Origin of the sequence: Knoellia sp. LjRoot47, from assembly GCF_964253435.1 — a bacterium.
Lineage (GTDB): Bacteria > Actinomycetota > Actinomycetes > Actinomycetales > Dermatophilaceae > Knoellia.
This window is the reverse complement of the sequence record NZ_CAXUQS020000003.1, coordinates 1-111,714: the sequence shown is the minus strand read 5'-3', so window position 1 is coordinate 111,714 and position 111,714 is coordinate 1. Positions and strand designations below refer to the sequence as shown.

At 71.8% G+C, this 111,714-nt stretch carries 111 protein-coding genes, 1 tRNA gene and 1 pseudogene (1 of these 113 only partly in view); 78 read left to right on the top strand and 35 right to left on the bottom strand.

Annotated elements, in window-relative coordinates:
* Nucleotides 1-59 carry the 5' end (the start) of an ABC transporter permease gene (locus ACSQ11_RS17095; protein ID WP_436007739.1) on the bottom strand. The gene continues 700 nt to the left of window position 1, outside the view, so only the first 59 of its 759 coding nucleotides appear in the window; the start codon lies at nt 57-59; its stop codon lies off the left edge, out of view.
* A 62-nt stretch (nt 60-121) separates the two neighbouring features.
* Between ACSQ11_RS17095 and ACSQ11_RS17090 the strand changes: the two genes are divergently transcribed.
* The 12 genes from ACSQ11_RS17090 (at nt 122) to ACSQ11_RS17035 (ending at nt 9,514) form a co-directional block, all read left to right on the top strand.
* Nucleotides 122-550, top strand: coding sequence for a hypothetical protein (locus ACSQ11_RS17090; RefSeq protein ID WP_436007737.1), 429 nt, complete (start codon nt 122-124; stop codon nt 548-550).
* Complete coding sequence (locus ACSQ11_RS17085; protein ID WP_436007735.1) at nt 547-708, top strand: hypothetical protein; 162 nt, start codon at nt 547-549, stop codon at nt 706-708. Before ACSQ11_RS17090 ends, ACSQ11_RS17085 begins: the two co-directional genes overlap by 4 nt.
* A 218-nt stretch (nt 709-926) precedes the next feature.
* Complete coding sequence (gene rplS / locus ACSQ11_RS17080) at nt 927-1,283, top strand: 50S ribosomal protein L19 (RefSeq protein WP_436007733.1); 357 nt, start codon at nt 927-929, stop codon at nt 1,281-1,283.
* A 53-nt stretch (nt 1,284-1,336) separates the two neighbouring features.
* Nucleotides 1,337-2,020, top strand: coding sequence for a signal peptidase I (gene lepB / locus ACSQ11_RS17075; RefSeq protein ID WP_436007731.1), 684 nt, complete (start codon nt 1,337-1,339; stop codon nt 2,018-2,020).
* Between the two features lie 17 nt (nt 2,021-2,037).
* A complete protein-coding gene (gene lepB, locus ACSQ11_RS17070) occupies nt 2,038-2,916 on the top strand; it encodes a signal peptidase I (RefSeq protein WP_436007729.1) in 879 nt (292 codons plus the stop codon).
* 35 nt (nt 2,917-2,951) lie between these two features.
* A complete protein-coding gene (locus tag ACSQ11_RS17065) occupies nt 2,952-3,749 on the top strand; it encodes a ribonuclease HII (RefSeq protein WP_436007727.1) in 798 nt (265 codons plus the stop codon).
* On the top strand, nt 3,739-4,053 hold the full coding sequence (locus ACSQ11_RS17060) for a DUF2469 domain-containing protein (protein ID WP_436007725.1): 315 nt from the start codon (nt 3,739-3,741) through the stop codon (nt 4,051-4,053). Before ACSQ11_RS17065 ends, ACSQ11_RS17060 begins: the two co-directional genes overlap by 11 nt.
* A gap of 110 nt (nt 4,054-4,163) precedes the next feature.
* A complete protein-coding gene (locus tag ACSQ11_RS17055) occupies nt 4,164-4,523 on the top strand; it encodes a YraN family protein (protein WP_436007723.1) in 360 nt (119 codons plus the stop codon).
* A complete protein-coding gene (locus ACSQ11_RS17050; protein WP_436007721.1) occupies nt 4,520-6,064 on the top strand; it encodes a YifB family Mg chelatase-like AAA ATPase in 1,545 nt (514 codons plus the stop codon). The genes ACSQ11_RS17055 and ACSQ11_RS17050 overlap by 4 nt, the downstream gene beginning before the upstream one ends.
* On the top strand, nt 6,061-7,329 hold the full coding sequence (gene dprA / locus ACSQ11_RS17045) for a DNA-processing protein DprA (protein ID WP_436007719.1): 1,269 nt from the start codon (nt 6,061-6,063) through the stop codon (nt 7,327-7,329). Before ACSQ11_RS17050 ends, dprA begins: the two co-directional genes overlap by 4 nt.
* 60 nt (nt 7,330-7,389) lie before the next feature.
* A complete protein-coding gene (locus ACSQ11_RS17040; RefSeq protein WP_436007717.1) occupies nt 7,390-8,304 on the top strand; it encodes a tyrosine recombinase XerC in 915 nt (304 codons plus the stop codon).
* A gap of 304 nt (nt 8,305-8,608) precedes the next feature.
* Entirely contained in the window at nt 8,609-9,514 is a 906-nt protein-coding gene (locus ACSQ11_RS17035; RefSeq protein ID WP_436007715.1) for a DUF3152 domain-containing protein, read from the top strand.
* A 4-nt stretch (nt 9,515-9,518) separates the two neighbouring features.
* On the opposite strand, the gene ACSQ11_RS17030 is transcribed toward ACSQ11_RS17035, so the two are convergent.
* Nucleotides 9,519-10,070 carry a M23 family metallopeptidase gene (locus ACSQ11_RS17030; protein ID WP_436007713.1) on the bottom strand — a complete coding sequence of 184 codons (552 nt, stop codon included), beginning with the start codon at nt 10,068-10,070 and terminating at the stop codon, nt 9,519-9,521.
* A gap of 170 nt (nt 10,071-10,240) precedes the next feature.
* Here ACSQ11_RS17030 and ACSQ11_RS17025 point away from each other — a divergent pair, with 170 nt between their 5' ends.
* Both ACSQ11_RS17025 and ACSQ11_RS17020 read left to right on the top strand, forming a co-directional pair.
* Nucleotides 10,241-11,671: a flavin-containing monooxygenase gene (locus ACSQ11_RS17025; RefSeq protein ID WP_436007711.1), complete on the top strand. Its 1,431-nt coding sequence runs from the start codon at nt 10,241-10,243 to the stop codon at nt 11,669-11,671.
* A complete protein-coding gene (locus tag ACSQ11_RS17020) occupies nt 11,668-12,501 on the top strand; it encodes an SDR family NAD(P)-dependent oxidoreductase (protein ID WP_436007709.1) in 834 nt (277 codons plus the stop codon). The genes ACSQ11_RS17025 and ACSQ11_RS17020 overlap by 4 nt, the downstream gene beginning before the upstream one ends.
* A gap of 9 nt (nt 12,502-12,510) precedes the next feature.
* Here ACSQ11_RS17020 and ACSQ11_RS17015 read toward each other — a convergent pair whose 3' ends face one another.
* Complete coding sequence (locus ACSQ11_RS17015; protein ID WP_436007707.1) at nt 12,511-13,671, bottom strand: pyridoxal phosphate-dependent aminotransferase; 1,161 nt, start codon at nt 13,669-13,671, stop codon at nt 12,511-12,513.
* 44 nt (nt 13,672-13,715) lie between these two features.
* Here ACSQ11_RS17015 and ACSQ11_RS17010 point away from each other — a divergent pair, with 44 nt between their 5' ends.
* Nucleotides 13,716-14,411, top strand: a complete 696-nt coding sequence (locus ACSQ11_RS17010) for a DNA alkylation repair protein (protein ID WP_436007705.1) — start codon at nt 13,716-13,718, stop codon at nt 14,409-14,411.
* 107 nt (nt 14,412-14,518) lie between these two features.
* Here the strand turns inward: ACSQ11_RS17010 and ACSQ11_RS17005 are convergent, their stop codons facing one another.
* Nucleotides 14,519-14,845, bottom strand: coding sequence for a DUF1232 domain-containing protein (locus ACSQ11_RS17005; RefSeq protein WP_436007703.1), 327 nt, complete (start codon nt 14,843-14,845; stop codon nt 14,519-14,521).
* A gap of 27 nt (nt 14,846-14,872) precedes the next feature.
* Nucleotides 14,873-16,055 (bottom strand): annotated as a pseudogene (locus ACSQ11_RS17000) (MFS transporter).
* 350 nt (nt 16,056-16,405) lie between these two features.
* Between ACSQ11_RS17000 and rpsB the strand changes: the two are divergent.
* The gene (rpsB, locus tag ACSQ11_RS16995; RefSeq protein WP_436007701.1) at nt 16,406-17,326 is read left to right on the top strand and encodes a 30S ribosomal protein S2; all 921 of its coding nucleotides are present in this window, start codon (nt 16,406-16,408) and stop codon (nt 17,324-17,326) included.
* Nucleotides 17,327-17,378: 52 nt separating this feature from the next.
* Nucleotides 17,379-18,209 (top strand): translation elongation factor Ts, encoded by an 831-nt coding sequence (gene tsf, locus ACSQ11_RS16990; RefSeq protein WP_436007699.1) that lies wholly within the window; start codon nt 17,379-17,381, stop codon nt 18,207-18,209.
* A 149-nt stretch (nt 18,210-18,358) separates the two neighbouring features.
* Here the strand turns inward: tsf and ACSQ11_RS16985 are convergent, their stop codons facing one another.
* On the bottom strand, nt 18,359-18,961 hold the full coding sequence (locus ACSQ11_RS16985; RefSeq protein WP_436007697.1) for an antibiotic biosynthesis monooxygenase: 603 nt from the start codon (nt 18,959-18,961) through the stop codon (nt 18,359-18,361).
* A gap of 91 nt (nt 18,962-19,052) precedes the next feature.
* Here ACSQ11_RS16985 and pyrH point away from each other — a divergent pair, with 91 nt between their 5' ends.
* The 5 genes from pyrH to ACSQ11_RS16960 all read left to right on the top strand — a co-directional run bounded on the left by pyrH (nt 19,053) and on the right by ACSQ11_RS16960 (nt 24,122).
* A complete protein-coding gene (pyrH, locus tag ACSQ11_RS16980) occupies nt 19,053-19,805 on the top strand; it encodes a UMP kinase (protein ID WP_436007695.1) in 753 nt (250 codons plus the stop codon).
* A gap of 94 nt (nt 19,806-19,899) precedes the next feature.
* Nucleotides 19,900-20,457 carry a ribosome recycling factor gene (frr, locus tag ACSQ11_RS16975; protein ID WP_147061606.1) on the top strand — a complete coding sequence of 186 codons (558 nt, stop codon included), beginning with the start codon at nt 19,900-19,902 and terminating at the stop codon, nt 20,455-20,457.
* Between the two features lie 20 nt (nt 20,458-20,477).
* On the top strand, nt 20,478-21,440 hold the full coding sequence (locus ACSQ11_RS16970; protein WP_436007693.1) for a phosphatidate cytidylyltransferase: 963 nt from the start codon (nt 20,478-20,480) through the stop codon (nt 21,438-21,440).
* 65 nt (nt 21,441-21,505) lie between these two features.
* The gene (gene rlmN, locus ACSQ11_RS16965; RefSeq protein WP_436007691.1) at nt 21,506-22,729 is read left to right on the top strand and encodes a 23S rRNA (adenine(2503)-C(2))-methyltransferase RlmN; all 1,224 of its coding nucleotides are present in this window, start codon (nt 21,506-21,508) and stop codon (nt 22,727-22,729) included.
* A 199-nt stretch (nt 22,730-22,928) separates the two neighbouring features.
* Entirely contained in the window at nt 22,929-24,122 is a 1,194-nt protein-coding gene (locus tag ACSQ11_RS16960) for a hypothetical protein (protein ID WP_436007689.1), read from the top strand.
* Here the strand turns inward: ACSQ11_RS16960 and ACSQ11_RS16955 are convergent.
* Nucleotides 24,109-25,212, bottom strand: a complete 1,104-nt coding sequence (locus ACSQ11_RS16955) for an LOG family protein (protein ID WP_436007687.1) — start codon at nt 25,210-25,212, stop codon at nt 24,109-24,111. The two genes, ACSQ11_RS16960 and ACSQ11_RS16955, sit on opposite strands and share 14 nt — an antisense overlap.
* A 33-nt stretch (nt 25,213-25,245) precedes the next feature.
* Here ACSQ11_RS16955 and ACSQ11_RS16950 point away from each other — a divergent pair, with 33 nt between their 5' ends.
* Nucleotides 25,246-26,709, top strand: a complete 1,464-nt coding sequence (locus ACSQ11_RS16950) for an NAD-dependent succinate-semialdehyde dehydrogenase (protein ID WP_436007685.1) — start codon at nt 25,246-25,248, stop codon at nt 26,707-26,709.
* 73 nt (nt 26,710-26,782) lie between these two features.
* On the opposite strand, the gene ACSQ11_RS16945 is transcribed toward ACSQ11_RS16950, so the two are convergent.
* From ACSQ11_RS16945 to ACSQ11_RS16930, 4 genes are all read right to left on the bottom strand, one after another.
* Nucleotides 26,783-27,640: a phage tail tip lysozyme gene (locus ACSQ11_RS16945; RefSeq protein WP_436007683.1), complete on the bottom strand. Its 858-nt coding sequence runs from the start codon at nt 27,638-27,640 to the stop codon at nt 26,783-26,785.
* A 60-nt stretch (nt 27,641-27,700) separates the two neighbouring features.
* Entirely contained in the window at nt 27,701-28,564 is an 864-nt protein-coding gene (locus tag ACSQ11_RS16940; protein WP_436007681.1) for a peptidoglycan-binding protein, read from the bottom strand.
* A gap of 100 nt (nt 28,565-28,664) precedes the next feature.
* Complete coding sequence (locus ACSQ11_RS16935) at nt 28,665-30,056, bottom strand: FtsX-like permease family protein (RefSeq protein ID WP_436007679.1); 1,392 nt, start codon at nt 30,054-30,056, stop codon at nt 28,665-28,667.
* Entirely contained in the window at nt 30,053-30,826 is a 774-nt protein-coding gene (locus ACSQ11_RS16930; protein ID WP_436007677.1) for an ABC transporter ATP-binding protein, read from the bottom strand. Before ACSQ11_RS16930 ends, ACSQ11_RS16935 begins: the two co-directional genes overlap by 4 nt.
* 188 nt (nt 30,827-31,014) lie before the next feature.
* Between ACSQ11_RS16930 and ACSQ11_RS16925 the strand changes: the two genes are divergently transcribed.
* The gene (locus ACSQ11_RS16925; protein ID WP_436007675.1) at nt 31,015-31,452 is read left to right on the top strand and encodes a hypothetical protein; all 438 of its coding nucleotides are present in this window, start codon (nt 31,015-31,017) and stop codon (nt 31,450-31,452) included.
* Nucleotides 31,453-31,455: 3 nt separating this feature from the next.
* Here ACSQ11_RS16925 and ACSQ11_RS16920 read toward each other — a convergent pair whose 3' ends face one another.
* Nucleotides 31,456-32,103: a response regulator gene (locus ACSQ11_RS16920; protein WP_436007673.1), complete on the bottom strand. Its 648-nt coding sequence runs from the start codon at nt 32,101-32,103 to the stop codon at nt 31,456-31,458.
* On the bottom strand, nt 32,100-33,311 hold the full coding sequence (locus tag ACSQ11_RS16915) for a sensor histidine kinase (protein WP_436007671.1): 1,212 nt from the start codon (nt 33,309-33,311) through the stop codon (nt 32,100-32,102). The genes ACSQ11_RS16920 and ACSQ11_RS16915 overlap by 4 nt, the downstream gene beginning before the upstream one ends.
* Nucleotides 33,312-33,394: 83 nt before the next feature.
* Here ACSQ11_RS16915 and ACSQ11_RS16910 point away from each other — a divergent pair, with 83 nt between their 5' ends.
* The 8 genes from ACSQ11_RS16910 (at nt 33,395) to ACSQ11_RS16875 (ending at nt 40,279) form a co-directional block, all read left to right on the top strand.
* Entirely contained in the window at nt 33,395-33,889 is a 495-nt protein-coding gene (locus tag ACSQ11_RS16910; protein ID WP_436007992.1) for a ribonuclease domain-containing protein, read from the top strand.
* Nucleotides 33,889-34,233 carry a barstar family protein gene (locus tag ACSQ11_RS16905; RefSeq protein ID WP_436007669.1) on the top strand — a complete coding sequence of 115 codons (345 nt, stop codon included), beginning with the start codon at nt 33,889-33,891 and terminating at the stop codon, nt 34,231-34,233. Before ACSQ11_RS16910 ends, ACSQ11_RS16905 begins: the two co-directional genes overlap by 1 nt.
* Before the next feature lie 39 nt (nt 34,234-34,272).
* Nucleotides 34,273-34,872: a TIGR03086 family metal-binding protein gene (locus tag ACSQ11_RS16900; protein ID WP_436007667.1), complete on the top strand. Its 600-nt coding sequence runs from the start codon at nt 34,273-34,275 to the stop codon at nt 34,870-34,872.
* Nucleotides 34,873-34,894: 22 nt separating this feature from the next.
* On the top strand, nt 34,895-35,392 hold the full coding sequence (locus tag ACSQ11_RS16895) for an acyl-CoA thioesterase (RefSeq protein ID WP_436007665.1): 498 nt from the start codon (nt 34,895-34,897) through the stop codon (nt 35,390-35,392).
* Nucleotides 35,393-35,394: 2 nt separating this feature from the next.
* A complete protein-coding gene (gene dxr, locus ACSQ11_RS16890; protein WP_436007990.1) occupies nt 35,395-36,579 on the top strand; it encodes a 1-deoxy-D-xylulose-5-phosphate reductoisomerase in 1,185 nt (394 codons plus the stop codon).
* A 76-nt stretch (nt 36,580-36,655) separates the two neighbouring features.
* Nucleotides 36,656-38,020 (top strand): M50 family metallopeptidase, encoded by a 1,365-nt coding sequence (locus tag ACSQ11_RS16885; RefSeq protein ID WP_436007663.1) that lies wholly within the window; start codon nt 36,656-36,658, stop codon nt 38,018-38,020.
* A gap of 162 nt (nt 38,021-38,182) precedes the next feature.
* Nucleotides 38,183-39,343: a flavodoxin-dependent (E)-4-hydroxy-3-methylbut-2-enyl-diphosphate synthase gene (gene ispG, locus ACSQ11_RS16880; RefSeq protein ID WP_436007661.1), complete on the top strand. Its 1,161-nt coding sequence runs from the start codon at nt 38,183-38,185 to the stop codon at nt 39,341-39,343.
* A gap of 90 nt (nt 39,344-39,433) precedes the next feature.
* The gene (locus ACSQ11_RS16875) at nt 39,434-40,279 is read left to right on the top strand and encodes a GNAT family N-acetyltransferase (RefSeq protein ID WP_436007660.1); all 846 of its coding nucleotides are present in this window, start codon (nt 39,434-39,436) and stop codon (nt 40,277-40,279) included.
* A gap of 42 nt (nt 40,280-40,321) precedes the next feature.
* On the opposite strand, the gene ACSQ11_RS16870 is transcribed toward ACSQ11_RS16875, so the two are convergent.
* From ACSQ11_RS16870 to ACSQ11_RS16860, 3 genes are all read right to left on the bottom strand, one after another.
* On the bottom strand, nt 40,322-41,536 hold the full coding sequence (locus tag ACSQ11_RS16870; protein WP_436007658.1) for a hypothetical protein: 1,215 nt from the start codon (nt 41,534-41,536) through the stop codon (nt 40,322-40,324).
* 138 nt (nt 41,537-41,674) lie between these two features.
* Entirely contained in the window at nt 41,675-42,595 is a 921-nt protein-coding gene (locus ACSQ11_RS16865; RefSeq protein ID WP_436007656.1) for a hypothetical protein, read from the bottom strand.
* Between the two features lie 169 nt (nt 42,596-42,764).
* A complete protein-coding gene (locus ACSQ11_RS16860) occupies nt 42,765-43,286 on the bottom strand; it encodes a hypothetical protein (RefSeq protein ID WP_436007654.1) in 522 nt (173 codons plus the stop codon).
* Nucleotides 43,287-43,514: 228 nt separating this feature from the next.
* On the opposite strand from ACSQ11_RS16860, the gene ACSQ11_RS16855 reads away from it, so the two are divergent.
* The 3 genes from ACSQ11_RS16855 (at nt 43,515) to ACSQ11_RS16845 (ending at nt 44,801) form a co-directional block, all read left to right on the top strand.
* Nucleotides 43,515-43,820 (top strand): antitoxin, encoded by a 306-nt coding sequence (locus tag ACSQ11_RS16855; RefSeq protein WP_436007652.1) that lies wholly within the window; start codon nt 43,515-43,517, stop codon nt 43,818-43,820.
* Between the two features lie 71 nt (nt 43,821-43,891).
* Nucleotides 43,892-44,293 (top strand): DoxX family protein, encoded by a 402-nt coding sequence (locus ACSQ11_RS16850; protein WP_436007650.1) that lies wholly within the window; start codon nt 43,892-43,894, stop codon nt 44,291-44,293.
* 40 nt (nt 44,294-44,333) lie between these two features.
* Nucleotides 44,334-44,801, top strand: a complete 468-nt coding sequence (locus tag ACSQ11_RS16845; RefSeq protein ID WP_436007648.1) for an SRPBCC family protein — start codon at nt 44,334-44,336, stop codon at nt 44,799-44,801.
* Between the two features lie 30 nt (nt 44,802-44,831).
* On the opposite strand, the gene ACSQ11_RS16840 is transcribed toward ACSQ11_RS16845, so the two are convergent.
* A complete protein-coding gene (locus tag ACSQ11_RS16840; protein WP_436007646.1) occupies nt 44,832-45,362 on the bottom strand; it encodes an MGMT family protein in 531 nt (176 codons plus the stop codon).
* 23 nt (nt 45,363-45,385) lie between these two features.
* On the opposite strand from ACSQ11_RS16840, the gene ACSQ11_RS16835 reads away from it, so the two are divergent.
* The 6 genes from ACSQ11_RS16835 (at nt 45,386) to ACSQ11_RS16810 (ending at nt 51,425) form a co-directional block, all read left to right on the top strand.
* Nucleotides 45,386-46,645, top strand: coding sequence for an MFS transporter (locus tag ACSQ11_RS16835; protein ID WP_436007644.1), 1,260 nt, complete (start codon nt 45,386-45,388; stop codon nt 46,643-46,645).
* Nucleotides 46,646-46,798: 153 nt separating this feature from the next.
* Nucleotides 46,799-47,197: a CBS domain-containing protein gene (locus tag ACSQ11_RS16830; RefSeq protein ID WP_436007642.1), complete on the top strand. Its 399-nt coding sequence runs from the start codon at nt 46,799-46,801 to the stop codon at nt 47,195-47,197.
* A gap of 156 nt (nt 47,198-47,353) precedes the next feature.
* A complete protein-coding gene (locus ACSQ11_RS16825; RefSeq protein ID WP_436007640.1) occupies nt 47,354-49,195 on the top strand; it encodes a proline--tRNA ligase in 1,842 nt (613 codons plus the stop codon).
* The gene (locus ACSQ11_RS16820; RefSeq protein ID WP_436007638.1) at nt 49,192-49,953 is read left to right on the top strand and encodes an HAD family hydrolase; all 762 of its coding nucleotides are present in this window, start codon (nt 49,192-49,194) and stop codon (nt 49,951-49,953) included. The genes ACSQ11_RS16825 and ACSQ11_RS16820 overlap by 4 nt, the downstream gene beginning before the upstream one ends.
* Nucleotides 49,954-49,960: 7 nt before the next feature.
* Complete coding sequence (locus ACSQ11_RS16815) at nt 49,961-50,752, top strand: TSUP family transporter (RefSeq protein ID WP_436007636.1); 792 nt, start codon at nt 49,961-49,963, stop codon at nt 50,750-50,752.
* Nucleotides 50,742-51,425 (top strand): nucleoside/nucleotide kinase family protein, encoded by a 684-nt coding sequence (locus tag ACSQ11_RS16810; protein ID WP_436007634.1) that lies wholly within the window; start codon nt 50,742-50,744, stop codon nt 51,423-51,425. Before ACSQ11_RS16815 ends, ACSQ11_RS16810 begins: the two co-directional genes overlap by 11 nt.
* Here ACSQ11_RS16810 and ACSQ11_RS16805 read toward each other — a convergent pair.
* A complete protein-coding gene (locus ACSQ11_RS16805; RefSeq protein WP_436007632.1) occupies nt 51,400-53,322 on the bottom strand; it encodes an alpha-amylase family protein in 1,923 nt (640 codons plus the stop codon). The two genes, ACSQ11_RS16810 and ACSQ11_RS16805, sit on opposite strands and share 26 nt — an antisense overlap.
* 77 nt (nt 53,323-53,399) lie before the next feature.
* Here ACSQ11_RS16805 and ACSQ11_RS16800 point away from each other — a divergent pair, with 77 nt between their 5' ends.
* Genes ACSQ11_RS16800 through ACSQ11_RS16785 form a run of 4 tightly spaced genes read left to right on the top strand, consistent with a single transcriptional unit; the run spans nt 53,400 to nt 57,052 of the window.
* A complete protein-coding gene (locus ACSQ11_RS16800) occupies nt 53,400-54,806 on the top strand; it encodes a ferredoxin reductase family protein (protein WP_436007630.1) in 1,407 nt (468 codons plus the stop codon).
* Between the two features lie 56 nt (nt 54,807-54,862).
* Nucleotides 54,863-55,411, top strand: a complete 549-nt coding sequence (locus ACSQ11_RS16795) for an FMN-binding protein (protein ID WP_436007628.1) — start codon at nt 54,863-54,865, stop codon at nt 55,409-55,411.
* The gene (locus tag ACSQ11_RS16790) at nt 55,408-56,184 is read left to right on the top strand and encodes an FAD:protein FMN transferase (RefSeq protein WP_436007626.1); all 777 of its coding nucleotides are present in this window, start codon (nt 55,408-55,410) and stop codon (nt 56,182-56,184) included. Before ACSQ11_RS16795 ends, ACSQ11_RS16790 begins: the two co-directional genes overlap by 4 nt.
* Nucleotides 56,185-56,212: 28 nt before the next feature.
* Nucleotides 56,213-57,052, top strand: coding sequence for a PhzF family phenazine biosynthesis protein (locus ACSQ11_RS16785; protein WP_436007624.1), 840 nt, complete (start codon nt 56,213-56,215; stop codon nt 57,050-57,052).
* Here ACSQ11_RS16785 and ACSQ11_RS16780 read toward each other — a convergent pair.
* Nucleotides 57,049-59,040, bottom strand: a complete 1,992-nt coding sequence (locus ACSQ11_RS16780) for a thioredoxin domain-containing protein (RefSeq protein WP_436007623.1) — start codon at nt 59,038-59,040, stop codon at nt 57,049-57,051. The genes ACSQ11_RS16785 and ACSQ11_RS16780 overlap by 4 nt on opposite strands.
* A gap of 108 nt (nt 59,041-59,148) precedes the next feature.
* Entirely contained in the window at nt 59,149-60,516 is a 1,368-nt protein-coding gene (locus tag ACSQ11_RS16775; protein ID WP_436007621.1) for a cation:dicarboxylate symporter family transporter, read from the bottom strand.
* 158 nt (nt 60,517-60,674) lie between these two features.
* On the opposite strand from ACSQ11_RS16775, the gene ACSQ11_RS16770 reads away from it, so the two are divergent.
* Nucleotides 60,675-62,297 carry a sensor histidine kinase gene (locus ACSQ11_RS16770; RefSeq protein ID WP_436007619.1) on the top strand — a complete coding sequence of 541 codons (1,623 nt, stop codon included), beginning with the start codon at nt 60,675-60,677 and terminating at the stop codon, nt 62,295-62,297.
* Entirely contained in the window at nt 62,290-62,976 is a 687-nt protein-coding gene (locus tag ACSQ11_RS16765) for a response regulator (RefSeq protein WP_436007617.1), read from the top strand. Before ACSQ11_RS16770 ends, ACSQ11_RS16765 begins: the two co-directional genes overlap by 8 nt.
* Before the next feature lie 18 nt (nt 62,977-62,994).
* Here ACSQ11_RS16765 and ACSQ11_RS16760 read toward each other — a convergent pair whose 3' ends face one another.
* The gene (locus tag ACSQ11_RS16760) at nt 62,995-63,864 is read right to left on the bottom strand and encodes an aminoglycoside phosphotransferase family protein (protein WP_436007615.1); all 870 of its coding nucleotides are present in this window, start codon (nt 63,862-63,864) and stop codon (nt 62,995-62,997) included.
* Nucleotides 63,865-63,923: 59 nt separating this feature from the next.
* Complete coding sequence (locus ACSQ11_RS16755; RefSeq protein WP_436007613.1) at nt 63,924-64,967, bottom strand: hypothetical protein; 1,044 nt, start codon at nt 64,965-64,967, stop codon at nt 63,924-63,926.
* A 102-nt stretch (nt 64,968-65,069) separates the two neighbouring features.
* Here ACSQ11_RS16755 and rimP point away from each other — a divergent pair, with 102 nt between their 5' ends.
* The 9 genes from rimP (at nt 65,070) to ACSQ11_RS16710 (ending at nt 76,077) form a co-directional block, all read left to right on the top strand.
* Nucleotides 65,070-65,639 (top strand): ribosome maturation factor RimP, encoded by a 570-nt coding sequence (rimP, locus tag ACSQ11_RS16750; protein WP_436007611.1) that lies wholly within the window; start codon nt 65,070-65,072, stop codon nt 65,637-65,639.
* A gap of 2 nt (nt 65,640-65,641) precedes the next feature.
* Complete coding sequence (nusA, locus tag ACSQ11_RS16745) at nt 65,642-66,952, top strand: transcription termination factor NusA (protein WP_436007609.1); 1,311 nt, start codon at nt 65,642-65,644, stop codon at nt 66,950-66,952.
* 8 nt (nt 66,953-66,960) lie between these two features.
* Nucleotides 66,961-67,326, top strand: coding sequence for a YlxR family protein (locus ACSQ11_RS16740; protein WP_436007607.1), 366 nt, complete (start codon nt 66,961-66,963; stop codon nt 67,324-67,326).
* A gap of 133 nt (nt 67,327-67,459) precedes the next feature.
* Complete coding sequence (infB, locus tag ACSQ11_RS16735) at nt 67,460-70,321, top strand: translation initiation factor IF-2 (protein WP_436007605.1); 2,862 nt, start codon at nt 67,460-67,462, stop codon at nt 70,319-70,321.
* 238 nt (nt 70,322-70,559) lie between these two features.
* Nucleotides 70,560-71,105 (top strand): 30S ribosome-binding factor RbfA, encoded by a 546-nt coding sequence (gene rbfA, locus ACSQ11_RS16730; RefSeq protein WP_436007603.1) that lies wholly within the window; start codon nt 70,560-70,562, stop codon nt 71,103-71,105.
* On the top strand, nt 71,102-72,016 hold the full coding sequence (gene truB, locus ACSQ11_RS16725) for a tRNA pseudouridine(55) synthase TruB (protein WP_436007601.1): 915 nt from the start codon (nt 71,102-71,104) through the stop codon (nt 72,014-72,016). The genes rbfA and truB overlap by 4 nt, the downstream gene beginning before the upstream one ends.
* Before the next feature lie 10 nt (nt 72,017-72,026).
* Entirely contained in the window at nt 72,027-72,989 is a 963-nt protein-coding gene (locus ACSQ11_RS16720; RefSeq protein WP_436007599.1) for a bifunctional riboflavin kinase/FAD synthetase, read from the top strand.
* Nucleotides 72,953-74,089 (top strand): rod shape-determining protein RodA, encoded by a 1,137-nt coding sequence (gene rodA / locus ACSQ11_RS16715; RefSeq protein WP_436007597.1) that lies wholly within the window; start codon nt 72,953-72,955, stop codon nt 74,087-74,089. The genes ACSQ11_RS16720 and rodA overlap by 37 nt, the downstream gene beginning before the upstream one ends.
* 107 nt (nt 74,090-74,196) lie before the next feature.
* Nucleotides 74,197-76,077, top strand: coding sequence for an AMP-dependent synthetase/ligase (locus ACSQ11_RS16710; protein ID WP_436007595.1), 1,881 nt, complete (start codon nt 74,197-74,199; stop codon nt 76,075-76,077).
* Between the two features lie 84 nt (nt 76,078-76,161).
* On the opposite strand, the gene ACSQ11_RS16705 is transcribed toward ACSQ11_RS16710, so the two are convergent.
* Genes ACSQ11_RS16705 through ACSQ11_RS16695 form a run of 3 tightly spaced genes read right to left on the bottom strand, consistent with a single transcriptional unit; the run spans nt 76,162 to nt 78,277 of the window.
* On the bottom strand, nt 76,162-76,761 hold the full coding sequence (locus ACSQ11_RS16705; protein ID WP_436007593.1) for a protein-L-isoaspartate O-methyltransferase family protein: 600 nt from the start codon (nt 76,759-76,761) through the stop codon (nt 76,162-76,164).
* Between the two features lie 20 nt (nt 76,762-76,781).
* Entirely contained in the window at nt 76,782-77,702 is a 921-nt protein-coding gene (locus ACSQ11_RS16700; protein ID WP_436007591.1) for a hypothetical protein, read from the bottom strand.
* Nucleotides 77,699-78,277: an RNA polymerase sigma factor gene (locus ACSQ11_RS16695; RefSeq protein WP_436007589.1), complete on the bottom strand. Its 579-nt coding sequence runs from the start codon at nt 78,275-78,277 to the stop codon at nt 77,699-77,701. The genes ACSQ11_RS16700 and ACSQ11_RS16695 overlap by 4 nt, the downstream gene beginning before the upstream one ends.
* Nucleotides 78,278-78,356: 79 nt before the next feature.
* On the opposite strand from ACSQ11_RS16695, the gene ACSQ11_RS16690 reads away from it, so the two are divergent.
* The 5 genes from ACSQ11_RS16690 to ACSQ11_RS16670 all read left to right on the top strand — a co-directional run bounded on the left by ACSQ11_RS16690 (nt 78,357) and on the right by ACSQ11_RS16670 (nt 84,226).
* The gene (locus ACSQ11_RS16690; protein ID WP_436007587.1) at nt 78,357-80,351 is read left to right on the top strand and encodes a TIGR03960 family B12-binding radical SAM protein; all 1,995 of its coding nucleotides are present in this window, start codon (nt 78,357-78,359) and stop codon (nt 80,349-80,351) included.
* Nucleotides 80,352-80,414: 63 nt separating this feature from the next.
* Complete coding sequence (locus ACSQ11_RS16685; protein ID WP_436007585.1) at nt 80,415-80,876, top strand: VOC family protein; 462 nt, start codon at nt 80,415-80,417, stop codon at nt 80,874-80,876.
* A gap of 216 nt (nt 80,877-81,092) precedes the next feature.
* Complete coding sequence (locus ACSQ11_RS16680) at nt 81,093-82,289, top strand: endonuclease/exonuclease/phosphatase family protein (protein ID WP_436007583.1); 1,197 nt, start codon at nt 81,093-81,095, stop codon at nt 82,287-82,289.
* 183 nt (nt 82,290-82,472) lie between these two features.
* Nucleotides 82,473-83,423 (top strand): hypothetical protein, encoded by a 951-nt coding sequence (locus ACSQ11_RS16675; RefSeq protein ID WP_436007581.1) that lies wholly within the window; start codon nt 82,473-82,475, stop codon nt 83,421-83,423.
* Complete coding sequence (locus ACSQ11_RS16670) at nt 83,420-84,226, top strand: hypothetical protein (RefSeq protein ID WP_436007579.1); 807 nt, start codon at nt 83,420-83,422, stop codon at nt 84,224-84,226. Before ACSQ11_RS16675 ends, ACSQ11_RS16670 begins: the two co-directional genes overlap by 4 nt.
* Nucleotides 84,227-84,298: 72 nt before the next feature.
* Here ACSQ11_RS16670 and ACSQ11_RS16665 read toward each other — a convergent pair whose 3' ends face one another.
* Nucleotides 84,299-85,324, bottom strand: a complete 1,026-nt coding sequence (locus ACSQ11_RS16665; protein ID WP_436007577.1) for a TerC family protein — start codon at nt 85,322-85,324, stop codon at nt 84,299-84,301.
* A 274-nt stretch (nt 85,325-85,598) separates the two neighbouring features.
* Here ACSQ11_RS16665 and ACSQ11_RS16660 point away from each other — a divergent pair, with 274 nt between their 5' ends.
* From ACSQ11_RS16660 to proB, 6 genes are all read left to right on the top strand, one after another.
* Nucleotides 85,599-86,348 (top strand): TIGR03936 family radical SAM-associated protein, encoded by a 750-nt coding sequence (locus ACSQ11_RS16660; RefSeq protein ID WP_436007575.1) that lies wholly within the window; start codon nt 85,599-85,601, stop codon nt 86,346-86,348.
* Between the two features lie 179 nt (nt 86,349-86,527).
* Nucleotides 86,528-89,797: an Rne/Rng family ribonuclease gene (locus ACSQ11_RS16655; RefSeq protein WP_436007573.1), complete on the top strand. Its 3,270-nt coding sequence runs from the start codon at nt 86,528-86,530 to the stop codon at nt 89,795-89,797.
* A 103-nt stretch (nt 89,798-89,900) separates the two neighbouring features.
* Nucleotides 89,901-90,206, top strand: a complete 306-nt coding sequence (gene rplU / locus ACSQ11_RS16650; protein ID WP_436007571.1) for a 50S ribosomal protein L21 — start codon at nt 89,901-89,903, stop codon at nt 90,204-90,206.
* Between the two features lie 35 nt (nt 90,207-90,241).
* A complete protein-coding gene (gene rpmA / locus ACSQ11_RS16645) occupies nt 90,242-90,511 on the top strand; it encodes a 50S ribosomal protein L27 (protein WP_436007569.1) in 270 nt (89 codons plus the stop codon).
* Between the two features lie 260 nt (nt 90,512-90,771).
* The gene (gene obgE / locus ACSQ11_RS16640; protein ID WP_436007567.1) at nt 90,772-92,304 is read left to right on the top strand and encodes a GTPase ObgE; all 1,533 of its coding nucleotides are present in this window, start codon (nt 90,772-90,774) and stop codon (nt 92,302-92,304) included.
* Nucleotides 92,305-92,313: 9 nt separating this feature from the next.
* Nucleotides 92,314-93,441, top strand: a complete 1,128-nt coding sequence (proB, locus tag ACSQ11_RS16635) for a glutamate 5-kinase (protein WP_436007565.1) — start codon at nt 92,314-92,316, stop codon at nt 93,439-93,441.
* 20 nt (nt 93,442-93,461) lie between these two features.
* On the opposite strand, the gene ACSQ11_RS16630 is transcribed toward proB, so the two are convergent.
* On the bottom strand, nt 93,462-94,379 hold the full coding sequence (locus ACSQ11_RS16630) for a DMT family transporter (protein ID WP_436007563.1): 918 nt from the start codon (nt 94,377-94,379) through the stop codon (nt 93,462-93,464).
* A gap of 162 nt (nt 94,380-94,541) precedes the next feature.
* Complete coding sequence (pdxY, locus tag ACSQ11_RS16625) at nt 94,542-95,405, bottom strand: pyridoxal kinase PdxY (protein WP_436007561.1); 864 nt, start codon at nt 95,403-95,405, stop codon at nt 94,542-94,544.
* A 70-nt stretch (nt 95,406-95,475) separates the two neighbouring features.
* Between pdxY and ACSQ11_RS16620 the strand changes: the two genes are divergently transcribed.
* Nucleotides 95,476-96,768: a glutamate-5-semialdehyde dehydrogenase gene (locus ACSQ11_RS16620; protein WP_436007559.1), complete on the top strand. Its 1,293-nt coding sequence runs from the start codon at nt 95,476-95,478 to the stop codon at nt 96,766-96,768.
* A 15-nt stretch (nt 96,769-96,783) separates the two neighbouring features.
* Here ACSQ11_RS16620 and ACSQ11_RS16615 read toward each other — a convergent pair whose 3' ends face one another.
* On the bottom strand, nt 96,784-97,305 hold the full coding sequence (locus ACSQ11_RS16615; RefSeq protein ID WP_436007557.1) for a hypothetical protein: 522 nt from the start codon (nt 97,303-97,305) through the stop codon (nt 96,784-96,786).
* Entirely contained in the window at nt 97,302-98,264 is a 963-nt protein-coding gene (locus ACSQ11_RS16610; protein ID WP_436007555.1) for a glycosyltransferase family 2 protein, read from the bottom strand. The genes ACSQ11_RS16615 and ACSQ11_RS16610 overlap by 4 nt, the downstream gene beginning before the upstream one ends.
* A gap of 509 nt (nt 98,265-98,773) precedes the next feature.
* Here ACSQ11_RS16610 and ACSQ11_RS16605 point away from each other — a divergent pair.
* From ACSQ11_RS16605 to ACSQ11_RS16580, 6 genes are all read left to right on the top strand, one after another.
* Nucleotides 98,774-99,010, top strand: a complete 237-nt coding sequence (locus tag ACSQ11_RS16605; protein WP_436007553.1) for a hypothetical protein — start codon at nt 98,774-98,776, stop codon at nt 99,008-99,010.
* Complete coding sequence (gene nadD, locus ACSQ11_RS16600; protein WP_436007988.1) at nt 99,007-99,660, top strand: nicotinate-nucleotide adenylyltransferase; 654 nt, start codon at nt 99,007-99,009, stop codon at nt 99,658-99,660. Before ACSQ11_RS16605 ends, nadD begins: the two co-directional genes overlap by 4 nt.
* The gene (gene rsfS / locus ACSQ11_RS16595; protein WP_436007551.1) at nt 99,647-100,027 is read left to right on the top strand and encodes a ribosome silencing factor; all 381 of its coding nucleotides are present in this window, start codon (nt 99,647-99,649) and stop codon (nt 100,025-100,027) included. Before nadD ends, rsfS begins: the two co-directional genes overlap by 14 nt.
* Entirely contained in the window at nt 100,024-100,704 is a 681-nt protein-coding gene (locus ACSQ11_RS16590; RefSeq protein ID WP_436007549.1) for a histidine phosphatase family protein, read from the top strand. The genes rsfS and ACSQ11_RS16590 overlap by 4 nt, the downstream gene beginning before the upstream one ends.
* A 77-nt stretch (nt 100,705-100,781) precedes the next feature.
* Nucleotides 100,782-100,854, top strand: a tRNA-Ala gene (locus ACSQ11_RS16585).
* Nucleotides 100,855-100,937: 83 nt separating this feature from the next.
* Nucleotides 100,938-101,636 (top strand): hypothetical protein, encoded by a 699-nt coding sequence (locus tag ACSQ11_RS16580; RefSeq protein WP_436007547.1) that lies wholly within the window; start codon nt 100,938-100,940, stop codon nt 101,634-101,636.
* An 8-nt stretch (nt 101,637-101,644) separates the two neighbouring features.
* Here the strand turns inward: ACSQ11_RS16580 and ACSQ11_RS16575 are convergent, their stop codons facing one another.
* From ACSQ11_RS16575 to ACSQ11_RS16560, 4 genes are read right to left on the bottom strand one after another with little or no spacing between them, the layout of a single operon-like run.
* Nucleotides 101,645-102,460 (bottom strand): dienelactone hydrolase family protein, encoded by an 816-nt coding sequence (locus ACSQ11_RS16575; RefSeq protein ID WP_436007545.1) that lies wholly within the window; start codon nt 102,458-102,460, stop codon nt 101,645-101,647.
* A 26-nt stretch (nt 102,461-102,486) separates the two neighbouring features.
* Entirely contained in the window at nt 102,487-103,086 is a 600-nt protein-coding gene (locus tag ACSQ11_RS16570; protein WP_436007543.1) for a DNA-3-methyladenine glycosylase I, read from the bottom strand.
* The gene (locus tag ACSQ11_RS16565; RefSeq protein WP_436007541.1) at nt 103,083-103,568 is read right to left on the bottom strand and encodes a hypothetical protein; all 486 of its coding nucleotides are present in this window, start codon (nt 103,566-103,568) and stop codon (nt 103,083-103,085) included. Before ACSQ11_RS16565 ends, ACSQ11_RS16570 begins: the two co-directional genes overlap by 4 nt.
* Nucleotide 103,569: 1 nt before the next feature.
* Nucleotides 103,570-104,706, bottom strand: a complete 1,137-nt coding sequence (locus ACSQ11_RS16560; protein ID WP_436007539.1) for a metallophosphoesterase — start codon at nt 104,704-104,706, stop codon at nt 103,570-103,572.
* A gap of 184 nt (nt 104,707-104,890) precedes the next feature.
* Here ACSQ11_RS16560 and ACSQ11_RS16555 point away from each other — a divergent pair, with 184 nt between their 5' ends.
* Entirely contained in the window at nt 104,891-106,387 is a 1,497-nt protein-coding gene (locus ACSQ11_RS16555) for a flavin-containing monooxygenase (RefSeq protein ID WP_436007537.1), read from the top strand.
* A gap of 10 nt (nt 106,388-106,397) precedes the next feature.
* Nucleotides 106,398-107,192, top strand: a complete 795-nt coding sequence (locus ACSQ11_RS16550; RefSeq protein WP_436007535.1) for a deoxyribonuclease IV — start codon at nt 106,398-106,400, stop codon at nt 107,190-107,192.
* Between the two features lie 6 nt (nt 107,193-107,198).
* Here ACSQ11_RS16550 and ACSQ11_RS16545 read toward each other — a convergent pair whose 3' ends face one another.
* Nucleotides 107,199-107,711, bottom strand: a complete 513-nt coding sequence (locus tag ACSQ11_RS16545) for a methyltransferase family protein (RefSeq protein WP_436007533.1) — start codon at nt 107,709-107,711, stop codon at nt 107,199-107,201.
* Between the two features lie 67 nt (nt 107,712-107,778).
* On the opposite strand from ACSQ11_RS16545, the gene ACSQ11_RS16540 reads away from it, so the two are divergent.
* Both ACSQ11_RS16540 and leuS read left to right on the top strand, forming a co-directional pair.
* Nucleotides 107,779-108,267 carry a DUF4396 domain-containing protein gene (locus ACSQ11_RS16540; RefSeq protein WP_436007531.1) on the top strand — a complete coding sequence of 163 codons (489 nt, stop codon included), beginning with the start codon at nt 107,779-107,781 and terminating at the stop codon, nt 108,265-108,267.
* Between the two features lie 176 nt (nt 108,268-108,443).
* Nucleotides 108,444-111,359, top strand: coding sequence for a leucine--tRNA ligase (gene leuS / locus ACSQ11_RS16535; protein WP_436007529.1), 2,916 nt, complete (start codon nt 108,444-108,446; stop codon nt 111,357-111,359).
* The last annotated feature ends 355 nt before the right edge of the window (nt 111,360-111,714 follow it).

The following is a 111,714-nucleotide window of genomic DNA, read 5'->3' as shown; positions in this document are numbered from 1 at the left end:
GTGAGGGCGAGGAGCGCGACGCACGCCAGCGCGACGGGCCAGCCGGGATCGATGCTCACGCCGTCACCGTATGCCGCGCGTCCGACGGGCGGTTGTCGGCGCGCCTTGGCATCCTTGGCGGATGACAGGGGAGTGGCTGGCGGCGGGGCTCGCGTTCGTCGGTGCCGCCATCGGCTCGGCGGGGAGCTTCTGGGCCGCCCGACGCGACACCGAGTCCGAGGCGCGGGCGGCGGCCGACGACCTCAGCCAGCGCGAGCGGGCCAGTGCGCGCGAGGAGTGGGGCCGGCGCTTCACCGCGGCACTCGCGGACCTCAACTCCGACGAGTCCTTCCGCCGCCGCCACTTCGGTCGCATCGTGCTCGGGGCCATGGTCGACAGCGACCTCACCTCGCCGGAGGACCGTCAGCTCCTCGAGGACGTCCTGCTCGCCCACGCCAGGTTCGACCAGGAGGGCGACGAGGTCGGCCTCGGCGCCGAGGGAATGCTCGTGGACGACGTCCGGGTTGTGGAGGATGATGGGGACGAGCCGTCCGAGAGGAGCCGTAGATGAGTGAGCGCATCGTCAAGGTGACCCGCGACCAGATCGAGTCCGCCAAGCTGCTCATCCGACTGCGCGGAGGCGAGGACAAGGTCGACCCCGACATCGTCCTCATCGCCAACGCCCAGCGCCGACAGCGGCCGGGCCCTGCGGAGCCCGTCACGCCGTAGCAGGTCGCGCCGCACCCTCGATTTCTCGGTATGCCGGGTGCTCTGGCAAACTTGCTCCTTGCGTCCGTCGACACAGCGCCCCCGCCACAGGGGGAGTGCAGAGCGCTCGAGCCCGGCTCGGGTCGCCCCGCATGAGGCCACGACGCGACGCACCACCAGACAACGAGCACCATCTTCCCGTGGGTGACCTGTGGCACCGCACAAGAAAGCGAACAGCCATGCAGCGTTTCGACGAGATCGACAAGGCGTCCCTGCGCGACGACGTCCCCGCGTTCCGCGCCGGTGACACCGTCAACGTCCACGTCAAGGTCATCGAGGGCACGCGCTCGCGCGTCCAGGTCTTCAAGGGCATCGTCATCCGTCGCCACGGTGGCGGCCTCGGCGAGACGTTCACCGTCCGCAAGGTCTCCTTCGGCGTCGGTGTCGAGCGCACCTTCCCGCTGCACACGCCGGTCATCGACCACATCGAGGTCGTCACCCGCGGTGACGTCCGTCGCGCGAAGCTCTACTACCTCCGCGACCTGCGTGGCAAGGCTGCCAAGATCAAGGAGAAGCGCGAGACCCCGGCGAGCTGACCCAGTCACGCCGCGGCACGCCGCACACCGGCCGGGCGACTAGCATCGACCCGATGACGTCCCCGGCCCCCCACGACACCGACCCGGTCCCCGCCTCCACGGCGGCGGCCGGGTCGCGTCGTGCTCACCCGGTGCCGGTGCTCCTGGCCGCGGGCGTCCTCGCGGTCATGCTCGTGCGAGCCTTCCTCGCGCAGCCGTATGCCGTGGCGAGCGACTCGATGTACCCGACCCTCGCCGAGGGGGACCGCGTGCTCGTGCAGAAGGCCGGCGGTGCGGACCGCGGCGACCTCGTCGTCGCCGACGTCACCGCGGCCTGGCCCGGCCCGGACCGCTCGACCCACGTCGACGACGGCGTCATCGGCCGCGCGCTCGGCGCAGCGTCGGGGGCGCTCGGCATCGACCTCGGCGAGAAGTCCGTCGTGGCGCGCGTCGTCGCGACGGGTGGCGACGAGGTCGAGTGCTGCACCGACGGGCGGCTGCGGGTCAACGGCGACGCCGTCGGGCCGCGCCTCCCCGAGAACGCCGCCCCCTTCCGGCTGACCGTCGCCGGAGGCCGGGTCTTCCTGCTCAGCGACAACCCCGCCACCGCCTCCGACTCGCGCACCCACGTGGGCGCAGGATCGGAGACCACCGACGGGACGGTGGCCGGCAGCGCGATCACGGGTACCGTCGTCACGCGCATCTGGCCGCTCAGCCGGCTGGGCACCCCGACTTCTCCGACCACCCCCCAGCCCTGAGAGCACGGATACCAGTGATGACGAGCCACGAGGCCCGGTTCGACTCGGGCCAGTACGACCCTGACGCGCCTCAGGGAACCGTCGACGACGACGGTCTCGGCGCGGACGCGGGGGCGGCTTCCGGCGACGGGTCGGGCTCCGGCTCAGGGTCGGGACGGGGGCGCAGCGCGGCGAGCACGGTCGGCGCGGCCATCCGCGAGTTCGTCGTCGTCGTCGCCATGGCCCTCGCCCTGTCGTTCGTCGTCAAGACGTGGCTGGTGCAGGCGTTCTACATCCCCTCCGGGTCGATGGAGGACACCCTCATCGTCAACGACCGCGTCGTCGTCAACAAGCTCGTCCCCGACGTCGTCGACCTGCAGCGCGGCGACATCATCGTCTTCCAGGACCCGGGCGCCTGGCTCTCGGCGGTGCCCTCGGTCAGCCACGGCCCGGTGCGCGACGGCATCGAGCGCGTGCTGACGTTCGTCGGCCTGCTGCCGGACACGTCCGACAACCACCTCATCAAGAGGGTCATCGGCCTGCCCGGCGACCACATCGTCTGCTGCGACGCCCAGGGCCGGCTCACGGTCAACGGCGTCCCGCTCACCGAGCCCTACATCAAGCCGGGCGACGTGCCGAGCTCGATCACCTTCGACATCACCGTGCCGGCCGGCAAGGTCTGGGTCATGGGCGACCACCGCAGCGACTCCGAGGACTCGCGCTTCCACGACCCTGCCGGGACGGGAGCCGAGGGGTCCGTGCCGATCGAGGACATCACCGGCCGCGCCGTCGCCAAGGTCTGGCCCTTCGACCGGGCCGGGTGGTTGAGTCGTCCCGAGTCGACGTTCTCGAAGGTCCCCGCGCCGGACGCCGCCCCGTCCGGGTCGACGAGCCCCACGCCGTCGACCACCCCCTGACCGCCGCACCCTCCAGAGAGTCCGCACCACCTGCCATGGCACCACCTGTCCGCTCCCGCAAGCCGAACCTCCGGGTGGAGCGCGCCCTGCAGCGCGACGGCTACCGGCTCCTCGCCGGCATGGACGAGGTCGGTCGCGGTGCGCTCGCCGGGCCGGTGACGGTGGGGGTCGTCGTCATCGACGAGACCTGCCGCTCGGCGCCCCAGGGCGTGCGGGACTCCAAGCTCCTCCAGCCCCACGCCCGCGAGTCGATGGTGCCGAGGATCCGTCGCTGGTCGCTCGCGCACGCCGTCGGACACGCGTCACCCGCGGAGATCGACGAGATCGGCATCATCGCCGCCCTCCGCCTCGCCGGCCGCCGTGCCCTGGCCGCGCTCGACGTCGTGCCCGACCTCGTCATCCTCGACGGCAACCACGACTGGCTCACCGCTCCCGACGAGGTGGGGCTGCTGGCCTTCGCCGCCGATGAGGTCCACACGCCCCCGGTGACGACGATGATCAAGGCCGACCTGAAGTGCTCCTCCGTCGCCTCGGCGAGCGTCCTGGCCAAGGTCGAGCGCGACCGGATCATGGTCGACCTCTCACCGGAGCACCCGGCATACGCGTGGGAGCTCAACAAGGGATACTCGGCACCGGAGCACCTCGACGCGCTGCGCGAGCACGGTCCGTGCGACCTCCACCGACGCTCGTGGAGGCTTCCGGGGACGATGACCGATGATGGTGGAGCCACCACACCGCTCGAGGACGCCGAGGTCGCACCCGAGCTGGTGGCGGCGCACGCCGGACCGACACCGACCACCACGACGACGGAGATGCACCCGCATGAGCGCTGAGGACCTCGAGAAGTACGAGAGCGAGATGGAGCTCGCCCTCTACCGCGAGTACCGCGACGTCGTCGGGCTGTTCTCGCACGTCGTCGAGACCGAGCGCCGCTTCTACCTGTGCAACTCAGTGGACGTGAAGGTCCGCAGCGACGGCGGCGAGGTCTTCTTCGACGTGACGATGCAGGACGCGTGGGTCTGGGACATCTACCGGCCGGCCCGGTTCGCCAAGCAGGTGCGCGTCGTGACGTTCAAGGACGTCAACGTCGAGGAGCTCGCGAAGTCCGAGCTCGAGCTGCCCAAGGGCGACTTCTGACCTCCTGAGCACGACCCGTCGTCCACAAGGGGCGTGGTGGCTGTCGCCTGTCCACAGGTCGGCTCCTGCCGTGTGGCTCAGCCGGGCCCGTTGCGCGGATGCTCGTCGGCATGGACGCACACCTGGCACTGGGCCGTTACGGCGAGGAGCTCGCGGCGCGCTACCTGCGTGATCGCGGGATCCGTGTCCTCGAGCGCAACTGGCGCTGCCCCGAGGGCGAGATCGACATCATCGCCCTCGACGGTGACTGCCTCGTCGTGTGCGAGGTCAAGACACGAGGCGGCACCGTCACGGGTGACCCGGTCGAGGCGGTGACCTGGGAGAAGGTGAGCCGGCTGCGACGCCTCGCGGCGGCGTACCTGCGCTCGCGGCCCGGGTCGGTCGCGCACGCCCGGGTCGACGTCATCGGGGTGCTGGCGGTGCGGGGACGACCCCCGGTCGTGCGGCACGTCGAGGCGGTCGGCGCGTGAGCGCCAAGCTGGGCCGCACCCTCGGTGTCGCCCTGACCGGGCTCGAGGGGCGGCTCGTCGACGTCGAGGCGCACATCTCCGCGCAGCTGCCGCACTTCAGCGTCACCGGGTTGCCCGACAAGGCGTGCGGGCAGGCTCCCGACCGGGTGCGGTCGGCGGCGGCGACGAGCGGATTCCCGTTGCCGCCTCAGCGCATCACGGTCAACCTCTCGCCGGCGTCGATCCCCAAGCAGGGCACCGGCTTCGACGTGGCCATCGCCCTCGCGGTGCTCGGCGCCGCCGGCATCGTCGACCCGCGACGGATCGCCGGTGTCGTCCACCTCGGTGAGCTCGGTCTGGACGGCTCGGTCCGAGGGGTGCGCGGAATCCTCCCCTCCGTCCTCGCGGCTGCCCGGGCCGGTGTGCGGCACGTCGTCGTCCCGCCGGCCAACGTCGCCGAGGCGCAGCTCGTCCACGGGGTCACCGTCCATGCCGCGCCCACCCTGGCCGACCTCGTGAGCTGGTATGCCGTCCGCTCCGGTCTCGACCCGCTTCCGGTCGCCGGGCCGGTCCAGGAGGACGGCGAGGCGCGGATCCGTGACATCGACCTCGCCGACGTCGTCGGGCAGAGCGAGGCCCGGCTGGCCCTCGAGCTCGCCGCGGTGGGAGAGCACCACCTGCTCATGAACGGCCCACCGGGCGTGGGCAAGACGATGCTCGCCGAACGGCTCGTGACGATCCTCCCGCCCTTGTCACGCGAGCAGGCGCTGGAGACGCATGCCATCCGCTCGCTCACCGGCGACGCGATCCGGGCCAGCGAGCTCGACCGCACACCTCCGTTCGTGGCGCCGCACCACAGCGCCTCGATGACCTCGATCACCGGGGGCGGCTCGGGCGTCGTGCTGCCCGGAGCGATCTCCCGGGCCCACTGCGGCGTGCTCTTCCTCGACGAGGCCGGCGAGTTCCGGACCTCGGTCCTGCAGCAGCTGCGCCAACCGCTGGAGTCAGGTGAGGTGACGATCTCGAGGGCCAAGCAGCTCGTGCGCTACCCCGCACGATTCCAGCTCGTGCTCGCCACCAACCCCTGCCCGTGCGGACGTGCGTGGGGCAAGGGCATCGACTGCGTCTGCAGCGCGCTCGAGCAGCGCAGCTATGCCAACAAGCTCTCCGGACCGCTCATCGACCGGATCGACATCCAGATGATGGTGTCGCCGGTGTCCCGTCTCGCCTTCGCGGAGGAGCGCGGCGAGTCCAGTGCGGTGGTCCTGGAGCGCGTGCTGGCGGCCCGGGCCGCGCAGGCCGAGCGGTGGGCCGACCGCGGCTGGACGACCAACGCCCGCGTCCCGGGGCACGCCCTGCGCCGCAGCCCGCTGCGGCTGCCCGGCCGCGTCACCGCGCAGGTGGACCGAGCCCTTGATCACGGCCTGGTCACCCTGAGGGGCTACGACCGCACGCTCCGGCTCGCCTGGTCGTCGGCAGACCTCGCGGGCAGGACGTCCCCCGACGCCGAGGACGTCGGACTTGCCCTCACCCTCCGCAGCCAGGGCAGTGCGGCGGCATGACGCGCTCATCGCCTTCCGGCAGCGTCGGGATCCCCGGCGGAGCAGCGCTCACCGAGGAGCGCTGGGCCCGCCTCGCGTTCAGCCGCATCGTCGAGCCCCAGACGGTGTCGGCCCGCGACTCCATCCGCGAGCTGGGTGCGGTGGCCGCCCTGGACAGGCTCCTCAGCGGCGGAGGGCTCGGCAGCGGCGGAGGTCTCGGCAGCGGCAGAGGTCTCGGCAGCGGCAGAGGTCCCGGCAGCGGCGCGAGGGCTCGCGGCGGTGTGAGCGCCGGCAGCCGGTCTCGCGTCGAGGACACGGACGCCTATGACCAGCGGATCGAGGCCTTGGACATCGACCAGGCCCGGCGCGTGCTCGACCGGCTCCGGCTGCGGGTCGTCATTCCCGGCGACGACGAGTGGCCCGTCGGCCTCGACCAGCTGAGGGAGCCACCCATCTGCCTCTATGTCCGTGGCGAGTGCGAGCTCTCGGTGGCCGAGGGCAGCGTGGCGGTGGTGGGTTCACGTGCCGCCACGTCCTACGGCCTGTCCGTCGCGGCCGACCTCGGCGAAGGGCTTGCCGCCCGCGGGGTCACGGTCGTCTCCGGCGCGGCGTTCGGGATCGACGCCGCGGCTCACCGTGGCTCGCTCGCCGGTGGTGGGCCCACGATCGCCGTGCTCGCCCGAGGGCTCGACCGTGCGTACCCACAGGCTCACGAGGGGCTCCTTCGTGAGGTCGCCGGGCACGGGGCCGTCGTCAGCGAGCTGCCTCCGGGCTGGGCGCCCTACCGCGCTCGCTTCATCGCCCGCAACCGGCTCATCGCGGCGATGAGCGTCGGGACCGTCGTCGTCGAGGCCGGGTTGCGCTCGGGGTCGCTCAACACCGCCAACGAGGCCCGCAAGCTCGTGCGTCACGTCGCCGCCGTCCCGGGACCGGTGACCTCGGTGCAGTCGGCCGGTTGCCACGAGCTCGTCCGCGAGCACGGCGCCGTCCTCGTCACGGACACGGGGGAGGTGCTCGACCTCATGGGGAGGTTGAGCCTCGACTCCGTCGGCCCGGCACGGGCTCCCGAGACGCCCGAGTCCGAGCTGGACCCTGTCGGGCGTGCCGTCTTCTCGGCGGTGCCGGTGCGGCAGGGTGCGGACCTGGCGAGGCTGCAGGGCCTCACGGCGCTCGACACCAGGACGCTGCTCAGCGCCCTCGGCCAGCTCTGCGTGCTGGGTCTCGTGGTGCGCGAGGGGGAGCACTGGCGCAAGACGCCCGCGCGGAGCCGCCGGGCGCCGAGGTGAGACGGTCTCGCGCCGGGTCGGTGGTTGATCGTTCCCCCACGTGATGAGACGGTGCTGGGTGTGAGTGCCAGCCGCCAGGCCACGGTCGACGCCTTCGAGCGTCACCTGCGTGCTGAGCGCGGACGCTCGCCCCACACGGTGCGTGCCTACCTCGCCGACCTGCGCGACCTCTTCGCCCACCTCGACGGGGACGGCGACGAGACGCCGCTCGCGGAGGTTCGTCTGGCCGACCTGCGCGAGTGGCTCGGCGTCCTCGCGGCCGGTGGCGCCGCCCGGTCCACCATCGCCCGGCGGTCGGCGTCGCTGCGCACCTTCTTCGGCTGGGCGGTGCGGGCCGACCACGTCGACATCGACCCGTCGCTGCGGCTCGTGGCCCCCAAGCGGCACCGCACCCTGCCCCCGGTGCTCGCCAAGGACGATGCTGTCGGTCTGCTCGACGTGGCCGCGGTCGCGGCCGACGACGACGACCCGGTGCACCTGCGCAACCGGGCCGTCCTCGAGCTCCTCTATGCCACGGGAGTGCGCGTCGGCGAGCTCACCGGTCTCGACGTGGACGACCTGGACCTCGAGATCGACGTGATCCGTGTCATCGGCAAGGGTGACAAGGAGCGCCGTGTTCCGTTCGGCCGACCGGCCCGTGAGGCACTCCACGCGTGGCTGCAGCGGGGCCGGCCGCGGCTCGTGGTGGCCGGAAGCGGCGCGGCCCTCTTCCTCGGCAGGAGGGGTGGTCGGCTGGACCCACGACAGGTGCGTACCCTCGTCCACGACATGTTGGCCCATGTGCCCGATGCGCCCGACCTCGGACCGCACGGACTGCGCCACAGCGCGGCGACTCATCTCCTCGAAGGGGGTGCGGACCTGCGCATGGTGCAGGAGCTCTTGGGCCACGCCTCGCTCTCGACGACACAGATCTACACGCATGTATCCATCGAACGGCTCACCTCGTCCTACGTCCAGGCCCACCCACGTGCCTGAGGACCTCGACCTCCCCGACTGGGTGAGCGAACCATCGCGGTCCTCACGTCGTCGGGAGGAGGCCCCTCCTTCCCGCCGCACCGAGCTGCGCAGAGCGGCCGAGCAGCAGAGGCGCTCCGGAGGACGCCGGGGGTCGCGTTCCGCGGATCCGCAGAACGCTCCGAGTGGCCCGAACGGCCCGAGCGCCGCCGGCCCGTCGGCGGGCCCCCACGAGCCGAGGTCGAGCCGACGCGACACCCGGGCTGGTGGGTACGGCGATCCGCGCGGGACGGCCGCCACCCGGGCCGACCGGCGACGAGCCCTGGTGGCGTCGACCCGACGCCGGGAGCCCGTCCGCCCGCCCCGCGCCGTCGAGATGGTGCCTCCCGAGGCCCCTGACGCGAGCACCTCCAGCGACCGCCGCTCCCAGGGCACGGCTCGGCGGCGCGCCAGCACCTCCACTCTCGCCCGCCGCCGGATCGTCGCCGCGCTCGGGCTCACCGCCGTCCTCGCGCTCGCGTTGTGGGCCGCGTGGCCCAGCGCCGAGTCGAGCGGCCCGGGCCGCGAGACGGCTGACCTCACGACGGCAGCGGTCACCCGCTCCGGGTCCGACCCCCTCGCGGCAGCCGAGGACCTCCCGGCGGGCCCGTCGGCGTCCGCGACAGCGGGCTCGACCACGGCGCCGGCCGCCGGTTCCGGGAAGCTCGCCGCTGTGGCCCTCCCGGCGATCGCCGCACCCACCGTCAACCCCAGTCGCACCATCCGGGTCGGGCTCCAGGTCGAACAGGGAGCCGGCGTCGACGCCGCCGAGGTGGCGACCGTGGTCGCGCGCACGCTGGGCGACGCCCGCGGCTGGCAGACGCGGGACCGGGTGAGGTTCCGTGCGGTGGGTCCGGAGGCGACAACGCAGGGCGACGTCGACATCACCATCGTCCTGGCGAGCCCCCGGCTCACCGACGCCCTGTGCAAGCCGCTCGAGACCAACGGGCAGGTGTCGTGCTTCAACCTCCGCAAGGTCGTGCTCAACACGGCCCGCTGGACGGGCGGGGTCGCGGGCTACGGCAAGGACCTCACGGCATACCGGCAGTACATGGTCAACCACGAGATCGGCCACGGGCTCTACCACGGACACGTGGAGTGCCCCCGCAAGGGCGCCCTCGCTCCCGTCATGCTGCAGCAGACCAAGGGACTCGACGGGTGCCGCCCGAACGCCTGGCCGACGCTGCCCTGAGCCCTCAGCGGCCACGTCCCAGCGGCAGGAGGACGACCGGTCCGCCCCCGAGGAGCGGTCGCGGGTCGACGTAGCCCGGGACGCTCACTGCCCCGAGGTGCAGGCACGCGCCCCCGCAGTGCGTCCGTCCGGCGACCACACCGAGGACGTCGCCCGGGCCGACCGCCGAGCCGACGGCCACGGCGCCTCGGACCGGCTCGTAGGTGCTCCGAAGCCCGGACGCGTGGCTCACGCTCACCGTCCCGCGCCCCGCGACGACCCCGACGTGCGTGACGACACCGGCGTCGACCGCGAGCACCGGCTGGCCCTGCCTCGCCGCGAGGTCGAGACCTCGGTGCCCCCGGCCGTACGTGGACCTCGGTGCCACGAACCTGGCCGTCACGGCCGGGCGTGGCTCCACGGGCCACGACCACGACCGACGGAGGGGAACGGGCTCGCGCTGGGCCGACAGGACCCCGGGTCCGGGGGCGGGCGGAGGCGCCACCGCGCCGGGCACGAGGCTTCCCATGACGCCGAGGGCGACGACGGCCCGACGGAGTGCGCTGCGGATCGACATGCCGGCCAGCGTCCGCCCGTCACGCAGCCCTGCGCCAGCCGCGCACCGGGCGCCTGTGGACGACGAGAGCCACGCGACCCACCTGTGGACGGCAGCCGCCGCACGCGCGTGACCAGCAGCACCCACGCATCGGCGCCTCCACGACAGGCTCCGGTGCCATGATCGCGGCCATGGCCTACCTCGTGAAGCAGCGCCATCGTGCGCCCGCGGTCGCTGCGCCCGTCCCGCCCGATCCCACGCTCCCGCGCGCCTGCGTCATCGGAGCAGGCTCGTCGGGCATCGCCGCGGCGAAGGCGCTCGCCGCCGCCCGTGTGCCGTTCGACTGGTTCGAGCAGGGCAGCGTCGTCGGCGGCAACTGGGTCTACGAGAACCCCAACGGCCGCTCCGCCTGCTACGACACCCTCGAGATCAACACCTCGTGCCCGCGGATGGCCTTCTCGGACTTCCCCATGCCGGCCGACTATCCGGCATACGCCCGGCACGACCAGGTGGCCGCCTACTTCGAGGCGTACGTCGACCACTTCGCGCTGCGTGACCGGGTCACGTTCGACACCACGGTCGTCGACGTCTCCCGCGACGACGACGGGACGTGGAGCGTCCGCACCGACGGGCCCGACGGCACCCGCACCCGGACCTACGACGCGGTCCTCGTCGCCAACGGCCACCACTGGGACCCGCGCTGGCCCGAGCCCGCCTACCCGGGCACCTTCGACGGCGAGCAGATCCACGCCCACGACTACCGGTCGGGCGAGCAGCTGCGTGGTCGCGACGTCGTCGTCGTGGGATCCGGCAACTCGGCCCTCGACATCTCGGTCGAGGCGGGCAGGGTCGCGCGGTCCGCGGTCCTGTCGCAGCGCCGCGGCCAGTGGGTCCTGCGCAAGTTCCTCCTCGGCAGGCCGTCCGACCAGGTCGCCCTGCCCGGCTGGTTGCCCTGGTGGGCGACCGCGCTGCGCCTTCGGATCGGCGCCGTCACCTCCGGCAACGTCGCCCGGCTCGGACTGCCCCGTCCGCCGCACAAGCCGGGGCAGTCGCACCCCGTCCAGTCCGAGGGCATCAGGGCCGCGCTGAGATCCGGCGCCGTGACGCCGAAGCCCGGCATCGAGCGGCTCGACGGCGACCGTGTCGTCTTCGTCGACGGCACCAGCGCCCCCGCCGACCTCATTGTCTGGGCGACCGGCTACCGGGTCTCCTTCCCGTTCCTCGACGCGGCGCTCCTGTCGGCGCAGGACAACGACCTGCCGCTCTGGAAGCGCACGGTCCACCCCGACCTTCCCGGCCTCTACTTCATCGGCCTGCTCCAGCCGGTCGGCGCCGTCATGCCTCTCGCCGAGGCCCAAGGGGTCTGGGTCGCCGAGACGCTCGCGGGCCGCTACGCGCCGCCGCCCGCCGACGAGGTGCGCCGGCAGATGGCCGCGGACCACGAGCGCAACCGCCGCCAGTTCTATGCGTCGCCGCGGCACACGATGGAGGTCGACTTCGACCACTACCTCTGGGACCTCGGGCGTGAACGTCGCCGCGGTGCTGCTCGCGCAACGCCGCGCCGTATGCCGTCCGCCCCCGAACCCGGGTCCGTGGACGACGCGTCGGTGCCGGACCCGTGAGCGCCCGCGGTGGCGCGGTGGTCACCGGTGCCGGGGGAGGGCTCGGGAGGGAGATCGCCGTCCGGCTCGGCGCCGTGGGCTTCCACGTGCTCGTCACGGACGTCGACGAGGCGTCCGCCCACGCCACCGCGGCCGAGATCACCGGTGCCGGTGGCACGGCGACGGGACGTCGCCTCGACGTCCGCGACCAGGCGGCGGCCCGAGATGCGGCACGGGCTGCGGTCGAGCGGGCCGGGTCCCTCGCACTGTGGGTCAACAACGCCGGGATCCTCGTCACCGGCCCGGTCTGGGACCAGGACGACGAGCAGCGCCGGCTGATGTTCGAGGTCAACGCGCTCGGCACGATGCACGGCACGGTCGCGGCGCTCGAGGTGATGCGACCGGCCCACCGTGGGCACATCGTCAACGTCGCCTCGCTCGCCGGGCTCGTGTCGGTCCCCGGAGAGGGTGTCTACGCCGCGACCAAGCACGCCGTCGTGGGTCTGAGCACCTCGACGCTCGCCGACCTCCGTGCGGCGGGGGAGCGCGACATCCACATCAGCTGCCTCTGTCCGGACGGCATGTGGACGCCGATGCTCCACGACAGGCTCGACGACCCCGGTGCCTCCATGTCGTTCTCGGGGCAGCTGCTCCAGCCGGCCGACGTCGCCGACGCGGTCCTCGCGCTGATCGACCGGCCCCGACCTGTCCTCGCGCTGCCCCGGTGGCGCGGCGTCGAGGTCCGACTCTTCGACCTCGTCCCGAGCCTGGCCATGCGCGCCGTGCCCCTCGTCGTGCGGCTCAGCCGTATCCAGCAGAGGGCCGCCGCGAGGCGCCTGCGCCGCCAGTAGCAGGACGGTTCAGGCGCGCAGTGCCGACAGCCGCACCGCGGCCTCGCGCAGCACGTCGTCCTGCTTGCAGAAGGCGAAGCGGACGAGCGTGCGCGCGGCGTCGGCGTCGTCGTGGAAGACCGAGACCGGCACCCCGGCGACCCCGGCCCGGCCCGGGAGCTCACGGCAGAACTCGAGCGCATCGGTCGCACCGAGCGGCGCAGCGTCGGCGATGACGAAGTACGTCCCGCCGGGCACGGAGACGTCGAGCCCGATGTCGCGCAGCGCGGTGACGAGGACGTCACGCTTGGCCTGCAACGACCGGGAGAGACCGGCATACACGTCGTCGCCGAGACCCAACCCGACCGCGACCGCCGGCTGGAACGGTCCGGAGCCGACGTAGGTGAGGAACTGCTTGACCGTCCGCACGGCAGCGACCGCCTCGGCCGGCCCGGACACCCAGCCGACCTTCCACCCCGTCGTCGAGAACGTCTTGCCCGCCGACGAGATCGTCAGCGTCCGCTCCGCCATGCCCGGCAGGGTCGCGACCGGCACGTGCTCGAGGCCGTCGAAGACGAGGTGCTCGTAGACCTCGTCGGTGACGACCCACGCGTCGTGCTCCCTGGCCAGCGAGCAGATGAGGTCGAGCTCGGCGCGCGTGAAGACCTTGCCGGTCGGGTTGTGCGGCGTGTTGAGCAGGACGAGCCGGGTGCGCGACGAGAACGCCGCCCGCAGCGACTCCTCGTCGACGGCGAAGTCCGGGAAGCGCAGCACCGACGTCCGGCGCACGGCTCCCGCGAGGGCGATCGACGCGGCATACGAGTCGTAGTAGGGCTCGAAGGTGACGACCTCGTCGCCGGTCTCGCACAGCGCGAGGATCGTCGCGGCGATGGCCTCGGTGGCGCCGACCGTGACGAGCACCTCGCGTCGTGGGTCGAGGTCGAGACCGTAGAAACGCTTCTGGTGCACCGCGATCGCGTCGAGCAGCTCGGGCACGCCGGGGCCGGGCGGGTACTGGTTGCGGCCACCGTCGATCGCGGCCTTCGCGGCGTCGAGGACCTCCTGTGGCCCGTCGGTGTCGGGGAACCCCTGACCGAGGTTGAGCGCGCCGTGCTCGACGGCGAGCCCGGACATCTCCGCGAAGATCGTCGAGCCGAAGCCCTGCATCCGGTGCACGAGAGGCGAATCCATGATTCGCAGGCTACGCGTCAGGCGCCGGGCCTACGCTCGGCGACATGACCGACCGCGGCACGGAGCTCGTCGACGCCCTGCGCGCCGCGCTGCGCACCGGTGCCGACGCCGAGCGCGCTGTCGGTCAGCAGGGCTACATGAAGAGCGCCATGCCCTTCCTCGGCCTCACCTCGCCGGGCCGCCGGGCCCTCGTGCGGCCGCTGCTCGCGGACCCCGCGCTGCGCCTCGACACCCGCAAGGCCTTCGAGCGCGCCGTCCTCACCCTCTGGGACGAGGCCGCGTTTCGCGAAGAGAGGTATGCCGCACTCGACCTCCTCCGCCACCGCACCTACCGCTCGTGGCGCGACCCGGACGTCATGCCGCTCGTCGAGCACCTCGTCGTCACGGGCGCGTGGTGGGACCTCGTCGACGAGACCTCGAACGTCGTCGGCGAGGTGCTGCTCCTCGACCCCGAGGGGGAGGGGCTGCGGATGCGCGACTGGTCCGAGCGCGAGAGCCTCTGGCTGCGGCGCTCGGCGATCATCAGCCAGCTCCGGCACAAGGAGCGCACCGACACCGACCTGCTCGAGGCCGTCATCGAGCCCAACCTCGACGACCACGAGTTCTTCATCCGCAAGGCCATCGGGTGGGCGCTGCGCCAGTACGCCCGGACCGACCCGGTGTGGGTGCAGACCTTCGTCGACCGGCACACCCACCGCCTGTCGGGGCTGAGCCGCCGTGAGGCCCTCAAGCACCTCTGAGGTCCTCACGGTCGCCGTTGTCGGGCCCACGTCGCGTCGTCGGGGCCGGAGCAGCCCCCGACGACGCGGGCTTGCCCCGACAACCGCCCGGCAACGCCCGGCGACCCCTACGAGGGCGGCCGGGTCGAGCCCCGGCGGCGCTTCCGGCCGAAGTCCACGCCGGAGTCGCGGAGCACCGTGCGCGCCCGCGCCAGCCGCAGCGCGACGAGGACGGCGACGCCCACGACGCCGGCGTCGTCGACAAGACCCAGCGGCCCGACCAGGGCTTCGGGGATGACGTCGACGGGGACGACGAGGTAGAAACCGGCGGTCGCCAGAGCGACGACGCCGCGCGGAGGGATCCGGTAGCGCCACATGAGCAGACCGACGACCGCGAGGAAGAGGCCGAGGAGCACCGCGACCGCGATGAGCACGGTCCGCACGACGTCATCCATGCGCCTCAGTGTCCACGGCGCGACGGGTCAGGTGGCGGCGGGGTCGTCGTCGCCCGCGTGCGCGATCGAGTCGAGCTGGCGCCACACGAGCGCGAGGATGACGGCGGTGCCAACGAACGCGAACCAGAACGGCGGTGAGCCCCCACTGCTCGGCGATCGGCCCGCCGATGGCCTGCCCGATGACGAGCCCCAGGAAGAGGCCGGTGACGTAGACGCTCCCGACCCGGCCCTGGTATGCCGTGGGCACGGCTCGCTGCCGGACCGTCACGCTCACCGTCCCCCACGTGAAGGCGTAGGCGCCGAAGACGAACATGATGCCGATGGCGACGGCACCGTTCGGCGCCAGCGCGAGGGCGAGGTGGGTGAGCACCTCGGCGACGAGGCACACCTTCATGAGCAGGGCGAGGGAGAGGCGGCTCGAGACCCGCCCGAACGACGCGGTGGCGACGACGCCACCGACGGCGCTCGCCGTCGTGAGCAGGCCGAAGCCGACCTCGCCCATGTCGAGGTGGTCGAGGGCATAGAGCACGAGCACCGACCACGCAGCGCCCCACGTGATGTTGAAGGTGAGGATGACCAGCGCGAGGGTGCGCATCGCCGCGTGGTGGCGGATCCAGCGCAGGCCCTCGCGGATGTCGGCGCGCACGTGCGTCTCGACGGTGCCGCGCACGCCCCCTCGGGGCAGCTCCATCCGGCTCACGAGGAGGACCGCGAGCACGACGAGCGGGACCTGGGTGACGAACGGCCACACCGTCCCGGCGGCGAAGAGGAACGCCCCGACGGGCGGCCCGACGAGCTGGTTGGCGGTGAGGTAGCCGGCCTGGAGGCGGACCTGGCCGATCCGGAGGTCGTCGCGGCGGACGAGCATCGGGAGCAGCGTGCCCGAGGTCGAGTCGGCGAAGACCTCGCACACGCCGTAGACGAACATCGTCGCGAGGACGACGCCGATCGACACGTGCTCGGTGACGATGAACCCGCACAGCACGAGCACCACGAGGGCCCGCAACGTGTTGGCCGTGACGATGATGCGCTTGCGGTCGAGCCGGTCGGCGATGGCGCCGGCCCACAGGCCGAAGAGGAGCCAGGGTGCCCGCTGGAGCAGGGCGGCCATGGCGACGAGGGTGGCGTTGCGGGTCTGCGACGCCACGAGCAGGGGGCCGGCCGCGAGCGCGATGCCGTCACCGATGTTGCTCGTCCACGAGGCCGACATGAGCCACCGGAAGGGCTGCCCGAGCCGCACGGGCGCGACGATCTCCCCCAGGCGTGACACGAGGGGGAACCCTACGCCCGAGCCGGCCGCCCCGCCGGGCAGCGCCCCGCACGACACCGATTTCTCCGCAGCAGCGCCGGAGCGTACGATGGACCGCGGTTTTCGTGTGCTCGCACGCGGACACCAAATTCGCGCGTTCCACCGCCGCTGACTGGATCACCACGAAGCGGGGACGCACCACGACAGTCCGGAGCCACACGGCATACGGCGGGGTGCGTCAGGACGTCAGGCAGGTGCCCACAATCCGTGGGTCACCGACGCAACTGAAACAAGCACAAGGAGAACACGGCATGGCCGTCGTCACCATGCGCCAGCTCCTCGAGAGCGGCGTCCACTTCGGGCACCAGACCCGTCGCTGGAACCCGAAGATGAAGCGCTTCATCATGACCGAGCGCAACGGGATCTACATCATCGACCTGCAGCAGTCGGTGACCTACATCAACAACGCCTACGAGTTCGTGCGCGAGACCGTCGCCCACGGTGGCTCGATCCTCTTCGTCGGCACGAAGAAGCAGGCCCAAGAGCCCATCGCCGAGCAGGCGACGCGCGTCGGCATGCCCTACGTCAACCACCGCTGGCTCGGTGGCATGCTCACCAACTTCCAGACGATCTCCAAGCGTCTGACCCGCCTCGTCGAGCTCGACGAGATCGACTTCGACGACGTCGCGAGCTCGGGCCGCACCAAGAAGGAGCTCCTGCTCCTCAAGCGTGAGCGCGACAAGCTCGACAAGACCCTCGGTGGCATCCGTGGCATGGCCAAGGTCCCGTCCGCCGTGTGGATCGTCGACACCAAGAAGGAGCACCTCGCGGTCGACGAGGCGCGCAAGCTCGGCCTCCCGGTCATCGCGATCCTCGACACCAACTGCGACCCCGACGAGGTCGACTACAAGATCCCCGGCAACGACGACGCGATCCGCTCCGTCACGCTGCTGACGCGGGTCATCGCCGACGCCGTGGCCGAGGGCCTCATCGCGCGTTCGGGTGGCAACGCCGCCGCGGACACCGAGGGCGCCGACGAGCCGCTCGCCGAGTGGGAGCGCGAGCTGCTCGGTGGCGACGCCGAGGCTGCTGCCGAGACCGCTGAGACCGTGGCCCCCGAGGCCGGCGCGACGGCTGCCGCCGACGCGACCGAGGCCGCCCCGGCCGACGCCGAGGCTGCTCCCGCCGAGGCCCCGGCCGACGCCGAGGCTGCTCCGGCCGAGCAGGCCTGAGCCACACCACCTTCTCCGTCCGTCTTTCCAACAGAAAGAAGCGCACACACACATGGCGAACTACACCGCCGCTGACATCAAGGCGCTCCGTGAGTCCACGGGTGCCGGCATGCTCGACGTCAAGAAGGCTCTCGACGAGGCCGACGGCGACCAGGCCAAGGCCACCGAGATCCTGCGCGTCAAGGGCCTCAAGGGCGTGACCAAGCGTGAGGGTCGCACCACCTCCAACGGTCTGGTCATCGCCAAGGCCGAGGGTGGCGTCGGCACGCTCGTCGAGGTCCTCTGCGAGACCGACTTCGTCGCCAAGGGCGAGAAGTTCATCGCCCTGGCCGAGCAGGTCTTCGACCAGGCCGTCGCCGTCAAGGCAGCCAACGCGGAGGAGCTCCTCGCGAGCACCCTCCCCGAAGGCCAGACGGTCCAGGAGCTCCTCGACTCGTCCAACGCGACGATCGGCGAGAAGATCGAGGTCAAGCGCGTTGCTCGCGTCGAGGCCCCGAACGTCGCCGCGTACCTCCACAAGACGAGCCCCGACCTGCCTGCGCAGATCGGCGTCCTCGTGGCGACCGAGGGTGGCGACGAGTCCGTCGCCCGTGACGTCGCGATGCACATCGCCGCGTTCAGCCCGACCGTCCTCACGCGTGACGAGGTCGACGCCGAGACGGTCGAGAACGAGCGTCGCGTCGCCGAGGCCACGGCCAAGGAGGAGGGCAAGCCCGAGGCTGCGCTCCCGAAGATCGTCGAGGGTCGCGTCAACGGCTTCTTCAAGGAGAACGTCCTGCTCGAGCAGCCGTTCGCCAAGGAGCCGAAGAAGACCGTCGCCAAGGTCCTCGAGGAGGCCGGCGCCACGGCCACGTCCTTCGCCCGCTTCCGCGTGGGTGGCTGACCCTTCGGTCCGACTCCCGCTGGAAACAGCATCAGGTATGCCGTCCGCTCACCCGAGCGGGCGGCATACCTGCGTCTTGGGGTCGACAAGGACCGACTGATTGCCCTTGGGTGAGATCGTCGCTGCGCTCCTCACTCACCCAAGGGCAATCAGTCGGGGGTGCCGCGGGTGAGCCACGGGTGGAACAGCCGCGTCATCCTCGGGAGGATGAGGTAGGTCATGAGCGGGGTCGCGACGAGCGTCGAGAGCAGCACGCGAGCCCAGGCCGGCCAGCCGCCGGTGAAGGGCCCGAAGAGGTAGGTCAGCGTCACCGAGGTCGGGAAGAACGCGAGCCAGATGACGACCATCTGCTTCCACCGCGGGGGAGCGGGCGGTGCGGCCGGCGCCGAGAGGTCCGTGGTGTCGCGCTCCTCGGGCTCGTCGAACCAGCCCTCGATCCCGGTGCGGTGCTCGATCCGGGTGTCCTCGACGAGGTTGGTGCCGGCGGTGAGCCATCGGTTGCGCTCGGTGGACTCCTGCCAGGTCGCGAGGGACTCACGCGAGTCGAACCGGTAGAGCATGTGCCAGTCGGTCGACTGTCGCGACGGGCGCACCCATCCGGACCCGAGGAAGCCGGGGAAGTGGCTCGCCATCTGGGTGCCGGCATCGGCCCACGCGCGCATGAGCAGCTCGTCCTCGGGACGGACCCGTCGGGTGATGGCGACGGTCACGGGACCGGCGTTCGACGACGGCGGTGCAGGGGTGTCGGTCACGGCTCCCAGTGTGCCAACCCGGAGGCGGCGGACTCCCGCCCGGTGTGCGAGGATTCGGGGCACCGCCAGCAGACACTGCCGAGGAGGCACGGTGACCACTGACGTCCAGACGCAGCTCGCTCCGACGACCACCGCAGGGCGCCCGCCACGGGTGTTGCTCAAGCTCAGCGGCGAGGTGTTCGGCGGCGGCAAGATCGGCGTCGACCCCGACGTCGTGCGCGGCATCGCCCGTCAGATCGCCGAGGCCATCCGGCAGGGCACCCAGGTCGCGATCGTCGTCGGCGGAGGCAACTTCTTCCGCGGCGCCGAGCTCCAGCAGAAGGGCATGGAGCGCTCGCGCGCCGACTACATCGGCATGCTCGGCACGGTGATGAACTGCCTCGCGCTCCAGGACTTCCTCGAGAAGGAAGGCATCGACACCCGCGTGCAGACGGCCATCGCCATGGGCCAGGTCGCCGAGCCCTACATCCCTCGTCGCGCGATCCGCCACCTCGAGAAGGGGCGTGCGGTGATCTTCGGTGCCGGAGCCGGTATGCCGTACTTCTCCACCGACACCGTGAGCGCGCAGCGGGCCCTCGAGTGCCAGTGCGACATGGTGCTCATGTCCAAGAGCGGGGTCGACGGGGTCTACGACTCCGACCCGCGGAGCAACCCCGACGCCCGCAAGCTCGACACCGTGACCTACTCCGACGCGTTGCGCCGGGGCCTCAAGGTCGTCGACGCCGCCGCGTTCAGCCTCTGCATGGAGAACGGGCTGCCGATGAGGGTCTTCGGCATGGAGGGCGAGGGCAACATCACCCGCGCGCTCCTCGGTGAGCCGATGGGCACCCTCGTCACGGCCTGAGGGCCCACGGCTGCGGCGTTCGCGCCATTGTTTGACAGACTGGACCGTGGCCGCCCCACCGGGCGGCACGGCATACCGAAGGAGACCTGCGCCCATGATCGACGACACCATGCTCGAGGCCGAGGAGAAGATGGAGAAGGCCGTCGAGGTCGCCAAGGACAACCTGTCCGGCATCCGCACGGGCCGCGCCCACCCCGGCATGTTCAACAAGGTCGTCGTCGACTACTACGGCGCGCCGACCCCGCTGCAGCAGCTCGCGTCGTTCCAGACGCCCGAGGCGCGCACGATCCTCATCAGCCCGTTCGACAAGGGCGCCATGGCCAACATCGAGAAGGCCCTGCGCGACGCCGACCTCGGCGTGAACCCCTCCAACGACGGCAACATCATCCGGTGCGTCCTGCCGCAGCTCACCGAGGAGCGGCGCAAGGAGTACATCAAGATGGCCCGCAGCCAGGGTGAGGACGCCAAGGTCGCGATCCGTAACATCCGGCGCCAGGCCAAGGAGTCCATCGAGAAGCTCGTCAAGGACGGCGACGTCGGCGAGGACGAGGGCTCGCGCGCGGAGAAGGACCTCGAGTCCACGACGAAGAAGTACGTCGACACCGTCGACGAGGTGCTCAAGAGCAAGGAGACCGAGCTGCTCGAGGTCTGACCTCGGGTGGACGTCTCGCCATGAGCGACTCTTCGACGACGGAGGACCCCGCGACGCCGGCTGCGGACGCCACGACCCAGGACCCGGCGGCTGCGTCCCGGGCGTCGACGGCCTCTTCGACGGCCTCTGCGGCGGCCTCTTCGGCGGGCTCGGCCAAGCCGAGGACGAGGGCCGGCCGGGACCTGCCGGCGGCCATCGGCGTCGGTGTCGGCCTCGCCGTCGTCGTCATCGCCTCACTCGTCTTCCACCGGGAGCTCTTCCTCCCGGTGCTCGTCGTCGCGATCGTCCTCGGCGCGTGGGAGATGCGCCGCGCGATCCGGCAGGCCGGGGTCGACGTGCCGTTCGTGCCCGTCGTCATCGGCGCGGTCTCGATGCTGCTGTCGGCGTACTACCGCGGGCCGGAGGCGCTCGTCCTGACCTTCGGTCTCACCTGCATCGGCGTGCTCGTCTGGCGGGTCGCTGACGGCCTCGACGGCGCGATGCGCGACATCGGCGGTGCGCTGTTCGTCGCGCTCTACCCGTGCTTCCTCGGTGGGTTCGCGTCGCTGCTGCTGGCGCCCGACGACGGGCACCTGCGGATCATCTACTTCGTCCTCGTGACCGTGGCCTCCGACATCGGCGGCTACGCCTTCGGGGTCTTCCTCGGCAAGCACCCCATGGCGCCGTCGCTGTCCCCCAAGAAGTCGTGGGAGGGCTTTGGCGGGTCGGTCCTCACCTGCGCCCTCGTCGGTGCCCTCGGCCTGATCTCCCTGCTCGACGGTGTGTGGTGGCAGGGCGCCGTCATCGGGGCGATCGTCGCCGCCGCGGCCACGGTCGGGGACCTCATCGAGTCGAGCCTCAAGCGCGACCTCGGGATCAAGGACATGGGGACCCTGCTGCCGGGTCACGGCGGGCTCATGGACCGGTTGGACTCGCTCGTCGTCTGCATCCCGGTCGTGTGGGCGCTGCTCCTGTGGGCCGCCCCGGTCACCCCCGGATCCTGACCACTCGGTCGTCCCCGTGGCCGCAGGTTGGCCGCGGGCGGGGCGACTGAGAGACTGGTGTCCTCATGACCTCACTTCCCGAACCCCGCGTCGGCCGTCCCGAGCCGGGGCAGCTGACCTTCCAGGCGCCGCGCCGCGGCAAGCCGCCACGCCACCTCGCCGACCTCACCCCCGCCGAGCGCAAGGCGGCCGTCGAGGAGCTCGGCCACAAGGGCTTTCGCGCCAAGCAGCTGTCGACGCACTACTTCGAGCGGCTCGTCGAGTCGCCCGAGGAGATGACCGACCTGCCCAAGGCCGTGCGCGACCAGCTCGTCGCCGACCTGCTGCCCCCGCTGCTCACGCCGGTGCGCACCCTCGAGGCCGACCGTGGCGCCACGCTCAAGTCGGTGTGGCGCCTCCACGACGGCGCCCTCGTCGAGTCGGTGCTCATGCGCTACCCACGCCGCGTGACGATCTGCATCTCGAGCCAGGCCGGCTGTGGCATGAACTGCCCCTTCTGCGCCACCGGTCAGGCCGGGCTCACCCGCAACATGTCGGCCGCGGAGATCGTCGAGCAGGTCGTCGACGCCAACCGCAAGCTGCGCCACGGTGCCCTGCCGGCGATCGGCGCCACCCACCCCGCGGAGGCCGGGCTCGGCGACGAGTCCGAGGAGGACGCCGACGAGGCCGACACGTCGGGCCCCGGACCGCAGCGCGTGAGCAACGTCGTCTTCATGGGCATGGGCGAGGCGTTGGCCAACTACAAGGCCGCGATCGGCGCGATCCGCCGCCTCACCGACCCCAGCCCCGACGGACTCGGCATGAGCGCGCGCGGCATCACGATGTCGACGGTCGGCCTCGTCCCCGGCATCGACAAGCTCACCGCGGAGGGCATCCCGGTGACCCTCGCGCTCAGCCTGCATGCCCCCGACGACGAGCTGCGTGACGAGCTCGTCCCGATCAACACCCGCTGGAAGGTCGACGAGGCGCTCGACGCGGCCTACCGCTACTACGAGGCGACCGGCCGCCGCGTGAGCATCGAGTACGCCCTCATCAAGGACATCAACGACCACGCCTGGCGCGCCGACCTCCTCGGCGAGAAGCTCGTCGCCCGCGGCAAGGGCTGGGTCCACGTCAACCCGATCCCGCTCAACCCGACGCCCGGATCGAAGTGGACGGCCTCGCGCCGGGGCGTCGAGCAGCAGTTCGTCGAGCGCTTGCGCGCCCACGGCATCCCGACGACGGTGCGCGACACCCGAGGCTCGGACATCGACGGCGCCTGCGGCCAGCTCGCCGCCGCGACCGACTGAGCGGGAGGCGACGACACGGCATACGGGCTCTGCGTCCGTATGCCGTTCGCCCGCCTTCCTCAGGCCGGCGCCGCGCTCGCTACGGACGTCCACCGGGAACGCGGGCGCGCGGCGCGGAAGCCGGGTCACGCGACTGAGACGTGGGCCGGTGTCGTTCGGTTCCCGTGGGGCGCCCAGCCGGCGCGACTACTCTGGGGCGATGCGCCTGCGTCTCGTCGCGGCCGGCATCGTCGCCGCCCTCACCCTCTCCGCCTGCGGCGGCACGCTGCCCGACAACCTGCGTGGCGAGGAGTCGCACGGCGCAAGCAGCCACGCCGCGTCGTCATCACCCGCGAAGGCGGGGGCGAAGGCGAAGCCCGAGGCCCCCGAGGTCGCGCTGCGCGCCGGCGAGACCTTCCAGGAGATCTCGATGGCCGCCGCGTACACGCCGAAGGCGCCCTACGGCAGCGGCACCGACGACTACCGGTGCTTCCTCGTCGACCCGAAGTTCGCGCAGGACATGATCGTCAGCGGCGTCAAGGTCGAGCCCGACAACCCCGACGCCGTGCACCACGTCATCCTCTACAAGGTCGAGCCGCAGGACGTCGCGGCGGCTCATGCACAAGACGCCTCCGACCCGGGCGACGGCTGGACCTGCTTCGGCGGGACCGGCATCAAGGGGGGCGCGGCCGCGCAGATCAACAGCGCCGAGTGGGTCGCGGCCTGGGCGCCCGGCGGCGGCGAGCGCGTCATGGCCAAGGACATCGGCATCCCGCTGGCCAAGGGGTCGCAGCTCGTGATGCAGATGCACTACAACCTCCTCGTCGGGGACGGCGCGGACCAGAGCAGCGCCCGGCTGCGTCTCACGCCGGCCTCCGCCGGGACCAAGACGCCGCTGCACACGATGCTGCTTCCGGCCCCGGTCGAGCTGCCGTGCCGCAAGGGCACGCCCGGCGAGCTGTGCGCGCGCACCCCGGCCGTGGCCGACATCCGCAAGCGCTTCGGCGAGCAGGTGGCCACGGCCGACCTGCTGCACCTGCTGTGCGGCCCGCTCGAGCCGGGGCCGACCCAGTCCTGCACCCGCCCGGTCACCGAGCCCGGGCAGATCCGCGCGGTCGCCGGGCACATGCACCTGCTTGGCCGGTCGATCACCGTCGACGTCAACAAGGGCACCCCCAAAGCCAAGCGGGTGCTCGACCTCCCGGTGTGGAACTTCGACGACCAGGACGCCGTCCCCCTGCCCAAGCCGGTCGCGGTGAAGAAGGGCGACACCCTCACCGTGACGTGCACGCATGACCAGGCGCTGCGCGACGTGCTCCCGGCCTACCAGGGCACCAAGGAGCGCTACGTCGCCTGGGGCGAGGGCACGACCGACGAGATGTGCCTCGGGATCGTCCTGCTCACCCGCGGCTGAGGACGATGTCGGCGGCCTCGTCGATGTCGTCGACGAGGTGCACGACGCGGCCCAGACCACGGTCGCGGCCCAACGCCTCGATGGCGTGCCACACCGGGACGTCCTGCGACCAGTGGTCGACGCCGACGAGCACGAGCGGGGGCAGGACCCCGCCCTCCTCGGCGTAGTACAGCGGCGTGATCGACTGGAAGATCTCCTGCACCGTCCCGGCCGCGCCGTGGAGGACGACGAGCCCGCCGGTCGAGCGCGCGAGGAGTCCGTCCTCGCGGATGGCGTTGCTGAAGTACTTCGCGATGCCGTTGCAGAAGACGTTGGGCGGCTCGTGCCCGTAGAACCACGTGGGAATGCCGACGCTGCGAACCCGGCTGTCCGGCAATGGAACTCGTACGAGCTCGTCATAGGTCTCGAGCGCGACCGCGGCCCAGTCCCGGGTCGACGGACGGAACGAGGGTATGCCGGCCAGTCGCCCGAGCGCCTCCGTCATCGCCTCGGGTGACGGGCTGAGGGCGCCGAGGTTCGCGGCCTCCATCGCGCCGGGACCGCCACCGGTCGCGACGACGAGTCCCGCGGAGGCGAGCCGGTGCCCCAGACGGGCGGCACCGGCATACGCCTCGCTGTCGCGCGTCAGCGCGTGACCACCCATGACCCCGACGACGGGTGCGTTACCGAGGAACTCGCCCAGCGCGTCGCTCACCGAGTCGTCGTGGATGGCGCGGAGCAGGGTGACGAAGACGTCGTGGCGCACGTCCGCGTCGCGCGCCCACGTGTAGGCGCGGGCGTCAGGGGTGCTCTCGTAGCCGTAGCGGTCGAGCCCCGCATAGAGCTCGTGCGGCTGGTAGAGCGTGGCGCGGTAGGGGTTGACCGGCGCGTGCGGGTCGGTGGGGAAGACGAGCGCGCCGTGGAGGCGGAGGTGCTCGTCGAGCTCGGGGGAGAGGCGGCCCCCGAGGACGACGATCCCCTCGAGGTCGGTGCGGGCGAGCAGCCGGGACTCGTGCCGGGTGAGGTCGAGGTCCTGGATCCGCAGACCCCGCAGTGGCGCGCCGCTGGTGAGGGCCGCGTCGAGGTCGCGCAACGTCTCGATCTCGTCCATGGTCTCCATCCTGCCCGTGGTTAGAGTCGAGGCATGGCTCCCGTGACCCAGAAGTCCGTCCTGTCGTCCGTCCCCACCCAGCTCCTCATCGGCGGGGAGTGGCGCGACTCGCTCAGCGCGACGACGTTCCCCGTGCACGACCCGGCGACCGGCAGCGTTCTCGTCGAGGTCGCCAACGGCACTGTGGCAGACGGGACCGCCGCGCTCGACGCAGCCGTTGCGGCACAGGCGGACTGGGCCGCGACCGCACCCCGGGAGAGGGGCGAGGTGCTGCGCCGGGCCTTCGAGCTCATGACCGAGCGGACCGACGAGCTCGCGATGCTCATGACCCTCGAGATGGGCAAACCGCTCGCCGAGTCGCGTGGCGAGGTGGCCTACGCGTCCGAGTTCTTCCGGTGGTTCAGCGAGGAGGCCGTGCGCATCCACGGCCGGTATGCCGTGAACCCGGCCGGCGGCTCCCGACTGCTGACGATGCAGAAGCCGGTGGGCCCGACGTTCATGATCACGCCGTGGAACTTCCCCCTCGCCATGGGCACCCGCAAGATCGGCCCCGCGGTGGCGGCCGGCTGCACGATGGTCGTCAAGCCCGCGCACGAGACGCCGCTGTCGATGCTCGCGCTCGCCGCGCTCCTCGAGGAGGCGGGGCTGCCGGCCGGGGTCCTCAACGTCGTGACGACCTCGGACACCGCGGTCGTCTCAGAGCCAATCATCCGTGACCCGCGCCTGCGCAAGCTGACCTTCACCGGCTCGACCGCGGTGGGCAAGCACCTCGTCGAGCAGTCCGCCGAGCAGCTGCTGCGCGTGTCGATGGAGCTCGGCGGCAACGCCCCGTTCCTCGTCTTCGAGGACGCCGACCTCGACGCCGCCGTCGAGGGCGCGATGCTCGCCAAGATGCGCAACATCGGCGAGGCGTGCACGTCGGCCAACCGGTTCCTCGTCCACGAGTCCGTGGCGGCGGACTTCGGCCAGCGGCTCGCGCGCCGCATGGGTGGTCTCACGGTCGGCAAGGGCACCAAGGCGGGTGTCCAGGTGGGGCCGCTCATCACCGACGAGGCCCGCGAGGGTGTCCACGAGCTCGTGCAGGACGCCGTCGAGCGCGGGGCCCGGCTGCTCACCGGCGGCGACAAGGTCGCGGGGCGCGGCCACTTCTACCAACCCACCGTGCTCGTCGACGTGCCCGCCGGCGCGCGGGTGCTGGGCGAGGAGATCTTCGGGCCGGTCGCGCCGATCACGACCTTCTCCGACGACGGCGACGCAGTGCGCCAGGCCAACGCGACTGAATACGGCCTCGTCGCCTATGCCTACACCCGCGACCACAGCCGGGTGCTGCGCGTGAGCGAGGCCCTCGAGTTCGGCATGGTCGGGATCAACACCGGGATCGTGTCCAACGCGGCCGCACCCTTCGGTGGGGTCAAGCACTCCGGCTTCGGGCGCGAGGGCGGGTTCGAGGGCATCCACGAGTACCTCGAGACGACCTACGTCTCCCTCAACCCCTGACCCCGCGCTGACCGCAACGCACCGTGGTGCCCGCGCGACGGCGCAGGCACCACGGTGCTTTCACGAGAAGCGGTCAGGCGTAGGCGTTGTAGACCTGCTGGGCGTAGCGGACGCGGGTCGCGTGACGGCAGTCCCCGCAGATCTCGAACTTCGACTCGAACGCCCTCACCGCGGCGTCGATCGTCGTCGCCGCCTTGAGGGTGGACTTGCCGTAGCCGGAGAAGGTGTTGAGCTCGTAGGTGATGAACTTCAGCTGCAGGTTGAGCGACCACACCGACTGTCCCTGCTGGCCGGCGTACCAGACCGCGTTGTCGTTGGCGTTGCGGTCCCACCGCCCGCCGACGCTCCACTGTGCGATGCCGCGACCGGCGCCACCGGGCTGGGAGGCCCGTGGGTCGATGCTGCTGCCCGACTCCTGCATGAGGTTGCCGACGATGCCCGCGGCCTGGACCTTGGTGTAGCCGGCGCCGACGAAGTAGGAGAACGCGGCCTGCTGGTTGTTGAGCGAGAAGCTGTGGGAGGCGTTGTTGTTCTTGAGGGCGGCGATGAGGTTGGCGCGACCACCGGCCGGAATCGTCTGCGAGGTGCCCTGGTAGTCGCTGTTGTAGTACACGGTGACGGGCTTGGTCGACCGGTTGAAGACCGACGCGGCGTTGTTCTTCACGCAGATGCCCTTGCCGGCGCCGGCACCGCGGAACTCGTAGCAGCTCGGTTGCGTCGCCCCGTAGTCACCGATCGACCCGGTGAAGTCGGAGACCGAGCCCTCCTGGTTGCTGTTGTAGTAGTAGCAGAACTCGCCGTCGTTGCAGACGCCGTCGCGTCCAGCAGCTTGGGCTGTCGACGGCAGGGCCACGCCGGCCAGGACCATGGCGAGCGTCGCCATGAGGGCGAGCAGGAACCTCGAGGGTCGTGCGGGACGGGTCGTGGTCATGGGTCTTCCTTGGTCGTGGGCTGCCGGTCGGCAGGTGTGGGTGGGGGTGCCGAGTCCGGGCTACGGCCGGCTGCGGAGGTACTGCTCCCAGGTCACCTTCGTGACCTTCGGTCCGTCGTCGAGGGCGTTGTTGGCCAGGCCGTTGCGACCCTCGTAGTAGGCGCCGATCTGCTTCTGCGCGGACAGTGACAGGTCGGTGTCGTTGGTGGCGACGGCGTGGATGTGCCAGGGCCAGTCGCCCTGGCCCGGGCTGCGCAGCCACGCTGCGAACCCCACCCGGCGCAGGGCCGTGACGGCCGCCGTCCGCTGCGCGCCGGTCAGTGCCTCGGCGTCGAGGTCGACCGTGCCACCACCGTCGTGGGTCCCGGCGGAGGTCGGGTCGACGTCGGGGGAGTAGGAGCCCTGTTCGACGACGAACGCCTTGCCGGCCAGCACCCGGGCCTCGGCGAGCATGGCCACCGTGCGCGTGTTGAACGGGAAGCCCTGGAACGTCGTGCGGGTGCCGGGTGTCACCGGCCGGCTCACCGAGAACCGCTGGGCGCCGAGCGCCGTCAGCGACGCCTTGCCCGGGAGCCCGGTCGCGCCGAGACCCGTGTAGCCCAGCGACCGCTGCCAGGCCGCGTATGCCGTGCGCGTCACGGACCCGAAGTGGCCGTCGACGTACTGGCTGGCGAGGTGGCCGCGGGCGACGAGCGCCTGCTCGACGAGCGTGACGCTCGGCCCGGCGCCTGCGGTGATGCCGGTGCCGGCCTTGACCGGGTCCCACTGGGCGGCGAGCAGGAGGTGCTCCATGTCGACCGAGGGCAGGGCGGCGGCCGCGGGCCGGGCGGCGACCGCCGCCAGCACCGTGGCGCCACCCCCGGCGAGGAGCAGCCTCCGACCGATCGTGGCTCGCTCGCCGCCGGACCTCGTCGTGTCGACCATGTGTGCCTCGCCCCTCGTGACTGCCTTCGCTGACGGTTCGTCAGTGTGCGAGCCGGCACTTCGATTCCGCTGCGAAAGCGCTGCGACGAAGGGCTACCCGTCAGGTGTCGATGCGCAGCGCCTCGACCGGTGCCACCGCGACCGCGCGACGGGCGGGGCCCTGCGAGGCGACGAGGACGAGCACGACGCCGGCCGCGGCGATGACGAGGAGGACCGCGAACGGCATACCCCAGACGAAGCCCTCGGTCGGGGCGCCGATGAGTGCCTGGGCCCCGGCGGACCCGTAGACGAGGCCCAGGACGATCCCGAACAGCACCGCCGAGGCGGACAGCGCGACGGACTCCTTGGTGATCATCGTGCGCACCTGCCGCCGGGTGAACCCGAGCGAGCGCAGCAGCCCGATCTCGCGGTGGCGCTGGATGACGCTGAGCGACATCGTGCTCACGAAGCCGACGGCGGCGATGACCGACGAGATGACGATGATGCAGATCAGGATCGTCGCGGTCACGGCGAGCACCTGCTCGGCCTCGGCCCGCTGGCTCGGGTCGACCTCCCACGAGGCGACGCTCGCCTGCAGCGCCGACATGCCCGACGCGAAGGTCGTCACGAGGGCCACCCCGATGACGAGCCCCATCGTCGACCGGGTGGTCCGCAACGGGTCGAGCAGCGCGTTGCGCCGTGCCACGAGGCTCGACGGGTCGGTGCCGAGGGTGCGGCTCAGCGTCGCGACGACCCACGGGATGACGAACCGGGCACCGACGAGGAAGCCGGTCCCGGACCCGGCGGCGCCGACGAAGGCGAGGAGGAAGCCGGCGCCGGGGCTCGACTCGCCGAGGACGGCGCCGAGGGCGAGGACGAGAAGGCCGCCGACGATGCCCGTCCCGGCGATGAGCGCCCGGACGACCGAGGCGCGCCGTGGTGCGGGGGTGTGCGCAGCGGTGCCGGTGAGCGCCGCGGCGGGGGAGACGCGGAGGACGCCACGGGAGCCGAACCAGCCGGCGACGGTGGCCGACGCCGTGATCGCCGTGAACGCCATGAGCAGCTGTCCGCTGAACCACGCGTATGCCGCGTCCGGCAGCGTTCCTCGCGCCACGAGGACGGCGCGCACGACATGGACCAAGCCGGTGCCCACGAGGAGCCCCGCGAACGCGCCACCGGCGCCGACCGTCGCCGTGCCCCGCATCACCGAGGAGCGCAGGTCGCGGCCCCGGGAGCCGAGCAGCCGCAGGAGCGCGATGTGGCGCAGCCGTCCCGAGACCACCGTGTCGACCGCGCCGACGATGACGATCGCGCCGACGTAGAGGGCGATGAGGATGAAGACCCCGGCGACGATGCCGAGCAGCAGGCCGACCGACCCGCCGGACTCCTCGCTCACCGTCATGAGCACCGACGAGGTCATGACGAGCGTGGCGGCGTAGGCGCCGCACAGCCCGGCGACGAGTCCGACCGTGCCGAGCTCGCGGGGGCTGCCGAGGACGAGGTTGCGCCTCATGCGGCACCGACCTCGAAGCCGATGAGCAGGTCCGAGATCTCCTGCGGCGACAGCGGCCCGTGGTCACCGACGAGCCGGCCGTCGGCGATGACGAGGATCCGGTCGGCGTAGGACGCCGCCACGGGGTCGTGGCTCACCATGGCGATCGTCTGGCCGTACTCGCGGGCGGCGGTGCGCAGCAGCGTGAGCACCTCGCGCGACGAGCGGGAGTCGAGGTTGCCGGTGGGCTCGTCGGCGAAGATCACCGCCGGCCGCGAGGCGAGCGCGCGGGCGATGGCGACGCGTTGCTGCTGGCCCCCGGAGAGCTCGCTGGGGCGGTGCCCGATGCGCTCCGCGAGACCGAGCGTGTGGACGAGGTGGTCGATCCACCGCTGCTGCTCGGCGTCGACCCGGCGGCCGGCGAGCTCGAACGGCAGGAGGATGTTCTCTCGCGCCGACAGCGTGGGGACGAGGTTGAACGCCTGGAACACGAAGCCGATCTCGCTGCGGCGCAGGGTCGTTCGGGCATCGTCGTCGAGCTGCCCCAGCGATGCCCCTGCGAGGACAACCTCGCCGCTCGTCGCGTCGTCCAGCCCGGCGGCGACGTTCATGAGGGTCGACTTGCCGGAGCCGGACGGACCCATGATCGCGGTGAAGCCGCCGCGGTGGATGTCGACGCTGATCTCGTCGAGGGCGGCCACCCTGCCGGCGCCCTCGCCGTAGATGCGGGACACCCGTCGCAGCGACAGGACGGGGGCGTGGGGGAGGTCTGGAGTCGTCGGTGAGGTCATGTCCACGACGCTAGGGAGGCGCCGCGCGACGCACATCGTGCTGCGGAGGCATCCTTCGTCCGTCGTGAGATGTATGCCGGGTGGTCGTCACGTCGTCACGTCGTTGCGTCGTCGTACCGTCGCGTTCGTCACGTCGTCGGCCGAGGGGCCTTGCGGGACACGGGTGGCAGGTCCGTAGGGTGCGGGGCATGAGCGAGACCTCACCGACCGACCCGGCCACCATCGACGCCCTCTCCGACGCCGTCAAGGCGTCCGGTGGCGCCCTGGGTCACCAGACGGCTCTGTGGCGCGCCATGTTCGGGCTCGAGCGCTGGTTCTTCGTGGCACGCGGCACGATGCCCGAGGTCGGACCGCTCGTCGGCGTCGTCGACGAGGCCCCCTCGCTGCTCGCGTTCACGACCGGCGCACGGGCGCGTCAGTTCGCGCTCGACAACGGCCTCCCGCAGGAGCAGGCCGAGCAGGTGCTCGCAGTGCCGTCCGCCAACGTCCTGGCGATGTGCGAGCAGCTCGCCGACAAGGGCGTCAAGCGGGTCGTCGTCGACCAGGGGACCCTGGGCTTCTTCGCCCCGCTCGACCAGCTCCGGCCGATCCACGACTTCGTCGAGCGCCAGCCGGCTCAGGGCTGAGCCTCAGAGCAGACCGTGCTCGTAGGCGTAGACGACGAGCTGGACCCGGTCGCGCAGGGCGAGCTTGCCCAGGATGCGCGACACGTGCGTCTTGACCGTCGCCTCCGAGAGGAACTCCACCGCGGCGATCTCGGCGTTCGACAGGCCCTGGGCGGCGCGGAGCAGGATCTCGCGCTCACGCGGGGTCAGCCGGTCGAAGTCGGCACCCGGAGAGGACGTCGAGCGCTGGCGGAACCGTTCGAACACGGCCCGGGTCGCACCCGCGGCGACGACCTGCGTGCCCTCGGCCACGGCCCGGACCGCGGCGAGCAGCAGCTCGGGGCGGGTGTCCTTGAGGACGAAGCCGGACGCTCCCGCCTCGATCGCGTCCGCGGCGAGCTCGTCGAGGTCGAACGTCGTGAGGACGAGCACCTTGGGTGCCTCCTCCCCGAAGCGGGCGAGGATTCTGCGCATTGCCTCGACCCCGTCGACCCGCGGCATCCGTACGTCCATGAGGACGACGTCGGGCCGGGCGCTCTCGACGAGGGCGACGGCCTCGTCGCCGTCACTGGCCTCGCCGACGACCTCGAGGTCGTCCTGACTCGCGACGACCATGGCGATCCCGGCGCGGAAGAGCGCCTGGTCGTCGACGAGCGCGACCCGGATGCTCATGCGCCCCGCGCCCCGTCACGCCTCGTCGACGGGTCGGGCGACGGGTCCATCGGGGGATGGGCCGGCAGCCCGGCCTCGACGACCCAGAGGTGACCGTCCGGGCCGGCGGAGAACGTGCCGCCCGCGACGTGCGCCCGCTCCGACATGCCCACCAGGCCGTGTCCGCCGCCCGGTGCGCCCACGGTCGGGATGCGGAACGAGTTTGTCACGCGGAGACGGTAGCCGTCGGTCCAGTCGACCTGCACCTCGACCGGACGGGTGAGGTCCCCGTGCTTGAGCGCGTTCGTGAGCGACTCACCCAGGAGCCGGTATGCCGTGAGCGCGACGAGCGGGGACTCGTCCGGGGTACCGGTTTCGACCAGTCGCAGATCCATGCCGGAGGTGCGCATACGCTCGACGAGGGTGGCCTGCTGGGCGTGCCCCGGAGTGCTCGGCTGGAGTCCCGGGTCGCGCAGCCGGGCCACGATCGTGCGCAGGTCGCCCATGGCGGTGCGGGCGGTCTCGCCGATGACCTCGAGGGCGCGCTCGGCGTCAGCAGGGCTGTCCCGCAACGCGTACCGCGCGCCGTCGCTCTGCGCGGCGACCACCGCCCAGGAGTGGGCGACGACGTCGTGCATGTCGGCGGCGATGCGTCGCCGCTCCTGCTCGATGTCGTAGAGCTCGGTGACGCGGCGGCGCTCCACCGCCTCGATCTGCCCGTCGATGCGGGCCTGCAGGGTCTGCCGGGCCTGCCACCTCAGGAAGCCGGCGACCCAGCCGCCGAACACGAAGAGGGCGGCGACGGAGCCGAGCCCGACGGCGGTGACCCAGCCTCCAAGGAGGCCGAGCTCACCCCCTGCGGTGACCCTGCCGTAGGCCGAGGCGCCCAGGACGGCGACACCTGCCGCGAGCAGACCGAAGCGACGGACCCGCTCCTCCCGGTGCGCGCCGAGGGTGAAGAAGCACGCCGCATACGCCGCGTTGGCGAGGTAGGCGATATCCGGCCCGAGCACCTGCATCCACGCGGCGACGAAGGCCAGCACGGACATGACCTGCCACGAGACGTGCCGGACGGCCAGGGCCAGGCCCAGAACCACCGCGGCGAGCGCGGGCAGGATGCCCTGCCCGACATGGATGGCGAACATCATGAGCGCGAACACGACCGCGGTGCCGACGTCGAGCAGCAGCCGCCGCCGCGTCGGCCGCGCATCACCCCACACGTCGGTCATGTCCCACAGGCTAGGACGAGCGAGCACCCGGGTCGTCCGCCCCCGGGCCGTCGGGCCGTACATCTCAGGATGTACGCGGCATGATGGCGGACGTGACCTCACCGGTGTCCGGACGTCGCGCGAGCCTCGCCTGGCTCGTGCCACTCGTCGTGGCCGTGCTCGTGGCCGTCGTGTGGTGGACGGCGAACCACGACACCTCGGGCAGCGCCGGTGACGACCGGGGTGCCGCGGCGACGGCGACAGCGCGACCCAGCGGGACGGCATACCCCTCGATCCTCGAGACGCCTGACTCGGGGCTGGACACGGTCGCGGAGTCCCGGCTACCCAAGGAGGCCCGAGCGACGCTCGAGCTCATCCGCGCAGGCGGGCCGTACCCCTACGACCAGGACGACAAGACGTTCCAGAACCGCGAGGGGATCCTGCCCGAGCAACGGCGGGGCTACTACCGCGAGTACACCGTCCTCACACCGGGATCCGGTGACCGGGGAGCGCGCCGGATCATCAGCGGTAGTGCGGGAGACCGCTACTGGACCGACGACCACTACGACAGCTTCCGCCAGGTCAAGGAGGGCCAGTGATGCGCGTTCTCGGAGACCGGGTGGACCTCGACGGACTCGTGGCCGACGCCGTCGAGGAGGGGCGGCAGGTGCAGGTCGTCCGCGGTGGTGCGACGAAGGCGGAGACGCTCGAGGCGTTCTCGGAGGCGCTGAACTTCCCCGAGTGGTTCGGCATGAACCTCGACGCGCTCGCCGACTGCCTCGACACGCTGGCGCGCGAGAGCGAGGGGGAGTGGGAGATCGTCTGGGACGAGGCCGCTGCCCTGCGTCGTGACGACCCGCGCGCGGCGACCGGCATCGAGTCGGTGCTCGCCGAGCTCGACGAGGACCATCCGAGCATGCACGTCACGATCATCGACCGCTGACGACGGGCGGCCGTCGTCAGGCTGTGGGACGGTGACGGCATGACCACTCCCGCGAGCCCACCCGACCTCGCACCGGCCGCCCGGCGGCTCGGCGAGGTCGTCCGCGACGTCGACGACGCACAGCTCGACGCCCCGACACCCTGTCAGGGACGCACCGTCTCTCAGCTGATCGGGCACCTGCACGGACTCACCCAGGCGTTCCGGGCGAGCGCCGACAAGGAGCTCGGCCCGCTCACCGACACCAACCCCGACCAGGACGGCTGGCCCGAGGCCGCGCCGGCATGGCGCGACGAGGTTCCCGAGCTGGCCGACCGGCTCGCCACGGCCTGGCACGCACCCGAGGCGTGGACCGGTATGACCCGGGCCGGCGGGTTCGACGCTCCCGCAGAGGTGATGGGCGTGGTGGCGCTCAGCGAGATCGTCCTGCACGGCTGGGACCTGGCCCGCGCCACCGGTCAGGAGTTCACGGCCGACGACGCGACGGTCGCTGCGCTCGCGGCCTATGTCGAGGGGTTCGACCCGGGTGGGACGCCCGGGATGTTCGGCCCCGCGGTCGAGGTGCGGTGGGCGAGCGACCTCGACCGCGTCCTGGCGCGCACCGGTCGCGACCCGGGCTGGGAGGCGCCCGAGCAGGGGTGAGCGCGCTGGCAGGATGTGGGACGTGACGACACCCAGCGAGACCCGCGTCAACCTGTCCGAGATCATGCGCGCCACCGAGGCCAACCTCCTCGGCACCGTGCACGGAGGCAACATCATGAAGGCGGTCGACAGCATCGCCGGGGTGGTCGCCAACCGCTACGCCGGCGGCCCCGCCGTCACGGCGGCCCTCGATGAGATGTCCTTCCTCACGCCGGTGCGCGTCGGCGACATCCTGCACTCGAGCGCCCAGCTCAACTGGGCCGGCCGCTCGTCGATGGAGGTCGGGGTTCGGGTCGAGGTCGACCGGTGGGACTCCAACACCGACCGGGTCCACGTGGCCAGCGCCTACCTCGTCTTCGTCGCCGTCGACGCCGAGGGCCGGTCCAAGAGTGTCCCGCCGCTCGACCTCGAGACGCCCGAGGAGAAGCGCCGCTTCCGCGAGGCCGGGATCCGCCGCGAGCACCGCCTCGCGATGCGCGCCGCCATCGAGGCCTCCCGTGCGGCGGAGGAGTCCGAGTGAGCATGCGCACCGTCTCGCTCATCGGCTCGACCGGCTCGATCGGCACCCAGGCCCTCGACGTCATCGGCCGCAACCGTGACCGCTTTGCCGTCACCGCCCTCAGCGCCGGCAGCAACATCGACCTCGTTGCCCGCCAGGCCGTCGACTTCGACGTGCCGCTGGTCGCCGTCGCCTCCGGCACGGTCGAGGAGGTGCGCTCCGCGATCGGTGCGTATGCCGCGGGGCTGGGTCGCACGGCATACGCGCCGGAGGTCGTGGTCGGGGACGAGGCGGCGGTGACGGTTGCCGGCAACGGTGCCGACGTCGTCCTCAACGGCATCACTGGCTCGATCGGGCTGCGGCCGACGCTCGCGGCCCTCGCGGCCGGCTCGACCCTCGCGCTGGCCAACAAGGAGTCGCTCATCATCGGCGGCGACCTCGTGCGGGCCGCGGCGAAGCCCGACCAGATCGTGCCGGTGGACTCCGAGCACTCGGCGATCGCGCAGTCGCTGCGTGGTGGACGCGCCGAGGAGGTGAGGCGCCTCGTCGTCACCGCGAGCGGCGGACCGTTCCGCGGTCGCAGCCGCGCCGAGCTCGCTGACGTCACCCCCGAGCAGGCGCTCGCGCACCCGAACTTCTCGATGGGGCGGGTCATCACGACGAACTCGGCGACCCTGGTCAACAAGGGGCTCGAGGTCATCGAGGCGCACCTGCTCTTCGACATCCCTTTCGACCGCATCGACGTCGTCGTCCACCCGCAGCAGCAGATCCACTCGATGGTCGAGTTCCGCGACGGCTCGACGATCGCCCAGCTCGGCCCGCCGCGCATGCTCGTGCCCATCGCGCTCGGGTTGTCGTGGCCGGAGCGGCTCGACGACATCGACGAGCCGTGCGACTGGTCGCTCACGCAGTCGTGGGACTTCGCGCCGCTCGACGACGAGGCGTTCCCCGCGGTGCGCCTGGCCCGACGGGTCGGCGAGGCCGGGGGGACGTTCCCCGCCGTCTACAACGCCGCCAACGAGGTCGCCGTCGACGCCTTCCACGAGGGCCGGATCGGCTTCGTCGACATCGTCGACTCGGTGGAGCGGGTCGTCGACGCCCATGCCGAAGCGCATACTGGGAGTGATTTCGACGCGTCGACCGTTGAGGGAGTGCTCAGCGCAGACGCCTGGGCCCGGGGGCAGGCCGCCACCGAGCTCGGTCTCTGAGCGGGATGGCACCTGTTCGTCCTGTCGCATCGTTCGCCCACTGCTCGCACCGCTGGAAGGCACCGAGGTTCCACCAATGACCGTTGTCGCTTACATCGTGGGCGTGCTCGTCCTCGCCGTCGGGGTCGGCGCCTCGATCGGTCTGCACGAGATCGGGCACCTCGTGCCGGCGAAGAAGTTCGGTGTGCGCGTCACCCAGTACATGGTGGGCTTCGGGCCGACCCTCTGGTCGCGCCGCCGTGGGGAGACCGAGTACGGCATCAAGGCGATCCCGCTGGGCGGCTACATCCGGATGATCGGCATGTTCCCGCCCCGTCCGGGGGAGGACCCGACCAAGGTCCGTGTCTCCTCGACCGGACGGTTCAGCCAGCTCGCCGACGAGGCCCGCAAGGCCTCGCTCGAGGAGCTGCGCCCTGGCGACGCCGACCGCGTCTTCTACCGCCTGCCGGTGCACCGCAAGGTCATCATCATGCTCGGCGGGCCGTTCATGAACTTCGTCATCGGCACCGTGCTCCTCACGATCCTCGTCACCGCCCACGGGATCCTCGCCGTGCAGGACGGCGCCCGTGTCGCCGCCGTGGCCCAGTGCGTCAAGAGCGCCGAGGCGGCCCAGACCGACCCCAGCTGTGCCGGCGCCCCCGCCACCCCGGCCAACGCAGCCGGCATCCTCCCGGGCGACGAGATCCGCACGATCAACGGGGTCGCGGTCAAGACGTCGGCCGACGTGGGTCGGATCGTCCGCCCGCGCGTGGACCAGCCGACCGAGGTCGTCATCGTGCGCGACGGCGCCGAGCGCACGCTGTCCGTCACGCCGATCCTCAACACCCTGCCCGCCTACGACGACCAGGGGCAGCCGATCCTCGGCGCCGACGGCAAGCAAAAGGTCATCGAGACCGGCTACCTCGGCATCAGCTCCGGGGCCGTCCTCGACTACGAGGCCCAGCCCGTCACGGCCGTGCCCGGCATCATCGGCGAGAACCTGTGGCGGACCGCCGGCGCGATCGTCCGCATCCCCCAGAAGATGGTCGGGGTCTGGAACGCCGCGTTCTCGGGCCAGGAGCGCGACATGGAGAGCCCGATCTCGGTCGTCGGCGTCGGCCGCGTCGCCGGTGACGTCTCCGCGGGCAAGCTCGACAACATCGTGGGGGAGTCGTGGGGCGACAAGGCGTGGTTCCTCGTCATGCTCATCGCCTCGCTCAACTTCATGCTCTTCGTCTTCAACCTCATCCCGCTCCTCCCGCTCGACGGCGGTCACGTCGCCGGCGCGCTCTGGGAGGGCGTCAAGAAGGGCTGGGCCCGCCTGCGCGGCAACCCCGACCCCGGTCACGTCGACGTCGCCAAGGCGCTCCCGGTCGCGTATGCCGTGTCGCTCGGCCTGCTCGTCATGTCGGCGCTGCTCATCTATGCCGACCTCGTCAACCCCATCGACCTCGGCGGCTGACGCCATGGCGCGGCCAGCATGATCGGGTGACCCGATCATGCTGTGCTCGACCCGAGGTGCCGACTCGGGTTCAGCGACACGAACTCGGGTCGAGCGGTGCGCCGAGCGCTCGGTGAGGGTGCGCGGACACGGGACGTCACGTCATACCGGATAATGGGTGCCATGACTGTTGGTCTCGGTATGCCGTCCCTGCCCCCGCCCGTGCTCATGCCGCGTCGCAAGACCCGCAAGATCAAGGTCGGCAAGGTCGAGGTCGGCGGCGACGCACCGATCTCGGTGCAGTCGATGTGCACGACGCCGACGACCGACATCAACGCGACGCTCCAGCAGATCGCCGAGCTCACCGCTGCGGGCTGCGACATCGTGCGCGTCGCGTGCCCGAGCCAGGACGACGCCGAGGCGCTGCCGGCCATCGCGCAGAAGTCGCAGATCCCGGTCATCGCCGACATCCACTTCCAGCCCAAGTACGTCTACGCCGCGATCGACGCCGGCTGCGCCGCCGTGCGCGTCAACCCGGGCAACATCCGCCAGTTCGACGACCAGGTCGGTGAGATCGCCAAGCGCGCCAAGGCCGCCGGTGTCTCCATCCGCATCGGCGTCAACGCGGGTTCGCTCGACAAGCGGCTGCTCGAGAAGTACGGCAAGCCCACCGCCGAGGCGCTCGTCGAGTCGGCGGTCTGGGAGGCCTCGCTGTTCGAGGAGCACGACTTCCACGACTTCAAGATCTCGGTCAAGCACAACGACCCGGTCGTCATGGTCAAGGCCTACGAGCTGCTCTCCGAGCGCGGCGACTGGCCCCTGCACCTCGGTGTGACCGAGGCCGGACCGGCGTTCCAGGGCACGATCAAGTCGGCGACGGCCTTCGGCGCGCTGCTCTCCAAGGGCATCGGCGACACGATCCGCGTCTCCCTCTCGGCTCCGCCGGTCGAGGAGGTCAAGGTCGGCAACCAGATCCTGCAGTCGCTCAACCTCAAGCCGCGCAAGCTCGAGATCGTCTCGTGCCCGTCGTGCGGTCGCGCGCAGGTCGACGTCTACAAGCTCGCCGACGAGGTCACCGCTGGTCTCGAGGGCATGACCGTGCCGCTGCGCGTCGCCGTCATGGGCTGCGTCGTCAACGGCCCGGGCGAGGCCCGTGAGGCCGACCTCGGCGTCGCGTCCGGCAACGGCAAGGGCCAGATCTTCGTCAAGGGCGAGGTCATCAAGACCGTGCCCGAGAGCCAGATCGTCGAGACCCTCATCGAGGAGGCCATGCGGATCGCCGAGGAGATGGGCGAGCCGATCGACGAGGAGTCCGCAGGCGCCCCCAGCGTCACCGTCGGCTGACCCTGCGTCGGGGGCACACGGCATACCTGCTCGTGGTGAATTGGTGCACGACGGCGGGTGAACCGACGGTTCGCACCCTAGGCTGAGCGCGTGCTCCGCACCCGAAGCCCGGTGAGGTCGCTCACCCGCACCGACGTCGACGACGCGCTCGAGCTCTGCTCGCGCGATGTCGCGGCGCACGTCTTCGTCGCCGCGCGGATCCTCGAGACGCTCCCCGCCGGTTCGATCTCGTCGGCGATGGGTGTGCGTGAGGACGGCGTGCTGACGTCCATGTGCTGGGCGAGTGCCAACGTCGTGCCGGTCGAGTCGACCGCAGAAGCCAGAGCCCTGTATGCCGAGCGGATGCGTCGGTGGCGCGGCCGGGTCGCGTCGTTGCTCGGCCCGCGCGAGGAGGTCGTCGACCTCTGGGACGAGCTCGAACCGCACTGGGGCCAGCCGCGGGCCATCCGCGCGCACCAACCGCTGCTGTCGACGTCGACACCCCCGTCCGCGCTGGGCGTGGAGCTCGACCCCCGGGTGCGACCGGCTCGTGCCTCGGAGGTCGACATCGTGCTGCCCGCTGCGGCACACATGTTCACGGCCGAGATCGGGTACGCGCCGTACTCGGGGTCCTCACGCAGCTATCGGGGGTCGCTGGCGTCGTTGATCGCCCGGGGCCACACCTATGTCGTGGTCGAGGACGGCGAGGTCGTCTTCAAGACCGACATCGGGTCGCTCGCACTGGGGTGCGCCCAGCTGCAGGGGGTGTGGCTCGCGCCGCACCTGCGCGGGCAGGGCCTGGCGGTGCCGATGCTCGCGTCGGTCATGGAGCAGGTCATGGCGGGGCCGGCGCCGTTGGTGTCGCTCTACGTCAACGACTTCAACGCCCCGGCGCTCGCGACGTACGACGCGCTGGGCTTTGCCCCCGTCGGCGACTTCACGACCGTCCTGCTCTGAGTCGACCTGCTCCGAGCCGCCTTCGGGCCCCGAGCGGTGCCATCAGGGGCAGCGGGTGACCGTCACCGGGGGTCCGTTGCGGGGATCCGGCGTGTAGGTCCGGGTCACGGGCGACGCACACGTCGGCGACGGGGCCGGGCCGCTCGTCCCCCTCGGGTCGGTCGGGCCGGGGACCGGTGCGGCGGTGGTCGTGGTGGGCACGGGCTCGACGGGGAACAGCTGCACGGCGGGGTCCGGTGTGGGTTCCGGGTCTGCGGTGCGGTGCAGGTCGTCGAGCGAGACCCGGCGCCAGTCGCCCTGGACGCCACGCAGGAGCAACCCGGTGTTGGACGACGCGACGGCGACGACCTGGCCCGCCGGTGCGTCGAGGATGGCGAGGTCGGCGATGCCCAGCGGCGGTTCGGACCCGCAGCTGTCGTCGCCGACCTCCTCGCGGGTGGCCGCCAGCTCCCTGCGGGGGACGGTGAACTCGGTCCGCCACGTCGCGCCGCCGTCCGTGCTGGCCTCGACCGCTGCTGCGGCCTCGGGTGCGCGGCGCCAGCACTTCTGCGTCGCCCCGGTCGAGCAGGTCTCAGTGGTTCGGGCCGAGTGGTGCTCGGCCATCCGGTCGCGGTCCAGGCTCGCGAGCCGCTGCAGACGACCGGCGCCGTCGATGGTCACCCGCGACCAGTCGCCGGTGACGATGCGCTGCTCGAGCGTCCCGTCGCCACCGGTGAAGACTCCTTCGTAGACGGTCACGTCGCGCAGGCCCTCGATCGGCGAGCACGACGTCGCCGTCGTGGCGAAGACGGCGAAGGGGAGGACGAGCGTGCCGACGGCGAGGGCCGAACGGCGCCGCCCGCTCGCCACTCCTCGGTCCGCCGCCCACGCGCCGGTGCGCCAGGCCACCCAGAGGACAGGCAACGCGACGAGATCCGTGGGGTCGTGGCGCACGAGCGACGGCATGGCCAGCGACCACAGCTCCGAGGCGACGGCGCTGCCGGCGGCCAGGCCCTTGGCGAGGGCGAAGAGGACACCGGTGAGGCCGACCGCCCAGGCACGGGTGCGCGGCACGCTGAGCGCCGCGAGCAGCATGGCGACCAGTGGCGGCGCCACGACGAGGCCGGCGACGTCGCTCAGCTTGCCAGTGACCAGTCCCGGCCACTGGTCCTTGAGGACCCGGTCGTTGAGGAGGAGGACGACGAGCGCGAACACGGTCGGGGGTGCTGCGAGCCACTGCAGCGATGACCCCACCTCGCTCCTGCGCGCTGCCTCCATGACGAGTCATGATCGAGGGTCCGACGGCCGGGTGTGTCCGGATCGGTGCAACCCCACGATCACGATCCAGACACGACCGCGTTCCGCCGTCCCTGTGTTGTGCGTTCCGCCTTCGCAAGGTCCCACACCTCGCGACGTCTATGCCGCGTTGCGTGGGACATAGAGGTCGATGCCGCGTGCCACCTGGCCCATGAAGTCGTGCGGGACGAGTCGCAGGCCCAGGAGGGGAAGGCGCAGGACCCGGTCTCCGCCGATGACCACCTCGTTCGCACGCAGGGCGTCGTCGACGGGGTTGAGCCCGGTGAAGTGATGACCTCCGTCGACCTCGACCACCAGACCCCGCCAGCGCGCATCGAGATAGATCCGGCCGTGACGGCCCGTCACGACGACCTGGCGCTCGGGCTCGGGGAGACCGTAGCGGCGACACCACCGGCCGAAGTCGAGCTCCCCGAGCGCCTGCGCGCCGTCGCAGACGTCGACGACGGCGCTGTCGAGGAATGCGCGCCTCGTGGACCGAGCGACCTGCCTCCAGGCAGCCAGGACGTCTGGACCGCGTACGAGCCGTTGCTGGAGTGGCAGGCAGAGGAGCAGCGCGGCCTGTCGGTCCGTGGCTGCCCACTGGGCGGCGTGGATCGTCGCGTTCGCCGGTCGCACACGCGGCAAGCCGGCGGCCACGGCGGGCGGAACGTCACGGCGGACGTGGGTCGTCACGCCAGCGACGGGCCGGCGTCGGTGGTTGCGGGGGACCGACACGTCCACCGTGCGCAGGGTGAACCCGCTCATGCCACCGGCCACGAGGGCCGCAGCGCCGTCGAGCACCGCACCGTGTCCGGTCTCCCAGACCGCACGCCAGAGGTGCAGTCGGGGCCCCGCGACGACCGAGCGCACCCGCACGGTGTGCCTGCCCACGACCTCCCACCGGCCGGCGCGCACCTCCGTCCGGATGGCGTCGCGCCCGATGCCGGCGGCCCGCAGGTGCTGCCGGCTGACCACACCGTCGTGGTCGGCGGCGAGCGCCGTGGCGACCGGTTCGCGCATGGAGTAGTGGTTGCGGGGCATGGAGGCAGGCTCCCGGCGCCGTGTCGCCACCGACAGGGGTCTGAGCGTCACCTGTGGACGGCCGCGGGTCCGGTGCTCGGGTGTGGACGAGGAAGGTCCCACACCTCGCGACGTCTATGCCGCGATGTGTGGGACCTTCTGCCGGCGTCCAGACCGTGCCAGGGCGGGGTCAGCAGCCGCCGCAGTTGTAGTAGAGGACGTCCCAGTGGTTGCCCTCCTTGGCGTAGATGTTGCCAGCCCCTGACTTGTAGAGCGTGGCACCGTCACTGCGCACCCCGGCATACGCGAAGGTCGAGGTGACGTAGTTGTTGATGCAGGTGGACAGCGCGATATCGACCTTGTAGCCGTTCCAATGGCTGTAGGTCCCCGACGCGTGGCCGGTCTCCGTGCCACCGGTGAGGTTGATCGCGCATCCGCTGGCCCGCTTGAGGGTGATGACCCCGCTGATCGTCGACGAGTTCACCTGGTCGAACGACGTGCACGTCGACACGTTGCGGTTGCTGCAACCGCCGCTCGAGGACCACGTGATGCCGGCGGCCGAGAGCTGTGAGGTGGCCTGCGCGTGGGTGAGCTTCGTGACGGCCGAGGCGGTGGGCGCGGTGCTGACGACGGCGGCGAACGAGACGGCGGCGACTGCCGCGACACGTGCACCTCGGGTGGCGAGCATGGTCATCTGAAAGTCCTCCTGCATCGGTGGAACTGTGGTCGTGCGGCCCCGATGGAGCCGCTCCTTCGACGCTAGGAGGGCCCGGGCAAGGGCACGGTCAGCACCACCTCAGGAGTTGGTCAAGCGTGATGGAGGGCTGCGAGACCCCCACGGCCCACCCCGAGAGCGCACACTGGGGCGCACCCGCCGGGAACCTCGTGGCCGCGCCGCGAGTTCCTCGGGCAGACCCATCACCGACCTCAGGAGGACCCCATGGCTCGTGGTGTCATCAAGCTCGCCGCGATCGCCGGCCTGGCCAAGCAGGCCCGCGACTACGCCCGCAAGAACCCCGACACCGTCTCGTCGGCGATCGGCAAGGTCGAGGCGGCGGTGAGCAAGAAGGTCGGCCCCAAGTACGCCGGGCACGTCGGCACCGGCGGCAAGGCCCTGCGCTCCGGCCTCGGCATCGCCGCGACCCAGCCGACGACCCAGCCGACGACCCAGCCGACGACCCGCCCGACCACCGGTGCCACCCCGCTCCGGGCCGACGAGACGATCCAGCGGCCCCCGACGTCCTGACGAGTCCACCGGCTCCAGGCCCACGCCCCCGCTGCCCGTGCAGCGGGGGCGTGGTCTGTCACGATGGCCGTATGCCGCTGACGAACCCTCCGCTCGACAAGGCCACCATCGGGCTCGCGACCCTCTTCCTCACCTCCGGCACGACCCACCTCGTGCGGCCGCAGACGTTCGAAGGGATCGTGCCGCACGTGCTACCGCGCAAACGCGAGCTCGTCTACGTCAGCGGTGTCGCCGAGATCGTCTGCGCGCTCGGGCTGCTCCACCCGCGCACCCGCAAGGTCGCGGGCCTGGCCAGTGCCGCGCTGCTCATCGGCGTCTTCCCGGCCAACGTCCAGATGACCGCCGACCACGCCAGGCGCGCGCAGCGTCGCGGCGACACCGGCTCCAAGGCGTTCTTCGCCGGCACCGTGGCACGCCTGCCCATGCAGGTCCCGCTCATCCGGACCGCGCTGCGCGCCGCCGGCCGTCTCTGACCGCCCTCGCGAAGGGGCGACCCGGTCCTACGCTGGGTTCATGGCCGCCTTCGAGCTCACCCGTAGCACCACCATCGCCGCGTCGCCGGCCACGGTGCACGCCCTCATCGACGACTTCCACAGGTGGGAGGCGTGGTCACCGTGGGAGGACGTGGACCCCGACATGCGCCGGGCGTACTCGGGCTCGGACGATGGCGTCGGCGCCCGCTACGAGTGGAAGGGCAACCGCAAGGCCGGTCAAGGGTCGATGGAGATCACGCACTCGAGCCCGGAGCGGATCGGGATCGACCTGCACTTCCTCAAGCCCTTCAAGGCCGACAACCAGATCGAGTTCGTGCTCACTCCGAGTGGCGGAGGCACGGCGGTCGACTGGACGATGCGCGGCAACAACACCGGGCTCACGGCCCTGTTCACCCGGATCGTCCCGACCGAGAAGCTCGTGGGCAAGGACTTCGACAAGGGCCTCGCCCAGCTCAAGCGGGTCGCGGAGTCCGGCGCCCCTGCCTGACCTCGAGCCACGACCGACGACGACGCCGGGTCAGGTCCGCCAGGACAGGTCGGCGTCGTCGAGGGCGGCATCGAGCATCCCCAGCGCCTTGGGTCCCATCCCGTGCAGGGCGAGGACGTCGGCCCGGCGCCACTCGCTGAGCTCCTCGAGGGTCGTCACGCCCGCCGCGGCGAGCGCACGCGCCGCCGGGTTGCTCGTGTGGGGGATCGCCGTCCCCATCCGTTCGAGCGTCTCGGCGATCCGGGCCCGGTATGCCGTGGCGAGCGCGTCCAGGTCGGCGCGGTAGTCCGCGATGCGGCAGCCCAGACCGTTGCGCTTGACGAGGATCCCCTCGTCGGCCCAGTGCGGCCGCGCCCTGTCGAGCAGGTCACGGGGCAGGTCGCCCGCGGCGTTGGTCACCCGCCACCACGTCAGCCCCTCGCTGTGGTTCGCCATGAACGACCCCACCTGCCGCGGCCCGATGCCGACGATCGCCCCGAGGTCGCCGTAGCTCACGACCCGCCCCCGCGGCACGAGCTCGACGAGGGTCAACACCCGCTCGATGGTCAGCTCGCTCGCCATGCCGGCCAGCCTAGGCTGAGGGCGTGACGACGACCGCCGCCCCGACCCTCTGGCGCGACGCCGACTTCGTCCGCTACTGGGGCTCGCGCGCGGTGACGATGGTCGGCTCGTCGGTCACCGCCGTCGCGCTCCCGGTCCTCATCTACCAGGTCACCGGCTCGCCCGCGCTCACGTCGTCGCTCATGGCGACGAGCACCCTGTCGATGGCGTTCTTCGGGCTCGTCGGCGGAGTCCTCGGCGACCGCTTCGACCGGCGCCGGATCATGGTCGCGGCCGACCTCGTGAGCGCCGTGGCCATCGGGAGCCTCGTGCTCGCGCACCTCGCCGGGGTGCTCACCATCCCGCACGTGTATGCCGCTGCCTTCGCCTCCGCGTCGGCCGCCGTCCTCTTCGACGGCTCGAGCGCCGGGGCGCTGCCGACGCTCGTGGGTCGGTCTCGACTGCCCGACGCCAACGCTCGGATCTGGGGCACGCAGGGCGTCCTCGACGTCGCCATGCCCGCCGCCGCCGGCCTGGCGCTCGTCATCTGGTCGCCGGCGACCCTGCTCGTCGTCGACGTCCTGTCGTTCGTCGGCAGCCTGCTCCTCGTGCGGGCCATCCGCTCCGCCCTCAACGGTGCCCGGGACCGCACGACCCGGGTCACTGCGGGCGACCTGGGGAGCGACCTCGTCGAGGGCCTGACCTACCTGCGGCGCCACCCGACCCTCTGGCCCCTGGCGATGGTTGCCGTCTTCGGCGCCGGGTCGGCCGCCGCGCTCCTCGGGCTCGTCGTGCCGTGGGCCGACCGCGTCCTCGGTGTCGGCACGAGTGGGTGGCGCTTCGGCCTGCTCTTCGGCAGCTGGGCGGCGGGCGCGTTCCTCGCGTCCTTCCTCATGCCCAGGCTGAGCCGCCGCTTCGGGGCGATCCGCCTCGCTCAGACCCTCTTCCCGGCGATGACGGTGCTGCTGCTCGTGCTCAGTGCCCTGGACCGCTATGGGGTCGCGCTCGCGGTCTACCTCGGCTACGCGACCCTCCACGTGCTCGTCATCTCGGCCACCGTCACCTACCGGATGCAGGTCATCCCCGAACGCCTCCTGTCCCGCGTGAGCACCGCCTCGCGGACGATCTCGTGGGGCGGGGGAGCGACGATCGGCGTGCTCGTCTCCGGCCAGGTCGCCTCGCGCTGGGGCGTGCCGACGGCGCTCGTCGTCGTCGCGCTCGCCAACGGCTGCGCAGCGCTGCTCACGTGGGTCCCGGCGCTGCGGCGGGCGGCGCCGTCGGCCAGGTTCGTCGACACCGACTGACCGGCCCGTCGCGGGTCTTGTGCCCCTGGGGTCGCCGGAGGAGAGTGGCAGCGACGACGCGCCGGATCGGCCCTCGTCGCCCAGGCCGAACCCCGCGCCGCCCCGGAGAGGTCCACCACCGAGGAGGTTCCCATAACGACGGCCCGAGACATCATGCACGCGGGGACGCAGTGCATCAAGGAGGACCAGACGCTCGACGAGGCGGCGCGGATGATGCGCGACCTCGGCGTCGGCTCCCTCCCCATCTGCGGCCACGACGAGAAGCTGCACGGCATCATCACCGACCGCGACATCGTCATCAAGTGCGTCGCCGAGGGCATGGACCCGGGCATGTGCACCGCGGCCGAGCTCGCCCAGGGCAAGGTCACCTGGGTCGACGCCGACACCGACATGACGACGATCGTCGAGACGATGGGACGCGAGCAGATCAAGCGCATGCCGGTCATCCACGACCACCGGCTCGTCGGGATGATCAGCGAGGCCGACCTCGCCCGTCACCTCGACGACCGGCAGCTGAGCCGCTTCGTCGAGGGCGTCTTCGCCCGACCCTGACCCCCAGCGCGCGGTGCGGCCCACCCCGCCAGCCATCGCACCCTTCGGTGGTCCGGACCGGCCACCTCGGTGAGGCGCGCGGAATGGGAGTGAACGGCATACGAGGTCGTCGTTATCCTTGGCGGGTTCCCCCCACCAAGACTCTGGAGACCTCCTGTGGCCATGCGCATGTCCTCGCTGTTCCTGCGAACCCTGCGCGACAACCCGGTGGACGCCGAGCTGCCCGGTCACCGGCTCCTCGTGCGCGCCGGCTACATCCGTCGCGCCGCCCCCGGCATCTACACGTGGCTGCCGCTCGGGCTCAAGGTGCTGCGCCGCGTCGAGGCGATCGTGCGCGAGGAGATGGACGCGATCGGAGCGCAGGAGCTGACCTTCCCGGCGCTGCTGCCGCGTGAGCCCTACGAGGCGACGAACCGCTGGACCGAGTACGGCGACAACATCTTCCGCCTCCAGGACCGCAAGGGCGTCGACTACCTGCTCGGGCCGACGCACGAGGAGATGTTCACCCTCGCGGTCAAGGACATGTTCAGCTCGTACAAGGAGCTGCCGCTCAGCCTCTACCAGATCCAGAACAAGTACCGCGACGAGGCGCGTCCGCGCGCCGGGCTCCTGCGTGGGCGCGAGTTCATCATGAAGGACTCGTACTCCTTCGACGTGAGCGACGAGGGTCTGCAGGCGTCCTACGAGGCCCACCGCGCGGCCTACATCCGGATCTTCGACCGGCTCGGGTTCGAGTACGTCATCGTCGCCGCCATGTCCGGCGCGATGGGTGGCTCGGCGAGCGAGGAGTTCCTCGCCGTGAGCCCGATCGGCGAGGACACCTTCGTCCGCAACGACAGCGGTTCGTATGCCGCGAACGTCGAGGCCGTCGTGGTCGCCCAGGCCGCCGCCGTCGACGCGTCGGGCACGCCCGCCGCGCACGTCGAGGACACCCCGGACACCCCGACGATCGAGACGCTCGTCGCCGCGCTCAACGCCAACCACGCGCGTGAGGACGGTCGCGAGTGGACGGCCGCCGACACGCTCAAGAACGTCATCGTCATGCTCGTCCACCCGGACGGCACGCGTGAGCCGCTCGCAATCGGCGTCCCCGGCGACCGCGAGGTCGACGCCAAGCGGCTCGAGGCGCAGGTCTCGCCGGCCGAGGTGGAGGCGTTCGAGGAGAGGGACTTCGCGGCGAACCCCGCGCTCGTCAAGGGCTACATCGGCCCGGGCGTCCTCGGCGAGGAGCGCTCGTCCGGCATCCGCTACCTGCTCGACCCGTCGATCGCCGAGGGCTCCGCGTGGGTCACCGGCGCCGACGAGCACGGCAAGCACGTCCTCGACCTCGTCCACGGTCGCGACTTCACCGCCGACGGCACGATCCAGGCCGCCGAGGTGCGCGAGGGCGACCCGAGCCCCGACGGCAACGGCGTCCTGCACACCGCGCGCGGCATCGAGATGGGCCACATCTTCCAGCTCGGCCGCAAGTTCGCCGAGGCGCTCGACCTCAGGGTGCTCGACGAGAACGGCAAGCTCGTCACGGTGACGATGGGCTCCTACGGGATCGGCGTCTCGCGTGCCGTCGCCGCGATCGCCGAGGGCAACCTCGACGAGGCCGGGCTGTGCTGGCCGCGCAACGTCGCGCCCGCCGACGTCCACGTCGTCGCCACGGGCAAGAACCGCGACCGCGACGGTTCCGTCTTCGAGAAGGCCGACGAGCTCACTGCGGCGTTCGAGGCGCACGGGCTCGAGGTCATCTACGACGACCGCGAGAAGGTCAGCCCCGGCGTGAAGTTCAAGGACTCCGAGCTCATCGGCGTCCCGACGATCGTCGTCGTCGGCAAGTCGCTCGAGAACGGCGTCGTCGAGATCAAGGACCGCCGCACCGGCGAGCGCCGCGAGGTCGCCGTCGACGCGGTCGTCGACGAGGTTGTGCGCGAGGTCCGCGGCGGGCCCGCGGTCCTCGGCAGGGCCGAGGTCACCGGCGAGGGCGCGCCTGCCGAGGCCCAGGCATGAGCGGTGCCCGCCCCCTCGAGGCCGTGATCTTCGACTGGGGCGGGACGCTCACGCCTTGGCACGACGTCGACCTGCCGCAGCAGTGGCGCGTCTACGCGCGTGAGGTCCACGGCATCCCGGTCGACGCGGCCGACATGCCCGCCGAGGACCTCGCCGAGGCCGACTCGCTGGCGCTGCGCATCCTCGAGGCCGAGGACCGTGCGTGGCAGCGGGGACGCACCGACCACTCCAGCGCCACCCTCGAGGACATCCTCGACGACGCCGGGATCGACCCGACGCACGACCGGCACCACCTCGCGCTCGCGGCATACCGCGGGTTCTGGGAGCCGCACACGCACACGGACGCGCAGGTGCGACCGGTGTGGGAAGGCCTGCGCGACAGGGGTATTCGCATCGGGGTGCTCTCCAACACCATCTGGTCGCGCGACTACCACCGTGAGGTCTTCGAGCGCGACGGCGTCCTCGACCTGCTCGACGCGGACGTCTACTCGTCCGAGATCCACGTCGTGAAGCCGCACGCCGACGCCTTCCGCGCGGCGTGCGACGCGGTGGGTGTCGACCCGGAGGCCGCGGCCTACGTCGGCGACCGTCCGTTCGAGGACGTCCACGGACCGCAGCAGGTCGGCATGCGCGCCATCTGGATCCCGCACTCCGACATCCCGGTCGACCAGCAGGTCGCCGTCGAGGTCACCCCCGACGCCGTGGCCCACGAGCTGCTCGACATCCTCGACATCGTCGACTCCTGGTCGGGGGCATGACGCCGGCATGACCGAGATGCTGGGCGACGTCGGGCTCACCACGCTCGCGCTCATGGCCCTCGCCGGGTTCGTCGCCGGCTGGATCGACGCGGTCGTCGGCGGCGGAGGTCTGATCCAGATCCCGGCGCTGCTGCTCGGCTTCCCCGGCGCCAGCCCGGCGCAGGTGCTCGCGACCAACAAGATCGGCTCGATCGCCGGGACCGTCGCCAGCGCGACGACCTACTGGCGGCGGGTGCGGCCCGACCTGCGCACGGCCCTGCCGATGGCGGGCGTGGCCTACCTCGGTGCCATCGGTGGCGCGCTCATCGGGCTGCACATCCCCAAGTCGGCGTTCAACCCGATCATCCTCGTCATGCTCGTGGCGGTCGGCGCCTACACCCTGTTCAAGCCCTCGCTCGGTACGAGCACGGCGCTGCGCTGGGACGGCACCCGGCACACGATCGTCGCGATGGTCGTCGGCTTCGTCATCGGCATCTACGACGGCGCCCTCGGGCCGGGCACCGGCTCGTTCATGGTCTTCGCGCTCGTCGGGCTCATGGGATATGCCTTCCTCGAGGCCAGTGCCAAGGCCAAGATCGCCAACTTCGCCACCAACCTCGGCGCCCTCACGGTCTTCGCCCCCGGCGGCCACGTCATGTGGAAGGTCGGTGCCGTCATGGCCGTCGCCAACCTCCTCGGCGGCTACGTCGGGGCGCGCACGGCGGTCTCCCGCGGCAGTGGTTTCGTGCGTATCGTCTTCGTCATCGTCGTGGCCGCGTTCACGATCCGGATCGGAGGGCAGGTGCTCGGTGTCTGGTGAGCCCCCCGTGGTCGAGGACCTCCTCCCACGCCTGCTCGAACTCGTCGCCCGCGTCGCCCCGCGTCGCGCCGTGCTCGGCATCGCCGGGCCACCCGGAGCCGGCAAGACGACCCTGGTGACGCGGCTGCTCACGGCCGTGACGGCATACGAGGGTCTGTCCGGGCGGGTCGCGCACGTGCCCATGGACGGGTTCCACCTCACCAACGCCGAGCTCGACCGTCGGGGCCGGCGCGACCGCAAGGGCGCCCCCGACACGTTCGACACGAGCGCGTATGCCGGTGTGCTGGCTGCCGTGCGCACCGAACCTCGCGCTGTCGTCACCGCGCCGAGCTTCGACCACGTCGTGGGGGAGCCGGTGCCGGACGCACTCGCCGTGCCGCTGACCGCCGACCTCGTCGTCACCGAGGGCAACTACCTCCTGCTCGACGAGGGCGGCTGGGGCGACGTCCCCGACCTGCTCGACGAGGTCTGGTGGTGCGCGCTCGCCCCGGACGCCCGCGTCCAGCGCCTCATCGCCCGCCACGTCGAGACCGGCCGCGAGGTCGCGGACGCGACCGCGTGGGTGCTGCGCTCCGACGAGGCCAACGCGCGCGCCGTCGCCGAGGGCGAGGCTCGCGCGGACGTCGTGCTGCTCGACGGCGTCGTCGTCAGCGCTCGGCGACCGGAGTCGTGAGCCAGAGAACGGCGTAGGGCTCGAGCACGACGTCACCGCCGTCCCAGCGAAGGGCCGCACCGGTGATGGCGTCGCTCGAGGCGTCGACCCCCAGCTCGTGGGCCCGGTGCCCCGGCCACCTTCGCCACGTCGGCGTGACGTTGTGCAGGGCGACGAAGCGCCCGAGCGGGTGCTCGCGCACCGTGACGAGGACGCCGGGGTCGTCGACCGGACCGACCCGCGACTCGATGCTGCCGTGCAGGTGGGGGAGCGAGGCGCGGGCGCGGACGAGCTCGCGCAGGTCCTCGAAGACCCGGGCCGAGGTCGCGGTCGGGTCGTGCCGCGCGTCGTGGCGCTCGCGTTCGAGGCGCGGGCGGTGCGCCCACCGGTTGTCGTCCTCGTGACCCGGCTCGTCGGCCCAGTGGGGGTCGTTGGGCTGGCCGAGCTCGTCACCGCTCCAGATGACCGGGATGCCGCCCCAGCCGAGGACGACGGCGTGACCCAGGCGCAACGCGCGCGCCGCGAGGTCGCGCTCCTCGTCGGTGCGGGCGGTCGAGAGTCCGACGAGGCTGGCCGCCGTGCCGCTCGTGCGCCCGTCATCGGTCTCGGGGTTGTACTGGAAGACGAGGCCGTCGGCGTTCGAGCCCCACTCGTCGCCGGCGTACCAGCGGGTGAGGAACCTGCGGTGCGCGTGGCCGTCGAGCCCGACCGCGGCCGCGTCATCGTCCTGGATCGCCCAGCCGATGTCGTCGTGACAGCGCAGGTAGGTGAGCCACGTCGACGTCGTGGGCTTCGTGGGCAGCCGCTCGAGGGCGTGCGCGGCCAGCCGGACGTCCTTCGTCGCGAGCATCGACCAGACCTGCACCATGAGGCTGTTGTGGTAGGCGAGGTCGCTCACCTTGCCGGAGTAGCGACCCTGCCCGAGGTAGGCGAGCAGCTTGCTCGGCGCGACGATCGCCTCGGCCTTGAACGCCACTGCGGGACAGGCGATCCGGGTCAAGGCACGCAGCGCCTGCGTGATCGCGTGCACCTCCGGCTCACCCTGGCAGTCGGTGCCCATCCGCTTCCACATGAAGGCGATCGCGTCGAGCCGGAAGACGTCGACTCCGCGGTTGGCGAGCTCGAGGATGATCGCGGCGAACTCGCGCAGGACGGCGGGGTTGGACCAGTTGAGGTCCCACTGCCACTCGTTGAACGTCGTCCAGACCCACCCGTCCAGCTCGTCGTCCCACGTGAAGCTGCCGGGCGCGAAGTCGGGGAAGACCTCGGGCAGGGTCCGCTCGTAGGCGTCGGGCAGCGTCCGGTCGGTGAAGACGTGGAAGTACTCCCGGTATGCCGTGTCGCCGGCGCGCGCTCGCGCGGCCCAGTCGTGCTCGCGTGCCACGTGGTTGAGGACGAGGTCGAGCACGAGGCTCACGCCCTCCTGATGCAGTGCGGAGGCGAGGTCGGCGAGGTCGTCCATGTCGCCGAGGTCCGGGCGGACCGCGCGGTAGTCGGCCACGGCGTAGCCACCGTCGTTGTCGCCCTCGCGCGGCTGGAGCAGCGGCATGAGGTGGAGGTAGGTCACCCCGAGGTCGCGCAGGTAGGGGATCTCGGCGGCCACCCCGCGCAGGTTCCCCGCGAACCGCTCGGTGTAGGCGGCATACCCGACCATCGACGGGTCCTGGAGCCAGTCGGGACGCAGGATGCGCTGGAGGTCGCGGCGTCGCAGGGCGGGGGAGCGGGCCCGGAACGCCTGTGCCGCAAGGGAGACGAGCTCCTCGGCGAGGACGGTGGCGCCGCCGCCGTGCAGCGGGACGAGCGCGTCGTGGAGGTCGGGCCACCAGCGCTCCAGGCGCAGCGTGAACATCTCGCGCAGCTCGGGCGCGACTCCGGCGAGGTCGACCTCGGGCGGCAGGGGCGTCGTCACGAGCGCCATTGTGGCCCCGACGGACTCACTGCGCGCGCAGTGCCCACCCACAGCAGGCCCACAGGCGAGCGCCCCACCCTCGAACCATGACCGCACTTCCCCGCCCCCGCGTCGTGGGCAGCCGACGCGCCCCGAGCGCTGCACCCGTCCCCGGCTGGTGGCGCGAGGCCTCGGGTCTCGCCCTCTGGGCCCTGCTCGTCTGGGTGACCTGCCTGTGGGTCCTCCACGGCGGGCTGCACGACCTCACCGGGCTCGGCGACGGGCTCACGTCCCTCGGCCGGCTCACCGGCCTGCTCGCCTCCGCGCTCCTGCTCGTGCAGGTGCTGCTCATGGCGCGCGTGCCGTGGGTCGAGCAGGCCTGGGGCCAGGACCAGCTCGCCCGGACCCACCGGCTCGTCGGGTTCACGTCGTTCAACCTCATGGTGGGGCACATCGTGCTCATCGTGCTGGGCTACGCGGCCTCCTCCGAGCTCGGACTGTGGGGGACGGTGTGGGACCTCGTCGTCAACTACCCGGGCATGCTCCTCGCAGTCGCCGGGACGGCGGCGCTCGCCATGGTCGTCGTCACCTCGGTCAGGAAGGCACGGGCGCGCCTGCGCTACGAGTCCTGGCACCTCATCCACCTCTACGGCTACCTCGGCGCCGGTCTCGCGCTGCCGCACCAGCTCTGGACCGGTCGCGACTTCACGGCGTCCTCCATCTCGACGTGGTTCTGGTGGACCCTGTATGCCGTCGCCGCAGGCTCCGTGCTCGTCTTCCGCGTGGGTCTGCCGCTGGTGCGGTCCCTGCGCTCTCCGCTGCGCGTGACGGAGGTCCGGCACGACGCCGCCGACGTCACGACCGTCACGGTGACCGGACCGGGCGTCGAGCGGCTGGCGGCGCAGGGCGGGCAGTTCTTCCAGTGGCGCTTCCTCGACGGGCCGGGCTGGACGCGGGCGCACCCGTACTCGCTGTCCGCGGCGCCGGACGGGCGCTCGCTGCGCTTCACTGCCTCCCACGTGGGCGACGGGACGCAGCGGCTGGCCTCGCTGAGGGCCGGGACGCGCGTGCTCGTCGAGGGCCCGTACGGCCGACTCCACCGTGGTGTGCGCACCCGCCGCAAGGTCCTCCTCATGGGCTCGGGCATCGGGATCACGCCGATGCGTGCGCTCCTCGAGGACCTCGAGCTCGAGTCGGGCGACGTCACCGTGATCCACCGGGTGCGCGACACCGCGACCGCAGTCCTCGCCGACGAGATCTCGGCGCTCGCGGACGAGCGCGGGGGCCGCTACCTCCTCGTCGCTGGCCCTCGCATCCCGGGCCGTGACACGTGGCTCCCGGTGTCGGCCGAGCACCTGTCCGACGTCGACGCGCTGCGCCACCTCGTGCCCGACGTGGCCGAGCACGACGTCTTCCTCTGCGGCAGCCCCGGCTGGATGGAGGCGGCGAGGGCCGCGGCCCTCTCCGCCGGCGTGCCCCGGGAGCACGTCCATCTCGAGCGCTTCAGCTACTGAGCCCCCCCGACCGCCACACCCACGACCACCCTCACGACACCCCCTCGGAGACGACCATGCGCCGCATCACCCTGTGGATCGCGAGCACGGCGACGATGCTCGTCCTGCTCTTCAGCTATCACACGTCCACCTCGTCCGGCACGACGACGAGCATCAGCTCACCGGTGAACGGCGGCGCCGTCGCGGCCGCCGGCGGCACGGGGTCGAGCTCGGGCTCGTCGAGCAGCTCGGACTCGTCCGGGTCGTCCGACTCGTCCGGTTCGTCGAGTTCGGGCACTTCGGGCTCGTCGGGGAGCTCGGGCTCGTCGAGCAACGGCTCCTCGTCGTCGAGCTCGACGGTGACCGGTGACGCCGTGTCGACCCGCTACGGCGACGTCCAGGTCCAGATCACCGTCGCCGGGGGCAAGGTCACCGCCGCGACCGTGACGCAGGTCCCGTGGCGCGACCACAAGGACCAGGAGATCAACTCCTACGCGGTGCCCATCCTCAACGACGAGGCCGTCGCGGCTCAGAGCTCGAGCATCGACATGGTCTCCGGGGCGACGTTCACCTCCGAGGGCTACATCCAGTCGCTCCAGTCGGCGCTCGACCAGGCGGGGCTGTGAGCACCCTCGAGATCCCCGTCCGGCGGCCCCGGACGGAGCCCACGCGGCGGGTCTTCGTGCACGAGGTCATGGGGACGGTGGTGAGCATCCACGTCCGCACCGACGACCCGCACTCCGAGCACCTCGAGGCGGCCAGCGAGCACGTGCTGGCCCACCTCCGCCGCGCCGACGAGGTGCTCAGCACGTGGCGGGCCGACAGCGACCTGCTGCGGCTCCAGCACGGCGAGATCGACGCGCGCGACGCCCACCCGTGGGTCGCCGAGGTGACCGACCTGTGCCTCGAGGCCGAGGACCGGACCGACGGCCTCTTCCGTGCCTGGCGGACCCGTGGGGGTGGTCGCCCCACCTTCGACCCGACCGGTCTGGTCAAGGGCTGGGCGGTCTCGGCCGCCTCGGCGCACCTCGAGACCGTGCCCGGCGTCGCCTTCAGCGTCGGTGCCGGCGGCGACGTCCTCGTCGGCACCGGTCGCGGCTGGGACGCCGTGGCACCCGTGTGGCGCATCGGCATCGAGGACCCGCGCGACCGCACCTCGATCGCCGAGGTCGTCACCCTGTCCCGCGGTGCCGTCGCCACGTCGGGTGCTGCGGCGAGGGGTGCCCACATCGTCGACCCGCGCACCGGCCTCGGCATCGACCGGCCCGGGTCCGCGACGGTCGTCGGGCCGGACCTCGTGTGGGCCGACGTCTGGGCGACCGCGGCCTTCGTCGACCCCGTGCGGGCGGGACGGCTGCTGGAAGCCCGCGACCCGGCATACCGGCTCCTCGCGCTCTGAGCTCCAGTGCCTGTGCTGGGATGGTCCGGTGCTGCCCTTCCGACAGGTCGACGTCTTCTCCTCCGAGCCGTGGCTCGGCAACCCGCTCGCCGTCGTGCACGACGCCGAGGGGCTGACCGACGCGCAGATGGCGGCGTTCGCGCGCTGGACCAACCTCTCCGAGACGACGTTCCTCTGCCCGCCGACCGACCCGCGGGCCGACTACCGCGTGCGGATCTGGACGACCGGGGGCGAGCTGCCCTTCGCCGGACACCCGACGATCGGGAGCGCGCACGCCTGGCTCGAGGCGGGCGGCATCCCGCAGGGCGACGTCGTCGTGCAGGAGTGCGGCGCCGGGCTCGTCGACGTGCGCCGTTCTCCTCGGCTGGGATTCGCGTCCCCGCCGCTGCGGCGATCCGGCACGGTCGAGCCGGAGGTCCGCCGCCGCATCGTGCGCGGGCTCGGGCTCTCCGACGACGCGGTCGAGGACATGGCATGGGTCGACAACGGACCCGGCTGGGTCGGGGTCGACCTCGGCTCGGCCGAGTCGGTCGTCGGCGTCGTGCCCGACCTCGCCGCCTTCACCGACCTCAAGGTGTGTGTCATCGGTCGATGGGACGAGGCGACCGCCATGAGCCTCGGCGCGGACGTCGAGGTGCGCGCCTTCTTCGCCGACGGCAACGACTTCGCCGAGGACCCCGTCACCGGCAGCGCAAACGCCGGTCTGGCCCAGTGGCTCATCGGCACCGGCGCCCTCCCCGACAGCTATGTCGCGCGGCAGGGCTCGGTCATCGGGCGCGACGGTCGCGTGCACGTCGAAGCCGTCGACGGCGACGTCTGGGTGTCGGGCGACGCCGTGACGCGCATCGAGGGGACGGTCGACCTCTAGGCCCGCGCCAAGGCGGCGCGCAGGCTCTCGACGTCGGTCACCGGTGCCTCGCAGACGAACCCACGGCACACGTATGCCGTCGGCCCGCCTCCCACGGTCGGCCTCCCCTCGAGCAGCGGCTGGCCGGGGGAGTCCGGTGCGCCGGAGGCGAGGACGAGCCCCGGCGAGGTGCTGGCCCGCACCACCGACAGCATCTCGTCGGCCACCGACCCCTCGCCGACGACGGCCACCTGGAGGGGGCCGGTGAGGGCCGCCTCGGCGACCGCCAGCGTCCACCCCGCGAAGCGCGGGTCGCGGCCGGCGAGGGCACCGACGCTCGCGAGTGCGGAGTCGGCGGCCGCGCGGTGGGACGACGACCCGACGAGGGCGGCATACGAGAGCCACGCCCCGGCGAGCGAGGAGACGCCCGAGGGTTCGGCGTTGTCGGCCTGGCTCCTCGGGCGGGTGAAGAGCGGCTCGGCGTCGTCGGCGGTGTCGTGGACCGCGCCGTCCTCGTCGCGGAAGTGGGCGAGGGCGGTGTCGAGGACGTCCCCGGCGGCGGAGAGCCAGCGAGCGTCCCCGGTCGCCTGGTGCAGCGCGAGCAGCCCCTCTGCGAGGTTGCCGTGGTCGTCGGCCACTCCCGCCGCGGCCCCCACGACACCGTCACGCGAGGCCCGCCGCAGCCGTCCGTCCACGACGTGCGTAGAGACGACGAACTCGGCGCACCGCACCGCCGCCTCGACGAGGTCCGGCCGGTCGAGGAGCGCGCCCGCGTCGGCGAGGCCGGCGATGGCCAGGCCGTTCCACGAGGTGACGACCTTGTCGTCACGGGCCGGCTGCGGCCGGGCTTCGCGGGCCGCGAGCAGGCGGGCGCGCACGTCGGCCCACCACGCCTCGTCGGGGGGTTCGGTGCGGAGCTGGAGGGTCGACGTGCCGTGCTCGAACGTGCCCTCGGGCGTCACCGACAGGAGGGCGGCTGCGGCCCGCCCGTCCTCCTCCCCGAGCACCTCCACGAGCTGGCTGGGGGTCCAGGCATAGGTTGCGCCCTCCACCCCGACGCCGTCGACGACCGTGTCGGCGTCGAGGGCGGACGCGAACCCGCCCTGCGCCGTGCCGAGGTCGCGCACGATGAAGTCCGCTGTCCCGGAGGCGATCCGACGCCACAGCGGCTCACCCGTCGCGCGCCACAGGTGGGTGTAGGCACGGAGCAGCTGGGCGTTGTCGTAGAGCATCTTCTCGAAGTGCGGGACGACCCAGTCCGCGTCGACGGCGTACCGCGCGAAGCCCCCGGCGAGCTGGTCGTGGATGCCCCCGCGGGCCATCGCCTCGGCGGTCCCGCGGGCCATGGCGAGGGCGTCGGCATCACCGGTCCGCGCATGGTGGCGGAGGAGGAACTCGAGCACCATCGACGGCGGGAACTTCGGGGCGCCGCCGAAGCCGCCGCGCGCGAGGTCGTAGTGCCGGCGGAGGGCGAGTACGGCGGTGTCCGTCGTCTCAGCGGTGATGGGCGAAGGCGCCGCGACCGCCGTCATCTCCCGCAGCCGACCCGCGATGTGCGCGCCCGACGCCAGGACGTCGTCGCGCTGCTCGGTCCAGACCCGACCCACGTTGGCGAGCAGCGAGAGGAACTGCTCGCGGGGGAAGTAGGTCCCGGCAAAGAACGGGTCGCCGTCAGGGGTGAGGACGCACGTCATCGGCCACCCACCGTGGCCGGTGAGCGCGGTCGTGGCGTTCATGTAGACCGCGTCGACGTCGGGGCGTTCCTCGCGGTCGACCTTGACGGCGACGAACCCGGCGTTGACGACCTCGGCGACCCCGACGTCCTCGAACGACTCGTGCGCCATGACGTGGCACCAGTGGCACGCGGCATACCCGACGGACAGCAGGATCGGGACGTCGCGGCGGCGTGCCTCCGCGAAGGCCTCGGGACCCCACTCCTGCCAGTGGACGGGGTTCTCGGCGTGCTGGAGAAGGTAGGGGGAGGTGGACGCGGCGAGCCGGTTGACCATGCCGCCAGCCTTTCACGCCACCCGGTACGAGCAGGTGTCGGGAATCCGGGTGCACCACCGATGCGGTGGGCCCGGATCCCCGACACCTGGTGCGTCAGTGGTGCACGGTCAGTGCCCCACGGTCTGCGACTGCGGGTCCCCGACGAGGTCGCGCGGTTCGTCGTCCCCGTCGTGGTCGAGCATCGAGGACTCGTCGAAGGGGTCGTCACCGGCGAGCACCCGGTCGAGCCTCGCCCGGTCGAGCTCGCCCACCCAGTGCCCGATGAGGATGGTGGCGATCGAGTTGCCCGCGAAGTTCGTCAGCGCTCGCGCCTCGCTCATCATCCGGTCGATGCCGACGATGAAGCCGACACCGTCGACGAGGTCGGGGCGGTGCGACTGGAGCCCACCGGCGAGCGTCGCCAGTCCGGCGCCGGTCACGCCGGCGGCGCCCTTGGACGCGATGATCATGAAGATGAGCAGCGACAGCTGCTCGCCGATCGAGAAGGGTTTGTCGAGCGCCTCGGCGATGAAGAGCGAGGCCATCGTGAGATAGATCGCGGTGCCGTCGAGGTTGAAGGAGTAGCCCGTCGGCACGGTGATGCCCACGACCGGACGGGAGACGCCGGCGTGCTCCATCTTGGCGATGAGGCGGGGGAGTGCCGACTCGGACGACGACGTCGACAGGATGAGGAGGAACTCGCGCGAAAGGTACTTGAGCAGCGCGAAGACGTTGACCCCGGTGACGGCCTTGAGGATCGCGCCGAGGATGACGAAGACGAAGAGGAAGCACGTCACGTAGAACGCGACCATGATGAGCGCCAGCGACTTGAGGGCCTGCCAGCCCGTGGCACCCACGACGGCAGCCATGGCTCCGAACGCGCCGATGGGCGCGGCATACATGATCATCGCCATGAGGCGGAAGACGAGCCGCTCGATGTGGCGGATGCCGCCCAGGATGGGCTCGCCCGCCCGGCCCATCTTCTGCAGCGCGAAGCCGACGAGCAGCGCGACGAGCAGCGCCTGGAGCACCGATCCGGACGTGAGCGCCGACACGAGGGTGTCGGGGATGAGTCCGAGGATGAAGTCGACGGTGGTCTCGTGCTCCTCGCCGACGGCCTTCTGCCCGCTCGCGGCCAGCTCGTCGGTGAGGTTCAGCCCGGCACCCGGCTTGACGATGTTGCCGACGAGGAGGCCGACGGCGAGCGCGACGGTCGACATGGTGAGGAAGTAGCCGAGCGCGAGCCCACCGACCTTGCCGACCTGCGCGGCCTTCCGGACAGAGCCGATGCCGAGCACGATCGTGCAGAAGATGATCGGGCTGATCATCATCTTGATGAGGTTGACGAAGGCGGTGCCGAGCCACTTGAGCTTGACCCCGAACTCGGGCGCGATGATGCCCACGGCGATGCCGAGGACCATGGCGATGATGACGGCGATGTAGAGCCAGTGGGTACGGTCCCGGCGTACGGGCCGATCGACGACGGTGTCGGTCACGGGGGTCTCCAGAGGTTGCGGCCCGGCGGTCCCGGGTCTGGGCGACCCCGAGTCTGGACCCTCCGGGTGGCTAGGGTCACGATTGTGTTCATTGAGTTCTGCGCGCGTGCTCGCGCGGTGCCCCGCCACGGCACCCCGCCCGTATGCCGGTGGGCTCCGTGAGCGCTCGACGGTCACCGACGCGGTGGAGCGTCGCGACCCAGACCTTCGTGCTCCAGGTGGGGGTGGCCCTCCTCGTGGTCTCGGTCGGGCTCGTGGCGGCCTACGTCCAGGCCCGCCGCGCCCAGACGCAGGAGGCGACGAGCCGGGCGATGTCGGTGGCGCGCACGGTCGCGTCGACGCCGTCGGTCATCGACTCGCTCGTGTCCGCGACCCCGACCGCGGCGGTGCAGGACTACGCCGAGGACGTGCGTCGCAGCACCGGGACCGACTTCGTCGTCGTCATGACCACGCAGGGCGTGCGCTACTCGCACCCCGACCCGGCGCAGGTCGGGCAGACGTTCCTGGGGCACATCCGGGCTGCCGTGCGTGGCGGCGAGGTCGTCGAGGACTACACCGGCACGCTCGGCCCCTCGCGCCGCGTCGTCGTGCCGGTCCAGACCGAGTCGGGTGCCGTCGTCGGGCTCGTCTCGGTGGGGATCCGCCGCACGGCGCTGTCCAAGGCGGTGAGCGAGCAGCTCCCCGGCCTGCTCGTCGCCGGTGCTGCGGCCGCCCTGCTCTCGGGGCTCGGCACGGGGCTGGTCTCGCGGCGCACGCGCCGGCAGACGCTCGGGCTGGGGGAGGAGCAGCTGCGGGAGATGTACGAGTACTACGACGCCGTCCTCCACGCCGTGACCGAGGGGCTGCTGCTCGTCGACCAGGACGGACGGCTCCAGCTCGCCAACGACGAGGCCGTGCGCCTCCTCGGCCTGCCCGACGGGGCGAGTGGCCGCCCACTCGGCGAGCTCGGCCTGAGCCCGGGTCTGGCGGCCGCCCTGTCCGACGGCGTGCGGCGCGAGGACGAGCTCCACGTCACGGAGGCACGGGTTCTCGTGCTCGGCACCGCCCCCGCGATGTGGGAGGGGCGCCGGCTCGGGACGGTGGCGACCCTGCGCGACCGCACCGACCTGGAGCACCTCACCGGCGAGCTCGACTCGGCCCGCGGTGTCACCGAGGCGCTGCGTTCGCAGGCCCACGAGTCGGCCAACCGGATCCACACGATCGTCTCGCTCATCGAGCTCGGCCACGTCGACCGCGCACTCGAGTTCGCGACCGACGAGCTCGCCGTGACGCAACAGCTCACCGACGACGTCGTCGCCGCCGACACCGAACCGGCGCTCGCGGCCCTGCTCGTCGGCAAGAGCGCCCAGGCGAGCGAGCGGGGCATCGACCTGAGGATCGCGCCGGGCGCGCAGTGGCCCACCGGCGCCGTACCCGTGCGTGACGTCGTCACCATCGTCGGCAACCTCATCGACAACGCCTTCGACGCCGTGACCACCGGGAGGCCCGGGGCCGACCGGCGCGTGGATGTCGATGCCCGTGTCGACGACGCCGCGGGGACGCTGGTCCTCGAGGTCGCAGACTCCGGCCCGGGCCTGCCCGAGGAGGCGGTCGACTCGGTGTTCCGCCGTGGCTTCAGCACCAAGGGCGAGGGTCGCGCCGGCCGACGGGGGATCGGCCTCGCGCTGGTCGCCCAGACGATCGACCGGCTCGGTGGCTCGCTCGAGGTCACCGGCCCGCCCGGCGCCAGGTTCGTCGTGAGCCTCCCGCTCCGCAGCCCGTCGGCGGTGCGCGATGACTGAGCCCCTGCGAGTCCTCGTCGTCGAGGACGAACCCGTGGCCGCCGAGGCTCACGCCACCTACGTCGGGAGGGTGCCCGGTTTCGTCGTCGCAGCCGTCGCGACGACCGGGCAGGAGGCGCTCAAGGCGTTGCAGGGCAGCGACGTCGACGTCGTCCTGCTCGACATGAACCTGCCCGACCGGCACGGCCTCGACGTGGTCCGCGCCATGCGCGCCGCCGGGCACGGGGCCGACGTCATCGCGGTGAGCTCGGCCCGCGACATCGACATCATGCGCTCGGCCGTCTCGCTCGGGGTCGTCCAGTACGTCCTCAAACCGTTCGCCTTCGCCACCCTGCGAGACCGGCTGAGCGCCTACCTCGACTACCGCGAGACCCACCGCGCCGCGGCCGAGGTGGGGAGCCAGGCGGAGGTCGACGCCGTGTTCGCCGCGGCACGCCCCACGGGCCGTGCGGCGAGCCTGCCCAAGGGCATGTCCGAGGAGCTCATGGTCAGGGTCGTGGCCGCGCTGCGCGAGGCACCGCAGGCGATGTCGGCCAGCGAGCTGGCGGCCGAGCTCGGGGTGAGCCGGGTGACCGCGCGGCGGTTCCTCGAGCACCTGCACGAGAGCGGGGTGGCGACCCGCCGGTCCCGCTACGCCGGGGCCGGGCGTCCCGAGGTCGAGTACGGCTGGCGCAGCTGACCCGGCACCGCCAGTGGCTCAGTCCTCGAGCGCCTTGAGCAGGGTGAGGTTCTTGGAGAGCTCCGCGTCGTCACCGTCGACGGCGGCCCAGAGGATCTCGACACCGCAGCGGACCATGCACCACAGGCGTCCGAGCTCCTCGTCGAGACCTGCAGCCTCGCAGGTCACCTCGAGCCGTCGCCGGACCGACCAGCGCAACGATGACCCCGTCCCCATCTCCTCGATCCGGTTGCGCAGCAAAGGATGCAGCTCGTAGGCCGCAGGCCCGGCCAACGGCTTCGGGTCGATCGCCAGCCACGGGGCGCGCTCGGCGGCGAGAACGTTCTCGAAGTGCAGGTCGGTGTGGAGCAGCACCCGCGGCCCGGGCTCCGCGAGCAGGTCACGCGCGAGCCCGGTCACCCGCGTGATGACCCGTCGGGGCAGGTCCGTGCGCTGCCTCAGCTGGGTGAGGTACGGATCGAGGTATGCCGTGAGCGTCCGGATCGTCGGCGGGGCGGGGACGTGCAGCTCGCGGTAGAGCCCGCCCACCACCGCGCAGGCCTCGTCGATGTCGACGCCCTCGAGGTCCCGTGCGGCGTCGAGCTGCTCGAGAAGCAGTGCCCCCCGGGACGGGTCGGCTGCGACGAGCCGCACGGCGCCGCGCCCGTCCCACGCCCGCAGGGCCAGGTGCTCCTGAGCCGACTCGACGTGCGGCCAGCCGACCTTGAGCACGAGCGGCCCACCCGTGCCGTCGCGGCGCACGACCGGGTGCACGACGGCGGTCCAGCCGGTCATCGGAGCACCCGTCACCTCGAGGTCCCACGCGTCGAGGCACTCCCGGGCGAGCCGGTCCACGGTGGCGACCCAGTCGGCACCGGTGGGGCCACCCTCGGCCGGGAGCCGGCTCATCCACGTGAGCCATTCCGCCGGGGCGCGCGGGTCCCGGGCGTCGGGCTCCGCCCCGTCGGTCACGCGAGTCCCGGGAACGCCGTGAGCCGTGTGCCGTGCCGGTGCGCCGCAGCGGCGACGGTGCCGAGCCAGCCGGGGACGACCGCGAAGGCGGTGTCCGGCTCGGCGTCGGTGAGTCCCCGCAGCGCACCCCCTGTGGAGGCGAGCAGGGTCGTCATCGCCTCCGCTGCGAGCGTCCTGGCCTCGGCGGGGGTCGTGACGGGCCGGGGGAGGGTCTGGCCCAGATCGGGCGGGGGAGCGGCGTCACCTGCCGCCGTGACGAGGTCAGCGGTCAGTGCCCCGAGGTCGTCGATGTCGCTCAGCCACGCAGCCCGGACCACCTTCGGGGACCGCGCCGCGGCGACCTCGAGGAGGAAGGTCGCCCGTCGCGTGGCGGTGACGAGCGGCGCGAGCAACGCCGGAGTCGACCACACCGATGGTGTGCTCGGTGTGGGCGAGGGAGTGGCGGTCGGGGTAGGGCTCGCCGCACCGGCTGAGTCGACCTCGGCCGCTGCCGGTGAGAGCAGGGACGCCGCGTGGACCTGACCGAGGAGGGCGACGAGCGCCGGGCGCAGGTCGGCCTCGGCGCCCTCGAGCCCGGGGGCCGCGGCGAGGACGGACGACTCGACGTCGCTCACGGTGCGTCGTGCCACGGTCGCGCGCGGTGAGGCGGACGAACTCGGCGACGCCGTCGCGCCCGGCGCCGCTCCCGTGCGCGTCCCCGAGGCTGACGGGGAGGCCGACGGCAGTGCGGACTCTGGCACACCGCGCTGGCGCAGCGCATCGTGGAGCACCGTCGCCTGGCGGGCGTGCAGGGTGGGCAACAGCGCAGCGAGCGGGTCGGCCGCGAACGGAGCGACTGCAGCCGACTGGACGGCCGCGAGGAGCCGGAGCAGCGCGTCCTCCGCCTCGATCGGCTCGCGCGTCGGGACGAGCGGCACGCGCGGCGCGTCGTCCTCGAGCCGGATCCCGCACCCCGTGAGCGCCAGGAGGACCGTCCCCAGCGCTCCTGCGGTGACGAGGCGTCGGGTCGGGGTCGTGGCCGACGGTGTCACGTCACGCATGTCGGCATCCTCGCACGCGTGGAGAGCTCCCACGGCGCACGGCTAGAGTGGGCGACGCCGCAGGTGCAGGACGCGGCCCGAGAACTACAGAGAGGGAGACCGATGACCCGAGACACCGCAGTGCACGAGCTGCTCGCCAGCGCGCTGGAGGGTTCAGGAGTCGTCCTCGAGGAGGTCGTCGTCACGCCTGCCGGGCGGCGGCGGGTCGTGAGGGTCGTCGTCGACCGCGAGCTCGAGGCCGGGGGCGACGTCACCGAGCCGGTGGACTCGCTCTCCCTCGACGAGATCGCCGACACGACCCGCGCAGTCAGCGACGTGCTCGACGACTCCGACGTGCTGGGCGAGCAGCCCTACACCCTCGAGGTCACCTCGCCCGGCGTCTCGCGCCCGCTCACCATGCCGCGCCACTTCCAGCGCAACGTCGGCCGGCTCGTGACGCTCGACGTGCGCGACGGCGCTCCCGTGACCGGCCGCATCGTCCGCGCCGGCCTCGACGACCTCACCCTCACGATCCCGGCGGTCAAGAAGACGCCCGCCCGCGACGAGACCTTCCCGTATGCCGTCCTCGACCGTGCCGAGGTGCAGGTCGAGTTCTCGCGTAAGGACGACACGCCCCCGGCCGCCGCCGCAGACCATGACGACGCCGACGCGTCGGTCGACAAGGAGAACTGACCATGGACATCGACCTCGCCGTCCTCAGGGGTGTCGAGCGAGAGCGCGACATCTCGCTCGACGTGCTCATCCCCGCCATCGAGCAGGCGCTCCTGCTCGCCTACCAGCGGACCGACGGCGCCTACCGCAGCGCCCGCGCCGAGCTCGACCGCAAGACCGGTCACGTGACGATCTGGGCCCGCGAGGAGTTCGAGGTCCCGGTCGAGGACGAGCCCACCACGGCCCCCACCGACGCCCCCGCTCCAGCGTCTGCGGATTCGGCTGCTCTAGCGACCGAAAGCGCAGACGCAGAGGGTGAGGGCACCGCCCCCACCGCCGGCACCGCCCCCACCGACGCCGCCGCCACCGACGCCACCGCCACCGATGACGCCGCCGCCGACGGCGACCCCAACGCAGCGTCTGCGGATTCGGCTGCTCTAGCCGCCGGAAGCGCAGACGCAAGCAGTGAGGAGCCGGCCCGCCCGCGTACCCGCCGGGAGTACGGCCCCGAGTTCGACGACACCCCCCGTGACTTCGGTCGCGTCGCCGCCGCCACGGCCCGCCAGGTCATCGTCCAGCGCCTGCGCGACATCGAGGACGACGCGATCATGGGCGACTTCAAGGGCCGCGAGGGCGACATCGTCGCCGGGATCATCCAGCAGAGCCCGGACCCCCGGCACGTCACGGTGGACTTCGGCACGGTCGAGGGCATCCTGCCGCTCGCCGAGCAGGTCCCCGGCGAGAAGTACGTCCACGGGCAGCGGCTGCGCACCTACGTCGTGAGCGTCAAGCGCGGCATGCGCGGCCCCCAGATCGGGCTGTCCCGAACGCACCCCAACCTCGTGCGCAAGCTCTTCGCCCTCGAGGTCCCCGAGATCGCCGACGGCAGCGTCGAGATCGCCGCGCTCGCCCGCGAGTCCGGTCACCGCACCAAGATCGCCGTCCACACCAAGGTCGCGGGCCTCAACGCCAAGGGCGCCTGCATCGGCCCCATGGGTGCGCGCGTGCGTGCGGTCATGGCCGAGCTGCACGGCGAGAAGATCGACATCGTCGACTACAGCGAGGACCCGGCGACCTTCATCGCTGCCGCCCTGAGCCCCTCGCGGGTCCAGTCCGTCGAGATCGTCGACCGCACCCTGCGTGCGGCCCGCGTCGTCGTCCCGGACTACCAGCTCTCGCTCGCCATCGGCCGCGAGGGCCAGAACGCCCGCCTCGCCGCCAAGCTCACCGGCTGGCGGATCGACATCCGGTCCGACAACCCGGGCTCGGCACCGCCCCGTGAGGGCGCCGGGCGGGCATCGGGGGCGTCCGGTGACGCGTCCGACCCCCGCTAGGCGCTAACATGGGTGGGACCGACCGGGCTGGACTCCGGACTCGGACATCGCACGCCAAGGCGGGCACACGGCATACGTCAGCAGTGACGGGCCCGATGCGCACCTGTGTGGGATGCCGTGTGACGGATAGCCGGTCGGCACTCCTGCGAGTGGTCGCCGGAGGTGCAGGGGACCTCGTCCTCGACCTACGACGATGTCTCCCGGGGCGTGGCGCATGGCTGCACCCCACCGGAGAGTGTTTCGACCTCGCCGTCCGACGACGGGCGTTCGGGCGTGCGCTGCGAGTCAGCGGGCCCCTGGACACCAGCGCCGTGGCGGAGTGGGTCGCCGCACACGAGCAGATCACCGCAAGCATCCAGCGAAACCGACCGTAGCTCTGACCAGAGAGTGGTTTGACACTGATGAGCACCCGATGAGCATCCGATGAGCGCTCAGTAATGAGCTCCCCCCAGTACTAGCGGTCCGCGCCTGCCCTTCGTCAGGTCACGGACCAGATGAAGGAGAAACGTGGCCAAGGTTCGCGTCAGCGCACTCGCCAAGGAAGTCGGAGTGACCAGCAAGGTCCTCCTCGAGCGCCTCAACGACATGGGGGAGTACGTCAAGTCGGCGTCCTCCACCGTCGAGGCACCGGTCGTGCGCCGGTACCAGGAAAAGTTCCCCGTCGAGAAGACGGCACCCGCCGAGGCAGCCAAGCCGGCCGCCAAGAAGGCACCCGCCAAGCCCGCCGGTCCCGCTGGTGCGGCTCCGTCGGCCCCGTCGGCGACCCCCGGTCCCAAGGCTCCGGCTGCCCCCGCGGCCCCCGCCGAGGCCCCGGCCCCCGCCGCGAAGGCCGCCCCGGCCCCTGCGGCCCCGGCTCCGTCGGCTCCCGCGCCGGCAGCGCCCGCCCCCGCGGCCCCGGCCGCCAAGGCGACCCCGTCGGCTCCCGCCCCCGCTGCCCCGGCAGCGAAGGCGACCCCGTCGGCCCCCGAGTCCGGTGGCGCACGCCCCGGTGCCCCGCGCCCCGGCGCAGGCACCCCGCGTCCCGGCAACAACCCGTTCGCCCCGAGCCAGGGCATGCGCCAGGGCCGCGACGGCGGTCGCGACGCAGGTCGTGAGGGTGGCCGCGAGGCCGGTCGTGAGGGCGGCGGCGCCGCCCGTCCCGGCAACAACCCGTTCGCGTCCAGCCAGGGCATGCCGCGTCCGCGCAGCGCGCCCCGTCCCGGCGGCGCCGGTGCCGGTGCTGCCGGCCCGCGTCCCGGTGGTCCCCGTCCCAGCCCCGGCATGATGCCGAGCTCGAGCGCCGTCGCGCGACCGGGCGAGCGTCCCGGTGGTGCCGGCGGCCGTGGTGGCCGTCCCGGCGCCGGTGGCGGCGGTCGTCCCGGTGGTGGCGGTCCGGGTGGCTTCGCCGGTCGTCCCGGTGGCGGTGGCTTCCGCGGTGGGGCCGGTCGCGGCTCGACCGCTGGTGCCTTCGGTCGCGGTGGTGGCCGTCCCGGCCGCGCCCGCAAGTCCAAGCGCGCGAAGCGCCAGGAGTTCGAGGAGATGCAGGCGCCGTCGATCGGCGGCGTGAGCGTGCCCCGCGGTGACGGTTCGACCGTCATCCAGGTGCGCCAGGGTGCCTCCCTCACCGACTTCGCCGACAAGATCAACGCCAACCCGGCGTCGCTCGTCACGGTGATGTTCCACCTCGGTGAGATGGCGACCGCCACGCAGAGCCTCGACGAGGACACCTTCAAGCTGCTCGGCTCCGAGCTCGGCTACGACATCCGGATGGTCTCGCCGGAGGAGGAGGAGCGCGAGCTCTTCGACTCCTTCGACATCAACCTCGACATCGGTGTCGACTCCGAGGACGAGGACGACCTCGCGGCCCGCCCGCCGGTCGTCACCGTCATGGGTCACGTCGACCACGGAAAGACGCGCCTCCTCGACGCCATCCGCAACGAGAACGTCGCGGGTGACGAGGCCGGTGGCATCACCCAGCACATCGGTGCCTACCAGATCCACAAGGAGCACGAGGGCGTCGACCGTCCGATCACCTTCATCGACACCCCGGGTCACGAGGCGTTCACCGCCATGCGTGCCCGTGGTGCCAAGGTGACCGACATCGCGATCCTCGTCGTCGCCGCCGACGACGGCGTCATGCCGCAGACCATCGAGGCGCTCAACCACGCCCAGGCGGCCGACGTCCCGATCGTCGTCGCGGTCAACAAGATCGACGTCGAGGGCGCCAACCCGTCCAAGATCCGTCAGCAGCTCACCGAGTACAACCTCGTCGCCGAGGAGTACGGCGGCGAGACGATGTTCGTCGACGTGTCCGCGAAGCAGGGTCAGAACATCGACTCGCTGCTCGAGGCCGTGCTGCTCACCGCCGACGCCGCTCTCGACCTGCGGGCCAACCCCGACCGCGACGCCCGTGGTGTCGCGATCGAGGCCAACCTCGACAAGGGTCGTGGCGCGACCGCGACGGTGCTCATCCAGTCCGGAACGCTCCGGGTCGGAGACGCCATCGTCACGGGCAGCTCCTACGGCCGCGTGCGCGCCATGCTCGACGAGCACGGCGCCAACGTCGAGGAGGCGGGTCCGTCCCGCCCGGTCCAGGTGCTCGGACTCTCGTCCGTCCCGCGCGCCGGCGACACGTTCGTCGTCGCACCGGACGACCGCACCGCACGCCAGATCGCGGAGCGTCGCGAGTCGGCCGACCGCCAGGCCAGCCTGGCCAAGGCCCGCAAGCGCATCTCGCTCGAGGACCTCAACGAGGCGATCGCGCAGGGCAAGGTCGACACCCTCAACCTCATCCTCAAGGGTGACGTGTCGGGTTCCGTCGAGGCCCTCGAGGACGCGCTGCTCCAGATCGACGTCGGCGACGACGTGGACCTGCGCATCATCGACCGCGGCGTCGGTGCGATCACGATGAACAACATCAACCTCGCGGTCGCGTCCAACGCGATCATCATCGGCTTCAACGTCCGGGCCGAGGGCCAGAACGCTGACTACGCCGAGCGCGAGGGCGTCGAGATCCGCTACTACTCGGTGATCTACCAGGCCATCGAGGAGATCGAGCAGTCCCTCAAGGGCATGCTCAAGCCCGAGTACGAAGAGGTCGAACTCGGCACCGCCGAAATCCGCGAGATCTTCCGCTCGAGCAAGTTCGGCAACATCGCCGGCTCGATCGTCCGCAGCGGCGAGATCAAGCGCGGTACCAAGGCACGCATCACGCGTGACGGTGTCGTCGTGTCCGAGAGCGTCGAGATCGCCGGCCTGCGCCGGTTCAAGGATGACGTCACCGAGGTCCGTGAGGGCTTCGAGTGCGGTATCAACCTCGGCTCGTTCAACGACCTGCAGCTCGGCGACCTCATCGCCACCTACGAGATGCGAGAGAAGCCGCGGGCCTGAGTGTCTGAGGCGTCTCTCCTGACGTGAGCGGCCGGCATACCGACATCTTCGGTATGCCGGCCGCTCACGTTCCCGGGATCGGTTCACCCTCGGTCACCGGCGCAGATCGTGGCCGGGGGCGCAGGCATGGGGACGCCGCTGGTGCAGGTCTGCGCCGCCGACGGCCGGGCACTGACACCGGGGGCTCCGCGGGCGCATAGTGTGTGCGGGCACCACTGTCATCGCAGAAGGAGTTGTCGTGGCTGACGCCGCACGCGCCCGCAAGGTCGCCGACCGCATCAAGACCCTCATCGCCGCAGGGCTCGACCCGATCGTCAAGGACCCGGACCTGGGCTTCGTGACGGTCACCGACGTGCGGGTGACCAACGACCTCCAGCACGCGTCGGTGTTCTACACCGTGTTCGGTGACGACGCGCAGCGGGCCAAGACCGCCGAGCTGCTCGCCGCCAACAAGGGCAAGCTGCGCAGCCACGTCGGCCGCAACCTCGGCATCCGGCTCACGCCCTCGCTCGAGTTCATCGCCGACGCGATTCCCGAGACCGCGGCCCACCTCGAGGTGCTCCTCGCCGAGGCGCGCGAACGTGACGCCCAGGTCGCCGCAGCGGCCTCCGGCGCGACCTACGCCGGCGAGGCCGACCCCTACCGCCGCGACGACGACGACGCCGACGCCGAGGAGGAGGAGGGGGACGACGCTCCGGCCACGGGTGCCACGTCCCCGGCCACGGGCGGCGCCGCAGCTGCCACCGAGGGCGCCGGCGGCGCCGACGACACCGGCCGCGCGTGAGCGCGAGCGTCGACGGCCTCCTCGTCGTCGACAAGCCGCAGGACTGGACGAGCCACGACGTCGTCGCCCGGGCCCGGCGGCTCTGCTCAACCCGCAAGGTCGGTCACGCCGGCACCCTCGACCCGATGGCCACGGGTGTCCTCGTGCTCGGCGTGGGTCGGGCCACCAAGCTGCTCACCTTCCTCGTCGGGTGCGACAAGGACTACGACGCGACGATCCGGCTCGGCCAGGGCACGCTCACCGACGACGCCGAGGGCGAGATGACGAGCGCACCCGGCGCAGGAGACGTCACTGACGAGGCCGTGCACGCCGCCGTCGCGAGGCTCACCGGTGACATCGAGCAGGTGCCCAGCTCGGTGAGCGCCATCAAGGTCAAGGGCGAGCGGTCCTACCACCGGGCCCGGGCGGGGGAGTCGGTCGACCTCCCGGCGCGGCCGGTGACGGTCTCGCAGTTCGCCATCCACGACCTGCGCCGCAGCGACGTCGACGGCGTGCCCGTCGTCGACGTCGACGTCACCGTGACCGTCTCGTCGGGGACCTACGTCCGGGCCCTGGCCCGTGACCTCGGCGGCGCCCTCGGATCGGCCGGCCACCTCACGGCGCTGCGCCGCACCCGCGTCGGTGGATTCGGCCTCGGCACGGCCCACCCGCTGGCCGACCTCGAGGCCCGCCAGGGTGAGGCGATGCCCGTCATCCCGCTGGCCCAGGCTGCCCGTGCCGGCTTCGCGGCGCGCGAGCTCACCGCCGACGAGGCACGCACCCTCGGTTACGGCCAACGGTTGCCGTCCGCCGAGCCGGGGCGCACCGAGCCGGTGGCCGCGTTCGGCCCGGACGGCGTGCTCGTCGCGATGCTCGACGAGAGCAAGGACACAGCGCGGAGTCACGTCGTGTTCGCCCCGGCGAGTTCGTAGAGTGTCCACCGTGCACCGCTTCACCGACCCCGCAGCCACACCCGATGAGCTGCGCCCGTGCGTCGTCACCCTCGGCAACTTCGACGGCGTCCACCGCGGGCACAAGGCGGTGCTCACCCAGCTCGTCGAGACCGGTCACGACCACGGTCTCCCCGCGGTCGCGGTGACGTTCGACCCGCACCCGCTCGCCGTGCTCCACCCCGAGCGCGCGCCCCAGCTCATCTCGCCGGGGTCGATCCGCGACGACCTCCTCGAGACGACCGGCATCGACGGCCTGCTCGTCCTGCCGTTCACCACGGAGCTCGCGCAGCAGTCGCCGGAGGAGTTCGTGCGGACGACCTTCGTCGAGGGTCTGCAGGCCAGGGCCGTCGTCGTCGGTGCCGACACCAAGTTCGGCTACCGCAACTCGGGCGACGTCGAGACGCTGCGCCAGCTCGGGTCGGTCCACGGCTTCGAGGTCGTCGTCGTCGAGGACGTCGGTGACGGGCACCGCTGGTCCTCCACCTCCGTGCGTCAGGCGCTCGACGCCGGTGACGTGGCCGCGGCGGCCCGCACCCTCGGGCGCCCGCACCGGGTCGTCGGCACGGTCGTCCACGGTCACCACCGCGGCCGCGAGCTCGGCTACCCGACCGCCAACCTCTCACCCGACTCGCTGGGGCTCGTGCCCGCCGAGGGCGTCTACGCCGGGTGGTTGACCCGGCTCGACCTCGAGGCCGGCGAGCCCGACCGCACGATGCCGGCAGCCATCTCGATCGGCACCAACCCGACCTTCGACACTGAGGACCGGCGAACGGTCGAGGCCTACGTCCTCGACCGCGACGACCTCGACCTCTACGACGAGCGGGTGATGGTCGAGTTCGTCGAGCACATCCGCCCGACCCTGCGCTTCGAGAGCATCGACGACCTCCTCGTCGCCATGGCCAAGGACGTCGAGCAGTGCCGCACGGTGCTCACCCAGATCGTCCACTCCTGAGCCGCTGGCTCCGCCAGGACCTCGGCCTCCTCGTCGGGGCCGTCGGGACCTCGGTCGTCGGCGCGCTCCTCGTCTGGTCCGCGACGCACGAGACGGCGGGGACGGCATACCTCGTCCGTCACCTGCTCAACACCGCGATCGGCATCGCGCTCGCGCTGGGGGTCGCGCGGCTCGGCCACCAGGGGCTGCGACTCGTCGCGCCGTGGCTCTACGGGCTCTCGCTCGTCGGGCTCGTCGCGGTGCTCACCCCGCTCGGGACGACGATCAACGGCTCGCGCTCGTGGATCCCCGTCGTCGCGGGATTCACCGTGCAGCCCTCGGAGTTCGCCAAGCTCGGGCTGGCGCTCGTCCTCGCGTTCGTCCTCGCCGACCGGTGGGAGCGCCGGGTCGCGCCGAGCAACCGTGACGTGGCGCTCGGCTGGCTGCTCGCCGCCGTCCCGGTGGCGCTCATCATGCTCCAGCCCGACCTCGGCTCGGCCGTGGTCCTCGGTGCCCTCGCGTTCGTCGTCATCGCCGTCGCCGGTGCTCCCCGGCGCTGGGTCGTCGGCATCGGGGTCGCGGCCGTCGGCCTCGTTGTCGCCGCGCTCACGACACCCCTGCTCAGCGACTACCAGCGCGACCGGCTGCTCGCGTTCGCCGACCCGAGCGCGGACCCGCAGGGCATCGGCTACCAGACCCGCCAGGTGCGGCTCGCGATCGGCTCCGGCGGGTGGGGCGGGCAGGGCTTCATGGAGGGACGGCAGACGCAGGGCGGGTTCGTGCCCTACCAGCTCAACGACTTCATCTTCTCGGTCGCGGGGGAGGAGCTCGGCTACGTCGGCGCCGCGGGGCTGCTCGTCCTGCTCGCGTTCATCGTCATCCGCATCTTCGTCGTCGCCGGACGGTCGGGAGACGCCTTCGGCCGGTTCGTCGGCGTGGGGGTCGGGACGTGGCTCGCGTTCCAGGTCTTCCAGAACGTCGGCATGAACCTCGGGGTCATGCCGGTCACCGGGCTGCCGCTGCCGTTCGTGTCCTACGGGGGGTCCTCGATGTTCGCCTCCTGGCTCGCCGTCGGTGTCGTCAATGCGGCGTATGCCGCGGCGCACCGGGACCGCGTCTGACGTCGCCTCCTATTACTCGTCGGTCACGTTTGGCCCGAGGCACTCTCGGAGGGCCGCTCGCTGTGGCAGCATTCGCGCCACGAGCTCCCCAATGACGAGGAACCCCGATGCCTTCAGCGACCCCGCAGACCCACCGCCCGGCCGACGAGGCCGTCGACCACCGCCTGATCGAGGAGCGCGCCGCCAGCGTCGGCCACCTCTTCCGCCAGCGCGTCGCCAAGACACCTGACTCTCCCGCCTTCATGTACGCCAAGGTCGCCCCGGGTGGGGACGAGTGGCTCACCGTGACCTGGGCCGAGGCGAAGACGAGGATCGACGCCATCGGCGCCGGTCTCGTCGCCCTCGGCGTCGGTCCCGAGGACCGTGTGGCTCTGGCGTCGGCCACCCGCTACGAGTGGGCCTTGGCGGACCTCGCCGTCATGGTCGCCGGTGGTGTCACCACGACGATCTACCCGACGACGATCGACGACGACGTCGCGTTCATCCTCGCCGACTCGCAGAGCAAGGTCGTCTTCGCCGAGGACGCCGAGCAGGTCGCCAAGCTCCGCCGCATCGCCGCCTCGGTGCCGGGTGTCACCAAGGTCGTGACGTTCGACGCCGAGGCCGCCTCGGGCGAGGACGACTGGGTCATCAGCCTCGACGCACTCGCCGCGCTCGGTCGCTCCGGGCTCGAGCGCACCCCGGGCCTCATCGACGAGCGGATCGACGCGCTCACCCCTGACCGCCTCGCGACGATCATCTACACCTCGGGCACGACCGGCCGGCCCAAGGGCGTGCGCCTGCTCCACCGCTCGTGGACCTACGAGGCCGCGGCCACGGACTCCATCGGCATCCTGCGCGACGACGACCTCCAGTACCTCTGGCTGCCGCTGGCCCACGTCTTCGGCAAGCTGCTCCTCACGCTGCCCCTGCAGATCGGCTTCTGCACCGCCATCGACGGGCGCATCGACAAGATCGTCGACAACCTCGCGGTCGTGAAGCCCACGTTCATGGGCGCCGCCCCCCGCATCTTCGAGAAGGCCTACAACCGGGTCCAGATGATGATGGAGGAGGACGGCGGCGTGAAGCTCAAGCTCTTCCGCTGGGCCGAGGGGGTCGGGCGCGAGGTGAGCGACCTGCGAGCCGAGGGCAAGGACCCCAGCGGCCTGCTCGCCACCAAGTACTCGCTCGCCGACAAGCTCGTCCTGAGCAAGGTGCGCGAGCGGTTCGGCGGCCGGGTCCGTCTCTTCATCTCCGGCTCTGCCGCGCTCAACCAGGACGTCGGCCGCTGGTTCGACTCCATGGGCATGCTCGTCGGTGAGGGTTACGGGCTCACCGAGTCCTGCGCCGCGACGACGGTCAACCGCACGTCGGCCTACCGCTACGGCACGGTCGGCTGGCCGCTCCCGGGCACCGAGGTCCGCATCGCCGAGGATGGCGAGGTCCTGCTGCGCGGCGACGGCATCATGGACGGCTACCACAACAACCCCGACGCGACGGCCGAGGTGCTCGACGCAGACGGCTGGTTCAGCACCGGTGACATCGGCGAGCTCGACGACCGTGGCTTCCTGCGGATCACCGACCGCAAGAAGGACCTCTTCAAGACGTCCGGTGGCAAGTACGTCGCGCCGTCGATCATCGAGTCGCAGTTCAAGGGCATGTGCCCCTACGTCAGCCAGTTCGTCGTCCACGGGGCCGACCGCAACTTCGTGTCGGCCCTCGTGACCCTCGACCCCGACGCCATCCAGGGCTGGGCCGCCGCCAACGGCATGGGCGACCGCACCTACGCCGAGATCGTCACCTCCGACGCGGCCCACGAGATGGTCCAGGGATATGTCGACGAGCTCAACTCCGGCCTCAACCGCTGGGAGACGATCAAGAAGTTCACGATCCTCGACCAGGACCTCACCGTCGACAGCGGCGAGCTCACGCCGAGCCTCAAGCTCAAGCGCAAGGTCGTGTCGGAGCGCTACAAGGACGCGCTCGACGCCCACTACGCCGGCGCCTGACCCCCCCGCAACTGATTGCCCCTGGACGAGGCGAAGATCCGGCGCTGCCGGATCGGGAGCCTCGTCCAGGGGCAATCAGTTTCGTCAGTCCTCGATGAGGGGGACGAACCGGTAGGCGCCGTGCATCTCCACCTGCGCGTCGCCGGTGGCCACGCCGTCGCGGTCGAACCCCGGGTCGCGCACCACGCGGTGCATCCACCCACGCACGGGGATCACCATGACCCCGCCGGGCCGGAGCTGGTCGACGAGCTCGCGGGAGAGCGTCTGCGCGTCCGCCGAGACGAGGACCCGGTCGAACGGTCCGTGCGACGGCGACCCCAGGACGCCGGGTGTCGCGAGCGCCACGTGGGCCCACGGCATACCGGTCCGTTCGAGGCTGGCGGCGCCGACGGCAGCGATCTCCGGGATCCGCTCGACACCCACGACCACCCCGTCCGGGCCGGTGAGGTGCGCGAGCAGCGCCGTCGTCCACGCCGAGCCCGCGCCGACATCGAGCACGCGGTCTCCGGGCCGGACGTCGAGCAGCTCGAGCATCGCCGCGACGGTGCGCGGCTGGCTGTTGGTCTGGCCGTGGCCGATCGGCACCGGCCCGTCACGACCGGCGTGCCGGCGCTCGCGCCGGGGCAGGAAGCCCGACCGCGGCCACGCTGCCATCGCCTCCGCCACCCGCTGCGCGGCATCCACCCCACCAGTGTGCGCCCGGGTCAGCGCGGCGAAGGGCTCGACTGCAGCTCGGCCGGGAGGTCCCGCTGCGGCAACGCGTCGTATGCCGTGGGCTCAGTCGTGCGTCCGTCCGCGAGCGTGAGCGTCATCCGCACCGTCGTCATCGGGTCGACGTCCAGGGGGTCCGCGCTCGGCCACGACGCGGCGAACCAGCCATGGGACACGCTCGCGGTGACGCGGCCGGCCGAGGTGTCGAGCTCCACCCCGGTGACGTCGGCACCCACCCGGCCGTAGGCGATGTTCGCGGTCTCTCGCCGGAAGCGTCCGTCGACGAGGCCCTCCTTCGACGTGGCGTCGAAACCGACCGAGGCGCTGTCACGCGCCGGGGAGACCAGCGGGAACCCGCTGCCGCTCACGGTCGGCACCCATCCGTCCGTCGCGAAGGTGAGGCAGGTGAGGTTGAACCCCGCCGCGTTGCCGAGGACGACGGCGTCGTAGGGTCCACGCCGCTCGGCGACAACGACGCGCATCGCCCGCCGCTGCTCCGGGGCGAACGACCCCTCGGCCGTGCTGTGCGGCCGGCTCAGCAGTTTCTGGGTCGTGTCGAGGCAGGCCTCGCCGAGCTCGCGGGCGTCGTCGTGCGACAGGGCGGTCGGGGTGGCCGACCACGCCGTCGGGCGGGCGGCCTCGTCGCGGAGCTGGGGGGCGATGACGAGCCCGGCCGTCGTCACGGCGACGGCACCACCGGCGAGGACCCAGGGGGTGCGGCGACGGCGAGCAGGCGACGGCCGAAGCGGGGCCGGTGGCCGGCCGAGGACGTTGGCGTCCGGCGCCGAGTTGAGGATGCGTGCCAGGAGGTCGTCTGCGTGGTGCTGCTCGGTGGCGGTGAGAGTGGGTGACGAGGGGTCGAGCCGGGCGACGGCGGCGTCAAGGTGGTCGTCGGTGAAGGCGAAGATCTTCATGTCGTGCTCCTCTGCTGGAGGCCGGTCGGCGAGGTGACGGTTGGGTGGGCGCCCGCCTCGAGGTGGCGGCGCAGGGCGCCTCGGGCTCGCGACAGGCGAAGCCGGAACGCCACGGCCGAGATGCCCAGCACCTCCGCGGCTTGGGGAGATGTGAGGTCGTCCCAGATGACGAGCGCAAGGCTCTCCTGGTGGACGGGGCTCAGTCGGCGCCATGCCCGAACGAGGTCGACGTGGTGGAGCACGAGGTCGGAGTCGACGCCGGAGCCGAGCCGGCCGGTCACTTGCTCGTCGGCGATCCGGACGTTGAGCGCCTGACGACGCCCCTCTGCCCGGTGCGCGGCCATGAGGATCCGCCGGGCCACGCCGAAGAGCCACGCCCGCGCCTCGTCGGCGTCCTGCGGGACGTCGACGATGCGCCGCCACGCGACGGTGAAGACGTCGGCCACGACGTCCTCGGCCTGGGACGGATGCACGCGCCGCTGCGCGAACCGCAGCACACCGGCATACGTCGCGTCGTAGACCGTCTCGAACCGGACCCGAAGCTCGTCGGGTGGACCCGTGTCATCCATGCTCATGCCCCATACATGCCTCCCCACGGTGGAAGTGTGTCGCACGACTTTGGGGCTCGCGGTGCCGCGAACGTACCCTTGACGGATGCACACCCGTACCGCCGGCGCCTCACTGTTCCCTGACCTCGAGCCCCTGCTCGAGCAGGTGAGCAAGCCGATCCAGTACGTCGGTGGCGAGCTCAACTCCACCGTCAAGGACTGGAACGTCGGCGGCGAGCACACGGTGCGCTGGGCGCTCATGTACCCCGATGCGTACGAGGTCGGTGTCCCCAACCAGGGCTCGATGATCCTCTACGAGGTCCTCAACGAGTGCCCGGACGCGCTCGCGGAGCGCACGTATGCCGTGTGGCCCGACATGGAGGCGCTCATGCGGGAGTCGGGGGTCCCGCAGTTCACCGTGGACGCCCACCGTGCCGTGGGCGACTTCGACGTCCTCGGGGTGTCGTTCTCGACCGAGCTCGGCTACACCAACCTCCTCACGGCCCTCGACCTCGCCGGCATCCCGCTGCACGCACGCGACCGCGTCGACGGCGACACCATCGTCATCGCCGGTGGTCACGCCGCCTTCAACCCCGAGACGATCGCCGACTTCGTCGACGCCGCGATCATCGGCGACGGCGAGGAGGCGGTCCTCATGGTCACCGACCTCGTCCGTGCCTGGAAGAGCGAGGGTATGCCGGGAGGCCGCCGCGAGCTGCTCCTGCGCCTCGCGCGCACCGGCGGCGTCTACGTGCCCGCGTTCTACGACGTCTCCTACCTGCCCGACGGGCGCATCCAGCGGATCGCGCCGACCGAGCACGGCGTGCCGTGGCGCGTCTCCAAGCACACGGTGATGGACCTCGACGCCTGGCCCTACCCGAAGCAGCCGCTCGTCCCGCTCGCCGAGTCGGTGCACGAGCGCATGTCGGTCGAGATCTTCCGCGGCTGCACGCGTGGCTGCCGCTTCTGCCAGGCCGGCATGATCACCCGCCCGGTGCGCGAGCGCTCGATCACGGGCATCGGCGAGATGGTCGAGAAGGGCCTCGCAGCGACCGGGTTCGAGGAGGTCGGGCTCCTCTCGCTGAGCAGCGCCGACCACTCCGAGATCGCGGACATCACCAAGGGCCTCGCCGACCGCTACGAGGGCACCAACACCGGCCTCTCGCTGCCGTCGACCCGCGTCGACGCCTTCAACATCGACCTCGCCAACGAGCTCACCCGCAATGGGCGCCGCTCCGGCCTGACGTTCGCGCCCGAGGGTGGCAGCGAGCGGATCCGCAAGGTCATCAACAAGATGGTGACCGAGGACGACCTCATCAAGACCGTGTCGGCCGCCTACGGCGCGGGCTGGCGCAACGTCAAGCTCTACTTCATGTGCGGCCTGCCCACCGAGACCGACGAGGACGTCCTCCAGATCGCCGAGCTGGCCAAGCGGGTCATCGAGACCGGGCGCCAGGTGAGCGGGCGCAAGGACATCCGGTGCACGGTGTCGATCGGCGGGTTCGTGCCCAAGCCGCACACCCCGTTCCAGTGGGTCGGGCAGCTCTCCTCCGACGAGACCGACGCGCGCCTCGAGAAGCTGCGCGACGCGATCCGCTCCGACCGCCGTCTCGGCTCGTCCATCGGCTTCCGCTACCACGACGGCAAGCCCGGCATCGTCGAGGGACTGCTCTCGCGCGGTGACCGTCGCGTCGGCGCCGTCATCGAGCAGGTCTGGCGCGACGGTGGTCGCTTCGACGGCTGGAGCGAGCACTTCTCCTACGACCTCTGGATGGAGGCGGCCGACAAGGCGTTCTCGCGCAGCGAGTGGCCCATCGACGTCGACTGGTACACCACGCGCGAGCGCGAGGAGTCCGAGTTCCTCCCGTGGGACGTGGTGGACTCGGGCCTCGACAAGGAATGGCTCTGGCAGGACTGGCTCGACGCCCTCGACGAGACCGAGGTCGACGACTGCCGCTGGACGCCGTGCTTCGACTGTGGCGTGTGCCCGCAGATGAACACCGAGATCGAGATCGGCCCCACCGGCAAGGTCCTGCTGCCGCTCACCGTCCTCGGTGCCGGCAAGGCCGCGATGGCCGAGCAGGCCCACACCCACGCCTGACCGCCGCGCCCCCGACCAGTCACGCTAGTGCGGATGTCGGGGCGCGGTGCCACGCTGGGTGACATGAGCCGCACGATCCAGGTGACGTTCGACGCGCACGACCCCGCCGCCCAGTCGAGGTTCTGGGCACTGGCCCTCGGCTACACCATCCCCGGTCCGCCGGGCGTCGAGCTCGCCGACGGCACAGACCCACTCGAGGCGTGGGTCGAGTTCCTCACCCGCATCGGCGTCCCTGCGGACCAGCACAACTCGCGCTCGGCCATCGAGGACCCCGACGGAGACGGGCCGCGCGTGTTCTTCCAGCAGGTGCCCGAAGACAAGGTCGCCAAGAACCGCGTCCACCTCGACGTCCGGGCCGCGCCCGGGCTCGACGGTGACGAGCGGATGGCCGCGCTCGAGGCCGAGTGCGAGCGGCTCGTGGCACTCGGCGCCCGGCGGCTGCGTCGCGTCGAGCCCGAGCCCCCGATGGAGGCCGGCTTCATCGTCATGACCGACCCCGAGGACAACGAGTTCTGCCTCGACTGACCGGTCACCCTGCGCGGCAAAGGACGTCGCCGACGGGCACGCGACCACGCCGGAGCCGCGTGTCGCGCTGCTTTGCCGCGCACGATGCTCACCGGAGGCCACCGACCGCGGTGCCGGACGGCATACGGGTTCACGGACCGTTCGCCGCACGGACGGGCGCCCGTCCCGGGTCCTGACTAGGTTGGTCCCACCGCTGACCTGATGGAGGAACCCCCGATGAACCTCACTCGAGCCGCCCTGGTCGGGGCCGCAGCCCTACTCGCCGTCGGACCGTTGGCCGCCGCGACCAGCGCATCCGCGCAGCCCGACTCCACGCAGTCGCTGCGCGTCGCGACCTACAACCTCTCGCTCAACCGCAACGCGGCCGGGCAGCTCGTCTCCGACCTGTCGACGCCCGACAACGCCCAGGCCAAGGCCGTCGCCGAGGTCATCCAGCGTGCGAACCCCGACATCGTCCTGCTCAACGAGTTCGACTACGTCGACGGTGGCCGCGCCGTGGACCTGTTCCGCGACAACTACCTCGAGGTCGGCCACAACGGCGCCTCCCCGGTCGACTACCCCTACGCCTTCACCGCGCCCGTCAACACCGGTGTTCCGAGCGGCTTCGACCTCAACAACGACGGCACGATCGGCGGGGGCGACGACGCCTACGGCTTCGGGCTCTTCCCCGGCCAGTACGGCATGGTCGTGCTCTCCAAGTACCCGATCCGCACCGACGAGGTCCGCACCTTCCAGCACTTCCTCTGGAAGGACATGCCCGGCAACGTCCTGCCCACCGACTGGTACTCACCGGCCGAGCAGGACATCTTCCGCCTCTCGAGCAAGTCGCACTGGGACGTCCCGGTGACCGTCGGCAAGCGCACCGTCCACGTCCTCGCCGCGCACCCGACCCCGCCGAGCTTCGATGGTCCCGAGGACCGCAACGGCCGCCGCAACCACGACGAGATCCGGTTCTGGGCCGACTACGTCACGCCGGGGCAGGGCCGCTACATCTACGACGACCGTGCCGGTCGCGGCGGCCTCAACCCGAGCGAGCGCTTCGTCATCCTCGGCGACTACAACGCCGACCCGCTCGACGGCGACTCCTACGACAACGCCATCAACCAGCTCCTCGACAGCAAGCGGATCGTCGACCCGCAGGCCACCTCGGCCGGTGCGGTCGAGGCCGCTCGGCTCCAGGGCGGCGCCAATCTCACCCACCGCGGCGACCCGAAGTACGACACCGCCGACTTCTCCGACAGCGCGCCCGGCAACCTCCGCGTCGACTACACCCTGTTCTCGAAGCACTTCGGCGTCCGCGACGCCGGCGTGTTCTGGCCGGTGCAGGCCGACCCGCTGTCGCGCCTCACCGGCGTCTTCCCCTTCCCGACGAGCGACCACCGTCTCGTCTGGGCGGACGTCATCCTGCGCTGACCCCACCCGCACGACCACCGCGACGTATGCCGTGGCACCTGACCGGTGCCACGGCATACGTCGCGTCGTTGTCCGGATGCATCGGGGGAGTGCTCCCCATGGTCGCAGCGCGTGCGGTGCCCTAGCGTCGGCCCGGAGGGTTCGACGGGGGACGTCGGCCACAGGAGTCAGAGAGGCGACGCCATGGGTGACGTGAAGTTCCAGGTGGTCCCGGCCGACATGGACGCGGACGCGACGCAGTGGGGAGCCGCCTCGGAGGCGTTGGGCCGGGCCCACCGTGCGGTGCCGGCCCTGGGGGTGAGCTTCGGCGGGTTCCAGTCCGTCGTCGGCACGGCGTACTCCGCCGCCGACCTCGCCGTGCAGAACGTGCTCGAGGTGGGGGAGTCGCGCCTCAAGGCGACCGCGACCAACGTCACGAGCAACACCACCCGCACCCAGGACGACGACAAGAACGCCGGCTCGCGGGTGCGGACCGCCGGCGGCGGAGGGGGCGGCACCGGAGCCGGTGGCGGCGAGTCCGGTGGTGACGGCGGCAAGGGCAAGGACCACTACGCCGAGCTCATGGGCACCGGCACCAGCTTCGTCCAGCCGATGCCGACCGACCCCAGGGACCCCGACATCACGTTCGACCGCACCGTCGACCCCGAGACCGGCGAGGTGTCCTGGACGCCGCGCGAGATGGAGCCCGGGGAGGGTCGGGCGGTCGACGGCCGTGACGTCGAGCGGATCCCGGCCCGCGCCGACCGGATCGTCGTGCGGATGGTCGACGGCGAGCCGCAGATCACCTACGTCGACAAGGACGCCGAGAGCGGTGGTCCGGGCGTGCACTGGCAGTCCGATGGCGGTCGCCCCGTGGCGAGCACCCAGCTCGTCGCGGACGGCGGGACGACTGACGCGCGGGTCGTCGCGGGCAGTGGCGCCGTCGAGCCAACCGCGGAGCCGACGGCCGAGCCGGCGCGCACCGAGTGGAGCCGGCCGCTCCCCGAGGGGGCCGACTACGCGGTCGTCGAGGTCCGCGACGGCGAACCGCACCTCGTCTTCCTCGACGTCGAGGGCCGCGAGGTCACCGAGGTGTCCGACGACCGCCTGCCCACGGGCCGGGTCCGCGCCGAGGCCAACGGGGTGTCGCGATGAGCACGGTCAGCGCGTCGGTGAGCTCGATGAACACCGCCCTCGGGACGCTGCGCACCTACGGCACGACGATCGACGGCGAGTACATGGCCTACGTCAACAGCCACAACCTGCACACGTGCGGCCCGCAGGGCGTGCACTACATCGACGGCTTCCGTCCGGGCTCGGGCCACTCGTGGGGCGAGTACCGCGACAAGGTGGCCGCGATCGTCACCTGGGCCGAGAAGTACGTCGACGACTCGGCGTGGGTGGACGCGCTCGACAAGCGATCCGCGAAGTGGCAGACGGCCTCCGGCCACGCCTCGGACGCCGCCGACGACGTCGACACCAAGAAGCTCCCGGCGGTCGACAGCTGGAAGGGCCCGGCGGGCCGCGCGTACCGGGAGGTCGTCCCGCAGATGCGAAGCGGCGCCTCGTACGCCGAGTACGGCACCCTCCACATGAAGACCGCCTCCGCCTCGATCTCGACCGCCGGCGAGACGTTCTTCTCGCAGGTCGCCTCCGCGCTCTCGACGCTCGCGTCGAGCCTGACCCACTACACCCCGGCGCCCCCGCCCCGTCAGGAGGGGGACCCGCCGTCGGTGAGCGCGCAGGGCAGCTGGAGCTGCGGTCTGCTCCACGACACCGACGACGCGGGCAACCACCCTTGGACCGCGATGACCGCCTGCGAGGGCGCCCTCACGACCCTCGACAGCGAGGTCGACCGAGCCTTGCGGATCACCGGGGCCGGCGGACCGGCGGCGGGGTTCGTGTCGGTGCCGGAGTACTTCACCGACGTGTGGCCGGCCGCACCCGGCGCCTCCTGATCGAGGAGTCCGCACGGACACCGCTGGGGCGGACCCGTGTCCACGGGTCCGCCCCAGCCGGTCAGGACGACGTCACGCCACCGGCGTGCGGTCCTCGCCGCGCTCGGACCGATCGCGCTGCGCCTGACGACGCGAGGCGATGAGGCTCGTCGTCACGGCGGTCGCGAGGATGGCGACGATGACGCCGAGCGAAGCGAGCGTCGGGACGGTCGGGACCCAGGCCCAGACGTCGTGCGCCCAGTGCAGGACGAGCTTGACGCCGATGAACGCGAGGATCGCGGCAAGCCCGTGCCCGAGGTGGACGAGCGAACCCAGCGCCCCCTGGAGGACGAAGTACAGCGCGCGCAGGCCGAGCAGGGCGAACGCGTTGGTCGCGAAGACGAGGTAGGGGTCCTCGGTGATCCCGTAGACGGCGGGCACGGAGTCGATCGCGAAGACGATGTCGGTTCCGAGGATCGCGATGACGACGAGCGCCATCGGGGTGAGGATGCGTCGGCCGTTCTCCTTGACCGACATCCGCGTGCCGCGGTACTCCTCGGTGACCGGCCAGAACCGGCGCACGAGCTTGACCGTGCGCAGCGACGAGATGTCGACGGCCTGGTTCGAGTGCGAGAGCGCGTCACGCAGCACCTTGACCGCGGTGACGAGCAGGATCGCGCCGAAGAGCAGGAAGGCCCACGAGAAGGACGAGATGAGCTGGGCGCCGAGAGCGATGAAGATGCCGCGGAGCACGAGGGCGCCGGCGACGCCGATGAGGAGGACGCGCTGCTGGTACTTCTTCGGCACCGCGAACGCGGTGAGCAGCAGCATGAAGACGAAGAGGTTGTCGACCGACAGCGACTTCTCCACGAGGTAGCCGGTGTAGTACTCCACACCGGTCTGGCTGCCGTGGGCGTTCCACAGCCAGACACCGAAGGCGACGGGGATGGCGACGTAGAACGCCGACCACCCGACGGCTTCGCGCATCGACACCTCGTGCGGACGCCTCGTGACGAGGAAGTCCACGACGAAGAGGGCGAGGACCGCGCCGATGGTCAGGAACCAGAGGGTGGGGGTGCCGACCACGGGGGTCGAGGCAGCAGGGACGAGCGAGATCATGACAAGGCCTCACGACGTTGACGTCATGAGGTCTCCTTCACCTGCGGCGGACCGCGGGTGTCGTACCGAAGTCACCATCTGGGCGACCGAACTGACCGGCACGAGCTTGGGAAGTACTCCCCTCGTGGTGTGAATTCTACGGAACGCGAGGCCGCCGGACCAAACCAGCCCCAGGCGTCCTTCATCGTGGGTGCCCCGGGTGGGAGAGCGACGAGCGGAAGGGGAGCGAGCGGCATACGGCGTCGTCCTGCGCCTGAAATAGGCTGGCCCCACCATGGCACGTCGCACCCCCGAAGGTCCTCCTCCGCCGCCCGCGGTCCAGAAGCTCCGCATCCGCTACGCCAAGCGCGGCCGGCTGCGCTTCTCCTCGACGCGGGACTTCTCGCGCGCGCTCGAGAGGGCGCTGCGGCGCTCCGGCGTGCCGATGGCGTTCTCCGCCGGGTTCCACCCGCACCCCAAGATCAGCTACGCCAACGCTGCGCCGACCGGCACGGCCTCCGAGGCGGAGTACTTCGAGATCTCGGTGACCGAGCGCGTCGACCCCGAGTCCGTGCGCATCGCCCTCGACGAGGCACTCCCGCCCGACCTCGACGTGCTCGAGGTCGTCGAGGCTGGCCCGGGGAGCCTCGCCGAGAGGCTCGAAGCCAGTGTCTGGCACCTCGAGATGCGTGGAGTCGACCTCGAGACCCTCTCGTATGCCGTCGAGCGCTTCCTCGCGACCGACCTCGCCGAGGTGACCCGCACCTTCAAGACCGGCCCCAAGACCTTCGACGTGAGATCGGCCGTCGTGTCCATGGTCGCCACCGGGGGTGAGGAGGCGTCGTGTGCGATACTGCAGATGGTCGTTCGGCACACCACACCGTCCGTTCGCCCCGATGACATCCTGACCGCACTGCACGCAGTCTCCGAGCTGGAGCCGCCGGTGCCACCTCTGGTGACACGACTGGCTCAGGGCCCGCTGCTGACCGCAGCTGCCGGGGTGGCCGATCCACTGGCCGCCGACAAGGGCGCCGTCGGTCCTTGATCGGTGCCGCAGCGGAGTTCACTCGCCGCGCGAACTGAGCAGGGATAAGCACACTGACTTCCGTGTCGGGCAACCACCCGCACACGATCGCTACTCCGAGCCCCACGGGGCCGGCAGGTCCGGGTTCTCGCCCAGACGGTGTGGCTGACGGCTACGTGGAGCCAGAAGGGGCCACCTCCATGGCAACCCACGACGAACCCACGAGCATCACCGAGGGCGAAGGCGCTCCGGTCGACCTCCCCGGCCTGCAGGACACCCCGGCGCCGGCGGCCAAGGCGGCCCCCAAGCGCCGGCGTGCGACCAAGAAGGCCGCCGCCCCCACGTCTGCGGGTGCCGACGACACCGCCGTGGCCCCCGCGTCCGGCGAGGACGCTGCGGACGCCCCCGAGAGCGCCGAGAGCGCTCCGAAGAAGAAGCCGGCGCGCAAGGCGGCCAAGACGTCCGCGAAGAAGTCGGCCGCCGAGACCGAGGCCCCGGCGGTCGAGGCCACCACCGACGAGTCGGCTGCGGTCGAGACGCCGGCAGACGACAAGACGGCTGGGGAGGCGGCCCCCCAGGAGAAGCCGAAGCGCAAGCGGGCCTCCCGCGCCAAGAAGGCCGTCGCCGCTCCCGAGCCGGACCCTGAGCCCGTGACCGAGGTCGTCGACGAGGACACCGAAACCCCGGAGGACGAGGCCGAGGTCGAGACGACCGAGACCGACACGGCCGAGACGGCCGAGACGGAGGCGGCGCCCGTCGTGCCCTCCTTCGGGCTCCTCTTCCAGGCGCCCGACGTGAGCGCAGCGCCGCGTCGTCGTCGCGCCACCTCACCCGCACAGGCCCCGGCCGAGCGCCACGAGGCCCCGGAACCGGCCGTGGAGACCGACACGGAGGAGTCCGGCGACGACGAGCCCACCTCGGGTCGAAGGTCCCGCGGGTCGAAGGGCTCCTCCCGGCGTCGCGGCGGTCGGGCGACGACCGAGGCCGTGGCCGAGCAGGACGACGAGGAGCGCGAGGAGCGCGACGAGACCACGGACGAGTCGACCGATGAGCCCCAGGACGGCGGCCGTCGCCGTCGACGCGGTGGCCGTGGTCGCCGCGGGCGTGGGGGCGCCGACAAGGCCGACCAGGGCGACGCGCAGGACGAGGCCTCGGCCGACTCCGCCGAGGACACCGACGGAGCCCACGGCCCGTCCGACGACTCCGCCGACACCGACCAGGGCGAGGGCGGCTCGAGCCGCCGTCGGCGCCGTCGCCGCCGCTCCGGCGCTTCCGGAGACAGCGACGACCCGCCCGGCACCGTGACCAAGGTGCGCGAGCCCCGCAAGGACCGCGACGAGCCGACCGCGGTCAAGGGCTCGACCCGTCTCGAGGCCAAGAAGCAGCGCCGACGCGAGGGGCGCGAGGCCGGCCGTCGCCGCACGATCATCACCGAGGCCGAGTTCCTGGCCCGTCGCGAGTCGGTCGAGCGCGTCATGGCCGTGCGCGGCAAGGGCGACAAGACCCAGATCGGCGTCCTCGAGGACGGCGTCCTCGTCGAGCACTACGTCTCGCGCGAGTCCAACGCCTCGATGGCCGGCAACGTCTACCTCGGACGGGTCCAGAACGTCCTGCCTTCCATGGAGGCCGCCTTCGTCGACATCGGCAAGGGTCGCAACGCCGTCCTTTACGCCGGCGAGGTGAACTGGGACGCCGCCGGGCTCGAGCAGAACCAGGCCAAGCGCATCGAGAACGCCATGGGTTCGGGCGACACCGTCCTCGTCCAGGTGACCAAGGACCCGATCGGCCACAAGGGCGCGCGGCTCACGAGCCAGATCTCGCTGCCCGGCCGCTACCTCGTCTACGTGCCCGAGGGTTCGATGACGGGCATCTCGCGCAAGTTGCCCGACACCGAGCGAGCCCGCCTCAAGGCCATCCTCAAGGAGGTCGTCCCGGACTCCGCGGGCGTCATCGTCCGCACGGCGGCGGAGGGTGCCTCCGAGGAGGAGCTGCGCGCCGACGTCGAGCGGCTCACCAAGGCCTGGGACAACATCCAGAAGAAGGCCAAGGCCGCGGCGTCCAAGAAGGCGAGCAACGGCGGGGCCCCGGTCCTGCTGCACGGCGAGGCCGACCTCACCGTCCGCGTCATCCGCGACGTCTTCACCGAGGACTTCAGCGAGCTCGTCGTCTCCGGCGACCAGGCCTGGTCCGAGGTCAGCGGCTACGTCGAGGACGTCGCCCCCGACCTCGCCAAGCGCCTCACGCACTGGACGGGCGAGAAGGACATCTTCAGCCACTACCGGGTGGACGAGCAGATCGCCAAGGCCATGGACCGCAAGGTCTGGCTGCCCTCCGGTGGCTCGCTCGTCATCGACCGCACCGAGGCGATGACCGTCGTCGACGTCAACACCGGCAAGTTCGTCGGCTCCGGCGGCAACCTCGAGGAGACGGTCACCAAGAACAACATCGAGGCCGCGGAGGAGATCGTCCGCCAGCTCCGGCTGCGCGACATCGGCGGCATCATCGTCATCGACTTCATCGACATGGTGCTCGAGTCCAACCGCGACCTCGTCGTCCGGCGGCTCCTCGAGTGCCTGGGCCGCGACCGCACGAAGCACCAGGTCGCCGAGGTCACCTCGCTCGGCCTCGTCCAGATGACCCGCAAGCGGGTCGGCTCGGGTCTCATCGAGGTCTTCTCGGAGCAGTGCGAGCACTGCGCCGGCCGCGGGATCATCGTCCAGGCCGAGCCGATCGACCGGTCCAACCACGGTGGCGACCACGGTCACTCCCACGGCAACGGGCAGCCGTCCGGCGGCGACCGGAACAGCGGCTCGGGTCGTGCCCGCCGACGCGGCAAGGGCGGCGACGCCGGCCAGGCACCGACCCGCACCGAGGCCGACACCGACCGCGCACCCGCCACGCCGAGCGGCCCGACCGCGGCGCAGATCGCCGCGGCCGCACATGCTGCCGCGATCAAGTCGATGTCGGGCGAGCACGCGGACGACGACGTCGCCGACCTCACCGTCACCGACCTCGACGCCGCCACGCAGTCCTCGCAGCCGGCCCAGCCGTCACAGGACTCGACCTCGGACGCCGAGCCCGAGACCACGGTCGAGCCCGAGTCGGTCGTCGAGCCCGACGTGGGCGCCCAGCCGGTGGACCAGACCACCACCGCCGACGCGCCGGCCGCTCCGGCCACGCCCGTTGCCGACGCTGGCGACGCGCCAGTGGCCGAGGCACCCGTCGTCGACCGCGCCCCCGCGGTCATCGCCGAGGTCGGTGCCGCCGACGACGCGGAGGAGACCGTCCGTGCGGTCGCCCAGCCCGCGTCCATCGCCGAGCCCGTCGTCCGTCCACGCCGCAAGCGTGGCCGGGTCGTCGCACCGGCCGGTCCGCCTCGTGGTGCCGACGCCGAGGCGTCGTCGCCGCAGACCACCCCGGCATCCGGGTCCGCTCCTGTGGATTTGGAGCAGGCCGAGGGCGACCGCTAACCTAGACAGTCGGTGCGCCCACCGAGCCGATGTCCTGTGTTCTGGGGTAGCTATCAGCCGGTCAATCCAAGGCGCGCATCCCGAAACCGAAAGTGAGTCCACTGTGTACGCGATTGTTCGCGCAGGCGGTCGGCAGGAGAAGGTCTCCGTCGGAGACGTTCTCCTGATCGACAAGGTCGGCCAGGCCGGCGACAGCATCGACCTGATCCCGCTCCTCGTCGTCGACGGCTCGACCGTCACCTCCGACGCCGACAAGCTGGCCAAGGTGTCCGTCAAGGCTGAGGTCGTCAAGGCCGCCAAGGGCCCCAAGATCACGATCATGAAGTACAAGAACAAGACCGGGTACCGCAAGCGCCAGGGCCACCGCCAGCCGCTGACCCAGGTCAAGATCACCTCGATCGACGCCTGAGCGTCCGTTCCAGAGACTCACGAAGGTAGGCAGACATGGCACACAAGAAGGGTGCGTCCTCGACCCGTAACGGTCGTGACAGCAACTCCCAGCGACTCGGCGTGAAGCGCTTCGGCGGTCAGCTCGTCAACGCGGGCGAGATCATCGTCCGTCAGCGCGGCACGCACTTCCACCCCGGTGATGGTGTCGGTCGCGGTGGCGACGACACGCTGTTCGCGCTCGTCGCGGGCAACGTCGAGTTCGGCACCAAGCGCCGCCGCAAGGTCGTCAACATCGTTCCGCTGGAGACCGTTTCCGCGGAGTGACCTGACGCTCCACACCCAAGGCGCCCGATGCCGCGTGCTCCCCAGCACGGCATACGGGCGCTTTGCGTTCCACCCTGAGCGCGAGCGTCCGCAACGGTGGTCGGGTTCTCGACCAATCCTGCGGACGCTGCCGTATGCCGGTGCGTTGCGTCCGCAACGGTGGTCGGGTTCTCGACCAATCCTGCGGACGCAGCAGCCTGAGCGGCCCCCCGTAGACTGACCACACCCCGTTCCACCCTCCCGGAAGCAGGCAACACCCTATGGCCGTCAACTTCGTGGACCGCGTCGTCCTGCACGTCGCGGCCGGTGACGGTGGGCACGGCGTGGCCTCGGTCAAGCGCGAGAAGTTCAAGCCTCTCGGTGGTCCCGACGGCGGCAACGGCGGCAAGGGCGGCAGCGTCGTCCTCGCGGTCGACCCGCAGTCGACCACCCTGCTTGACTACCACCACACCCCGCACCGCCGGGCCACCAACGGCAAGCCCGGCGCCGGCGACGAACGCAACGGTGGGGACGGCGCCGACCTCGTCCTGCCCGTGCCCGAGGGGACGGTCGTCAAGAACGCCGCCGGCGACATCCTCGCCGACCTCGTGGGCCACGACGCGACCTTCGTCGTCGCACAGGGCGGTCGCGGTGGCCTGGGCAACAAGGCACTCGCCTCGGCCCGGCGCAAGGCTCCCGGGTTCGCCCTCCTCGGCGAACCCGGCGACGCCCTCGACATCGTGCTCGAGCTCAAGTCGCTCGCCGACGTCGCCCTCATCGGCTTCCCGAGCGCGGGCAAGTCCTCGCTCGTCTCCGTCCTCAGCGCGGCCAAGCCCAAGATCGCGGACTACCCGTTCACGACCCTCGTGCCCAACCTCGGCGTCGTCACCGCCGGTAGCGAGCGCTACACCATCGCCGACGTCCCCGGCCTCATCCCCGGTGCGAGCGAGGGCAAGGGCCTCGGCCTCGAGTTCCTGCGCCACGTCGAGCGCTGCTCGGTGCTCGTGCACGTCGTCGACTGCGCGACGCTCGAGCCGGGCCGCGACCCGATGACCGACCTCGACGTCATCGAGGCCGAGCTCGCGGCCTACGTGCCCGACAACAGCCTCGGTGGTCGTCCGCTCTCCGAGCGCACCCGCATCGTCGTGCTCAACAAGGCCGACGTGCCCGACGCCCGCGACCTCGCCGAGATGGTCAAGCCCGATCTCGAGGAGCGCGGGCTCGAGGTCCACATCGTCAGCGCGGTCGCCCACATCGGTCTCAAGGAGCTGACCTTCTCGCTGGCCAGGCACGTCGCCGAGGCCCGCGCCGAGCTCGAGGCCCAGACCGTCGAGCGTCCCCGCGCCATCGTCCGGCCCAAGGCCGTCGACGACGCCGGGTTCACCGTGCGCCGCGAGAACACCTCCGACGGCGAGATCTTCCGCGTCCTCGGCGACCGGCCCACCCGATGGATCCGTCAGACCGACTTCTCCAACGACGAGGCCGTCGGCTACCTCGCCGACCGCCTCAACCGGCTCGGTGTCGAGGAGCAGCTCTTCAAGGCCGGTGCGGTCGCCGGCTCGACGGTCGTCATCGGCCCCGAGGAGAACGCCGTGATCTTCGACTGGGAGCCCACGATGGCTGCCGGTGCCGAGCTCCTCACGGGTCCCCGTGGCACGGACCTCCGCCTCGAGGAGTCCGACCGCAAGACGCGCAGCCAGAAGCGCGAGGAGTTCCACGGCCGCAAGGACGCGCAGACGGCTGCTCGCGAGCAGCTGGCGGCCGAGCGCAAGGCCGGCCACTGGTCCACGGTCCTCGACGACGACGACGAGTGAGGCGAGTCGGTGGGCACTGAGGCGGTCCTGCGCGCCGCGATCGGCGACGCCCGCCGGGTCGTGGTCAAGGTCGGCTCGTCCTCGCTCACCGGTCCCGGTGGGGGCGCCATCGACGAGTCACGGCTTGTGGCGCTCGTCGACCACCTCGCCGCGGTGCGGGCGCGTGGGGGAGAGGTCGTCCTCGTCTCGTCCGGTGCGATCGCCGCCGGTCTCGGCCCGCTGGGTCTCGGCACCCGGCCACGTGACCTCGCGACCCAGCAGGCCGCGGCGTCGGTCGGTCAGGGCGCGCTCGTCGCCGCCTATGCCCGCGCGTTCGCCCGCCACCACCTCACCGTCGGCCAGGTGCTCCTCACGGCCGACGACGTCACCCGGCGCACGCACTACACCAACGCACGACGCACCCTGACCCGGCTGCTCGACCTCGGGATCGTCCCGGTCGTCAACGAGAACGACACAGTCGCCACCCACGAGATCCGCTTCGGTGACAACGACCGGCTCGCGGCACTCGTCTCCCACCTCGTCGGGGCCGACGCCCTCGTGCTCCTCACCGACGTCGACGCGCTCTACGACGGGCCACCGTCCCGCGCCGGTTCGACCCGGATCTCAGCCGTCCTGCGGCCCGAGGACCTCGACGGCGTCGAGATCGGTGGCACTGGCTCGTCGGTCGGCAGCGGCGGCATGTCCACCAAGGTGGAGTCGGCCGGCATCGCGGGGGCGGCCGGCATACCGACCGTCCTGTCGCGGCTCGCGGACGCCGGGCGGGCGCTGGGAGGCGAGGACGTCGGCACGGTCTTCGCGCCGCAGGCCCGCTCGCGCGCGTCGAGGCAGCTGTGGATCGCGCACGCCACGACGCCCCGTGGCCGGCTCATCGTCGACGAGGGCGCGGTCACCGCGCTCACCAAGCGCCGCACCTCGCTGCTGCCGGCGGGGATCGTCGAGGTGCGCGGCACGTTCGTCGGTGGTGACCCCGTCGACGTCTGCGCCCCGGACGGCCGGCCCGTGGCGCGCGGCCTCGTCAACTACAGCTCGGGCGAGCTCCCGCCCATGCTCGGGCGCACGACGCACGACCTGGCGCGCGACCTCGGTGCGGCCTACGAACGTGAGGTCATCCACCGCGACGACCTCGTCCTTCTCTGACTGAGACCTGAGGCCCGACGTCAGGCCGGCACCTGCTCCGCTGCGGTCTCGCGTCGCGACCGACGGTCCGACCCGCGCCGCCGGGTGAGCAGGACGCCAAGGACGCACAGCACTCCACCGAGCCAGGCCGTACTCGCCGGGAGCTCCCCGAGGAAGGCCCAGCCGAGGACGGTGGCGATGACGGGCACGAGGAACGTCGTGAGCGCCAGGCGGCCGGCGTCGTGCCGGGCCAGGGCCCAGCCCCACGTCGAGAAGGCGATGGCGGTGGGGAAGATGCCCAGGTAGGCGATGAGTGCGAGGGTCCCCGGCGTCGCGGTGCGAGCGGTGCTCGCGAGGTCACCGGCCCACGGAAGGCAGACGACCGCGCCGATGAGGCACGCGAGGAAGGTGACCTCGAGGGCGGGCAGGCGCGACAGGAGCGGCTTCTGGGTGATGATCCCCGCGCCGTAGGTGACCGCGGCCAGAGCCGCCAGCGCGACCCCGCCGACGTCCACCGCGCCCCCGCCCGAGCCGCCGAGCCCGATGACCGCGACGCCGGAGAAGCCGATGGCCGCACCGATGACGAGCCATCGCGTGAGCGGCTCGCCGAGGAAGACGGCGGCCAGGAGCGCGACGATGATCGGCCCGATCTGGACGAGCATGGCCGCGGTCCCGGCGTCGATCCGCTGCTCGGAGGCGTTGAGCGCGACGTTGTAGACGCCGAACCAGAGGACCCCGCACGCGACGAGCAGGGGCAGATCGCGCCGCGCGGGCCAGCGCCGAGGACGACGCAGCACCATGAGCCCGAGCACGGCCGCGGCGACGAGGAGCCGTCCGAGCGACAGCGCACCGGGGGAGACGCTGTCCCCGAGGTGGCGGATCGCGACGAAGGCCGAGGCCCAGAGCACGAGGGTGACGGCGACGGCACCGAGGGTGAGCCGGGCCTGGGTCGAGTCCATGGCCGGGAGCCTAGGACGCACGCTCCGCACCCGGACAGGCGGCAGGAAGCCGACCTTCATCAAGATCCTGCCATGCGGTCCACGAGGCACAGGGGGCCCACGCGATCTCGCCGAGCCGCGGGAGCCGCGGGAGCCGCGGGAGCCGCGGGCGTCGCCAGCGCGTCAGCGGAGCTGCTGGACCTCGAACTGCATCCGCGGCTCGGCGATCTCCTGCTGCGACTGGACGAGCTGGAGCTCACGGGCACCGGAGTCGAGGGTCCGCTGGAGCAGGTCGAACACGCTCGACACCGTCCGCCCGAGCGCCACCCCGGCGTCACCGGTGTCGAGCAGGTGCGCCGTGAAGAGTGCGGCGGTGACGTCGCCCGAGCCGTTGGCCTTCATCGGCAGCTGGGGCGTCTGGACGATCCAGGCCGAGTCGCCGTCGACGGCGAGCATCTCGATCGTGCCCTCGGGCCGGTCCGGCTGCAGCACCGAGGTGACGAGCACCGTCGACGGACCCATGTCGCGGGCGCGCTCGACCGAGGCGAGGGTGTCCTCGAGGCTCTCGGGCTCGGTCTCGGTGAGGAAGCCCAGCTCGAACTGGTTGGGCGTGATGAGGTCGGCCTGCGGCACGACCCGCTCACGCAGGAGCACGGGGATCGCCGGGTGGACGAAGCATCCCGACTTCGCGTTGCCCATGACCGGGTCGCACGCATAGATCGCGTCGGGGTTCGCCGTCTTGACCCGCGCCACCGCGTCGAGGATGACGTCGCCGATCTCCTCGCCACCCTGGTATCCCGAGAGCACGGCGTCGATCGCGGGCATGGCCTCGCGCTCCTCGATACCGGTGATGACCTCCCGCACGTCGTCGGCGGGCAGCAGCGGCCCGCGCCACGCGCCGTAGCCGGTGTGGTTGCTGAAGTGCACCGTGTTGACCGGCCAGACCTCGACGCCGAGGCGCTGCAGCGGGAAGACGGCGGCGCTGTTGCCGACGTGGCCGTAGGCGACCGAGGACTGGATGGAGAGGATCGTCGTCACGCCGGCCATCCTCCCACTCCCGCGGTGGTCCCTGAGATGCCCGTATGCCGTCCGCCTCCGTCGACCTACGCTGGTTGCCATGTCTCCCGCCCCCGTGACTGCTCTCGACCCGGCCGACATCGAGCGCGTCGCCGACCTCGCGGCCCGGGCGCGCGGGGCCTCGCGCCGGCTCGTGCTGCTCAGTCGGGCCGACAAGGACGACGCGCTGCGGGCGATGGCCGACGCCCTCGACGCGGCGAGTGCCGACGTCGTCGCCGCCAACGCCGAGGACGTCGAGCGTGGGCGCGCCGGTGGCATGGCCGAGGGCCTCGTCGACCGGCTGACCCTCACCCCGGAGCGGGTCGCTGCGGTCGCGACCGCGCTGCGCGACATCGCCGCCCTTCCCGATCCCGTCGGTGAGGTGGTGCGTGGCTCGACGCTCGCCAACGGGCTCCAGATCCGTCAGGTGCGGGTGCCGATGGGGGTCGTCGGCATGATCTACGAGGCCCGTCCCAACGTCACGGTCGACGCCGCCGGGCTGGGCCTGAAGTCCGGCAACGCGGTCATCCTGCGTGGCGGCTCGGCGGCGCAGTCGACCAACCGGGCACTCGTGTCGGTGATGCGGGACGCCCTCGAGGCGCAGGGCCTGCCCGTCGACGCGATCGGTCTGCTCGAGGGTGGCCGCGACGCCGTGCGCGCGCTGCTCACCGCTCGCGGCCAGGTCGACCTCATCATCCCGCGCGGGGGAGCCGGGCTCATCCAGACCGTCGTCACCGAGTCGACCGTGCCGGTCATCGAGACCGGGGTGGGCAACTGCCACGTCTACGTCGACGCGGCCGCCGACCTCGACAAGGCGCTCGCGATCGCGGTCAACGCCAAGACCCACCGTCCGAGCGTGTGCAACGCCGCCGAGAACCTCCTCGTCCACGCATCGCTCGCCGATGAGTTCCTGCCCAAGGTCCTCGCCGAGCTCTCCGGGGCCGGCGTCACGCTCCACACCGACCCGGCGGCCGGCAGCGCGGCCGAGGCGGCCGGCATACCCCATGTCGCGGCGACGGACGAGGACTGGGACACCGAGTACCTCGCGCTCGAGATGGCGGTCGCCGTCGTCCCCGACCTCGACGCCGCGCTCACGCACATCCGTCGGCACACGAGCGGGCACACCGAGGCCATCGTCACCGAGGACCGGGCGGCGGCACGGCGCTTCACGACCGAGGTCGACGCGGCCGCGGTCATGGTCAACGCCTCGACGCGGTTCACCGACGGCGGCGAGTTCGGGTTCGGCGCCGAGATCGGCATCTCCACGCAGAAGCTCCACGCCCGAGGCCCCATGGCGCTGCCGGAGCTGACGACGACGAAGTGGATCGTCGAGGGTGACGGCCAGGTCCGCTGACGAACGGGCTCGTGCCTAGCGGGTGACCTTGAGCGTGCGCACGATCTGGTCGCACAGGGTGCGTGACCGCTCGGCGTCACCGCCGACGGGACAGGCGACCATGAACAGGTGACCCGCCTCGACCCGGGCCCGGCCGGCCACGAGTGTCGCGTCCTGCCCGTCGGCCGTGGGGTCGATCCGCGACGCGGGCAGCCCGTCCACGGTGACCCGTACGGCGCCGGGGACGGTGACGTCCGGGTCGGCGAGCAGGTCGACCGGGGTGCCCTCGATCGGGTTCGGCGGCAGGAACGACACCGTCGCCGCGTGCTCGGCGACCATGCCGGGACTCGTGACGCGGACGCAGTCGCCCTCGTCGGCCTCGCACTCGAGGGTGCGCCACCCCTGCGGCAGGGTGAAGGTCAGGGCGCCGCCGGACGTCGCCGCCGAGACCTGGGACGACGCGGCGTCGTCGCCGCGCTCGAGGAGGAGCCAGGCGCCGAACCCGAGGAGCGCGCCGACGAGCAGCCCCAGCACCCCGAGCAGCACCCGCCGGCTCACCGGCGCGAGTCCTGCGACTCCAGGGAGTCGTGGGCGACGAAGTAGGTCGGGCGGGCCTGCATCACGGCGTACATGCGGCCGACGTACTCGCCGAGGATGCCGAGCGCGAGCAGCTGCACCGCCCCGACGGCGGAGACGATGACGACGGTCGAGGTCCAACCGGGCAGGGCGTGCCCGATGAGGCGGGCGATGACGGCATACACGAGGACGCCGAGCGCGGCGAGACCGCCGAGCAGCCCCAGCCACGTCGCGAACCGCAGCGGCGCGTGCGAGAAGCCCGTCACCGAGTCGAGCGAGAGCCGGATCATCTTCGCGAGGGGGTACTTGGACGTGCCCGCGGCGCGCACCTCTCGGGTGTAGCCCACGGAGGCCGACGGGAAGCCGAGGCCGGGGACGACGAACCGCAGCACCCGGTTGTGCTCCGGCAGCGAGTTGACGGCGTCGACGGTGGCGCGCGACATGAGGCGGTAGTCGCCGGCGTCGACGGGGGCGTCGATGGCCCCGAGCCGGCGGATGGTCCGGTAGAACAGGCGGGCGCTCAGGCGCTTGAACGCCGTGTCGGTGGAGCGGTCCTCGCGGACGCCGTAGACGACGTCCACGTGGTCCTCGCGGGCGATCCGCAGCATCTCGGCGATGACCTCCGGCGGGTCCTGGAGGTCGGCGTCGAGCGTGACGACGTAGTCGCCCCGGGCGCGGTGCAGCCCCGCCGAGATCGCCGCCTGGTGGCCCGCGTTGGCCCGCAGCCGCACGATCCGTACCTGCGGCCACTCGCGGCGCAGCCGCTCGAGGACGACGGGCGTCGCGTCGGTGCTGCCGTCGTCGACGGCCACGACCTCGTATGCCGTGCCGAGCCCGTCCGCGAGCGGGCGCAGCCGGTCCACGAGCAGCGGGAGGACGGCCTCCTCGTTGAACATCGGGATGACGATGCTCAGGGTGATGGAGGGGGAGTGCGTGGGCATGGGGATCAGCGTAGGCGGCGCGCGCGGCCACGAGGTCCGGACACCACCGAAGGCCCCCGACGTATGAGGTCGGGGGCCTTCAGCGTGGGGCTAGCCCGTCAGTTGAGCCGGTCGTTCCCGGCGGGAGGGAACCCGCCGAGGGGGCCACGCGACAGTGGCGTCGTCCCGGCTGGACCGGGGCGAACTTCGACTCTGGCCGTCGGCCGCGGTGTGCCCCGCGATGTCGCTCGCGACTGGGGGAGTGATCCCCCATCCGCCCCGTGGTCCGGGTTCGGTGGCACAGCCGTTCTCCTTCGACCCGACTTCCGCCCTGGTCGTGGGACCCGAGCAGTTGTTCGTGTGGACCTGTCTAGCGCCCAATGCGGTTGCGGCGCAAGACGATCCGCGCCCCTTCTCGGTGAACGGGTGGTCCCGCGCGTGTCGTCCACAGATTCCGGTCGCGAGTCACGCTCCCATGCACAGGCCTGTGGACGGCGTCGGTGGACAACCGTGGCGGTAGGCTTCACGTCATGACGTCGCATGCCGCCCGTGTCCTCGCCGAGGAAGCCGCCCACCACGAGCTCCCGGGTCCGCCTTGGGCCTTCGGTGTCACTGCCCTCGTGATCTTCGCCCTGCTGCTCCTCGTGACGTGGTCCTTCCGCGGCACGGCCCAGAAGCACACGCCGCCCACCGAGCACAACGACCACCACTCGACCGAGCTCGCGCACGCGCACGGCGGCACGATGCACGACCAGGGTCACCACTGAGCACTGGGCGACGTCGCCTGGGCGTGATGGGTGGGACCTTCGATCCAATCCACCACGGCCACCTCGTCGCTGCCTCGGAGGTCCAGTCGCTCTTCGACCTCGACGAGGTCATCTTCGTGCCGACGGGCGAGCCCTGGCAGAAGGCCGACAAGGTCGTCAGCGAGGCCGAGCACCGCTACCTCATGACGGTCGTCGCGACGGCGTCGAACCCCCACTTCCTCGTGAGCCGCGTCGACGTCGACCGTGAGGGCCCGACCTACACGATCGACACCCTGCGCGACCTGCGCGCGCAGCACCCCGACGACGAGCTCTTCTTCATCACCGGTGCCGACGCGCTCGCCCAGATCCTGTCGTGGAAGGACGTCGACGAGCTCTGGGAGCTCGCCCACTTCATCGGCGTCACGCGTCCCGGCTACGAGCTGTCGGAGTCGGGCCTGCCCGAGGACCGCGTCACCCTCCAGGAGGTCCCGGCCATGGCGATCAGCTCGACCGACTGCCGCGACCGCGTCTCCGACGGCGAGCCGGTCTGGTACCTCGTGCCGGACGGCGTCGTCCAGTACATCAACAAACACCACCTGTATGCCGGTGGGCCGGGCTCCGCGTCCGGCTCACCTTCCCCAGCGGACGAGGAGTCCCGTGCCAGCCACTGACCGTTCCCTCGAGCTCGCTCGCGCCGCCGCCCACGCGGCCGCCGACAAGCTCGCCACCACCATCGTCGGCATCGACGTGAGCGAGCAGCTCGCGATCACCGACGTCTTCGTCATCGCCTCGGCCGAGACGGAGCGGCAGGTCGGCGCCATCGTCGACGAGGTCGAGGACTCGCTGCGCGCGCTCGGTTCCAAGCCGGTCCGCCGCGAGGGCCAGCGCGACGGTCGCTGGGTCCTCATCGACTTCGGCGACATCGTCGTCCACGTCCAGCACGACGAGGAGCGAGAGTTCTACGAGCTCGAGCGCCTCTGGAAGGACTGCCCCGAGGTCGACCTCGGGGCCGTCGGCACCGAGCAGGGCGGCCGGTGACCCCCGGTCCCAACGAACGCGTGATGCGCGGCGACGCGCCCCGGCGCCTCATCGTCCTGCGCCACGGCGAGACGACCCACAACGCCGCGGGCGTGTGGCAGGGGCAGCTCGACTCGCCGCTGTCCGAGCGCGGGGTCAGGCAGGCCGAGGCCGCGGCCAGGGCGGTCGCCGCCTTCGCGCCCGTGCGCGTCGTCGCGTCGGACCTGTCCCGAGCGACGGTGACGGGGGAGACCGTGGCGCGCGTCGACGGCATACCCTTCTCGACCGACGAGCGCTTCCGCGAGATCCACGCGGGTGCATGGCAGGGGCTCACCGGCGACGAGGTGCGCGCGGGCTATCCCGAGGACATGGACCGGATGCTGCGCGGCGACGACTTCCGCCGCGGCGGCACGGGGGAGTCGGTGGCCGACGTGGCCGAGCGCTGCCGCGCCGGCGTCGAGGCGCTGCTCGAGGAGCTCGCGCCGGGCGCGTGCGCGGTCATCGCGACCCACGGAGTGGCCGGACGGGCCCTCGCCGCCGACCTCGTCGGCATCGACCAGCGCACGTCGTGGCTGGCGCTGGGCGGCCTCGGCAACTGCCACTGGGCCGAGCTCGTCGAGGGTCGCGCCGGGTGGCGGATCCAGACGTGGAACCAGTCCGCGACAACGGCTGCAGCCCGTGGCGACGGGCCTGCCTGACCCCGATTTGGTGGCACGGCGGCGACCGGTTTAGACTTCCGCAGTCCCCGCAAGGGGGCGTCCCACCGGGGCAACTCGGGGCATTGGCGCAGTTGGTAGCGCGCTTCCATGGCATGGAAGAGGTCAGGAGTTCGAATCTCCTATGCTCCACCGAACGAAGGGCCGGACACAGGGTGTCCGGCCCTTCGCCGTTCCCGGTGTCCGGCGCCCCGTTCGGGAGGACACTCGAGGTCATGGCCACCGACGACGAGGTGCCGGGTGACGAGGTGTCGAGCGATGCCGGGGCGAGCGAGGCGGTGCGGCCCCGGCCGGAGCTGGCGACGATGCTCGCCACCGAGCACTGGAGCCTGCTCGGCACCCGCTCGATGACGTGGAGCGAGATCATGAGCCGGATCTCGATCCTGCTCACGGTGGTGTCGGCGCTGCTCGTCGTCCTCGCCCTGTTCGCGCAGGGTGGCGGCTTCGACAGGTCGCTCCTGCCGCTCGCCGTCGGCTTCGCGGCGGCGTCGCTCGTCCTGGGCTCGCTCACGGCGTTGCGCGTCGGTCTGGCCAGCCAGGAGGACGCCCAGCTCGTCCGGGGCATGAACCGGCTGCGAGCCGCCTACGTCGAGCTGGCGCCGGAGATCGAGCCCTACCTCACCGCCTCGACCCGCGACGATCAGGCCGGGCTCATGGCGACCTACACGCTCGGCAGCCGCCGCCCGCTGCTCGTGCACATCGTGGGCTCCACGACGTTCTTCGTCCTCGTCGTCAACGCGCTCGTCGCGGGCGCGCTCGGTGCGCTCGTCGGCGCCCTCGTCTCGAGTGCGGGATGGGTGCCGGCGCTCGGTGGCGTCGTGGGTGGCGTGGCCTGGCTCGGGATCCAGCTCGAGGTCTCGCGTCGGCTCTTCGGGATCCCGATGCGCGACGTCCGCTTCCCGAGCAAGGGCTGAGCGCGCCGTCAACTCCCGGACAGAAGCCGAGTCCTGAAGAGCTCGAGCACCTGCTCGAGGGCGTCGTGGGTGCGTTCGCCCGGCTCGTCGACGAGGTGCTCGGTGAGGGTCGAGTGGGGCGGGCCGACGCCCGCGGGGTTGGCCGAGGCGTCCGGGAGCTCCACGGCGACGAAGCCTAACCCGAGGACGCGCTCGAGGAAGGCGAAGCGCTCGGGCGGTGAGAGCCGGTCGCCCTCGAAGCGCAGGCCGAGCACCCTGAGACCGGCGGCGCACCGTGCGGCGACGACGTCCAGCTCCTCGGGCGACGTGTCGATCGACCGCTTGTGCCATGGCGTGAGGCCGAGCGGGAGCGCCGGCTGGGCGAGGACCGGGGCGAGCACGCGCTCATCGGTCGCCATGGCCAGGGCGAACCCGCCGGTGATGCACATGCCGACGGCGCCGACCCCGGGGCCGCCGCACCGCTGGTGCTCGGCGGCGGCGAGGTCGCGCAGCCATGGCACCACCGCCGACGTCCGCCCGGTCGCGAGGAGCGTGAACTCGCGGCTGACACAGATCTCGGCGCCGAGCCGGACCATCCTGAGCGTCGACGCCAGCCGGCCCGGGACCGTGCGCTCGGCACCCACCCGGCCGAAGAGGACGGGCAGGACGACCGTGAGACCGAGGTCGCGCACCCGCCGAGCGAACCGCAGCACCTCGGGCGTCACGCCGGGGATCTCGGCGATGACGATGACGGCGGGCCCGCTGCCGGAGCGGAGGATCTCGTGCGTCCTGCCCTGCCGGGTGAAGTTCTCACGGGCGAAGTCGGCGTGCGGGTCGTCGCTCACTCCTCGGAGCCTGCCACGCGCAGTACTCAGCCGGGCCAGATTCCGGAGGTGCCGCGACGGTGCGAGTCGAGCAGGTGGGTGTCGACGATGCCGATGGCCTCCATGAGCGCGAACATCGTCGTCGGACCCACGAAGGTGAAGCCCTTGCGCTTGAGGCCCTTGGACAGTGCGAGCGACTCGGCGGACGTCGTGGGCACGTCGGCGTGGGTGCGCGGCCTCGGGGTCTGTGCGGGCCGGAACGACCACACGTATGCCGAGAGGTCGCCCTCCGGGTCCTCGCGCAGCTCCAGCGTGGCACGGGCGTTCTGGATCGTCGCGAGCACCTTGGCGCGGTTGCGGACGATCCCGGCGTCGGCCATGAGGCGTTCGACGTCCGCGTCACCGAACTCGGCGACGGCCTCCGGCGAGAATCCCGCGAACGCCGCGCGGAACGCGGGACGCTTGCGCAGGATCGTCGCCCACGACAGCCCCGACTGGAAGGCCTCGAGCGACAGGCGCTCGAACACCCCCCGCTCGTCGGTCACCGGCATGCCCCACTCGGTGTCGTAGTAGTCGCGGAGCATCGGGTCGACCGATGCCCAGGCCGGACGCGGCAGCCCGTCGTCCCCGACCACGACCGCGCTCACGCGATGTCCTGGCGCGCGTCGACGACCGCCTCGACGAACTCGTGCGGGTCGGCGACCGACAGCCCGAGGCGCCCGCCGCGGTGGACGAGCGTGGCCATGGGCCCGCCGACGCGGTAGGCCCACTTGCCGCGGCCCTCCCAGCGCAGGCCCCAGCCGTAGCCGACACCGCCCACGTGGTCACCCGCGCCGACGTCGGTGACATCGCCGATCCGGATCGTGCGCGAGGCCAACGGGTAGCCCACGCGCACCTCCTCGCGCGTCACGGTCACGGTCACCGGGCCACGGGCGATGAGCCACCCCAGCCCGACGAGCGCCACGAGGGCGACTCCACCGAGCGCGACGGACCAGCCGCCCATCGCCGCCACGAGCAGCCCCACGAGCACGCCGACCGCTGCGACGACCGCGCCGACGACGACGAGCGGCGTGCTCGGCCGGACGACGGAGCGGTAGAGCGGCCCACCGAGGGCCGTGGGGTCGGTCATGTCAGCCTCTCCTCAGCGTGACGATCGGGATCTCGGGTGCGGCTGCGATGCGCACGGGCGGCCCCCACGTCCCCGCTCCCCGGCTCGTGATGACCGGGACGCCGTCGACGACGGCGAACCCCTCCACCATGGGCTGCTGGAGCGGCACGAGCAGGTTGAACGGCCAGACCTGTCCACCGTGCGTGTGACCGGACAGCTGCAGGTCGACCCCGCGGTCGCTCGACACCTCGGCCATGACCGGCTGGTGGGCGACATACAGGGTGAACGCGTCGGTGGTGCCGCCGAGTGCCCGGTTGGGGTCGGGGGCGAACTCGCCGGTTCCCTCGCGGTCGTGCACGCCGGCGACCCGGATCGTCTCCGCGCCCCTGGTGAGGACCTCGGAGGAGTTGGACAGGACGGTGATCCCGAGGCGCTTCCACTCGGCCACCCACTGCGCCGTCGACCCGGTGTACATCTCGTGGTTTCCGGTCACCGCGAAGACGCCGAGCGGCGCCTCGAGGTCGGCCAGCGGGGCGATCTCGGCGCGGTGCCGCTCGAACGGTGCGTCGACGACGTCGCCGGAGAGCACGACGAGGTCGGGCTTCGCGGCGTTGACGCGGTCGACGACCGTGCGCGCGAAGTCGGAGCCGTGGACGACGCCGGCGTGCAGGTCGGTCACGAGTGCGACCGTCGTCCTGTCGAAGGCCTGCGGGAGCTGCGCTGACGAGTACGTCGTCCGCGTCACGGTGGGGTCGCTCGCCTCGACCGCCCCGTATGCCGTTGCCCCCAGTGCCGCGACCGCGGCCACTGGAGCCGTCACCCGGTTGAACCGGCGCAGCACCGGAGCTCGCCGCTCGCGGGCGGTGACGAGCCAGAGCGCCAGCGCACCGAGCTGCGTCGCGGCGAGCGCGAGGGAGAGGTACAGGGCGACGACGAGCCACGACAGCGCCACCGCCGCCACCGGGCGCGTGTCGTCGGCGGTGCCCCATCGCAGTCCACCCGCGGCGGTGACCACGGCGAGAGCCGTGAGGGCGACGAGGAGGAGCGTCACGGCATACCTCCACCGCGTCTGCCAGCCCGGCGCGACGACGAGGCGCCGGTGCAGCCAGAAGGTGAGCAGCCCGACGACGGTCAGGGCGATGAGCAGGAAGGCGAGCACGCAGGGGTCCCAGAGGTCGGAGAAGGGGGCCTCATGCTCGCACGCACGGATGAGGGCGGCTCACAGGCGTCCGGGGTGCGGGTCGGTGCGGTGCTGGCGTGCGGGGCCACCGCCTCGGTGACGGGTCAGGGAGCCCGCGTGGTTGCATGTGGGCTGACCACCGAACCGAGCCGGGAGGAGGACCATGCACAGCCTCGACGTCGACGTCCTCGTCGTCGGTGCCGGGCTCTCCGGGGTGGGGGCCGCGTGCCGCCTGGCCGAGCTCACCCCGAACCGGTCGTTCGCGGTCCTCGAGGCTCGCGAGGCGACCGGAGGCACCTGGGACCTCTTCCGCTACCCCGGCATCCGGTCCGACTCCGACGTCTCGACGTTCGCCTACCCGTTCCGTCCGTGGACGGGTCGTGACGTCCTGGCCTCGGGGGACACCATCCGTGACTACATCCGCGCCACGGCTCGCGAGCTCGGCGTCGAGGACCGCATCCACCTCGGGCAGCGGGTCGTCTCCGCCACGTGGTCGTCGGCCACCGCGCGGTGGACGGTGCGGTGCGACACCGTCGACGGCGCGGTCGAACACACGGCGGCGTTCCTCCACCTCTGCACGGGCTACTTCTCCTACGACACCGGTCACGTCGTCGACTTCCCCGGACGGGCCGACTTCGACGGGCCGATCATCCACCCACAGTTCTGGCCCGAGGCGTTCGACCCCCAGGGCAAGCGGATCGTCGTCATCGGGTCGGGTGCGACCGCGGTCACGCTCGTCCCGGCGCTCGCGGAGCGGGGCGCCGAGCACGTGACGATGCTCCAGCGCAGCCCGACCTACGTGCTGCCACTGTCGGCCCGGGACAGGATCGGCGACGGGCTGCGGCGGGTGCTGCCGGACAGAGCGGCCATGCGGACCATCCGGGCCAAGAACGTCGTCCAGAACGTCGGCCTCTACGAGCTCTCCCAGCGGTTCCCTCGTGTCGTTCGAGGAGGGTTGGCCCGGCTCAACGCGCGCCTCGTCGGCGCGGACATGGTGCGTGAGCACTTCACGCCGGCGTACGAGCCGTGGGACCAGCGCCTCTGCGTCGCTCCCGACGGCGACTTCTTCGCGGCGCTGCGCTCGGGTGCCGCCTCGATCGTCACCGACACCATCGACCGGTTCACCCGCACCGGTATCACCCTGACCGGTGGTGACGAGCTCGGCGCCGACGCGGTCGTCACGGCGACGGGCCTGCGGGTCGAGGTCGCCGGTGGCATCCGGTTGGCGGTCGACGGTGCCGCCGTCGTGCCGAGCGAACGCTTCCTCTACAAGGGCGCAATGCTCGACGGCGTGCCCAACCTCGCCGTGTGCCTGGGCTACACCAACAACTCGTGGACCCTGCGCGCGGACCTCACCTCGCGCTTCGTCTGCGCCGTGCTCCGCCACCTGGACGACACCGGCACGGTGACGGCCACACCGCGTGCCGACCCCGGGCTCGAGGAGGGCGCGCCACCCTTCGAGCTGTCGTCGGGCTACGTCGAGCGGGCCCGCCACCTCCTCCCCAAACAGGGTGTCGCCACCCCGTGGAGGGTGCGCCAGAACTACTTCGCCGACCGCCGGCTCATGTCGGCCGGCCGGGTCGACGACGGCACCCTCGAGTTCGCGCCCGCGACGGTGCGCCCGCCGGTGCTCTCCCACGCTGACGGCGATGCTTCCTAGACTGGACGGCATGTCGCTGACCATCGGAGCCCACGTCGACCAGACCGACCCCCTCGCCGAGGCCGCGGCCCGCGGGACGACGCTGGTCCAGTTCTTCCTCGGCGACCCGCAGGGCTACAAGGGTCCCGAGATCCGGTATGCCGGTGGAGCCGACGGTCTGCGTGCCGACGCCGAGGCCGCCGGGGTGGACCTCTACGTCCACGCCCCCTACGTCATCAACGTCGCGACGACCAACAACCGCATCCGCATCCCGTCGCGCAAGCTGCTCCAGCAGCACGTCGACGCCGCCGCCTCGATCGGGGCCAAGGGCCTCATCGTCCACGGTGGACACGTGGGCAAGGGCGACGATCCCGAGGTCGGGTTCGACAACTGGCGCAAGGCCGTCGAGGCCACCGACCTCACGCTCCCGCTCCTCCTCGAGAACACCGCCGGCGGCGACAACGCCATGGCCCGCTACCTCGACCGCATCGCCAAGGTCTGGGATGCCATCGGGTCCGCCTCGCAGGCCGACCGGGTCGGCTTCTGCCTCGACACCTGCCACGCCCACGCGGGCGGCAACAAGCTCGACACGGTCGTCGACGACGTCCTTGCCATCACCGGCCGGATCGACCTCGTCCACTGCAACGACAGCCGCGACGCCTTCGACTCCGGCGCCGACCGACACGCCAACTTCGGCGCGGGCGAGATCGACGCCGACCTCCTCGCCGGCGTCGTCCGTGCGGCGGATGCGCCGGTCGTGTGCGAGACCCCCGGTGGCGCCGACGAGCACAGGGCCGACTTCGCCTGGCTGCGCGACCGCCTCTGAGCCTCGTCAGAGCCAACGGCGCACGCGGGCGGCATACGCCAGGTAGTCCTCGCCGAACTCGCGCGTGAGGAACCGCTCCTCCGGGACGATCGCCCCCCAGTGCAGGAGGGCGGCCGATGCGGGGAGGAGCAGCAGGCTCCACGTCGACGGGACGAGCAGCGCCACGCCGAGGTGCAACGCCACCAGTCCGACGTAGAGGGGGTTGCGCGACACGGCGAAGGGTCCGCTCTGCAGGATCCTCGAGGTCTCCTGCCTGGGGAGCAGGCCCGTCCCGTGCCGCGCGAAGAGCAGGAGTGCCCACCCGTTCCACGCCACGAACGCCGTGACGAGGACCCAGCCCACTGGCACGCGCCAGGCGCCGAGCGAGAACGGGTCTCCGGCCCAGCCCGTCAGCGCGAGCCCGGCGAGCAGTGGGACGCCGACGGCCACCGGTGGCCACAACCGGAAGCCGACGACCCTGCCGGAGCCGCGACCGGCGTCGCGACCGGATTCGCGACCGGCGTCGTGCGGGCTCGACATGACCCGAGGGTAGTGGGCGCCACGCCCGAGCGGGAACATACCCCTTGGGGGTATAGTTGGGAGGGTCATGACGAACTCGACCCCACACCCCCACGGCCACGCGCACCCGGGCGCAGCGACCGGCAGCTGGTCGCAGGCCGTCAGCGCCACGCTCCACTGCCTCACCGGCTGCGCCATCGGTGAGGTCCTCGGGCTGGCGGTCGGCACGGCGTTGGGCCTGTCCAACCTCGCGACGATCGTCCTGGCTGTCGTCCTCGCGTTCGTCTTCGGCTACGCCCTGACGATCACACCGGTCCTGCGGGCGGGGGTGCCGTTCGCCACCGCGCTGGGCGTCGCCTTCGCGGCCGACACGGTGTCGATCACGGTGATGGAGGTCATCGACAACGCCATCGTGCTCGTCGTGCCGGGCGCGATGGAGGCGGGCCTCGCGTCGTGGCTCTTCTGGGGCTCGCTGGCGTTCGCGCTCGCTGTGGCGTTCGTCGTGACGGTCCCGGTCAACCGGTGGCTCATCAGCCGCGGCAGGGGCCACGCCGTGGTGCACGAGTACCACCACTGAACGACCCGTCGACGAGCACCGGCGCTGCGATACCCTGCACGCATGGCCGGGACGCAGCTCCTTCCCGAGCCGCGCTGACGCTCCGACCCGGACGTCACCGCGGCCAACCCCTCCTGCGCGAGGGGTTTTTTCGTGGGCAGCCCGACCTGTGTGGACTTCGATGAGGCAAGGATGAGATGAGCGAGACGGCGCACCGCTACACGGCCGAGCTGGCCGACCAGATCGAGCTGGCCTGGCAGGACCGTTGGGAGGCAGACGGCACCTTCGAGGCGCCCAACCCCTCCGGACCCTTCGCCGACCCCGACAAGGTCGCCTCGTACTCCGGCGGGCACATGCTCGTGCTCGACATGTTCCCGTACCCCAGCGGGGCAGGCCTGCACGTCGGCCACCCGCTCGGCTACATCGCCACCGACGTCTTCTCGCGCTACCACCGGATGCTGGGCAAGAACGTCCTGCACTGCCTCGGCTACGACGCCTTCGGCCTGCCGGCGGAGCAGTATGCCGTCCAGACCGGTCAGCACCCCCGCGTCACGACCGAGGCCAACATCGTCATCATGGCCCGGCAGCTGCGCCGCCTCGGCCTGGGCCTGGACAACCGGCGTGCGATCCGCACGATGGACCCCGACTACTACCGCTGGACGCAGTGGATCTTCACCAAGATCTTCGACAGCTGGTACGACCGGGAGGCCGTGCGCCCCGACGGCGGTCTGGGACGCGCCCGTCCTGTCAGTGAGCTCGTCGAGGAGTACGCCTCCGGCACACGTCCGCTGCCCGCCGACGACGGCCGCGGGTGGGACGACCTGAGCCCGGTCGAGCAGGCCGACATCGTGGACAGCCACCGCCTCGCCTACGCCTCCGAGGCGCCGGTCAACTGGGCCCCCGGCCTCGGTTCCGTCGTGGCGAACGAGGAGGTCACCAACGAGGGCCGCTCCGAGCGTGGCAACTTCCCTGTCTTCAAGCGCAACCTGCGCCAGTGGATGATGCGGATCACTGACTACTCCGACCGTCTCGCCGACGACCTCGACCGCGTTCAGTGGCCCGACAAGGTCAAGGCCATGCAGCGCAACTGGATCGGTCGCAGCCACGGTGCCCGCGTCGCCTTCCCAGTGGTCGGCCAGCCCGAGGGGTCCGAGCCGATCGAGGTCTTCACGACGCGCCCCGACACGCTCTTCGGTGCGACCTTCATGGTGCTCGCGCCCGAGCACCCGCTCGTCGACTCGCTCGTCCCGACGGGGGAGTGGCCCGAGGGCACGAACCCGGCCTGGACCGGTGGGGAGGTGACTCCGGAAGCCGCGGTGACGGCATACCGGCGTGCCGCCTCGCGCAAGAGCGACGTCGAGCGGCAGATCGAGGGCAAGGACAAGACCGGCGTCTTCACCGGCGCGTATGCCGTGAACCCCGCCACGGGCACGGAGGTGCCCGTCTTCATCGCCGACTACGTCCTCATGGGCTACGGCACCGGCGCGATCATGGCCGTGCCGGGCCAGGACGAGCGCGACTGGCACTTCGCCGCCAACTTCGACCTGCCCCGGGTGCGCACCGTCCAGCCGACCGAGGGCCACCCCGAGGACGAGGCGTTCACCGGCGAGGGCCCGGCGATCAACTCCGCCAACGACTCGATCGACCTCAACGGCAAGCCGGTCGCCGAGGCCAAGTCGGCGATGATCGACTGGCTGGTCGAGCACGGCCACGGCGAGGCGACGGTGAGCTACAAGCTGCGGGACTGGCTGTTCAGCCGCCAGCGCTACTGGGGCGAGCCGTTCCCGATCGTCTTCGACACGGACGGTGTCGCCCACGCGGTGCCCGAGTCGATGCTGCCGGTCGAGCTGCCCGAGGTGCCCGACTACAGCCCGCGCACGTTCGACCCCGACGACGCGGCGAGCGAGCCCGAGCCGCCGCTGGGTCGCGTCCGCGAGTGGGTGGAGGTCGAGCTCGACCTGGGTGACGGCCGCGGGGTGCAGCCCTACCGCCGCGAGACCAACACGATGCCCAACTGGGCCGGGTCCTGCTGGTACTACCTGCGCTACCTCGACCCCGAGAACCGCGACGAGCTCGTGTCGGCGGCCACCGAGGAGTACTGGATCGGCCCCCGCGAGACGCCGGTCGCCGGCGCTCCGGCCGGTGCGACCGACCCCGGGGGCGTCGACCTCTACATCGGTGGGGTCGAGCACGCGGTCCTGCACCTGCTCTACGCGCGCTTTTGGCACAAGGTGCTCTTCGACCTTGGCCACGTCTCGAGCGAGGAGCCGTTCCGGACCTACTTCTCGCAGGGCTACATCCAGGCGCCGGCCTACCGGGACGACCGCGGACAGCCGGTCGAGGCGAGCGAAGTGGAGGAGGTCGTCGGCGAGTCCGGCGAGGTGGGCTTCACCTGGCAGGGCCACACGGTGACCCGTGAGTTCGGCAAGATCGGCAAGTCGCTCAAGAACATGGTCTCCCCGGACGAGATGTATGCCGCGTACGGCGCCGACACGCTCCGGCTCTACGAGATGGGCATGGGCCCGCTCGACCAGAGCAAGCCCTGGGACACCCGCGCCATCGTGGGGTCCCAGCGTTTCCTGCAGCGGCTGTGGCGCAACGTCGTCGACGAGGAGACCGGGGAGGTGCGGGCGGTCGACGAACCGCTCGACGACGCGACGTCCCGGGTGCTCCACCGCACGATCGACGCGGTGCGTCGGGACTACGACGAGCTGGGGTTCAACACGGCCATCGCGCGGCTCATCGAGCTCAACAACGCGCTGACCAAGCTCCCTGCGGTGCCACGCGCCGCGGCCGAGCAGCTCGTCCTCATGGTCGCGCCGCTGGCGCCGCACATCGCCGAGGAGCTGTGGTCGCGGCTGGGGCACACCGAGTCGCTCACCCACGAGGACTTTCCGGTGGCGGACCCGGCGCTGCTGGTCGACGACTCGGTGACGTGTGTCATCCAGATCAAGGGCAAGGTGCGCGACCGGATCGAGGTGGCCTCCGACATCACCGAGGACGAGCTGCGCGAGAAGGCGCTGGCCCTGCCCAAGGTGCTCGAGGCGACCGGCGGGGGAGTGCGCACCGTCATCGTCCGCGCCCCCAAGCTCGTCAACGTCGTTCCTCTCTGACCACACCTTTCGTGGATGAAGGCCCCGTCCCGCCGGCTCGTCGCCGGTCGGGGCGGGGCATCGTCGTTTCGTGCAGGCCCCTGACCTGCATGAATGCGCCGATTTGGATCTTTGGCACAACGTCCTCTACTGTTCTCGATGTCAGCCCGAGAGGGAGGAACGGACACCACGGTGCAGAGCTTGAGGCTCAGCGCGAAGTAGGCCGGTCCCAGGGTTTGACCGAGCAGGACCCAGGCGGTGAGAGCCGGTTTGGGAGGCAGTCGAAAGGCTGCTAGAGTACGAACCCCGCGAAGATCCAAGCGCGGTCGGATCTGGCCTGAGGCCGGGTTTGACGCCCAAGTGTGGCCGCGGGTAG

Coding starts and splice junctions, on each gene's coding strand:
- ACSQ11_RS17090 (WP_436007737.1), top strand. CDS start 122: ATGACAGGGGAGTGGCTGGCGGCGGGGCTCGCGTTCGTCGGTGCCGCC.
- ACSQ11_RS17085 (WP_436007735.1), top strand. CDS start 547: ATGAGTGAGCGCATCGTCAAGGTGACCCGCGACCAGATCGAGTCCGCC.
- rplS (WP_436007733.1), top strand. CDS start 927: ATGCAGCGTTTCGACGAGATCGACAAGGCGTCCCTGCGCGACGACGTC.
- lepB (WP_436007731.1), top strand. CDS start 1,337: ATGACGTCCCCGGCCCCCCACGACACCGACCCGGTCCCCGCCTCCACG.
- lepB (WP_436007729.1), top strand. CDS start 2,038: ATGACGAGCCACGAGGCCCGGTTCGACTCGGGCCAGTACGACCCTGAC.
- ACSQ11_RS17065 (WP_436007727.1), top strand. CDS start 2,952: ATGGCACCACCTGTCCGCTCCCGCAAGCCGAACCTCCGGGTGGAGCGC.
- ACSQ11_RS17060 (WP_436007725.1), top strand. CDS start 3,739: ATGAGCGCTGAGGACCTCGAGAAGTACGAGAGCGAGATGGAGCTCGCC.
- ACSQ11_RS17055 (WP_436007723.1), top strand. CDS start 4,164: ATGGACGCACACCTGGCACTGGGCCGTTACGGCGAGGAGCTCGCGGCG.
- dprA (WP_436007719.1), top strand. CDS start 6,061: ATGACGCGCTCATCGCCTTCCGGCAGCGTCGGGATCCCCGGCGGAGCA.
- ACSQ11_RS17030 (WP_436007713.1), bottom strand. CDS start 10,070: ATGTCGATCCGCAGCGCACTCCGTCGGGCCGTCGTCGCCCTCGGCGTC.
- ACSQ11_RS17025 (WP_436007711.1), top strand. CDS start 10,241: ATGGCCTACCTCGTGAAGCAGCGCCATCGTGCGCCCGCGGTCGCTGCG.
- ACSQ11_RS17015 (WP_436007707.1), bottom strand. CDS start 13,671: ATGGATTCGCCTCTCGTGCACCGGATGCAGGGCTTCGGCTCGACGATC.
- ACSQ11_RS17010 (WP_436007705.1), top strand. CDS start 13,716: ATGACCGACCGCGGCACGGAGCTCGTCGACGCCCTGCGCGCCGCGCTG.
- ACSQ11_RS17005 (WP_436007703.1), bottom strand. CDS start 14,845: ATGGATGACGTCGTGCGGACCGTGCTCATCGCGGTCGCGGTGCTCCTC.
- rpsB (WP_436007701.1), top strand. CDS start 16,406: ATGGCCGTCGTCACCATGCGCCAGCTCCTCGAGAGCGGCGTCCACTTC.
- tsf (WP_436007699.1), top strand. CDS start 17,379: ATGGCGAACTACACCGCCGCTGACATCAAGGCGCTCCGTGAGTCCACG.
- frr (WP_147061606.1), top strand. CDS start 19,900: ATGATCGACGACACCATGCTCGAGGCCGAGGAGAAGATGGAGAAGGCC.
- ACSQ11_RS16970 (WP_436007693.1), top strand. CDS start 20,478: ATGAGCGACTCTTCGACGACGGAGGACCCCGCGACGCCGGCTGCGGAC.
- rlmN (WP_436007691.1), top strand. CDS start 21,506: ATGACCTCACTTCCCGAACCCCGCGTCGGCCGTCCCGAGCCGGGGCAG.
- ACSQ11_RS16960 (WP_436007689.1), top strand. CDS start 22,929: ATGCGCCTGCGTCTCGTCGCGGCCGGCATCGTCGCCGCCCTCACCCTC.
- ACSQ11_RS16955 (WP_436007687.1), bottom strand. CDS start 25,212: ATGGACGAGATCGAGACGTTGCGCGACCTCGACGCGGCCCTCACCAGC.
- ACSQ11_RS16950 (WP_436007685.1), top strand. CDS start 25,246: ATGGCTCCCGTGACCCAGAAGTCCGTCCTGTCGTCCGTCCCCACCCAG.
- ACSQ11_RS16945 (WP_436007683.1), bottom strand. CDS start 27,640: ATGACCACGACCCGTCCCGCACGACCCTCGAGGTTCCTGCTCGCCCTC.
- ACSQ11_RS16940 (WP_436007681.1), bottom strand. CDS start 28,564: ATGGTCGACACGACGAGGTCCGGCGGCGAGCGAGCCACGATCGGTCGG.
- ACSQ11_RS16935 (WP_436007679.1), bottom strand. CDS start 30,056: ATGAGGCGCAACCTCGTCCTCGGCAGCCCCCGCGAGCTCGGCACGGTC.
- ACSQ11_RS16930 (WP_436007677.1), bottom strand. CDS start 30,826: ATGACCTCACCGACGACTCCAGACCTCCCCCACGCCCCCGTCCTGTCG.
- ACSQ11_RS16925 (WP_436007675.1), top strand. CDS start 31,015: ATGAGCGAGACCTCACCGACCGACCCGGCCACCATCGACGCCCTCTCC.
- ACSQ11_RS16920 (WP_436007673.1), bottom strand. CDS start 32,103: ATGAGCATCCGGGTCGCGCTCGTCGACGACCAGGCGCTCTTCCGCGCC.
- ACSQ11_RS16915 (WP_436007671.1), bottom strand. CDS start 33,311: ATGACCGACGTGTGGGGTGATGCGCGGCCGACGCGGCGGCGGCTGCTG.
- ACSQ11_RS16910 (WP_436007992.1), top strand. CDS start 33,395: ATGGCGGACGTGACCTCACCGGTGTCCGGACGTCGCGCGAGCCTCGCC.
- ACSQ11_RS16905 (WP_436007669.1), top strand. CDS start 33,889: ATGCGCGTTCTCGGAGACCGGGTGGACCTCGACGGACTCGTGGCCGAC.
- ACSQ11_RS16900 (WP_436007667.1), top strand. CDS start 34,273: ATGACCACTCCCGCGAGCCCACCCGACCTCGCACCGGCCGCCCGGCGG.
- dxr (WP_436007990.1), top strand. CDS start 35,395: ATGCGCACCGTCTCGCTCATCGGCTCGACCGGCTCGATCGGCACCCAG.
- ACSQ11_RS16885 (WP_436007663.1), top strand. CDS start 36,656: ATGACCGTTGTCGCTTACATCGTGGGCGTGCTCGTCCTCGCCGTCGGG.
- ispG (WP_436007661.1), top strand. CDS start 38,183: ATGACTGTTGGTCTCGGTATGCCGTCCCTGCCCCCGCCCGTGCTCATG.
- ACSQ11_RS16870 (WP_436007658.1), bottom strand. CDS start 41,536: ATGGAGGCAGCGCGCAGGAGCGAGGTGGGGTCATCGCTGCAGTGGCTC.
- ACSQ11_RS16865 (WP_436007656.1), bottom strand. CDS start 42,595: ATGCCCCGCAACCACTACTCCATGCGCGAACCGGTCGCCACGGCGCTC.
- ACSQ11_RS16860 (WP_436007654.1), bottom strand. CDS start 43,286: ATGCAGGAGGACTTTCAGATGACCATGCTCGCCACCCGAGGTGCACGT.
- ACSQ11_RS16855 (WP_436007652.1), top strand. CDS start 43,515: ATGGCTCGTGGTGTCATCAAGCTCGCCGCGATCGCCGGCCTGGCCAAG.
- ACSQ11_RS16850 (WP_436007650.1), top strand. CDS start 43,892: ATGCCGCTGACGAACCCTCCGCTCGACAAGGCCACCATCGGGCTCGCG.
- ACSQ11_RS16845 (WP_436007648.1), top strand. CDS start 44,334: ATGGCCGCCTTCGAGCTCACCCGTAGCACCACCATCGCCGCGTCGCCG.
- ACSQ11_RS16840 (WP_436007646.1), bottom strand. CDS start 45,362: ATGGCGAGCGAGCTGACCATCGAGCGGGTGTTGACCCTCGTCGAGCTC.
- ACSQ11_RS16830 (WP_436007642.1), top strand. CDS start 46,799: ATGCACGCGGGGACGCAGTGCATCAAGGAGGACCAGACGCTCGACGAG.
- ACSQ11_RS16820 (WP_436007638.1), top strand. CDS start 49,192: ATGAGCGGTGCCCGCCCCCTCGAGGCCGTGATCTTCGACTGGGGCGGG.
- ACSQ11_RS16815 (WP_436007636.1), top strand. CDS start 49,961: ATGACCGAGATGCTGGGCGACGTCGGGCTCACCACGCTCGCGCTCATG.
- ACSQ11_RS16805 (WP_436007632.1), bottom strand. CDS start 53,322: ATGGCGCTCGTGACGACGCCCCTGCCGCCCGAGGTCGACCTCGCCGGA.
- ACSQ11_RS16800 (WP_436007630.1), top strand. CDS start 53,400: ATGACCGCACTTCCCCGCCCCCGCGTCGTGGGCAGCCGACGCGCCCCG.
- ACSQ11_RS16795 (WP_436007628.1), top strand. CDS start 54,863: ATGCGCCGCATCACCCTGTGGATCGCGAGCACGGCGACGATGCTCGTC.
- ACSQ11_RS16780 (WP_436007623.1), bottom strand. CDS start 59,040: ATGGTCAACCGGCTCGCCGCGTCCACCTCCCCCTACCTTCTCCAGCAC.
- ACSQ11_RS16765 (WP_436007617.1), top strand. CDS start 62,290: ATGACTGAGCCCCTGCGAGTCCTCGTCGTCGAGGACGAACCCGTGGCC.
- ACSQ11_RS16760 (WP_436007615.1), bottom strand. CDS start 63,864: ATGAGCCGGCTCCCGGCCGAGGGTGGCCCCACCGGTGCCGACTGGGTC.
- ACSQ11_RS16755 (WP_436007613.1), bottom strand. CDS start 64,967: ATGCGTGACGTGACACCGTCGGCCACGACCCCGACCCGACGCCTCGTC.
- rimP (WP_436007611.1), top strand. CDS start 65,070: ATGACCCGAGACACCGCAGTGCACGAGCTGCTCGCCAGCGCGCTGGAG.
- nusA (WP_436007609.1), top strand. CDS start 65,642: ATGGACATCGACCTCGCCGTCCTCAGGGGTGTCGAGCGAGAGCGCGAC.
- ACSQ11_RS16740 (WP_436007607.1), top strand. CDS start 66,961: ATGGGTGGGACCGACCGGGCTGGACTCCGGACTCGGACATCGCACGCC.
- ACSQ11_RS16710 (WP_436007595.1), top strand. CDS start 74,197: ATGCCTTCAGCGACCCCGCAGACCCACCGCCCGGCCGACGAGGCCGTC.
- ACSQ11_RS16700 (WP_436007591.1), bottom strand. CDS start 77,702: ATGAAGATCTTCGCCTTCACCGACGACCACCTTGACGCCGCCGTCGCC.
- ACSQ11_RS16695 (WP_436007589.1), bottom strand. CDS start 78,277: ATGAGCATGGATGACACGGGTCCACCCGACGAGCTTCGGGTCCGGTTC.
- ACSQ11_RS16690 (WP_436007587.1), top strand. CDS start 78,357: ATGCACACCCGTACCGCCGGCGCCTCACTGTTCCCTGACCTCGAGCCC.
- ACSQ11_RS16685 (WP_436007585.1), top strand. CDS start 80,415: ATGAGCCGCACGATCCAGGTGACGTTCGACGCGCACGACCCCGCCGCC.
- ACSQ11_RS16680 (WP_436007583.1), top strand. CDS start 81,093: ATGAACCTCACTCGAGCCGCCCTGGTCGGGGCCGCAGCCCTACTCGCC.
- ACSQ11_RS16675 (WP_436007581.1), top strand. CDS start 82,473: ATGGGTGACGTGAAGTTCCAGGTGGTCCCGGCCGACATGGACGCGGAC.
- ACSQ11_RS16670 (WP_436007579.1), top strand. CDS start 83,420: ATGAGCACGGTCAGCGCGTCGGTGAGCTCGATGAACACCGCCCTCGGG.
- ACSQ11_RS16665 (WP_436007577.1), bottom strand. CDS start 85,324: ATGATCTCGCTCGTCCCTGCTGCCTCGACCCCCGTGGTCGGCACCCCC.
- ACSQ11_RS16660 (WP_436007575.1), top strand. CDS start 85,599: ATGGCACGTCGCACCCCCGAAGGTCCTCCTCCGCCGCCCGCGGTCCAG.
- ACSQ11_RS16655 (WP_436007573.1), top strand. CDS start 86,528: ATGGCAACCCACGACGAACCCACGAGCATCACCGAGGGCGAAGGCGCT.
- rpmA (WP_436007569.1), top strand. CDS start 90,242: ATGGCACACAAGAAGGGTGCGTCCTCGACCCGTAACGGTCGTGACAGC.
- obgE (WP_436007567.1), top strand. CDS start 90,772: ATGGCCGTCAACTTCGTGGACCGCGTCGTCCTGCACGTCGCGGCCGGT.
- ACSQ11_RS16630 (WP_436007563.1), bottom strand. CDS start 94,379: ATGGACTCGACCCAGGCCCGGCTCACCCTCGGTGCCGTCGCCGTCACC.
- pdxY (WP_436007561.1), bottom strand. CDS start 95,405: ATGGCCGGCGTGACGACGATCCTCTCCATCCAGTCCTCGGTCGCCTAC.
- ACSQ11_RS16620 (WP_436007559.1), top strand. CDS start 95,476: ATGTCTCCCGCCCCCGTGACTGCTCTCGACCCGGCCGACATCGAGCGC.
- ACSQ11_RS16610 (WP_436007555.1), bottom strand. CDS start 98,264: ATGCCCACGCACTCCCCCTCCATCACCCTGAGCATCGTCATCCCGATG.
- ACSQ11_RS16605 (WP_436007553.1), top strand. CDS start 98,774: ATGACGTCGCATGCCGCCCGTGTCCTCGCCGAGGAAGCCGCCCACCAC.
- ACSQ11_RS16580 (WP_436007547.1), top strand. CDS start 100,938: ATGGCCACCGACGACGAGGTGCCGGGTGACGAGGTGTCGAGCGATGCC.
- ACSQ11_RS16565 (WP_436007541.1), bottom strand. CDS start 103,568: ATGACCGACCCCACGGCCCTCGGTGGGCCGCTCTACCGCTCCGTCGTC.
- ACSQ11_RS16555 (WP_436007537.1), top strand. CDS start 104,891: ATGCACAGCCTCGACGTCGACGTCCTCGTCGTCGGTGCCGGGCTCTCC.
- ACSQ11_RS16550 (WP_436007535.1), top strand. CDS start 106,398: ATGTCGCTGACCATCGGAGCCCACGTCGACCAGACCGACCCCCTCGCC.
- ACSQ11_RS16545 (WP_436007533.1), bottom strand. CDS start 107,711: ATGTCGAGCCCGCACGACGCCGGTCGCGAATCCGGTCGCGACGCCGGT.
- ACSQ11_RS16540 (WP_436007531.1), top strand. CDS start 107,779: ATGACGAACTCGACCCCACACCCCCACGGCCACGCGCACCCGGGCGCA.
- leuS (WP_436007529.1), top strand. CDS start 108,444: ATGAGCGAGACGGCGCACCGCTACACGGCCGAGCTGGCCGACCAGATC.